The 94,192-nt window shown below is 42.2% G+C and carries 89 protein-coding genes and 3 pseudogenes; 79 read left to right on the forward strand and 13 right to left on the reverse strand.

What is annotated here, in order from left to right; all coding sequences use genetic code 11:
* Positions 1-883: 883 nt before the first annotated feature.
* Entirely contained in the window at positions 884-1,747 is an 864-nt protein-coding gene (locus tag ACPUYX_RS19230) for a sugar diacid recognition domain-containing protein (protein WP_426381227.1), read from the forward strand.
* 64 nt (positions 1,748-1,811) lie between these two features.
* Entirely contained in the window at positions 1,812-3,074 is a 1,263-nt protein-coding gene (gene larA / locus ACPUYX_RS19235; protein ID WP_426381228.1) for a nickel-dependent lactate racemase, read from the forward strand.
* 196 nt (positions 3,075-3,270) lie between these two features.
* On the opposite strand, the gene ACPUYX_RS19240 is transcribed toward larA, so the two are convergent.
* Positions 3,271-3,495 (reverse strand): alpha/beta-type small acid-soluble spore protein, encoded by a 225-nt coding sequence (locus tag ACPUYX_RS19240; protein WP_088226266.1) that lies wholly within the window; start codon positions 3,493-3,495, stop codon positions 3,271-3,273.
* A gap of 248 nt (positions 3,496-3,743) precedes the next feature.
* On the opposite strand from ACPUYX_RS19240, the gene hypA reads away from it, so the two are divergent.
* Positions 3,744-4,085 carry a hydrogenase maturation nickel metallochaperone HypA gene (gene hypA, locus ACPUYX_RS19245; RefSeq protein WP_426381229.1) on the forward strand — a complete coding sequence of 114 codons (342 nt, stop codon included), beginning with the start codon at positions 3,744-3,746 and terminating at the stop codon, positions 4,083-4,085.
* Positions 4,085-4,756, forward strand: coding sequence for a hydrogenase nickel incorporation protein HypB (gene hypB / locus ACPUYX_RS19250; RefSeq protein ID WP_426381230.1), 672 nt, complete (start codon positions 4,085-4,087; stop codon positions 4,754-4,756). The genes hypA and hypB overlap by 1 nt, the downstream gene beginning before the upstream one ends.
* A 192-nt stretch (positions 4,757-4,948) precedes the next feature.
* Here the strand turns inward: hypB and ACPUYX_RS19255 are convergent, their stop codons facing one another.
* From ACPUYX_RS19255 to ACPUYX_RS19270, 4 genes are read right to left on the reverse strand one after another with little or no spacing between them, the layout of a single operon-like run.
* Positions 4,949-5,437, reverse strand: a complete 489-nt coding sequence (locus ACPUYX_RS19255) for a HyaD/HybD family hydrogenase maturation endopeptidase (protein ID WP_426381231.1) — start codon at positions 5,435-5,437, stop codon at positions 4,949-4,951.
* Between the two features lie 2 nt (positions 5,438-5,439).
* The gene (gene cybH / locus ACPUYX_RS19260; RefSeq protein ID WP_426381232.1) at positions 5,440-6,024 is read right to left on the reverse strand and encodes a Ni/Fe-hydrogenase, b-type cytochrome subunit; all 585 of its coding nucleotides are present in this window, start codon (positions 6,022-6,024) and stop codon (positions 5,440-5,442) included.
* Positions 6,025-6,040: 16 nt separating this feature from the next.
* Positions 6,041-7,603: a nickel-dependent hydrogenase large subunit gene (locus ACPUYX_RS19265; RefSeq protein ID WP_426381233.1), complete on the reverse strand. Its 1,563-nt coding sequence runs from the start codon at positions 7,601-7,603 to the stop codon at positions 6,041-6,043.
* Between the two features lies 1 nt (position 7,604).
* Entirely contained in the window at positions 7,605-8,687 is a 1,083-nt protein-coding gene (locus tag ACPUYX_RS19270; protein ID WP_426381234.1) for a hydrogenase small subunit, read from the reverse strand.
* A 360-nt stretch (positions 8,688-9,047) separates the two neighbouring features.
* Here ACPUYX_RS19270 and hypF point away from each other — a divergent pair, with 360 nt between their 5' ends.
* From hypF to trxA, 32 genes are all read left to right on the forward strand, one after another.
* Complete coding sequence (hypF, locus tag ACPUYX_RS19275; RefSeq protein WP_426381235.1) at positions 9,048-11,369, forward strand: carbamoyltransferase HypF; 2,322 nt, start codon at positions 9,048-9,050, stop codon at positions 11,367-11,369.
* On the forward strand, positions 11,370-11,600 hold the full coding sequence (locus ACPUYX_RS19280) for a HypC/HybG/HupF family hydrogenase formation chaperone (protein WP_088226257.1): 231 nt from the start codon (positions 11,370-11,372) through the stop codon (positions 11,598-11,600).
* Positions 11,578-12,675, forward strand: coding sequence for a hydrogenase formation protein HypD (gene hypD / locus ACPUYX_RS19285; protein WP_426381236.1), 1,098 nt, complete (start codon positions 11,578-11,580; stop codon positions 12,673-12,675). Before ACPUYX_RS19280 ends, hypD begins: the two co-directional genes overlap by 23 nt.
* Complete coding sequence (hypE, locus tag ACPUYX_RS19290; RefSeq protein WP_426381237.1) at positions 12,675-13,667, forward strand: hydrogenase expression/formation protein HypE; 993 nt, start codon at positions 12,675-12,677, stop codon at positions 13,665-13,667. Before hypD ends, hypE begins: the two co-directional genes overlap by 1 nt.
* Positions 13,668-13,686: 19 nt before the next feature.
* Positions 13,687-14,112 carry a DUF3842 family protein gene (locus ACPUYX_RS19295; protein ID WP_426381238.1) on the forward strand — a complete coding sequence of 142 codons (426 nt, stop codon included), beginning with the start codon at positions 13,687-13,689 and terminating at the stop codon, positions 14,110-14,112.
* Positions 14,113-14,195: 83 nt separating this feature from the next.
* Positions 14,196-15,119, forward strand: a complete 924-nt coding sequence (cysK, locus tag ACPUYX_RS19300; protein WP_426381239.1) for a cysteine synthase A — start codon at positions 14,196-14,198, stop codon at positions 15,117-15,119.
* A gap of 109 nt (positions 15,120-15,228) precedes the next feature.
* Positions 15,229-15,981, forward strand: coding sequence for a YebC/PmpR family DNA-binding transcriptional regulator (locus tag ACPUYX_RS19305; RefSeq protein ID WP_426381240.1), 753 nt, complete (start codon positions 15,229-15,231; stop codon positions 15,979-15,981).
* An 85-nt stretch (positions 15,982-16,066) separates the two neighbouring features.
* Positions 16,067-16,435, forward strand: a complete 369-nt coding sequence (locus tag ACPUYX_RS19310; protein ID WP_426381241.1) for a hypothetical protein — start codon at positions 16,067-16,069, stop codon at positions 16,433-16,435.
* Positions 16,436-16,515: 80 nt separating this feature from the next.
* Complete coding sequence (ruvC, locus tag ACPUYX_RS19315) at positions 16,516-17,013, forward strand: crossover junction endodeoxyribonuclease RuvC (protein ID WP_426381242.1); 498 nt, start codon at positions 16,516-16,518, stop codon at positions 17,011-17,013.
* Positions 17,010-17,609: a Holliday junction branch migration protein RuvA gene (gene ruvA / locus ACPUYX_RS19320; protein ID WP_426381243.1), complete on the forward strand. Its 600-nt coding sequence runs from the start codon at positions 17,010-17,012 to the stop codon at positions 17,607-17,609. Before ruvC ends, ruvA begins: the two co-directional genes overlap by 4 nt.
* A gap of 30 nt (positions 17,610-17,639) precedes the next feature.
* Entirely contained in the window at positions 17,640-18,668 is a 1,029-nt protein-coding gene (gene ruvB / locus ACPUYX_RS19325) for a Holliday junction branch migration DNA helicase RuvB (RefSeq protein WP_426381308.1), read from the forward strand.
* Positions 18,669-18,712: 44 nt separating this feature from the next.
* The gene (locus tag ACPUYX_RS19330; protein ID WP_426381244.1) at positions 18,713-20,047 is read left to right on the forward strand and encodes a SpoIID/LytB domain-containing protein; all 1,335 of its coding nucleotides are present in this window, start codon (positions 18,713-18,715) and stop codon (positions 20,045-20,047) included.
* 26 nt (positions 20,048-20,073) lie between these two features.
* The gene (gene queA, locus ACPUYX_RS19335) at positions 20,074-21,096 is read left to right on the forward strand and encodes a tRNA preQ1(34) S-adenosylmethionine ribosyltransferase-isomerase QueA (RefSeq protein WP_426381245.1); all 1,023 of its coding nucleotides are present in this window, start codon (positions 20,074-20,076) and stop codon (positions 21,094-21,096) included.
* 47 nt (positions 21,097-21,143) lie between these two features.
* On the forward strand, positions 21,144-22,268 hold the full coding sequence (gene tgt / locus ACPUYX_RS19340) for a tRNA guanosine(34) transglycosylase Tgt (protein WP_426381246.1): 1,125 nt from the start codon (positions 21,144-21,146) through the stop codon (positions 22,266-22,268).
* Between the two features lie 98 nt (positions 22,269-22,366).
* Positions 22,367-22,789, forward strand: coding sequence for a preprotein translocase subunit YajC (gene yajC, locus ACPUYX_RS19345; protein WP_426381247.1), 423 nt, complete (start codon positions 22,367-22,369; stop codon positions 22,787-22,789).
* Between the two features lie 177 nt (positions 22,790-22,966).
* Complete coding sequence (locus ACPUYX_RS19350) at positions 22,967-23,629, forward strand: HD domain-containing protein (protein WP_426381248.1); 663 nt, start codon at positions 22,967-22,969, stop codon at positions 23,627-23,629.
* A gap of 112 nt (positions 23,630-23,741) precedes the next feature.
* Positions 23,742-24,980 carry a protein translocase subunit SecD gene (secD, locus tag ACPUYX_RS19355; protein ID WP_426381249.1) on the forward strand — a complete coding sequence of 413 codons (1,239 nt, stop codon included), beginning with the start codon at positions 23,742-23,744 and terminating at the stop codon, positions 24,978-24,980.
* Positions 24,980-25,933: a protein translocase subunit SecF gene (gene secF / locus ACPUYX_RS19360; RefSeq protein WP_426381250.1), complete on the forward strand. Its 954-nt coding sequence runs from the start codon at positions 24,980-24,982 to the stop codon at positions 25,931-25,933. Before secD ends, secF begins: the two co-directional genes overlap by 1 nt.
* A 189-nt stretch (positions 25,934-26,122) precedes the next feature.
* Positions 26,123-26,977: a polysaccharide deacetylase family protein gene (locus ACPUYX_RS19365; RefSeq protein ID WP_426381251.1), complete on the forward strand. Its 855-nt coding sequence runs from the start codon at positions 26,123-26,125 to the stop codon at positions 26,975-26,977.
* Between the two features lie 236 nt (positions 26,978-27,213).
* Positions 27,214-27,339, forward strand: a complete 126-nt coding sequence (locus ACPUYX_RS19370) for a hypothetical protein (RefSeq protein ID WP_047809715.1) — start codon at positions 27,214-27,216, stop codon at positions 27,337-27,339.
* 35 nt (positions 27,340-27,374) lie between these two features.
* Complete coding sequence (locus ACPUYX_RS19375) at positions 27,375-27,512, forward strand: hypothetical protein (protein ID WP_426381252.1); 138 nt, start codon at positions 27,375-27,377, stop codon at positions 27,510-27,512.
* A gap of 466 nt (positions 27,513-27,978) precedes the next feature.
* Positions 27,979-28,425 (forward strand): hypothetical protein, encoded by a 447-nt coding sequence (locus ACPUYX_RS19380; protein WP_426381253.1) that lies wholly within the window; start codon positions 27,979-27,981, stop codon positions 28,423-28,425.
* A gap of 215 nt (positions 28,426-28,640) precedes the next feature.
* Positions 28,641-29,591 (forward strand): cation diffusion facilitator family transporter, encoded by a 951-nt coding sequence (locus ACPUYX_RS19385; protein WP_426381254.1) that lies wholly within the window; start codon positions 28,641-28,643, stop codon positions 29,589-29,591.
* Positions 29,592-29,612: 21 nt separating this feature from the next.
* The gene (recJ, locus tag ACPUYX_RS19390; protein ID WP_426381255.1) at positions 29,613-32,063 is read left to right on the forward strand and encodes a single-stranded-DNA-specific exonuclease RecJ; all 2,451 of its coding nucleotides are present in this window, start codon (positions 29,613-29,615) and stop codon (positions 32,061-32,063) included.
* 17 nt (positions 32,064-32,080) lie between these two features.
* Entirely contained in the window at positions 32,081-32,599 is a 519-nt protein-coding gene (locus ACPUYX_RS19395) for an adenine phosphoribosyltransferase (protein ID WP_426381256.1), read from the forward strand.
* 26 nt (positions 32,600-32,625) lie between these two features.
* Positions 32,626-34,845, forward strand: a complete 2,220-nt coding sequence (locus ACPUYX_RS19400) for a RelA/SpoT family protein (protein ID WP_426381257.1) — start codon at positions 32,626-32,628, stop codon at positions 34,843-34,845.
* A 1-nt stretch (position 34,846) separates the two neighbouring features.
* On the forward strand, positions 34,847-35,296 hold the full coding sequence (dtd, locus tag ACPUYX_RS19405; protein ID WP_426381258.1) for a D-aminoacyl-tRNA deacylase: 450 nt from the start codon (positions 34,847-34,849) through the stop codon (positions 35,294-35,296).
* Between the two features lie 13 nt (positions 35,297-35,309).
* On the forward strand, positions 35,310-35,930 hold the full coding sequence (locus ACPUYX_RS19410; protein ID WP_426381259.1) for an MBL fold metallo-hydrolase: 621 nt from the start codon (positions 35,310-35,312) through the stop codon (positions 35,928-35,930).
* Positions 35,931-36,311: 381 nt separating this feature from the next.
* On the forward strand, positions 36,312-37,583 hold the full coding sequence (gene hisS, locus ACPUYX_RS19415; RefSeq protein WP_426381260.1) for a histidine--tRNA ligase: 1,272 nt from the start codon (positions 36,312-36,314) through the stop codon (positions 37,581-37,583).
* Between the two features lie 3 nt (positions 37,584-37,586).
* Positions 37,587-39,356, forward strand: coding sequence for an aspartate--tRNA ligase (gene aspS, locus ACPUYX_RS19420; protein WP_426381261.1), 1,770 nt, complete (start codon positions 37,587-37,589; stop codon positions 39,354-39,356).
* A 144-nt stretch (positions 39,357-39,500) separates the two neighbouring features.
* On the forward strand, positions 39,501-39,782 hold the full coding sequence (locus ACPUYX_RS19425) for a metal-sensitive transcriptional regulator (protein ID WP_426381262.1): 282 nt from the start codon (positions 39,501-39,503) through the stop codon (positions 39,780-39,782).
* Positions 39,783-39,819: 37 nt separating this feature from the next.
* Complete coding sequence (gene trxA, locus ACPUYX_RS19430; RefSeq protein WP_088226232.1) at positions 39,820-40,149, forward strand: thioredoxin; 330 nt, start codon at positions 39,820-39,822, stop codon at positions 40,147-40,149.
* A 76-nt stretch (positions 40,150-40,225) separates the two neighbouring features.
* Here trxA and ACPUYX_RS19435 read toward each other — a convergent pair whose 3' ends face one another.
* A complete protein-coding gene (locus ACPUYX_RS19435) occupies positions 40,226-41,509 on the reverse strand; it encodes a replication-associated recombination protein A (protein ID WP_426381263.1) in 1,284 nt (427 codons plus the stop codon).
* A gap of 233 nt (positions 41,510-41,742) precedes the next feature.
* Between ACPUYX_RS19435 and ACPUYX_RS19440 the strand changes: the two genes are divergently transcribed.
* The 16 genes from ACPUYX_RS19440 (at position 41,743) to mltG (ending at position 55,332) form a co-directional block, all read left to right on the forward strand.
* On the forward strand, positions 41,743-42,195 hold the full coding sequence (locus tag ACPUYX_RS19440; protein ID WP_426381264.1) for an RrF2 family transcriptional regulator: 453 nt from the start codon (positions 41,743-41,745) through the stop codon (positions 42,193-42,195).
* Between the two features lie 36 nt (positions 42,196-42,231).
* Positions 42,232-43,419 (forward strand): cysteine desulfurase NifS, encoded by a 1,188-nt coding sequence (gene nifS, locus ACPUYX_RS19445; RefSeq protein WP_426381265.1) that lies wholly within the window; start codon positions 42,232-42,234, stop codon positions 43,417-43,419.
* A 294-nt stretch (positions 43,420-43,713) separates the two neighbouring features.
* Positions 43,714-44,091, forward strand: coding sequence for a Fe-S cluster assembly scaffold protein NifU (gene nifU / locus ACPUYX_RS19450; protein ID WP_047809700.1), 378 nt, complete (start codon positions 43,714-43,716; stop codon positions 44,089-44,091).
* A gap of 6 nt (positions 44,092-44,097) precedes the next feature.
* The gene (gene mnmA, locus ACPUYX_RS19455; protein ID WP_426381266.1) at positions 44,098-45,192 is read left to right on the forward strand and encodes a tRNA 2-thiouridine(34) synthase MnmA; all 1,095 of its coding nucleotides are present in this window, start codon (positions 44,098-44,100) and stop codon (positions 45,190-45,192) included.
* 73 nt (positions 45,193-45,265) lie between these two features.
* Entirely contained in the window at positions 45,266-45,760 is a 495-nt protein-coding gene (locus tag ACPUYX_RS19460) for a PRC-barrel domain-containing protein (RefSeq protein WP_426381267.1), read from the forward strand.
* The gene (locus ACPUYX_RS19465; RefSeq protein ID WP_088226226.1) at positions 45,757-45,951 is read left to right on the forward strand and encodes a hypothetical protein; all 195 of its coding nucleotides are present in this window, start codon (positions 45,757-45,759) and stop codon (positions 45,949-45,951) included. The genes ACPUYX_RS19460 and ACPUYX_RS19465 overlap by 4 nt, the downstream gene beginning before the upstream one ends.
* A 212-nt stretch (positions 45,952-46,163) precedes the next feature.
* Complete coding sequence (locus ACPUYX_RS19470; RefSeq protein WP_426381268.1) at positions 46,164-47,222, forward strand: AI-2E family transporter; 1,059 nt, start codon at positions 46,164-46,166, stop codon at positions 47,220-47,222.
* 185 nt (positions 47,223-47,407) lie between these two features.
* Entirely contained in the window at positions 47,408-50,038 is a 2,631-nt protein-coding gene (alaS, locus tag ACPUYX_RS19475; RefSeq protein ID WP_426381269.1) for an alanine--tRNA ligase, read from the forward strand.
* A gap of 72 nt (positions 50,039-50,110) precedes the next feature.
* Positions 50,111-50,362, forward strand: coding sequence for an IreB family regulatory phosphoprotein (locus ACPUYX_RS19480; protein WP_426381270.1), 252 nt, complete (start codon positions 50,111-50,113; stop codon positions 50,360-50,362).
* 43 nt (positions 50,363-50,405) lie between these two features.
* Positions 50,406-50,573, forward strand: a complete 168-nt coding sequence (locus tag ACPUYX_RS19485; protein ID WP_426381271.1) for a hypothetical protein — start codon at positions 50,406-50,408, stop codon at positions 50,571-50,573.
* Positions 50,560-51,501 carry an aldo/keto reductase gene (locus ACPUYX_RS19490; RefSeq protein WP_426381272.1) on the forward strand — a complete coding sequence of 314 codons (942 nt, stop codon included), beginning with the start codon at positions 50,560-50,562 and terminating at the stop codon, positions 51,499-51,501. Before ACPUYX_RS19485 ends, ACPUYX_RS19490 begins: the two co-directional genes overlap by 14 nt.
* 181 nt (positions 51,502-51,682) lie before the next feature.
* Positions 51,683-51,859 carry a hypothetical protein gene (locus tag ACPUYX_RS19495; RefSeq protein WP_426381273.1) on the forward strand — a complete coding sequence of 59 codons (177 nt, stop codon included), beginning with the start codon at positions 51,683-51,685 and terminating at the stop codon, positions 51,857-51,859.
* Between the two features lie 25 nt (positions 51,860-51,884).
* Complete coding sequence (ruvX, locus tag ACPUYX_RS19500; protein WP_426381274.1) at positions 51,885-52,307, forward strand: Holliday junction resolvase RuvX; 423 nt, start codon at positions 51,885-51,887, stop codon at positions 52,305-52,307.
* Positions 52,308-52,370: 63 nt separating this feature from the next.
* Positions 52,371-52,685 carry a DUF1292 domain-containing protein gene (locus tag ACPUYX_RS19505; RefSeq protein WP_426381275.1) on the forward strand — a complete coding sequence of 105 codons (315 nt, stop codon included), beginning with the start codon at positions 52,371-52,373 and terminating at the stop codon, positions 52,683-52,685.
* Positions 52,686-52,865: 180 nt separating this feature from the next.
* Positions 52,866-54,275 (forward strand): VanW family protein, encoded by a 1,410-nt coding sequence (locus ACPUYX_RS19510; protein WP_426381276.1) that lies wholly within the window; start codon positions 52,866-52,868, stop codon positions 54,273-54,275.
* Between the two features lie 37 nt (positions 54,276-54,312).
* Positions 54,313-55,332, forward strand: a complete 1,020-nt coding sequence (gene mltG, locus ACPUYX_RS19515) for an endolytic transglycosylase MltG (protein WP_426381277.1) — start codon at positions 54,313-54,315, stop codon at positions 55,330-55,332.
* 6 nt (positions 55,333-55,338) lie between these two features.
* On the opposite strand, the gene ACPUYX_RS19520 is transcribed toward mltG, so the two are convergent.
* Complete coding sequence (locus ACPUYX_RS19520) at positions 55,339-56,547, reverse strand: vWA domain-containing protein (protein ID WP_426381278.1); 1,209 nt, start codon at positions 56,545-56,547, stop codon at positions 55,339-55,341.
* Positions 56,548-56,550: 3 nt separating this feature from the next.
* Entirely contained in the window at positions 56,551-57,414 is an 864-nt protein-coding gene (locus ACPUYX_RS19525; RefSeq protein ID WP_426381279.1) for an AAA family ATPase, read from the reverse strand.
* Between the two features lie 389 nt (positions 57,415-57,803).
* Here ACPUYX_RS19525 and ACPUYX_RS19530 point away from each other — a divergent pair, with 389 nt between their 5' ends.
* The 4 genes from ACPUYX_RS19530 (at position 57,804) to ACPUYX_RS19545 (ending at position 60,281) form a co-directional block, all read left to right on the forward strand.
* Positions 57,804-59,063, forward strand: a complete 1,260-nt coding sequence (locus ACPUYX_RS19530; protein WP_426381280.1) for a peptidase U32 family protein — start codon at positions 57,804-57,806, stop codon at positions 59,061-59,063.
* Positions 59,064-59,149: 86 nt separating this feature from the next.
* The gene (locus ACPUYX_RS19535; RefSeq protein WP_426381281.1) at positions 59,150-59,419 is read left to right on the forward strand and encodes a DUF4911 domain-containing protein; all 270 of its coding nucleotides are present in this window, start codon (positions 59,150-59,152) and stop codon (positions 59,417-59,419) included.
* Positions 59,416-59,655, forward strand: a complete 240-nt coding sequence (locus tag ACPUYX_RS19540; RefSeq protein WP_426381282.1) for a DUF4911 domain-containing protein — start codon at positions 59,416-59,418, stop codon at positions 59,653-59,655. Before ACPUYX_RS19535 ends, ACPUYX_RS19540 begins: the two co-directional genes overlap by 4 nt.
* A gap of 143 nt (positions 59,656-59,798) precedes the next feature.
* On the forward strand, positions 59,799-60,281 hold the full coding sequence (locus tag ACPUYX_RS19545; RefSeq protein ID WP_426381283.1) for a type II secretion system protein: 483 nt from the start codon (positions 59,799-59,801) through the stop codon (positions 60,279-60,281).
* Positions 60,282-60,553: 272 nt separating this feature from the next.
* Here ACPUYX_RS19545 and ACPUYX_RS19550 read toward each other — a convergent pair whose 3' ends face one another.
* A complete protein-coding gene (locus ACPUYX_RS19550; RefSeq protein WP_426381284.1) occupies positions 60,554-62,419 on the reverse strand; it encodes a cell wall-binding repeat-containing protein in 1,866 nt (621 codons plus the stop codon).
* Between the two features lie 419 nt (positions 62,420-62,838).
* Here ACPUYX_RS19550 and ACPUYX_RS19555 point away from each other — a divergent pair, with 419 nt between their 5' ends.
* The 12 genes and pseudogenes from ACPUYX_RS19555 to ACPUYX_RS19610 form a co-directional block, all read left to right on the forward strand.
* The gene (locus tag ACPUYX_RS19555) at positions 62,839-63,291 is read left to right on the forward strand and encodes a prepilin-type N-terminal cleavage/methylation domain-containing protein (protein WP_426381285.1); all 453 of its coding nucleotides are present in this window, start codon (positions 62,839-62,841) and stop codon (positions 63,289-63,291) included.
* A gap of 528 nt (positions 63,292-63,819) precedes the next feature.
* The gene (locus ACPUYX_RS19560; RefSeq protein ID WP_426381309.1) at positions 63,820-64,263 is read left to right on the forward strand and encodes a competence type IV pilus major pilin ComGC; all 444 of its coding nucleotides are present in this window, start codon (positions 63,820-63,822) and stop codon (positions 64,261-64,263) included.
* Between the two features lie 105 nt (positions 64,264-64,368).
* Entirely contained in the window at positions 64,369-66,084 is a 1,716-nt protein-coding gene (locus tag ACPUYX_RS19565; RefSeq protein WP_426381286.1) for a GspE/PulE family protein, read from the forward strand.
* Positions 66,085-66,103: 19 nt separating this feature from the next.
* On the forward strand, positions 66,104-67,318 hold the full coding sequence (locus ACPUYX_RS19570; protein ID WP_426381287.1) for a type II secretion system F family protein: 1,215 nt from the start codon (positions 66,104-66,106) through the stop codon (positions 67,316-67,318).
* Complete coding sequence (locus ACPUYX_RS19575) at positions 67,315-67,839, forward strand: pilus assembly FimT family protein (protein ID WP_426381288.1); 525 nt, start codon at positions 67,315-67,317, stop codon at positions 67,837-67,839. Before ACPUYX_RS19570 ends, ACPUYX_RS19575 begins: the two co-directional genes overlap by 4 nt.
* Positions 67,840-67,876: 37 nt before the next feature.
* Positions 67,877-68,269 carry a type IV pilus modification PilV family protein gene (locus ACPUYX_RS19580; RefSeq protein WP_426381289.1) on the forward strand — a complete coding sequence of 131 codons (393 nt, stop codon included), beginning with the start codon at positions 67,877-67,879 and terminating at the stop codon, positions 68,267-68,269.
* Positions 68,266-68,844: a PulJ/GspJ family protein gene (locus ACPUYX_RS19585; protein ID WP_426381290.1), complete on the forward strand. Its 579-nt coding sequence runs from the start codon at positions 68,266-68,268 to the stop codon at positions 68,842-68,844. The genes ACPUYX_RS19580 and ACPUYX_RS19585 overlap by 4 nt, the downstream gene beginning before the upstream one ends.
* A 15-nt stretch (positions 68,845-68,859) precedes the next feature.
* A complete protein-coding gene (locus tag ACPUYX_RS19590) occupies positions 68,860-70,386 on the forward strand; it encodes a hypothetical protein (RefSeq protein WP_426381291.1) in 1,527 nt (508 codons plus the stop codon).
* A 49-nt stretch (positions 70,387-70,435) separates the two neighbouring features.
* Complete coding sequence (locus tag ACPUYX_RS19595; RefSeq protein ID WP_426381292.1) at positions 70,436-71,593, forward strand: pilus assembly protein PilM; 1,158 nt, start codon at positions 70,436-70,438, stop codon at positions 71,591-71,593.
* A gap of 1 nt (position 71,594) precedes the next feature.
* Positions 71,595-72,137 (forward strand): PilN domain-containing protein, encoded by a 543-nt coding sequence (locus tag ACPUYX_RS19600; protein WP_426381293.1) that lies wholly within the window; start codon positions 71,595-71,597, stop codon positions 72,135-72,137.
* Between the two features lie 41 nt (positions 72,138-72,178).
* A complete protein-coding gene (locus ACPUYX_RS19605; protein WP_426381294.1) occupies positions 72,179-72,790 on the forward strand; it encodes a type 4a pilus biogenesis protein PilO in 612 nt (203 codons plus the stop codon).
* Between the two features lie 101 nt (positions 72,791-72,891).
* Positions 72,892-73,359 (forward strand): annotated as a pseudogene (locus ACPUYX_RS19610) (sigma-70 family RNA polymerase sigma factor); the annotation flags it as partial.
* A gap of 49 nt (positions 73,360-73,408) precedes the next feature.
* Here the strand turns inward: ACPUYX_RS19610 and ACPUYX_RS19615 are convergent.
* Complete coding sequence (locus tag ACPUYX_RS19615; protein ID WP_426381295.1) at positions 73,409-73,576, reverse strand: hypothetical protein; 168 nt, start codon at positions 73,574-73,576, stop codon at positions 73,409-73,411.
* Entirely contained in the window at positions 73,566-75,530 is a 1,965-nt protein-coding gene (locus ACPUYX_RS19620; protein ID WP_426381296.1) for a CHC2 zinc finger domain-containing protein, read from the reverse strand. The genes ACPUYX_RS19615 and ACPUYX_RS19620 overlap by 11 nt, the downstream gene beginning before the upstream one ends.
* A 1,027-nt stretch (positions 75,531-76,557) precedes the next feature.
* Between ACPUYX_RS19620 and ACPUYX_RS19625 the strand changes: the two genes are divergently transcribed.
* From ACPUYX_RS19625 to ACPUYX_RS19655, 7 genes are all read left to right on the forward strand, one after another.
* Positions 76,558-76,959 carry a hypothetical protein gene (locus ACPUYX_RS19625; protein ID WP_426381297.1) on the forward strand — a complete coding sequence of 134 codons (402 nt, stop codon included), beginning with the start codon at positions 76,558-76,560 and terminating at the stop codon, positions 76,957-76,959.
* Positions 76,960-77,125: 166 nt separating this feature from the next.
* Complete coding sequence (locus ACPUYX_RS19630) at positions 77,126-77,419, forward strand: hypothetical protein (protein WP_426381298.1); 294 nt, start codon at positions 77,126-77,128, stop codon at positions 77,417-77,419.
* A 409-nt stretch (positions 77,420-77,828) separates the two neighbouring features.
* Entirely contained in the window at positions 77,829-79,394 is a 1,566-nt protein-coding gene (locus ACPUYX_RS19635) for a type I restriction-modification system subunit M (protein ID WP_426381299.1), read from the forward strand.
* Positions 79,387-80,640, forward strand: a complete 1,254-nt coding sequence (locus ACPUYX_RS19640; protein WP_426381300.1) for a restriction endonuclease subunit S — start codon at positions 79,387-79,389, stop codon at positions 80,638-80,640. Before ACPUYX_RS19635 ends, ACPUYX_RS19640 begins: the two co-directional genes overlap by 8 nt.
* A gap of 22 nt (positions 80,641-80,662) precedes the next feature.
* Positions 80,663-83,824 (forward strand): type I restriction endonuclease subunit R, encoded by a 3,162-nt coding sequence (locus ACPUYX_RS19645; protein WP_426381301.1) that lies wholly within the window; start codon positions 80,663-80,665, stop codon positions 83,822-83,824.
* 3 nt (positions 83,825-83,827) lie between these two features.
* Positions 83,828-84,175 carry a hypothetical protein gene (locus ACPUYX_RS19650; RefSeq protein ID WP_426381302.1) on the forward strand — a complete coding sequence of 116 codons (348 nt, stop codon included), beginning with the start codon at positions 83,828-83,830 and terminating at the stop codon, positions 84,173-84,175.
* Between the two features lie 556 nt (positions 84,176-84,731).
* Positions 84,732-86,486 (forward strand): transposase, encoded by a 1,755-nt coding sequence (locus ACPUYX_RS19655; RefSeq protein WP_426381303.1) that lies wholly within the window; start codon positions 84,732-84,734, stop codon positions 86,484-86,486.
* Positions 86,487-86,898: 412 nt separating this feature from the next.
* Here ACPUYX_RS19655 and ACPUYX_RS19660 read toward each other — a convergent pair whose 3' ends face one another.
* Positions 86,899-87,744, reverse strand: a complete 846-nt coding sequence (locus ACPUYX_RS19660; protein ID WP_426381304.1) for a tyrosine-type recombinase/integrase — start codon at positions 87,742-87,744, stop codon at positions 86,899-86,901.
* A gap of 196 nt (positions 87,745-87,940) precedes the next feature.
* On the opposite strand from ACPUYX_RS19660, the gene ACPUYX_RS19665 reads away from it, so the two are divergent.
* Together ACPUYX_RS19665 and ACPUYX_RS19670 are read left to right on the forward strand one after the other, a co-directional pair.
* The gene (locus tag ACPUYX_RS19665) at positions 87,941-88,471 is read left to right on the forward strand and encodes a hypothetical protein (protein ID WP_426381305.1); all 531 of its coding nucleotides are present in this window, start codon (positions 87,941-87,943) and stop codon (positions 88,469-88,471) included.
* Positions 88,455-89,402: a Kiwa anti-phage protein KwaB-like domain-containing protein gene (locus ACPUYX_RS19670; protein WP_426381306.1), complete on the forward strand. Its 948-nt coding sequence runs from the start codon at positions 88,455-88,457 to the stop codon at positions 89,400-89,402. The genes ACPUYX_RS19665 and ACPUYX_RS19670 overlap by 17 nt, the downstream gene beginning before the upstream one ends.
* A gap of 949 nt (positions 89,403-90,351) precedes the next feature.
* Here ACPUYX_RS19670 and ACPUYX_RS19675 read toward each other — a convergent pair.
* Positions 90,352-91,425, reverse strand: a pseudogene (locus ACPUYX_RS19675) (cell wall-binding repeat-containing protein); the annotation flags it as partial.
* Positions 91,426-91,816: 391 nt separating this feature from the next.
* Here ACPUYX_RS19675 and ACPUYX_RS19680 point away from each other — a divergent pair.
* Complete coding sequence (locus ACPUYX_RS19680) at positions 91,817-93,403, forward strand: recombinase family protein (RefSeq protein WP_426381307.1); 1,587 nt, start codon at positions 91,817-91,819, stop codon at positions 93,401-93,403.
* A gap of 13 nt (positions 93,404-93,416) precedes the next feature.
* Positions 93,417-93,701, forward strand: a pseudogene (locus ACPUYX_RS19685) (sigma-70 family RNA polymerase sigma factor); the annotation flags it as partial.
* Between the last annotated feature and the right edge of the window lie 491 nt (positions 93,702-94,192).

Consider the following 94,192-nt stretch of genomic DNA (forward strand, 5'->3'; position numbering starts at 1 on the left):
CAGGAGAATGCGTAAGGGGACGCAGTGTGGCGAAAGGCTCATCCGCCTTTCGTTCCAGGGCCGATAATACTTGGGGCATAGCCCCTGGGAAAGTAGGTCATCGCCAGGTAACAAGCGATAGACTGCCTTATTGGCAGTCTATTTGTGTTTCATGAAAGAAATGAAAGTAAACTACCGGGGTTACACCCGTTCGGATCCACATTGCAGGAGAATGTTTCACAAGTCGCAATGTGGCGAAAAGCTCGTACTTCGCCACAAAGTGATTCTATGGGGCAGTGGCTCGGCGAAACCCTTCACTGGAGGCTTTCGTGTTTTCGTATACCGAACACGGAAGTTAAGGATCCACACTGCAGGAGAATGCGTAAGGGGACGCAGTGTGGCGAAAGGCTCATCCGCCTTTCGTTCCAGGGCCGATAATGCTTCGGACGCAGACCCTTGGGGTAGTTTCTAGTTTATAAACGAAATCTATTTAGTTTCGTTCGTTGTATTGTATTATTCTATCAATTTGTAATATTTGAGTTTAGTATTTGATTTTTTGAAGAAGTATTTTATTGAATAATTAACTTTGAGAAGTGCTTTAAAATAGGAATTGATTAAAATGATTAATGGTATGGTCAACTAAAATTTTTAAGTAAGTGCCATTCTGATTCAAAGCCGAAAAATAAGTTATAAGTTACTTCTTAAAAAACTATTATCATAAATTAAGGTATTTTTTAAAAAAATGCGAGAATAATAGTTAAATGCATGATAAACTAGTTAAGAAGGTATTTTTTATCTAAACTTAACACGTAGATATTTAAGGATAACAATTTTTAGTTCTTTAGAGCGTGATTGTTAACTATGAATATCCGATTGATTTGGTTTCGAAAAGGAGAGGAAAACATTGGATTGGAAGCTGAGCACTAACATTGCACAAAAAATTGTAGACCTTATTTATCAAACAAGTGGTTATCATGCAATAGTCTGCGATACAACTGGCATAATTATTGCTGACTCAGCTCATGCACGAATAGGCGTTAAGCACAGAGGAAGCCAAGAAATATTAACGACTAATTGCACATATGTGGAGATAACAGCAGACGAAGAGAGTGCTACATCTGGCAAAATAAAAGAAGGATACAACGTCGCCATTGAAATTCAAGGCCAAATAATTGGTACCTTTGGAATTGCCGGACAACTGGACATTGTAAGGCCAGTAGGTAAGGTTGCGGTAGGAATGGTAGAAATGATGATCAGAGATGATGAATTAAAGGAAGTTATCCGCAATCAAGTTCAACTTTTAAGTAATTCAGTTGAACAGGCTGCCAGTGCGGTTCAAGAGACTGCTGCCTCTGCAGAAGAAGTGGCTTCAATTAGCCAAGTAATTGCTCAAGAAGCCAAAGATGGTGAAAATCAGCTCCAGTCTACAACTATGATTTTAGATCTAATACATAAAGTTGCAAAACAAACGAATCTTTTAGGATTGAATGCTGCAATTGAAGCTTCACGTGCGGGGGAGCAGGGTAGAGGTTTTTCTGTTGTTGCTGGTGAGGTGCGTAAGTTAGCTGAAGAAAGTAATCGTTCTGCTACTGAGATAAGAAATATTCTCCAGCTATTTCAAACAATTATTCAGAAGATTGTCGATAGCTCTTTACGTAATAGCGCCATTACTCAAGAACAAGCAAAAGCTAATCAAGAAATTGCCCAAATGATTGATGGAGTATTTCAGGTAAGTGAAAATTTAAAATCTCTATCTGAAAATATTTAACTATAACAAAACGCTACACAAACTCTTTTTGTGTAAAAACAAAATTCAAAAGGAGATTTACTCTATGGAAGTTGCTTTGGCATATGGGAAAAATGGATTAAGAATTAACGTACCAGATCATTCGAAAGTAGTTACCCCTAAGCAAATTGATCTGCCTGAAAACGATCATCAACTGGTTCTTAATGCGCTGCGGAATCCAATAGGAACAAAACCATTAAAGGAAATGGTAAATCCCAAGGATAAGATCGTTATTGTCATAAGCGATATTACAAGGCCTACTCCAAATCACAAATTAGTGCCTTGGTTATTGGAGGAGCTTTCGCATATCCCAATTGAAAATTTTACGATCATTAATGGCACGGGTACTCATCGTGACGAAACCAGAGAAGAACTTGTTGAGATGTTAGGGGAAAAAATCGTTGATTCTGTTCGCATTATTAATCATCACTGTCATGAGATCGCAGAGTTAAAAAAGGTAGGAAGCAGTAGTTTTGGCTGTGATGTTTATTTAAATAAGGAATATGTTGAAGCTGACTTTAGAATTGTAACAGGATTTATAGAACCACACTTTTTTGCAGGGTTTTCAGGGGGACCAAAGGGGATAATGCCCGGAATTGCGGGAATAGAGACCATTTTAACATTTCATAATGCTCAAATGATAGGTCATCCTCTTGCAACTTGGGGGGTTATTGAAAAAAACCCTCTTCAAGAAATGACTAGGGAAGTAAATTCTCTTTGCAAACCGGATTTTCTTTTGAATGTTGCCCTAAGCGGCAGTAATGAAATAACAAATGTTTTTGCCGGTGAGCTTATTGCCGCTCATGAGACAGGCTGTGCATTTGTCAAAGAGCATGCGATGATTAAATGTGAGGAACGTTTTGATGTTGTTATTACGACAAACGCCGGGTATCCATTGGATCAGAATCTCTATCAGGCTGTTAAAGGAATGAATGCTGCGCAAAAGATTGTAAAAAAAGGCGGAACGATAATTTGTGCTGCGGAATGCAGTGAAGGAATGCCTGAACATGGCAATTTTTCAAAGATACTGAAGATGCGTGATACGCCAAAGGATCTTTTGGAAATGATCAATGATCCATCCTTTCGCATGTTTGATCAGTGGGAAGCCCAAAGGTTAGCAATGATTCAGGAATGGTCTGACGTGGTTGTATATTCAACGTTGCCAGAGGAATGGGTTAAAATTGCTATGCTCACGCCGACAAAGAATATTGAATCAACAATTACTGAACTTCAAGCGAAATACGGCAAAGAAATGAGTATAGCTGTATTACCTCTGGGACCACTGACAATTCCTTATGTTGAAGAGTAGGAAAGGCGCGTTGAAGAGGGCATAAAAACCATAAAAGGGAACAGAAAAAAGGGATGAGCGTTTGATAACGATCGTCCCTTTCTTCCTGGAGAGTTATTGTTGAGAAGTTGAGCTTCTAAAACAATAATTCCCTGTAGGATATCCTATGGCTGTTGATATCGTGCTGGCCGAAACACGATTTCAACAATGCTTACATTTAGTCGTTCATAATTTCCGAACCTTGATCAGCCATTTCTTTTTCGGCATAGTTAATCATTTTTTTAACCATGTTTCCGCCAATCTGACCAACTTCACGAGTCGTCATATTGGCGAACCCCTTATCTTCGATATCATCATCCAATTGTAATTCTTCGGCAACTTCCCATTTTAACTTATCCAACTGGCTTTCGGATTCTGGAACTTCAGGTGTATTACGACTCATTTTACCATCCTCCTTATCAGTTGTTTGAAGTTTAATACATTCTTTATCATCTCCCTTTTAAAGTACAATATACATTGCAAAACTGTGAAATTTATTATAGGCGGCCGAAAAAATAACAGAATACTATATAATGAGGGAAAATTCCAATTTTTGCTTTTAAATAACTTGTTGCATAACTTCGGATAAGCTATACTTGGAACAGATTCTAATAGTTCACTAAAATAATAATACCCGATAGGGGTGATTTGGTGCATGAAATGTCCTTGATGGGAGGGGTATTTGAAGTGATTGATCATACCTTGTCCCAACATGATGTCAAAAGGGTTCTGAAAGTTAAGATAAAGGTTGGAGAGTTGACAAATGCTGAGCCAGATGCCTTGGCCATGGCTTTTGAGGCATATAGCAGGGATACTCTTTGTGAGGGAGCTGAATTGATTGTCGAACGGGTTCCTTTGCTCGGACGTTGCAAGGATTGTCATTATGAGTTTAACGTTAAGATGATGTATTTCCTCTGTCCTAACTGTAAATCTACGAATATAGAAGTAGTTCAAGGAGAAGAACTTTTACTTGAAAGTTTGGAGGTCGAATAATGGATAATGAACGTCGCGAAATTGAAGTAATGGCAAATTTGCGTGATTCAAATGATATGCAAGCTGAAGTAAATCGTGCACATTTTCGTAAAAATAATTGTTTAGCAATTAATATTCTGGGTTCACCAGGCGCAGGAAAAACTACGCTTTTAGAAAAGACATTGCCATTGTTCAATGAAAACATAAGTCTTGCAGTTATTGAAGGAGATATTTTCACATCTAAAGATGCAGATCGAATATCTGTGCATGATGTTCCGGTAATACAGATTAACACTGGGGGCAGCTGCCATTTAGACAGTAAAATGGTAGCTAAGGTATTACCTGAGTTTGATTGTCAGAGTTTAGATTTAATGATTATTGAAAACGTTGGTAATCTTGTTTGCCCTGCTGACTTTGATTTAGGTGAAGCTTTTAAGGTTATTGTTTTAAGTATAGTTGAGGGTGACGATAAGCCGGCAAAGTATCCTGTTATCTTTCGTAAAGCTAAAGCCGTTCTCTTAAATAAGATGGATTTGGAAGGTTTAACGGATGTAAACATGGAAAGAATGAAACAGGATATCAGGGTTATAAATCCGGACATAAGAATTTTTGAGATTTCTTGCCGAACGGGAAAGGGGCTGCAAGACTGGACTAAATGGCTTCTGGGTGAAGTTTTGGCCTTTCAATCATAAGTTTATGAACAATTATATCGTGACTATTATTACTCCTACTTTACATCACACTAACTGCAGGCTCTTTAGGGTTTCAGTTGTTATTTTCACACAAAAAAGGCCGATGCTCACGAACCTTTTTAGTTCGTTTTTGCTACGGCCTTTTCGAAGTTTGAGTTAGTGCTTTAGATAAGTCATGTAATGATATTAGGTTTAATTAATTGTAAATTTACCTTCACGCTGAATCGAATCAATTTCAAGGAGAACCAATTCAGTAAGATGGGGAAATAGAGATTGAATCTCAGGACTTATTTCCATTCCCCAATCGAGTTTTTTGGGTTGCACACCGAAAATTAAGGTTTGGGGAGCATGCCCTAAAATGTTTGCCATGGTCAAGACTTCAATTATTCCGATTTGGTGAAAGGATACCTCGTATTGCTCAGGAAAGACCTGTATATCACCTGGTTGAAATCGGAATAGAGCACCGGGTTCTGACTGAGCATTGATTGCGTCAATAATAATCAGGAAGTCTATTTCTTGAATTAGGTGTACGAGTTCGAGTCCAGCTGTGCCTCCTTCGAGGAGTTCAACATTTTGCGGGAGGGAGTTTCGAGCCAGTTCGTCTAAAAATCGAACACCCAAGCCTTCGTCGGATAGAAGAATGTTTCCGACTCCCATGACCATAATTTTTGGCGAGTGCATGATTAAATTCCCTTCTCATTCCTCATTTTGCCAAAGAACATAAACAGGAATTGTTCGTAGGCAGCTGTAAAGACCAAGTAAACGTGAATTGCGATAATTGCAATAAATAGCCACATGACAAGATAGTGGAGTCCGCGAACAGCAGTCAGCCCTCCTACCAGGTCAGCAAGTCCTGCTAATTGTACAGGTTTATAGAGAATAAAGCCTGTAAAGGCCTGAATAACGGCCAGAATAGGAAGTGCGATATATGCTAATTTTTGCAGCGGGTTGTATTTGCCCGTTTCTGGGTGTTTTCCCAGGAACAGGTAGTACTTAATCTGCGGCCAAATATTCTTCACATCCTGCATGTTGAGCAAAATAGAATCATAGTCTTTATTTTTCCCGAAAAAGGAAATATAAAAACGTACAACTCCATTAATGAGAAGAAAATACATAAATAAGAAATGTAAATTACGAATTAAATTCATTGGCATACCAGGATGGGGAGAATGAATAAACCAGCCCGTAAAGATCAGAACTATAAAATTAATAAGATTAATCCAGTGGCTTATCCGTTGGGCTAATGGATGGTCAAGCGGGTTAACCATGTCCTTTCCTCCTTTTCTACCAACCGATCCGGAATTTTTTTACATCATTTGTCACCGGATCGATGAGGTGAATCGCGCATGCAAGGCATGGGTCATAAGATCGAGCGACTCTAACGATGTTCACCGGATTATCGGGGTCGGGGATAGGTACCCCTATTAAAGCTTGTTCGAACGGTCCAAGAACTCCTTTATCATCTCGGGGAGAGAAATTCCAGGTGGTGGGTACAACCATCTGATAGTTCTCGATTTTGTGATTAGCAACTTTAACAAAATGGCCCAAGGCTCCTCTTGGTGCTTCGGTTAATCCTGATCCTTGACCTGTGGCAGGTGCCTCCCAGTGTTCCGTATCATGAATGCGGAAATTAGATCCCATTTCTTTTTCCAGTGCATCAAGCCAGGTCAGCATGTCTTTAGCGAGTAGGAGAGTTTCATAGGCACGAGCTGCATGACGTGCGACCGCACCTGGTTTGATATTGTATTTTGAAATTATATCCATTAAACCTTTGGGCTGCATTACAAGCATGCGGGCAAGAGGCCCTACTTCCATGGGCTTACCATCATAGCGAGGTGCTTTTACGAAAGAATAGGCATCTTTTTTATCAAGATCAGGAATTGTGTCCTCGGTGAAGGGGGTTTTGCCGTTGGCACTGGCTTTATACCAAGAGTATTGAACATCCTCAGTAATTTTAGTTTCGTCAACAGGTAATACCTTGCTTAAGTCGCCGTTCATGACTATACCGGATTTAAGGAATAAGTCTTTACCGGCGTCATCCCGAGCGAAGGCGCCATAAGACAGGAAATTGACCGCTCCTGCTCCGCCAACCCCTGCTTGGGCTAAGGGCAGCAATGGCCCGGTGCCGAAGGTCAAGACATCCTGGAGATAAACCTTTTCAACGAAATCCAGTTGTTCCAGCAGCATGGAACGGAATTGCTCAACAACTTCAATATTAGGAAGCATCGTAACCCCGCCGACAACAATCGAAGATTGATGGGGCTGTTTACCGGCGAATAAGGCCGACATTTTTTTAGCTTTGGCCTGCATTTCCAAGGCTTTTAGATAATGAGCTACTGCCATGGTCACTAACTCAGGATCCTTCACGCTGAATTCATCGGGCTTATAACGTGGAGTTAAGGGAGCGGTATCTCCTGCGGTGACAAGCTTGACAATTTTATCTTTGACAGCAAGGAGCCCCGGATCCTTTCCCTGATATTGGGCAACAGCCATTACGTCAAGGTAATCGAGAGCACTTAGATGATAAAAATGTAAGGGATGATCGTGCAGCCACATGGCGCCCAGAATTAAGTTGCGGATAATTCGCCCCCCAGCCGGAACGTTAGCGCCGTATGCTTGGTCTAAAGCCAGAGAGGATGCCCAACCGTGGGAGCCTGCACAAACTCCGCATACACGCTCAGTTACATAGGTGGCATCGCGAGGATCCTTACCGCGCAGCATCGCTTCAATTCCCCGATACATCGTTCCTATGACATGAGCGTCTGAAACTTTTCCATTCTCGACTTCTACTTCCACCCGCAGGTGTCCCTCTATTCTTGTTAAGGGATCGACAACAATCTTTGTCATCTTATAAATCCTCCTTGTGGCCGTGGCCTTGGTTAGTCAGCCTTCCGCTTGCAGCTGTAGCTATTAAATGAACTCCGAGACCGATGGCGGCAGCCCCTCCGATGACGGTACCAACCGTATCAGCATTAACCTGACCTATGCCGGGAAGTTTGAAAGTCTCTTGTTTGGTATATAAAGGGGTGAATTGCTTGTAGAAGCTCTTTTCTGAACATCCGGAACAGGGAGATCCGGCATTGATACAGAAGTTTGCGTTGTCATTCCACCATACTTGAGCACAATCTGTGAAAGTTTTAGGCCCTTTGCATCCCTTCAAAAGTAAGCAATAGTCTTTCTGGGCTGGATCATTCCAATCTGTAAGAAATTCTCCGTTTTCAAAGTGACCGCGGCGTGGGCAGTTATCATGTAATAATGTTCCATAGAAAGCTAATGGGCGATTTTGGGAGTCAAGGGGCGGAACCTTCTGATAAGTCAGATAATAAAGAATTGTACCGATAAGTGTAGTAGGCTTCACCGGGCAGCAGGGTAGATTGATAAGGGGAGTGCTGATTCCCTCAGCTTTAAGAATCTCAGAAACTCCAACGGCTCCTGTGGCACAGGCACCGGGAATTCCGCCGCCTTCCGAGGCGCAGCTTCCGATAGCAATGATGGCTTGGGCTTTTTTGGCAGCTTCGATAAGAGTTTTGCGGAAAGGCTTTCCTCCGACCATGCAGTAGCGATCTTCTTGAGCGGGGGTAGCTCCCTCTACAACGAGAATAAACTTATCTTTAAGGGTGTCTTGATATGCTTCTTCAGCTATATTTCCAGATCCGGCCATAATTGTTTCATGGTACCGAATTGAGATCATGTCAAGAACCAGTTCGGCTGCTGAAGGATTTAACGTGGCAATTGTTGATTCCGTACATCCAGTGCAGTCCATTCCTTCCAGCCAAATAACCGGGGGCTTCTTAATTGCTTGTTCCATTGCTGAAGCTGCTTGGGGTACGAATAATTCGGGTAATCCAAGCGCGGCTGTAGTTGCTCCTATCAACTTCATGAAGTCACGCCGAGAAACCCCTTTGACCTTGAGTAAATCAAAATTCCCCATAATTTGATGAACACCTCCTGAATATGTCTTGTCCCCTTTTGCGTACGGGTATAAAAATATAGAAATTCCTTATTATCAACATATATTCGAGATAACCTATTTATTTCCTGCTTGTTTTTAATAATTATTCAGAATTAAGCAAAATTTGGATCTAGTAAATATTTTCACAAAAAAGGTTCCTTTCTTAAGACTTGTGGAATAAGGAGTTTGGCGTGTACAATAAGAGAGTTATCAGAATTAATCTGAAAGATAATTGCTTCATCCAATTGTAAGACTTTCATTGTTACAAGTGGGAATAGTGCTGTTTAGCTTTAGCTGAACGAGTTTACCGATACGAAACATTTATTCAAAGATAGTTGGATGAAGAAATTAGAAAGCTGGAAGAAAGAAATGACCTCTAAAGCCAGAAAAATCTTTTTGAATGGAATTGTACAAGGGGTAGGTTTTCGACCCTTTGTATTTAAACTAGCCGAAGAACTGAACATCAGAGGATGGGTCAATAATTCAAGTAAGGGAGTGACAATCCATGCAGAAGGAGAGAACATGGATTGTTTCCTGCAGCGTTTGATTTCCGATTCGCCGCCCTTAGCAAAACTATTAATGGTCCGCTCTGAAGAGGCAAACTTTGAAAATTTTAGTTCTTTTCATATTACCCGGAGCGAAGCTCAGGAAGATGCCGATGTGTTAATCTCTCCCGACGTCGCCACATGCCAAGATTGTTTGCAAGAGATGTCAGATAAAAACAATCGCCGCTTTAAGTATCCTTTTACCAATTGCACAAATTGCGGACCAAGATATACGATTATTCGTGATGTTCCTTATGATCGTGCTCAAACAACGATGTCAACGTTTCCGATGTGTGAATCCTGTGCGGAAGAATATCAAGATCCCCGAGACCGGCGTTTTCATGCCCAGCCTGTTGCTTGTGAGGAGTGTGGACCAAAAGTGCAATTGCTTGACAGCGCTGGACGATCGATTCCAGGGATGGGCATCGAACAATTGGTTCAAGGCGGGATTCTGGCTGTTAAAGGTTTAGGCGGGTTTCATCTCGTTTGTGATGCAGGCAACAGAGAGGCCATAGAGCGTTTGCGTAAGCGCAAAGAACGAGGAGCTAAACCTTTCGCCCTCATGGTACGCTCAATAGAAAAGGCGCGCCAGGAAGTCCTGATCGATAAAAAAGAAGAGGAATTGTTACTCAGCCCGGCCGCGCCCATAGTGATACTGGAACGAAATCTAAACCAAGCCAATCTATTGCCAGATAACATTGCCCCCGGTATTCATACCTTAGGGATAATGTTGCCTTATACGCCAATTCATCATCTCCTATTTAATGGGCCTTATGATTTTTTGATTGTGACAAGTGCTAATCTGAGTGGACGTCCTTTGGTGTATACCAATGAAGAGGCTCTAACGTCGCTCAACGGTATTGCGGATTATTTTTTAGTCCATGACAGAGATATTTATCATCCTTGTGATGATTCTGTTATTCAATTTATTGGAGGAGAAGCGGTTTATTTACGAAGGGCCAGAGGTTATGTGCCTTTACCGATTTCCTTAACCTCATCTAAGTTAAAAAAGTCAATTTTAGGATTAGGCGGAGATTTAAAGAATGCTTTCTGTCTGGCCGCTGGTCAACGGGCTTTTGTCAGCCAGTATCTCGGAGATATGGAGAGCTTCGAGACAATGGAGCGTTTTCAGCAGGAATTAGAATCCTTCCAGCGGGTCGTCAACGTTACTCCTTCTGTTATTGCTTATGATCAGCATCCTAATTATCAGTTGACAAGATTTGCTCTTGAGAAGGAACAACCAAAAATTTCAATCCAGCACCATCATGCCCATTTAGCAAGTGTACTGGGAGAGTGGGAAATATCGGACCCAGCCTTAGGAATTATTTGCGACGGAACAGGCTTTGGGAAGGATCGTTGCATCTGGGGTTTTGAAGTTCTCTATGGGAATGCAGCAAGTTATGAACGTAAAGGGCATCTTGAATATTTGCCGCTGCCAGGAGGTGATGCAGGTGCCAAACATCCTGTGCGCATGGCTTATGCTTACCTGAAAACTCTCCTTACAGATGAAGAATGGACAAAAACACTGCCGCTTTGGCAGACCCTGTCCCCAAACGAACGTAAGATCTTAGATCGTCAATTAGAAAGGAATATCCAAATTTTTCAGACTTCCAGTGCAGGTCGGCTGTTTGATGCGGTGAGCGGATTATTGGGGATATGTACAGAAGTAACATACGAAGGACAAGCTGCCATTGAACTTGAGAGTATGGCAACATTATTTTTCAGACAAGTAAATTCAGGTGGTGAAAATGAAGAGACAGAGGACGTTTCTGAGTATCCTTATGAAATCAGACTTGAAGGTGATGAATATATTCTCGGTGTGGCGCCGCTTTTTAAAGCCATTGTTCATGACTGTCTTAATGGAGTATCCAGAGGAAAAATTGCCTATCGTTTTCATCGGACTATCGCCGGAGCTATTACAGCACTGTCTCTGAAATTTCAACATAACGGGCATCTTGCTCTAAGCGGTGGGGTGTTCCAGAATAAACTTCTCACCGAGGCCGTTCTTCAAAATTTAAAGGATACAAACATCAAGGTCATTCGTTCACGCGCACTGCCGCCAGGAGACGGCGGGCTGGCCTTTGGACAAGTATTAATTGCAAATGAGGTGTTATAAATGTGTTTAGCCATACCAGCTAAAATTGTCTCAGTCGACGGTGTTATTGCTAAAGTGGATATGATGGGGAATGAACGAATAATTAGTATTGACCTGGTACCGGAGGCAGGGATCGGCGACTATGTTTTAGTTCACGCAGGTTTTGCCATTGGGGTTATCGACAATCAGAGTGCTAAAGAGACGGAAGAATTACTATTGGAGGTTGCCGATGCCTATGCCGAAGGAGAGTAAAGATGTCTTAGTAAAGGCGGGAGAGTATCTAGAGGAAATTAGGTATTTAGCTTCGAACCCTTTTACAATTATGGAAGTTTGCGGGACCCATACTGTTGCTATTGCTAAAAATGCGCTTAGGGATTTACTGCCGCCGACTGTCCGCTTAATTTCCGGTCCCGGGTGTCCCGTTTGTGTGACTGACAGTAGTGATATTGATCGTTACTTGTATCTTGCTGCTCAACCGAATGTGATTACCACGACCTTTGGCGACATGATCAGAGTCCCCGGCAGTAAAAAGAATCTGCAGGCTTTGAAAGCCGAAGGGGCTGATGTACGTGTTGTTTATTCAACCCAGGACGCTTTGGAAATTGCTCATAAAAACCCAGGTAAGGATGTCGTTTTTCTAGGAGTAGGCTTCGAAACAACGGCACCAACCGTTGCCGTCAGCCTGGAAATTGCCAATCGTGAAGGGATTAATAATTTTAGCGTTTTGTCAATGCATAAAATTGTACCTCCCGTTTTAAGGTTATTAGCTGAAGATGAGCAACTGGATGTGGATGCCTTTCTAGATCCCGGTCATGTTTGTGCCATTATCGGAACTCAGCCAATCGAGTTTATGGCTAAAGAATTTGGTAAACCAGGAGTCGTGACGGGATTTGAAGCCCTTGACATTTTAGAGGCTATAGTGATGCTGCTTCGGCAGCGGGAAGAAGGACGTTCGGATATTGAGATTCAATATCGTCGAGTCGCCAAGGCCGAAGGAAATCCTCACGCCCAAACGGTTGTAAAGAGAGTTTTTGAACCGATGGACGCTTCATGGCGAGGGATGGGATTAATCCCCGGGAGTGGCTTAGGAATCAGAGAGGAGTTTGGTCCTTGGGATGCAATACGGAAATATTCTTTGCCAGTTTTCCATTCGCCGGAAACGCCTGGATGTCAATGCGGAGAAGTTTTGAAAGGTCGTATTTATCCTACACAATGTGCTTTGTTTGGTAAACGCTGTACTCCTCTTAAACCTGTAGGACCCTGCATGGTCTCTTCTGAAGGATCTTGCGCTGCCTACTACCGATATTCTCAAAGGAGCGACGATTAATGGAACGCATTTTGATGGCCCATGGAAGCGGTGGGCGGATGAGCCATGAATTAATCCGCAGTCTTTTTCAAAAGTATTTAGGAAATTCTTTCTTAGATCAAATGAACGATGCAACGATCGTACCGGGGCAAGAGCAACTGGCGGTAACGACTGATTCTTTTGTGGTTTCCCCCTTGTTTTTTCGCGGAGGAAATATCGGCAGACTCGCCGTATGCGGAACAGTTAACGACCTGGCAGTAAGCGGTGCATCGCCGAAGTTTTTATCATTAGCATTGATATTAGAAGAAGGTTTGCCCTTAGAGGAACTGGAACGCATTATTCAGAGTGTAGCAGATACTGCCAAGGAAGCAGGTATTAGTATTGTCTGTGGGGATACAAAAGTTGTGGAACGGGGAAGTGCCGATAAACTTTTTATAAACACAACGGGTATTGGATATAGTAATAGATATTTTGTCAACCCCCAACAAATCCAGCCCGGCGATGTCATCCTTATTACCGGAACAATTGGGGATCACGAGATCGCCATTCTGTCTGATCGAGAAGGCCTGGAGTTTGAAACGCCTGTAACGAGTGATTGCGCTCCGCTAAATGGGCTTATTGATTCCTTTTTTCAAGGCGGGGTTAAATGTATGCGTGATCCCACTCGCGGTGGAGTTGCGACGACCTTAAATGAGTTAGCGCAGCAAGCAGGTGTAAGTATGCTCCTGAAGGAAGAGTCGTTACCAATTCTTCCGGGGGTAAAAGGAGCCTGCGATATGCTGGGGCTCGACCCTCTTTACCTTGCTAATGAAGGAAAGGCCTTAGTCATTGTTAAGTCTGAGGCAGCCGAAACCGTTCTGCAGGCGATGCATGCTCATCCTTTGGGACATCGAGCAGCTCAAATCGGGGTTGTTCAAGAAGGAAAACCTGGGTTTGTGCTTTTGGAAACTCCTCTGGGAGGAAAGCGAATTGTCGGAATGCTTGAAGGCGAACACCTTCCGCGGATATGTTGAGCAGGCGGAGGAGGGTACTATGCGTATAGCTGTAATTGATGGGCAAGGCGGCGGAATAGGCAAGCATATTGTTGAACAATTACGAAAGAAAATTCCCGAATTGGAAATATTAGCTCTAGGTACAAATGCCTTAGCTACGGGTGCAATGTTACGTGCCGGGGCGACTGAGGGGGCCTCTGGTGAATCGGCAATTTGTTATAATGCCGGTCGAGTGGATCTGATTGTGGGCTCAGCAGCGATAATTATGGTTTATGGGTTATTGGGGGAAATAACACCAGGGATGGCAAGTGCTATTGCGAATAGTAAAGCTGACAAGTTACTTATTCCAATTCAACGGGGGAATATTCAATTTGTTGGAGTTCAGCGCATTCCTTTACCCCATTTAATAGAAACTTTGGTTATAGACGTTGAGCGGAGATTAGCCAACGATCAAAACAACAACTGAGATGTCACTAGTTCACTTGACAAAGGTCCTCGTTGTTGTTAACATTAAAACACAGTAAATTGATATGAATTGAGGTATTTGAAATGCGAGTTGTTAATTCGATTACAGATTTAATTGGCCAAACGCCTTTGGTAAAGCTGCAGCGTATTGTAAAACCGGGAATGGCCAATATTTACGTAAAGGTTGAAGCCTTTAATCCTGGAGGGAGCATTAAAGACCGGATAGCCTTGGGAATGGTTATTGATGCCGAAAAGCGAGGAGTACTTCATCCCGGCGGAACCATCGTAGAGCCTACCAGCGGGAATACCGGGATTGGATTAGCAATGATTGCCGCCGCACGCGGATATCGTTTGATCGTTGTGATGCCCGAAACGATGAGTGTAGAACGACGACTGCTTATGTCTGCTTATGGAGCTGAATTCGTGCTGACTCCGGGCTCAGCAGGCATGAACGGTGCTATAGAAGAGGCAGAACGCCTTACTCGAGAAAATCCGGATTATTTTATGCCCCAACAATTCGAAAATCTTGCCAATCCGGAAGCTCATCGTAAAAGTACCGCTTTGGAACTTATGGAACAACTTGGTAATATTGATGCTTTTGTTGCGGGAATTGGCACCGGGGGGACGATCACAGGGGTGGGTGAAATCTTGAAGGAACATCTTCCCAACGTGAAAATTATTGGTGTAGAACCGGCTTCATCTCCAGTAATATCAGGCGGGAAACCCGGGCCTCACAAAATCCAAGGAATTGGTGCCGGATTTGTACCCAAGGTTTTGAATGCGTCGATCCTGGATCAGATTGTTTCGGTAAGCAATGATGATGCTTTAGAAACCGCCCGCAAACTTGCCAGTCAAGAAGGGCTGTTAGTGGGCATTTCTTCAGGGGCAGCTGTTAGTGCGGCTCTTCAGGCTGCCAGTGATTTGGGTGAAGGTAAAAACGTAGTGGCTATAGCGCCGGACACTGGAGAGCGGTATTTGAGCACTGAACTTTTTGCAAATCGCGGGTAGATTCCAAATGCTCTTGAAAGATGGCCAATTATCAGAAGATTAAAGTCTTTACAAGGGAAATTGCCCTATGCTAAACTATTTAAGCGGACTAGCATAAGGAGGAACACACATGTCAGGACATTCAAAATGGGCAAACATTAAGCATAAAAAAGGCAAAGCAGATGCGCAAAAAGGAAAAATCTTTACGAAGCTTGGGCGGGAAATTGTCGTAGCTTCTCGAGCCTGCGGCGGAGATCTTGGAAATTTTCGCCTAAAGATAGCCATTGAAAATGCTAAAGCACAAAATGTACCTAATGAAAACATTCAAAGAGCTATTCAAAAAGGAGCAGGCGGCGCCGAGGGAGCAAACTATGAAGAATTGCGTTACGAAGGCTACGGCCCCGGAGGCGTTGCAGTCATGGTTGATATTCTCACCGATAATCGGAATCGTACAGCGGCTGAAGTCCGCCATATATTTTCTAAAAATGGCGGAAACATGGGCGAGACCGGCTGCGTTGGCTGGATGTTTGAAGATAAGGGCCAACTGAGAATTCCCAGGGAAGGCCTTAAGTTTTCTGAGGATGATCTAATGATGATCGCCTTGGAAGCCGGTGCGGAGGATTTGGAAGACGATACAGAGGAGTTTGTGATCTACACATCACCAGAAACCATGGAAGACGTACGCAAGGCACTTGAGGAGCAGCATATCGTCGTCAGTGAATCACTCCTAAGTCCAATGGCCCAAAATACCATTGAAATTACAGATGCAGACCAAGCACGAAAGATAGTTCATTTAATGGAAACTCTCGAAGATCATGACGATACTCAAGGGGTATATTCCAATTTTGATTTATCTGAGGAATTGGCAAGTGAAGATTTTTAGAAGTTAATAATCAGCTATAACGATTAAATTATGTGCCCTCCTGGCAAGACTAGAGAAAAAGACAATGTCGGGAGGGTTTTTACTTATGTCTCGTTGGAAAACTATAGGTTTGGTACTTGTCTTGGGATTAGGAATCGGAGGTCTTGTTCCCATGGCAGCTTCATGGCTGCCAGCTAAAATTTCAGCTGTCCAAAAAGGTTATCTGGAAGACAGCGTCGCTTTAGTATCCGCAAATGCTCCGGAGACAAGGACTTACCATTTTAGTCTTAATAATAATGTGCTCTCTGTTCAGGAAGGAAAGCCGGGAACTGAGGGTAAGGTTATCATAAATGGTCTGGACGTAAAGACTTGGCCAAAAGCTATGCAGGAAATGGCACCCAAGGTCGAGTTTAATTCTTTGGATGAAGTTCAGTCCTTTATCGATACTGCTAACGAAGATTTATGGAACGAGTAAAAGCAAAGGCCTTTATTTATTAAGAAGAAAAGGATTCGTACGTCTTCTGTCGAAAATTTATAGCTGAAAGGAAGACGCACATGATTATTTTAGGGATTGATCCAGGAACTGCAATTATGGGATATGGTCTTATTGAACAAAAAGGAAATCGCTTGAGGGCGCTGGATTATGCTTGTTGGCGCACCGCTGCTCATACTCCTCTAGCCGAACGTTTACTAATTCTTTATAATCAAATTTTCCCTTATCTTAAGGACCATCAACCCGATCAAATTGTGGTGGAGGAACTCTTTTTCAACCGTAATACGACGACAGCCATCTCTGTCGGACAGGCACGGGGAATCGTCTTATTAGCGGGGGCTCAGCAGAGTATCCCAGTTTATGAATATACTCCCTTGCAGGTCAAACAAGCAGTTGTTGGCTACGGAAGAGCAGACAAGAAACAGGTCCAGCAGATGGTCAAGGGGTTATTAGGCCTGGATGACGTCCCGAGACCTGATGATACCGCGGATGCTTTGGCCTTAGCAATTTGCCATGCGCATAGCTTTGCTTTAGAGCGAAGAATGGAGGATTTCCGATGATAGGAATGCTGCGCGGAACAGTCTGGGAAATTCAAGCAGAACGTTTAATACTGGAGGTCCAGGGTGTCGGGTATCTGCTTACAGTACCAAGCGGACTGTTAGGCAAAGCGGTTCCGGGACAGAAACTTGTCCTCTATACCCATGTTGTCATTCGCGAGGATGATATAGCGCTTTATGGATTTACGTCAATGGTAGAAAAACAGCTTTTTTTAGAGATGCTTAGCGTTTCAGGAATCGGTCCCAAGGCAGCCATATCCTTATTATCCACTTTTGGAGCTGCACAGATTGAAAATGCCATTGTTAGTGAAAATCTTAACCTGTTAACAAAGGTACCTGGTGTAGGCAAGAAAATCGCCCAACGGTTAATTTTAGAACTTAAAGAGAAGTTTAAAGGACTCGCTTTGGTTTCAGAAGAGACTGCCATTGCTGCTGATTTGAATCCCTCAAAACATTCTGATGCCCTGCAAACATTACTTGCTCTTGGTTTCGGTCTGGAGGAAGCCAGACGGGCCTTGGTCCATGCTGGAAAGGACGGAGGAGAATTATCGACCGAAGAGCAAGTTAAAAAAGCCTTGCGGGTGTTGGCGGGAGGTTAATCTGTAACGGCATGAGAGGAGGGGCACAAAATAGAAGAGCGTTTGGTAGCTCCGCAAGAGCAACTTTCGGATCAAGAAGGGGAAGCCCTGCGTCCCAATCGAATGAAGGAATATATCGGTCAAAAAAAAGTTAAAGATAATCTGAGCATCTTTATCCAGGCTGCAGCGACTCGGGGAGAAGCTTTAGATCACGTTTTATTATATGGACCCCCGGGCCTTGGTAAGACAACTTTAGCTAATATCATTGCTTCGGAAATGGGCGTAAGTATACGGACGACCTCCGGTCCGGCAATTGAACGGCCAGGTGACTTGGCGGCAATTCTAACAGCCTTAGAGCCGCGTGATGTCTTGTTTATTGATGAAATTCATCGTTTAAATAGTTCTACTGAAGAAATCTTATATTCTGCCATGGAGGATGGCTGTTTGGATATCGTGATTGGCAAAGGCCCGAGTGCTCGTTCCATTCGCCTGTCTTTGCCTCCTTTCACTTTGGTGGGAGCAACGACTCGCGCCGGTCAGTTAACGTCTCCTTTGCGAGATCGTTTTGGAGTAATAAGCAGGCTGGAATTCTATGAAGTAGAAGACTTGAAGAAAATAATTCTACGGGCCGCAGGTATCTTGAGGTTAGAAATTACAGATGAGGGCGCTGATGAAATAGCTCGTCGTTCACGAGGGACTCCCCGAGTCGGAAACCGCTTGCTAAAGCGAGTCAGGGATTTCGCCTTAGTATGGGAAGACGGGATTGTAACCCAAGCTATCGCCAAAGAGGCTCTCAATCGTTTAGAAGTCGATCCGGTGGGTTTGGACAACATAGACCAAAAGACATTGAGAACGATCATTGAAGCTTTTGCTGGGGGGCCGGTAGGTATAGACACTTTAGCTTCAACAATAGGGGAAGAGGCTGAGACCTTAGAAGATGTTGTCGAGCCCTTTCTTCTTCAGATGGGTTTTTTGCAGCGTACTCCTCGGGGGAGAATGGCAACCGTGAGGGCTTATCATCACTTTGGTTACCCCTTGCCGCAAAAGTTCAGCAACGAGGAGGGCAGTCAAGGCATATAAGCAAGAAAAATGGGGTAATCTGAACATAGAAGGTGTGTGATGACATGCTCTGGAGTGTTCGGCGTTGGTCCTTTTTGTTGCTGGCAATCTTTCTGCTGCTGATGACTCAGGTTAAGATCTGCCAAGCTCGAGAAATTTCGGTGGAGCTCGTTTGGAAATTTGGACAAGCGGGATGGGTTGAAATTCAAGCTGCACAAGGATCGTATCGAGTTGTCAGCGGAACGATGACGTTAAATTTCCCCAAGGGTTCTAGGCTTGAAGTAGGCTGGGGAGGCTGGAATCCAATTTTGAGAGTTAACCAGAGTGATTTCCAAATCTTTAGAGATGCAAAACTGGAGATTATGGAGAAAGATTCCGGCAGTCTCGTTGTAAGAACTCCGGAAGGAAAGTCTGCAGCTTATCGTGGAAGCCTGACTCTGGATTGGCATAAGGATCACTGGAGACTCGTCAATCAGCTGGACAGTGAAGACTACCTGAAAGGTGTCGTTCCTATTGAGATGAGTAATGCTTGGGCTAAGTATGGCTTGGAAGGCTTAAAAGCTCAGGCTGTGGCTGCCCGGACCTATCTTATAAAGCATACCCAGAATCGCAAAACTATTACCGATTCTCCGGATATTGACCAAGCTTATGCCGGTATGAACGTAGAAGGTGAGGCTTCTCAGGCAGTTGAAGCAACTCGAGGGAAGATCCTTGTAGATGCTGACACAGGTCAGCCTATTGAAGCCCTTTATTCAGCTCATAACGGGGGATATGCTGAAGATGCAAAAAATGTATGGGGAAATACAGACCATCATACTTTAGCTCATCCTGATCGATTCTCAGAAGGTATAGGCGGAGCGGCAGACCGTTGGCGTTTTATAATTTCTGCACCGCAGCTCGGCTCTGTTTTTGGCTTAGGGCCTGTTCAAACCATTAACGTAGAAAAATTCCCCTCAGGCCGAGCCCAAAACGTACTGTTAACGGATGAGTTCGGGAGCTCTTTGACGGTTTCGGGACGAAAGTTTGTGCAAGCCTTTTACCCTTTTGGTCAAGAAATTCAAGCGAACGCTTTTTTAGGTACGTTATTTGACGTTCATAAAGTTGCGTCGGAGGAAAAGGCTTCTAAATTGAAGGGAATATCATCTGTTCTTGGAATGTTGAATTATAGAAATAATTCTGGTCCGCTGCTGGCAAAAATCATCAGCTCTTCTCTTGGGGTTCGTGCAGATCCTCAGCCCTATGGCGTTTTTGTTTTTGAAGGGAGAGGCTGGGGGCATGGCGTTGGTATGTCTCAATGGGGGGCCTATCATATGGCGCAATTGGAATATACCTATGAGGAAATTATTCATTTTTATTATAATAATGTGTCGATAAAAACCAGTGAGGAAAAAAATCTTTGAGTCCACAGTTTTAAGGAGAAGATAGTGTGAATGTTTCGGAGTTCGATTTTGACTTGCCGGAGGAGTTAATTGCTCAGCATCCGGTAGAACCGCGGGATGCGTCTCGTTTAATGGTCGTGGATCGGAAGACTGGTTCCATAGAGCATCATACCTTCCGCGATCTCGTTTCACTTCTAGTCTCCGGTGATGTACTGGTACTGAATAATACCCGTGTAATACCTGCACGGTTAATTGGCGAAAAATTAGATTCGCAAGCTAAAATAGAAGTTCTTTTGTTGAAAAGGCTGGAACTTGATGTTTGGGAAGCTTTGGTTAAGCCGGGAAAGCGCTTAAAGGTAGGGCAAAAAGTAAGTTTCGGTCATGGTTTGCTTATAGGTGAACTTCAAGAAATTTTGGAAAACGGTAATCGGAAGATTCGATTTACATATGCGGGAGTTTTCGAAACTATTTTAGATCAGCTTGGGGAGATGCCTTTGCCTCCATACATTACGGCCCAATTGGAAGATCAAGAACGGTATCAAACGGTTTATGCCAAAGAGCGGGGCTCTGTCGCCGCCCCCACAGCGGGACTGCACTTTACCCCTAAGCTTCTTGCCGATCTGCGAGCTAAAGGTGTGGAGGTCGTAGAGATTCTTCTCCATGTGGGATTAGGAACCTTCCGGCCCGTTAAAGTCGAGGAAATTCAGGAACATGTTATGCATTCTGAGTATTATCGCGTGGAAACAGAGGCAGCAGAACGAATTAACAGAGCCAAACAAGACGGCCGACGAGTCATTGCGGTCGGGACAACCGTCGCGCGGACGTTGGAATCAGTAAGTCACCAGGGACAAGTAGTTTCGGGTGAGGGGTGGACGGATATTTTTATCTATCCGGGATATGAATTTAAGATCGTGGATGCTCTTTTGACGAATTTCCACTTCCCGAAGTCAACGTTAGTGATGTTGGTAAGCGCTTTGGCAGGACGAGACCTTATCTTACAAGCCTATAAGATAGCCGTAGATCAGCGATATCGATTCTACAGTTTTGGCGACGCGATGTTTATTCGCTAAGAGAGTTTTAAAGATAATGAGTTTTAGAGATAAAGGAAGTGAAGGTTTTGGCAGCGGTTAATTTGGAAATCCTTAAAGAAGATTCACGAACAAAAGCACGTTTGGGAAAGTTACATACCCCACATGGAGTAATTGATACGCCCGTTTTTATGCCCGTTGGAACGCAAGGGACAGTCAAAGCAATGACTCCGGAAGAGCTTAGGGAGATCGGAGCCGGAATTATTTTAAGTAATACCTATCATCTTTTTTTACGGCCGGGGCAAGAGTTGATCCGGGAAGCCGGCGGACTTCATCGCTTTATGAACTGGGACGGGGCGATTTTAACAGATAGCGGGGGTTTCCAAGTTTTTAGCTTGGGTGATTTGCGCACAATCCAGGAGAGCGGCGTTGAGTTCCGATCTCATATTGACGGATCACGACAGTTTTTAAGTCCTGAGATTGCGACTCAGGTACAGATGGCTATAGGATCTGATATCGTTATGGCCTTTGATGAATGTGCTCCCTATCCCAGTTCCCACGAATATGTCAAAAATTCCTTAGAAAGGACAACGCGTTGGCTTAAGCGCTGTAAAGAAACGTTAACTACAACAGATAGTCAATCGTTGTTTGGCATTGTTCAAGGAGGTATGTATGAGGACCTGCGTCGTCAAAGTGCAGCTGAGGTCACGGAACTGGATCTCCCGGGGTATGCCATAGGGGGACTAAGTGTGGGAGAACCAAAGGAAATCATGTATGAGGTTTTGGATTACACGGTCCCGTTGCTGCCGCTAGAAAAACCCCGTTACCTTATGGGAGTTGGGTCGCCGGATGCAATTATTGAAGGAGTCATGCGAGGAGTGGACATGTTTGATTGCGTACTCCCGACACGTATTGCCAGGAATGGGACTGCCATGACCCGCTATGGGAAAGTTATTGTACGCAACGCCGGTTCCGCCCATGATTTTGGCCCTATTGACCCAACCTGTGATTGCTACACTTGCCGAAACTATTCCCGGGCTTATGTAAGACATTTGCTTAAAGCTGAAGAAATTTTAGGACTGCGCTTGATGACCATCCACAATCTGAGGTATCTCCAAAACTTGATGAGCGAAATTAGAGAGGCCATTCGAGAAGAACGTTTACCTGAATATCGCCAAAAGTGTTTCGCGGATTACGGTTACGAGTTTGATTAAGCATCTCCGGAGAGAAAGTTTCTATTGCTATCAAGGAGAAGGATTTTTGCCATACCGTGGGGAATATGTTCAAAGAATAAATTAAGGGGGATTCAAATATGTCTCAGCAGAACATGTCTTTAGTTCTATACTTTGTTGTCTTTTTCGGGATAATGTATTTTCTTATGATTAGGCCGCAGCAAAAGCAAGCCAAACAACGACAGGCGCTGCTCAATGGGATGCGCGTGAAAGATCGTGTTTTAACTGCCGGAGGAATTTACGGCAAAATTACCAAAGTAAAAGACAATTCCGTAATACTGCAAATTGCGGACAAAGTAGAGATTGAAGTGGCTAAATCCGGGATAACTAGTGTTGAGAACCGGGATATCACCGCCGAGGATGCTAAAAAGAATGGGAAAAAGAATGACAAAAATGATAAGAACAGCAAGAGCGATAAGAGCGATAAGAATAATCAGAATGACACTGGGATTAATCTGGAAAAGGAAGATTCTCCATCGAATTCTAAGCAGGAAAATACCTGAGAATTTTCAGCGTTGTGGGGTAATTAATAATTGCGAATAGGTAATTAGAACAATTGTATAAAAGCAAGTGGTACTTCCTCCACTTGTTTTTTACTACTATGCTGTTGAGGTAATTATGACCTAAGGCTTAACATCGGCTTAGTATACTCGTTTTTTGGGCGGCAGGAGGGGTTTGTTTTGCAAAAAGTAACCTTGCAAGATATTAAAAGTGATCCTTATGTACAAAGTTTAATCGAGGCAGGGAACCGACATCTTGCAGCAATTGGCTATACGGAACATGGTCTCAGGCATGTAGGTCTGATCTCCCATATCGCTTCGAATATCTTGGAAAAAATGGAACATACTGAACGAGAGTGTGAACTAGCGGCCATTGCCGGTTATCTGCATGATATCGGAAATGCAGTCAACCGAGTTTCTCATGCGCAGACAGGGGCGATTATGGCTGCGGGCATTCTGGAGCGGCACGGTATGCATCCTGAAGAAATTGCTCTGATTATTGGGGCTATTGGCAATCACGATGAGACTGACGGTAATCCGGTCAATAGTATTTCGGCCGCCTTGATTTTAGCGGATAAATCGGACGTGCATCGTTCTCGCGTCCGCAATTTGGATCTGGCAACCTTTGACATTCATGACAGAGTAAACTATGCAGTGGAAAAATCATTTTTGCGTGTTTATCCTAAAGAACGGGTTGCTCTGGAACTGACTATTGATACTGAGATCTGCCCTGTTATGGAGTATTTTGAAATCTTTTTGGCCCGAATGTTATTATGTCGTAAAGCTGCCGGATTTCTCGGAACGAAGTTTGAATTAAAAATTAACGAAGTAAAATTGCTGTAATTTCACCAGAAGTCTGTGCTGCTTTAGCTCAGATTGACATTGGAATCCTGAACGTTTTATAATGAGGATTGGCATGGGCAAGTCCCATTCATATTAAAAGGGAGGAAAGCAGATGAAACGGGGAAACATCATCAAACTCGTAACGCTGGTGCTTATAGTAGCTGCGGCAGTAGCTCTATCCATAAAACCCCTTGTGGATCCCAGTAAGGGCATCCCATTGGGACTTGACCTGCGCGGTGGAGTTCACTTGGTTTTACAAGCCGAGCCCAATAAAAGCGGGGCACCAATTACAAATGATGATATGGATAAGGCAAAGGCGATTATCTCCAAGCGGGTTAACGATCTTGGGGTCTCAGAGCCTATTATCCAGACAGATTATAAAAACAAACGTTTAGTATTAGATTTAGCCGGGGTTTCTGATCCAGATCAGGCAGTTAACGTCTTGAAAACTACAGCACAGTTAACCTTTAAGGATCCTAAAGGCAACACAGTTTTGCAAGGTGCTGAACTTACGGATGCTAAAGCAGGTCAGGATCAAAGCGGAGCAGGGGGGTACGTTGTTAACCTAACCTTTTCTTCCGACGGAGCTAAAAAGTTTGGCGATTTAACGACAAAGTATATAGGCCAAAGGATTGGAATTTATCTTGACGATAAATTGCTGACTAATCCGACGGTTAATGTGCCGATTACGAATGGACAGGCGGAGATTACGGGATATTCGACGCTTCAAGCTGCCGCTAATGATGCTGTGCTGATGCGTTCAGGCTCATTGCCGGTAAGTATGTCGATTACTGAAAAACATCAGGTAGGAGCGTCTTTAGGGATTGACTCTTTGCACAAAAGTATTCAAGCAGGAATTTATGGTTTGGTCTTTATCTTTCTGTTTATGCTTGTGTTTTATCATTTGCCTGGAGTCGTCGCTGATTTTTCCCTGGTTGTCTACGGACTCATTGTACTATGGGTTTTCTGGATGTTTCGAGTTGTACTTACCCTGCCAGGAATAGCCGGGTTCATTCTTTCGATAGGGATGGCCGTCGATTTCAATATTATTATCTACGAAAGAGTTAAAGAAGAGGTCCGTGCCGGAAAATCACTGCGAGCTGGTGTTGAGTCAGGTTTCAGCCGTGCCTTCATCACAGTTATTGATGCTCACGTTACTACATTGATCGCCGCTTTGACTTTATTTTACTTTGGCACAGGGACCATTAAAGGATTTGCAATGACTCTGGGAATTGGTATTGTTGCCAGTCTGTTTACGGCACTTACCTTTACACGTTTAGTCTTACGTTTAATTGTCGGGATAAGCGCAAAATTAAATCCGGCATGGTTTGGCGTTAGGAGGGATGTATAATGGAAAAAGGACATCAAGGGCATCCGGCAACTTATGAAGAAGTTCAAAAAATACATCCGCTCTACTTTAATATCGTTAAAAAACGTTATTGGTGGTTTGCACTTTCGCTGTTAGTTATTGTCCCAGGAATCATTTCCCTCTTTATGCACGGTTTAAATTTGGGCATTGATTTCAAGGGCGGAACAATGATTGAAGCAAACTTTACTAAAGCCGTGACTCAGAGTGCTATAACCGATACTATGAAATCCGTCGGACTTAGTGGTGAAGTTCAATTATCCAATGGAAATAAATCAGTTCTGATTAGAACAGAAGCCCTTCAGCAAGAGAAGCAGACTCAATTAATGACGGCTTTGCAGAAGAAGGTTGCTGATTACGATAAAAAGACACTGCAAGTCGATGAAGTTGGACCGTCCATGGGACAAGAACTTACCCGCAATGCTTTTTGGTCCTTACTCATTGCCATGGGTTTGATGATAGCCTATATATCCTTCAGATTTCAGTTTGTTTTTGCCATATCCGGGATTATTGCCTTACTGCATGATGTCTTAGTCGTTGTCGGCCTGTTTTCGCTGTTTCAATGGCAAATCGATTCTACGTTTGTGGCAGCAATCCTGACGATTTTTGGATACTCTATTAATGATACGGTGGTTATCTTTGATCGGATTCGTGAGAACGAAACTCGGATGCGACGCGGAGACAGCTATGAAGATATGGTTGATAAATCCGTATGGCAAACCATGCGCCGTTCTGTGAATACGGTTGTAACTGTTTTAATTGCTCTGTTTTCAGTGTTTATTTTAGGAGGGGAATCAACAAAAGTTTTCTCTCTGGCCATGTTGATCGGGGTATTTAGCGGAGCTTATTCCTCAATTTTTAATGCGAGTCAGATACTTGTTGAAATTAAAACTCACATGAAAAAGCCGACTAAAGGCGGTAAAGCTGTTCGCGCCTAATTGCAATCAGCCAAGAATAAGAAAACGACCCTAAGAATTCGTCTTAGGGTCGTTTTTCTGTACTTTGGGGAAGCATAGTGGGAGTGGTTCCCATACCTTGCTTTAGGGTTCACTGGAGGAGTTTGAAGTAAGAGTAATTGTGGTAAACTATACAATAATTAACTATTATTTCTTTAATGGAGAGGCGCGATGATCAAGAAAACCATCGGACCGTTAATCTTAATAGTCCTGATACTAACTTCCAGCGGCTGTACTTTCAAAAAACCGACCTTGAACAGCGCTAAAGTTCAGGCTTCAAATTCTTCCGCGTTGCTTGTCGATATATTGCCATCCCCGAAATTGTCTCCTACTCCGCAGGATAACAGAATTAATACGCCACCCCGATCTATACCTGTTCTTTATTATCATTCTATTATGAGAGAAGCAAATAATGAAGTAAGAATGCCACCTGAACAATTTGAATCCCAAATTGTCTATTTACATGAACAGGGCTATCAGAGCATTACCTTAAATCAATTATACCAATCACTGTATCAAAGCGGTGCTCTTCCTGAGAAGCCTTTTGTGATTACCTTTGACGATGGATATGAAGATAATTATCAAACGGCGTATCCTCTTTTAAAGAAATATGGGTATACGGCTACGGTCTTTATGATTTCCGGTTATATAGATGAGAAGGGTTTTTTGACTTGGCCCCAGCTTAATGAGCTTGCCGATAATGGCTGGGATATAGCAGATCACACTAGGAGTCACTCCTACCTGACAAAATTGTCTCCCTTGAAGGTTTTAAGTGAGCTGGAAAGCTCCAAGAAAGCTTTAGAAAAGGGATTAGGCCATTCCGTCGATTATTTTGCCTATCCTTATGGGGATTTAGATAGTACGGTAGTTCAAGCAGTGAAAAAAGCGGGGTATCTCATGGCTTTTACAACTCTTCGCGGTTGGGCTGATTCTAATACAAATGCTTATCATGTTCATAGAGTATACTGTTATGCAAATATGGGAACGAAGGAGTTTATTCATCGGCTGCAAAATCCCAATTATTAATACATTCCTCAACTGGGCTGTAACCTTATAACTATAAAACCGTGCATGTAAGTGGATGAATTAAACCACTATTTACGCATGGTTTTATTCACTTTATGAGGGGCGTCTGTGCCTTTTGCAAAAGCCTCTCGTGTCAGGTAAAAAAAAGAATCTGAGTAAAATATTAACAATATTGGTCCTATGGCATATGTTAAAGTGAGCCCGGAAATAAACGTTTCAAATAGGAGGTAGTTAGTATGGCATTCGGAGCAGGTCCTGTTGACGGTGTTGATGGAGTTGTATGCACACCTAATTTCTTACCAGGAATTGCTGTTGTAGTTGTGATTATTCTTCTCTTAATCGCAATGGGTATTGTGTTTTAATACGTTTCTTCTGAATGGAATAAGGAGGGGTATTTATGTACGGATATGGTGCTGCCGGATACGGAGCTGGATGCTGTGCACCTGTTGCTCCTGTAGGAGTTGGCTGCGGGGTTGGTGTTGGCATTATTGCTATTGCAACTCTTATTCTTATCGCGCTGGGAGTTATATTCTAAACTAGAATTTTAGATATAAAGAGATTGAAGGAGGTTATAAAAATGGCTTTTGGAGCAGCTGGAGTTGGATGTGGAACTGGTGTCGGTGTTGGTGCAGGTATTGGAATCGTCGTTGTCATCATTCTTTTGCTTATCGCTTTAGGTATCGTATTCTAAGTAAAACAAGTTCGGGGGTGATTTAATGTACGGTTATGGTTTTGGTAGTTGTGTAGGAGCTGGAATTATTGCTATCGCGGTCTTAATCTTGATTGCTTTAGGAGTTATCTTTTAAGTTAAGATAGATTAGGTTAAAAATAAGGTTAGAAGAGAAGGGTGTAACATGATCGTTATACTCTTCTCCTGTTTGTCCACTAACTAAAAGATTAAGGTACCGACCTGCTAACTATTGCGCTAAATACAGAAATGGATTAGATTGGATAAAATCGGCCATACTAGCAGCAAAGAAAGGTCGGGGGCGAGCGGGTGAATGAGATTCATTCAGTTAGTTATATTTGAGGTCCTTTTTCTTTTTTCTGCAGGATTAATTTTTTTTGGAGGAATACGAGGAACTGTAGCCGCTGTAGCTGTCCTTTCAATAGTAAACTTAGCGGTGCATTCACTAGGACAATTCTGGCATTGGGAAATTCCCTTATTTTTTGGAGGACTTTTTGGCGTTTTATCACTGCTTATTCTTGGCAAAATAACCAGCAGAACCAAAATCGTCAGTGGTTTAGTTGGGGGATTAATTGGCTTGGTTGTCTTTGGTGCATTTTTGACGCCGGTGGCGGCCATTTTTATCTGGATTCTTGTCGTGGGAATGGGCTTAGTTCCCAAAAGCGACAGCCGACAATTCCTTTGGGGCTTTGCCCCGACAATCATGCGCATAATTCTTGGTATTGGAGGAATTATTTTTGGAAATTTTATGACTTTGTAGAAACGTTGGTAACAAAGTACTAATAAAAGGCTTGCTATAAGTTGCACTATTTGTTATTCTTGTCATATACTGAAATTGTCAGGCATTATAGCTGGGCTCGCTAAGGTTGGGGCAGCGGAGAAATCCGTGGGACTTCTTTTAATTAAGAAGTCCCATTTCTTTATAAGTTCTTAGGGCAAGTTTAGGGGATTTGCCGGAAAGCGAGGACAAACATAGTGAATGAAAAGACTCAGGTTGCAACCCTGTCGGTAGTATCAAATACCTTTCTTACTCTAGCAAAAGTTATAATTGGATTAATGGGTGGCTCCATAAGTATTTTATCCGATGGTATTCATTCCGGAATTGATCTGATTGCTTCATTTATTGCTCTTTTCGCAGTAAGACAATCCGAGAAACCGGCTGATTCACGTCATGCCTATGGACATGGAAAAATCGAAAATGTTTCAGGTACGATTGAAGCGCTTTTGATTTTCTTGGCGGCCATTATGATTATTTATGAATCGATCCAGAAAGCTTATTTAATTTGGGCTGGCGGCAGCTTAGCCCTTGATAATTTAGGGATAGGTCTCGTTATAATGGGGCTATCAGCACTTATTAATTTCTTTGTATCGGCTCAGTTAATGAGAGTTGCTAAACGAACGGATTCCGTCGCCTTAGAAGCAGATTCCCTGCATTTACGAACGGATGTTTATACATCGGCGGGTGTTTTCTGTGGGCTTTTACTAATGAAGATTACCGGCTGGTTAATCTTAGATCCTATAGTGGCCTTGGGGGTTGCGCTGCTGATTATTAAGGCTTCCTTCGACTTAACGAAAGAAGCATTTTCCCCTCTTGTTGATGTCAGTTTGCCGGAGACAGAGCGGGAGATAATAGCCGAGGTTTTGAGGCTTCATGACGGGGAATTCGTGGAATTTCATAAACTGAGAACTCGCAAGGCAGGCGCAGAAAGACATGTCGACTTACATTTAGTTGTCCCGAAATATACTACTGTGGTTGACGTTCATGACCTGTGCGATCAGATAGAAGAAGAAATTAATAATAAACTTCAGGGGACCCATGTTTTGATTCACGCTGAGCCTTGCAGCAACAGGGGAGAGCAATGCCCTCTTGAAGGCGGTGCAAGTCTTACCTGCCAACATTGCCAGAAACCAAAGGGTAAATTATAATGGTAATCTAGGGGGTATAATGTGAAACGAATATGGGCATTGAAATCAACACCAGAGCATATGGCAAAAACTATCAGTAAATCCCTTTGTCTTTCTACGATCGTTTCAGATATTCTCGCACAAAGGAAACTTCAAGATCCTGAGAAGGTTATTGAATTTTTGCATCCAACAGTTTTAAGTTTAGCTTCGCCTTTCTGTTTTCAACATATGAAGCGAGTTATAGAACGCATGACGTTGGCCTTAAAAAGCCAAGAAAAGGTACTGGTCTACGGAGACTATGATGTTGATGGCGTTACTAGTACCGCTTTATTATATAAAGTTCTGACGGACCTTGGCTTTCAGGCCGTAGCCTATATTCCTCATCGCCAAGATGAGGGGTACGGTTTGCATGAAGGGGCGATTAGACGAGCCGCTAAAGCAAATGTCAAGGTTATTATTACCGTTGATTGCGGAGTAACTGCAGTTTCCGAAGTCACTATTGCCCGGGAACTGAATATTGATGTTATTATTACAGATCATCATGAACCACCTGAGCTTTTGCCGGAAGCTTACGCGATATTAAATCCTAAGATTGCTGATTCGGGCTATCCCTTTCGTGATCTTGCCGGTGTGGGCGTCGCTTTCAAACTAGCTCAGGCTCTTATTCAGTCTTTAGGGAATGGCGGCACAGAATTCCAGACCGAAAGAAATCTTCTTGATCTGGTAGCTCTAGGAACAATTGCTGACTTAGTGCCTTTGATCGGTGAAAACCGGGTTTTCGTCTATCATGGCCTTCGCCAAATGGAAAAGTCCCGTCACCCGGGGTTAGATGCTCTTCTCGAAGAATGCGGCCTCAAGAACAAACCTCTTAAGGCCGGGCAAATAGGGTTCATGGTAGCGCCAAGGATTAATGCCGCGGGACGTATGGATAGTGCCCGCGAAGGACTTGAACTCCTCTTGACAGAGGATTCAGCAGGAGCAGCAGAGCTTGCACGTTTGTTAACGAAGGAAAATCAAGCAAGGCAAGATACCGAGAAAGAGATTTTGACTGAAGCGATTGCTATGCTTGAGAAGGACCCGCTGCCTAGAGTTATTGTACTTTCGTCTGATCATTGGCATCATGGAGTGATTGGGATTGTTGCCTCTCGTTTAGTGGAACGATATTATCGACCGGTATTTATGATCTCAGAAGAAGGAACGGAAGCTAAAGGGTCGGCCCGAGGAATTCCTGGCTATCCTGTATTGGAACAATTAAAAACTCAGGCTGATTTATTAATTAAATTTGGAGGACATAGCGCGGCTGCGGGGTTTTCTCTTTTAACAGATAATATCCCAGGCTTGAGGGAAGGACTTAATCAACAAGCTAAAGCCTTTGAAGAATCACTTTTTCAAGAGGTTTTACATATTGATCGCAAGGTCTCCCTTAATGAGATTTCCTCCGAACTGCTTCATGAACTTGACCAATTAGGCCCTTTTGGTTTTGGTAATTCCGGTCCGATTCTAGCAACGCAAGGACTGGAAGTTTATTCCTTGAATGCAGTAGGCAAAGAACGAAATCATTTAAAATTCCGTTTCGGAAATCATGGTGAACACGAGGGAATCGCCTTTCGCTTAGGCGACAGGATCTCTGAATTATCAAACTCACCTAGGTTGGATGTGGCCTTTAGCTTGGATTGGAACACATTTCAGGGTCTCGACAAAGTGCAGTTAATGATTAAGGACATCTTGCCGAAGGCGGATTTGGTTAAGGATGATTATGACGGTTTTCTTGAGAACGATGAAAACCAGGTTGGGGAACAAATTGCTGTTGCACAGGAAAGTGATGATATTCTCTGGATGAACTGGGAAGATTTCTTTCCTGATGCATGGTCAGTGGAGGAGAGAAGACAAATTTGGCTCTGGGATGCTTTACAGAGCGAATCTCAATGTCAACCTTGGGAGGACAACTTAATCCGCAAGTATTTCCCTTCAGCTTCAAAGCATAAACAATCGCCTTCCCACGCCGATCTGAACAATTTAAGAGTAAATGATGGCTTGGGGTTAATCCTTGGTCTTCCGCTCTCAGAAGAGGATTTTGAAGAAGCAATTAAAAAGCTGCACGAACTGGGGATCTATCAAATGGTCGTCGTTGGCTGTCAAGAAATTCAAGAAGAAAGGGTACGAAAACGATGCCGACATTTAACACGTGACGAACTGATTCAGTTTTATCGGGAACTTAGAAGTTTGGGACATGAACGAAACCCTTTTGAGGTTTACCTTGACTCAGAAATGAAGCAGGGTATGAGGATAGCTCTTGAAATTTTTGAGGAATTGGGGCTTATTCGCTGCCTTGGCGGAAGCGAAAAGATTACCTTAGAGTTAATACCGGTTAACGTCAAATTGGACCTTGATACTTCGGTTCGTTATCGATATAGTAAACAACGGTATGAACAAGCTATAAGCTTTCAAAGAGCATTTATAGAGAAGTTAAAACTTCGAGGTGAAAATCGATAAGGAAGGGCGGCAAAATTATGAATTTTAGTGAACACATCCGTGTCATAGCTGATTTTCCCAAGGAAGGTATTTCGTATAAAGATATTACGACACTCCTTAAAGAGGGCGGCGTTTATCGGGCAGCTGTTAACGAAATGGTTGAGAAAATTAAGCCTTGGAAGCCCGATTTGATTGTCGGTCCCGAGGCTCGGGGATTTTTGCTGGGCGCACCTGTTGCTTATGCCTTAGGGATAGGCTTCGTACCTGTAAGAAAGCCAGGAAAACTGCCGGCTCAAACCATTAGTGAAACCTATGCACTGGAGTATGGATCCGATACCTTGGAGGTCCATGCGGATGCGATTCATTCTGGTGAACGAATCGTTATTGTTGATGATTTGCTTGCTACCGGCGGGACTATGTCGGCAACGGCAAATTTAATAACAAAAATCGGTGCCGAAGTTGTGGGCATGGGTTTCCTGATTGAACTCACGTTTTTAATGGGACGTCAAAAATTAGTGGATTATCCTATTTTCTCTTTGGTTGAATATCAAGAGTAACTTGCTTCTTAGAGAGGAGTTCCCCTATGTCCTTCGCGGAATTATGGATAAAACTGCAAAAGACGACTCCACAAGCACGCCTGGCTATTGTGGACAAGGCCTATCGATTTGCTGAGAAAGCCCATCGCAATCAACTTCGCAATTCAGGAGAAGATTATATCCTGCATCCCCTGGAAGTCGCGCAGATTTTGGCAGATCTGGAAATGGACGAGGCTACAATTGCCGCCGCATTGCTTCATGATGTGGTGGAAGATACAGAGTACACCATCACAGATATCGAGAAAGAATTTGGCTCGGAAATTGCTTTGTTAGTCGACGGAGTCACAAAGCTGGGAAGAATTGCTTATAAAAGTAAAGTTGAACAGCAAGTTGAGAATTTGCGCAAAATGTTTCTGGCTATGGCCAAAGATATCCGTGTTATTCTCATCAAACTTGCCGATCGCCTGCATAATATGCGCACCTTGAAATATCATTCTGTGGAAAAACAGAAAGAAATTGCTCAGGAAACCTTGGAGATATTTGCCCCCTTGGCCAATCGGCTGGGGATATTCCGCATAAAATGGGAACTGGAGGATCTTTCCTTCCGCTATCTTAAGCCCCAAGAATATTATGATTTGGTGGAAAAGATTGCCTTAAAGCGACGTGAACGGGAAGCCTATATTAATGAAGTCATTGTTCAGATGCGAAAACGGTTAACTGAAGTTGACATTTATGCCGATATAGCGGGACGTCCGAAACATTTCTACAGTATTTACCGTAAAATGATTACCCAGCATAAAGAATTAAGTGAAATTTACGATTTAATGGCTATTCGGGTAATTGTGGAGACCGTCAATGATTGTTACGGTGCTTTAGGCATTATCCATACCCTTTGGAAACCCATTCCCGGCCGCTTTAAAGATTATATTGCCATGCCCAAGCCTAATATGTATCAATCTCTCCATACCACCTTAATAGGTGAGCATGGAGAACCTTTTGAAATTCAGATACGGACCTGCGAAATGCATCGAACCTCTGAGTATGGTATTGCTGCCCACTGGAAATATAAAGAAGCAAGCAACAAAGATTGTGCCAGCAGTGCTGGAAGCAGGTCGGCGGCTAGTGTCAATTTCGAGCAAAAGCTGTCCTGGCTGAGGCAGCTTCTGGAATGGCAGCATGAATCCAGGGATGCCGGGGAATTTATGGAGTCCTTAAAGATCGATCTCTTTGCTGATACCGTTTTTGTCTTTACGCCTAAAGGGGACGTTGTAGAACTGCCAGCTGATTCCTGTCCCGTAGATTTTGCTTATCGAGTACATACCGATGTGGGACATCGCTGTGTCGGAGCAAAGATTAACGGCCGTATCGTTCCTCTGGATACGAAGCTGACCAACGGAGATATCATAGAAATTCTTACCTCCAAGCAAGGAGGATGTCCAAGCAGGGATTGGCTTTCCTTTGTCAAAACATCGCAGGCGAAGAACAGAATCCGCCAGTGGTTTAAGAAGGAACAGCGTGAGGACAACATTATACGCGGCCGCGAAAGTTTGGAAAGAGAGGTCCGAAAACTTGGCCTGGATCCTTCGGAAGTCTTGAAGACGGAGAGCCTTTTAGCCATAGGCAAGAGTCAAAATCTGGTAGGCATTGATGACTTGTATGCTTCTATCGGAGATGGGGTATTGACTCCCAATAAGGTTTTGATGCGCCTGCGTGAAGATTTAACCAAAGAAGAACGAGAAAAGATGCAATTAGCTGCGCTGCAGCAAAACGAAGGCAAAACTCCTTCCCAGAGTCATTATGGGAAAGCTTCACACGGTGTCATGGTCAAAGGCGTCGACAATGTCTTAGTGCGTTTTTCCCGTTGTTGTAATCCTTTGCCGGGTGATGCAATCATTGGTTATATAACCCGCGGACGCGGAGTTTCCATTCATCGGCAAGACTGCAGCAACATATTGAATCACTCACAAGAGGAGAGGGATCGGGTCGTTGAGGTTGTCTGGGCCGAACAAGTAGATTCTACCTATCCGGTGGATATTAAGATCCATGGGCTGGATAAACCGCGGTTGGTAACTGAAATTATGAATACTGTCTTAGATACCAGGACTCATATCCTGGGAATTAATGCTCGAGTAGGCCGGGATAATATGGCTCATATTCAGCTGCGGGTAGAAATTCGCAATCTAGAACAGCTGAAAATGGTGATGCACAAAATTCGCAAGATCAAGGACATTACGGATGTCGAGCGGATTCACTCAGGAGGAAAGTAACATGCGCAGTGTTGTTCAGCGTGTTAAACGCGCCTCGGTAAAAGTAAAGGGAGAAACGGTCGGAGAAATTTCCTCAGGGCTTTTGGTTTTATTGGGTGTAGGGTTAAAGGATCAGGAGGCAGACGTTGCCTGGATGGTGGATAAAATAAGCGGGCTGCGGATATTTGAAGATTCGGCTGGAAAAATGAATCGTTCCCTTCTGGATACGGGGGGAGAAATTTTGTTAGTTTCGCAGTTTACGCTCTACGGGGATTGCCGGAGCGGAAAACGGCCAGGCTTTTCGGCCGCTTCCCCGCCTGAAAGGGCAAAGATTCTTTTTGAGCAAGCTGAAGAAGGGCTTCGCAACAAAGGATTACACGTCGAAACCGGCGTATTCCAGGCGGAAATGGACGTTGAACTAGTTAATGACGGACCGGTAACGATTCTCTTGGACAGCGAAAAAACGTTCTAAAGGAGGCTTAATAATGATTGATGGACGTGCGGTGGGTCCTATGGGGGCAAATTGTTATATCTATGCTTGTATGGAAAGCAAGAAAGCCGTATTGATCGATCCGGGAGCTGATGGAAAAAAGATTCATCGTTGGGTTATGGATAAAGGTATGCATATCGACTATATCTTATTAACCCATGGGCACGTAGATCACATTGGAGCCGTCGATGAATTAAGGGACCTGCTGGGAGATGTTCAAGTAGGGATACATTCAGGGGATGCTGAAATGCTGACTGATGGCCGAAAAAACCTCTCCAGTTATTTTGGCCCAGGGGTAGTTCTCAAGAGTGCCGATTTCTTCTTGGAAGATGGGCAGGAAATTTCAGTTGGCAAAGAACGATTGAAAGTGATCCATACTCCCGGTCATTCTCCTGGAGGGATATGCCTATGGAGTTCGGAAGGATTGTTCAGCGGAGATACTCTTTTTGCCGGATCCATCGGAAGAACTGATTTCCCGGGAGGTTCCATGGAATTGCTCATTCGTGGGGTCAAAGAGAAGCTCTTCACTCTTCCTGACAGTACCCGAGTATTGCCCGGACATGGCGAAGAGACAAGTATCGGGGAAGAGAAACACGATAATCCTTTTTTAACGTAACAACGTTCTCTAAGGGTGTTGCATAACAGAGGGACGGCCTGCACATTGACAAATAGCAATTATTTGTTACAATAGTGGATAAACTATTATGTATACATTATGTTGAAGTATTTCTATTCATCAAGACCGCTTGGAAGCTATGGCGTATAACTTTCTACAGGGAGGGCTAGCGTGACTGGAACTAGCCTGAGAGATACGTGATAGGACAGCTAAGCGGGAGTAGCTGATACTGCGGATGGTCTCGTTAACGACTGAAAAGTGGGCGGATAAATTCCGTCAATAAGGGTGGCACCACGAGAAGTTCTCGTCCCTTGCTCAAAGCAAGGAACGAGAACTTTTTTTACGATCAGAATGTATATTATTTCCTAAGGAGGAACGACCATGGCGATTCAACGACCAAAAGGAACTCAGGACTTGCTGCCGGGGACCGTCGAACAATGGCAATACCTCGAAGAAACGATTCGGAGGGTTTGTCGGGACTATGGGTATGAAGAAATACGAACGCCAATTTTCGAGGCAACGGAACTATTTCAGCGAGGAGTCGGTCAAACAACAGATATTGTAAAAAAAGAAATGTATACTTTTTTAGACAAGGGAGACCGGTCGATGACCTTACGACCGGAAGGCACAGCTTCGGTCTGCCGGGCCTATGTTGAGGACAAGCTTTATGGCCAATCGCAGCCGGTTAAGCTTTATTACACTGGACCAATGTTTCGCTATGAGCGTCCGCAAAGCGGACGATTTCGCCAGTTTCACCAGTTTGGAGTGGAAGTCTTAGGCGCCGATCAACCTATCGTTGATGCCGAAGTCATTTGTTTAGTTTGGGATTTGTATCAAAGGCTCGGATTAAGTGGCTTGGAAGTGCATCTTAATTCGGTAGGGTGTCCAACCTGCCGAGCTGCTCACCGGGAGCAATTGCAAAGGTTCTTGACGACTCGCAAGTCCGAATTGTGTCAGGACTGTCAGGAACGTTATGAGCGAAATCCTCTGCGGATACTGGACTGCAAAAATCCCAATTGTCAAGCGGTAACGGAAGGAGCGCCAACGACCTTAGATACCCTTTGTGATGATTGCCGAGGTCATTTTGAAAAAGTTTTAAGTCTATTATCTGGGGCTGGAGTGGCCTATAGGGTTGATCCCCGCTTGGTTCGAGGGCTGGATTATTATACTAAAACGGCTTTTGAAGTCATGGTGGAGGAAATCGGGGCCCAGAGCGCTATCTGCGGAGGCGGCCGTTATGACGGTCTTGTCGAAGAAATCGGCGGACCGGCTACTCCGGGCATCGGTTTTGCGATGGGATTAGAGCGGGTCTTAGCGGCCCTTCAAGTCCAGGGTAAATTCCCTGATACTAAGCCAAAACTTTTTGCTATGCTTATTGCCTTGGGAGACAAGGCTCAAAACGAAGGGTTTGCCATTATGAATGCTTTACGGGGAAAAGGGGTTCCGGTAAGCATGGATCTTCTGGGCCGCAGCTTAAAAGCGCAGCTGAAAGCTGCCGATCGTGAAGGCGCAGAGTTGGCCCTTATTTTGGGAGAAGAGGAGTTGGAACGACAGGTTCTTCTTCTCAGAGATTTAAACTCAGGAGAACAAACCGAAGTTTCTTTGTCTAAAGCCATTGAAGTCATCTATACGAAGCATCAGAGAGGAGTTTAAGTAATGACAGTATTTTCGGAACGTGTCCCCAATGGAGTGTTGAATTTAAACCGAGTGGGCGATGAGGTACGATTGTTAGGTTGGGTTCAGCGTCGTCGTGACCATGGCGGTTTGATATTTGTTGATCTTCGGGATCGCTCAGGTATTGTTCAAGTGGTTTTTGATCCTGAAAAAATGGAAGATAGTTTTAGTTTGGCGGAAAGCCTTCGCTCGGAGTATGTTGTCTCCATTTTAGGGCAAGTGATTGCCCGTCCAGAAGGAATGATAAATCCCAATTTAGCCACGGGAGAAATTGAAGTTATCGCTAAAAAACTGGAAGTTTTAAATGGAGCAAAAACACCGCCCTTTTACCTTATCGATCAGGTGGATGTGGATGAAACTGTGCGTTTGAAATATCGTTATCTTGATTTGCGCCGCCCGGAAATGCAGGCTGTATTTAAAACAAGGCACCAAGTAACTCAAATCATGCGCAACTTTTTTGACGGTCAGGGTTTTTATGAAATTGAGACTCCGATGCTTGTTAACTCATCACCTGAAGGTGCCAGAGATTATCTTGTTCCCAGCCGCGTACATCCGGGAGAATTTTACGCGCTGCCTCAGTCTCCGCAACAATTTAAACAACTGTTAATGGTTGGCGGGTTGGAGAAATACTTCCAGATCGTCCGCTGTTTTCGGGATGAAGACCTGAGAGCAGATCGACAGCCGGAATTTACGCAGCTTGATTTGGAGATGTCCTTCGTCGAAGTTGAAGATATTCTATCTATGATGGAACAGTTAATGGTTCGAATCTTCTCGGAAACGATCGGCAAGTCAATTGCGGTTCCTTTTCCGCGCTTAACCTATAAAGAAGCTATGGACCGGTTTGGTTCCGATAAACCAGATACGCGCTTCGGCATGGAACTCATTGATGTGGGAGAGATTGTCGGAAAGTCGGGATTTAAGGTTTTTGCTAATGTAGTGGCAAACGGCGGAAGTGTTAAATGTCTCTGTGCCAAAGGGTGTGCAGGCATGCCCCGCCGCGAAATTGACGATCTGGGAAAATTCGTTGCTGCTTACCGCGCCAAAGGTTTAGCCTGGATCGTCTTTTCTGAGGAAGGAATCAAATCTCCCATTACAAAATTCTTCACTGAAGAAGAAATGCAGGCCCTGATCGAAGTTACAAAGGCTGAAACCGGAGATATCGTATTCTTCGTTGCCGATAAATATCCCATTGTCTGTGATGCTTTGGGGCATTTGCGCTTGGAGTTAGCGAAACGGATGAACCTTATCCCTGAGGATATGTTCAATTTCCTTTGGGTTACTGAGTTTCCGCTGCTGGAATATGATGAGGAAGAAAAACGCTATGTCGCTATTCACCACCCATTTACAGCGCCAATGGATGAAGATTTGCCGATTTTAGAGACAGATCCTTTGCAAGTTCGGGCTAAAGCCTATGACATGGTTCTCAATGGTATCGAACTCGGCGGCGGGAGCATTCGCATTCATCGCCGGGGTGTTCAAGAGCAGCTATTTAGGTTACTGGGATTATCAGATGAGGAAGCAGTGGCTCAATTTGGGCATCTTCTCGAAGCCTTTGAATTTGGAACGCCTCCTCACGGCGGGATTGCCTTTGGACTTGACCGTATGATTATGCTTCTGACAGGTAAAGATAATATTCGAGATGTTATAGCCTTCCCTAAAACGCAAAGTGCCTCGGATCTTATGGCCCATGCCCCATCACCCGTTTCGGACAAACAATTAAAAGAGTTAAGCATAAAAACCGTTTTGAAATAGGTCCTGGAGGTATAAGGTATCTTTAGTTGTTGAATTTTCCTGCAAAATGCTCTTGTATTTTTAGGGGAACTATTTGACATAATCCCGGCACTTAGATATAATAGCATTGTAGCTACCCCCTTAGGGTATCGGAGGAAAAACGGTATGTTAAATTCAACGCCTTATTTAGAATCGAAAGAAGATCTCCTGCGCAGACTAAAAAAAATTGAGGGCCAAGTTAAAGGGATACAGCGCATGGTTGAGAGTGATAAGTACTGTGTTGATGTACTGATCCAAGTAGCGGCTGTGCGTGCTGCCCTTAACAAAGTTGGTACCATCGTTTTTGAACATCATTCCCGTGGATGTATGCGTAATGCAGTTGAAAGCAATGATCAGGAAGCCGCCATCGAAGAACTAATTGGGGTGCTAACCAAATTTATTAAGTAAGCAATGGTTACTATTAATTTTAATTGGGGGGATTATCATGGCAGGTGCAAATGTTAAAACCTTTACGACAGCAAATTTTGACGCAGAAGTTTTAAAATCTGAAAAACCGGTTTTGGTAGATTTCTGGGCTCCATGGTGCAGTCCGTGCCGAATGGTAGCTCCGGTCGTTGAAGAGTTAGCAGACTCTTATGTTGGCAAAATGGTAATTGGTAAGGTCGATGTTGATGAGAATGGACCTATTGCCGGGCAATACGGAGTTATGAGCATTCCGACGCTTGCAATTTTTAAAGGTGGTCAACTGGTTGACAAAATCGTAGGTTTCCGGGGAAAACCAGATCTCGTGAAAATGATCGAAGCTCAGCTTTAAACTACAACTTACAATTTCTTAACAAAGAAAGAGCCTTCCGCATAGTTGTTTGCTACGTGGAAGGCTCTTTAGATATTTAGTCTTGAGAACGTTCTTTTCCCATTCCTGAAGGGGTGTAAAACACTTGTCCTTGAACTTGGGGAGGAAGATAATCTTGTTTTACCCAATGATTTGGGTAGTTATGGGGGTAGAGATAACCTTGGCCATTGCCTAATTTCTCAGCGCCCGTGTAACTGCTGCTCCTCAGGTGGAGTGGAACTTCCCCGGTGGGGTTGTTTTTCACATAAGCTAAAGCCCTGTCTATACTGGCAACAGCGCTGTTGCTTTTGGGAGCGGCAGCGATGGCTAAAACGGCTTGGGCCATAGGGATCCTTGCCTCAGGCATTCCGATCCATTCGAGAGCAGTGGCAGCGGCTTGAGCTTGAAGCATGACCATGGGGTCGGCGAGACCGACGTCTTCTGAGGCATGGACGATAATTCGGCGCATAATAAAACGAGGGTCTTCGCCGGCTTCTAATAGTACGGCTAACCAGTAGAGTGCGGCATCCGGGTCTGAGCCGCGCATACTTTTTATAAATGCGGAAATGATGTCATAATGATTATCTCCGGATTTATCAAAACGCAGAGCACGTTGTTGAATGGATTCTTCTGCAATTTCAAGGGAGATACAGCGGATACCATCTATAGCAGGAGTCGTCATTACAGCGAGTTCCAGGGCATTAAGGGCTCTGCGCAAATCTCCATTGGCATAATTTAACCAATGCTCCCAAGCCTGGGGGGATACTTGAACATTGTACCGGCCTAAGCCGCGTTCTGAGTCTTGCAGAGCTTTTTCGAGACCGAGACGAATTTCAGAAGGAGTAAGAAGCCCCAAATGGAATAGAGTTGAACGACTTAGAAGGGCAGAATTTAATTCAAAAAAGGGATTTTCGGTAGTTGCGCCAATAAAGGTAATCGTTCCGTTTTCAACGGAGGGTAATAAAGCGTCTTGCTGACCCTTGTTAAAGCGATGAACTTCATCACAGAAGACTAACGTCTTCTTACCATAGAGGTGGAGATCTTCGGTTGCCTGGACAGTTATCTCACGCAATTCTTTGACACCTGAAGTAACGGCGTTAATTCGGACAAAGCGAGATGTAGTCTGCGAAGCAATGACCTGAGCTAAACTGGTCTTGCCTGTACCGGGCGGACCGTAGAGAATCAAGGACGAAACACGGTCCGCTTCAATTGCCCGGCGGAGCAGCTTTCCGGGACCAAGTATATGTTGCTGCCCAATATATTCATCAAGAGTCCGGGGGCGCATTCTCTCTGCAAGGGGGGCAACTTGATGCTGATCGAAAGTAGCTGAAAACAAATTCATTGAGTCGATGTCCTTTCTGGGAAGATTTAAAGTACTGTTTAAATCACACTTAAATTATAGCATATGGATGTACAACCCTTAAGGAATTTTGGTATATTAAATAGCTTATAAAGCCAATATTTAAAAAGAATAGTAAAAGAGTTGGATATAGACTTGACAAATCCCGACTATTTTAATAAGATATCCCTAGAAAGATCATACGAGGATTTTAATTCTTGGAAAGAGGTGAGGGTGTGAAACTCTCTACCAAAGGTCGATATGGAGTTAGGGCTATGTTTGACTTAGCTCAGCATATGGGTGAAGGTCCTGTATCCTTAAAAAGCATTTCTGAAAGGCAAGGAATTTCTGAACATTACCTGGAACAGCTTATTGCCGGATTACGCAAAGCAGGACTGGTAAAAAGCGTACGAGGAGCTCAAGGCGGTTACTTACTCGGAAGAGAACCCGACAAAATCAAAGTTGGCGATATTATTCGCGTTTTAGAAGGGCCTATAGCTCCTACCGAATGTGTCTCCGAGGAAGATCCGGAATGTTGCACTAAGGCGGAATATTGCATTACACGGACGATTTGGGAGAGGGTTCGAGACTCAATCGCCGAAGTTTTAGATTCCATTACCCTGGAAACAATGCTCTTGGACGCCCAAAAGCTTGAATCCGAACGCAGCTTATATATGTACTATATCTGACCACTGTTTCACAATTACAATAAAGGGAGTGAGCCTATGCGGCGCGTTTACTTAGATCACAGTGCTACGACTCCGGTTGATCCGGAAGTAGCAGCCTTAATGATGACTTACTATACTGAGAAATACGGCAATCCTTCGAGTGTTCATAGTTTTGGCAGAGAAGCCAAGCAAGCCCTGGAGGAGGCCCGACGCCAAGTCGCTGAATTAATCGGTGCAGAACCTTCAGAAGTTACCTTTACCAGCGGAGGAACAGAAGCTGATAATCTGGCCATTCTTGGGACAGCAGAAGCTCTGAGCAAGAAAGGCAAGCATATTATTACCTCTGCAGTAGAACATCATGCCGTGCTGGAAACCTGCGAATATCTGGAGAAGAACGGTTTTGACCTGACTATTGTTCCTGTGGATGAAGAAGGGATTGTCTCCGTGGAGTCTGTTAAAAAGGCCATCCGCCCGGATACAATTCTCATCACCATGATGCACGCTAATAATGAAGTGGGAGCGATCCAGCCTGTTGCTGAAATCGGTAAACTGGCTAAAGAGCATGGCGTCGTCTTTCATGTTGATGCTGTCCAATCTTTGGGCAAAATTCCTATTGACGTCAAAGCAATGGCAATAGACCTTTTAACCATCTCCAGTCATAAAATTTATGGTCCTAAAGGTGTCGGAGCGCTTTATATCCGCAAGGGTGTCCGGGTTGCTCCCCGAATCTATGGCGGCGGACAAGAAAAGAAACGTCGTTCAGGTACGGAAAACACACCGGGTATTATCGGCTTCGGCAAGGCTTGTGAGCTTGCCGGTCGGCGGATGGCTGAAGACGCTCAGCACCTTAGTAAGCTTCGAGATAAGCTCATGAATGGTATCGTCGAGAAAATTGATTATGTAAAAATAAACGGGCCTCTTGGAGACAAACGTTTGCCGAACAATGTCAACATCAGTATCCAATTTGTTGAAGGAGAATCGCTGCTGCTCTCTTTGGATATGCTGGGAATCGCGGCTTCGAGCGGCTCGGCCTGTACTTCAGGTTCCTTAGATCCTTCTCATGTTTTATTGGCCATGGGGCTGGTTCACGAAATCGCTCATGGATCTCTGCGCTTTACCTTAGGACGCCAGAATACGGAAGAAGACATTGATTATGTTCTTGAACAATTGCCCAAGATTGTTGAACGTCTGCGTATGATGTCGCCTCTTTACGATCAAGCGGTTCACGCTAAAAAAGCACAGTAATATCTAGAGGATATTAACTCATTTGCGGCGTGAAATTCCAGATTACTGGTTAAAGATAGAGTGAATTCGTTCAGCTAAAGCTGAACATCGGGGCTTCAGATACAATAATGTCCAGTGGACATTATTGTCGAGCCGCCTTTTCCAAAAGGAATACTTAGCGGCGAAGGAGGACTCTCCCCCACCTGAAGTTTACGAAGGACCCACCCCCGCTTCTGGAAGTGGAGGCCTTAAAAACTGGATAAAATCATAAAGCGATATAGTTATTGGAAATTGCTAAAAAAGGAGTGGGCAAGAATGTATACTGAAAAAGTCATGGATCATTTTACAAACCCTCGAAATGTTGGAGAAATCGAGAACGCCAATGGCGTTGGCGAAGTCGGGAATGCAAAATGTGGAGATATTATGCGTATTTATTTAGACGTAGAAGGGGACGTTATTAAGGACGTTAAGTTTAAGACCTTTGGCTGCGGAGCAGCCGTTGCTACCAGCAGCATGGTTACGGAGATGGTTAAAGGGAAAACTCTTGATGAAGCTCTGGAGATCTCCAACGCTGCGGTAGCTGAAGCTTTAGGCGGTCTGCCTCCGGCCAAGATGCATTGTTCCAACCTTGCAGCGGATGCGCTCCACGCAGCTATTAAAGACTATCATGAAAAACAGGAAAAAAAGGAATAGATGATTATGGCTCTGACTACAAAGCCTAAAGTCGTAGTAGGTATGAGCGGCGGTGTGGATAGTTCCATGGCCGCCGCTTTACTTAAAGAACAAGGCTATGAAGTGATTGGGGTAACCTTACAGATTTGGGAATCAGCCGGACCGGAAGTCGAAGGAGGATGTTGTTCGATTTCGGCTATTGACGATGCCAGGCGGGTTGCCTATCAACTTGGCATACCCCATTATGTTATGAATTTTCGTTCTTATTTTAAGGAAACTGTTGTTGATTATTTCACCCAGTCTTATTTGGAGGGAGAAACTCCGAATCCTTGTTTAGCTTGTAACAAATATGTTAAATTTGGGGAAATGCTGCGCAAAGCTCGCGGCTTGGGGGCTGATTACATAGCTACAGGACATTATGCTCAAGTTCTGCGTGACCCGGTTAGTAATCGCTTTCTTCTAAGTAAAAGTTCGGATGCCCGTAAGGATCAGACTTATGCTCTCTATATGCTAAATCAAGAACAACTTGCCCATACAATTTTTCCTTTGGGAGAGTATACAAAAGATCAGGTTCGCAAAATGGCGGGTGAACTGGGCTTAGGGGTTGCCAACAAACCGGACAGTCAAGAGATCTGCTTTGTCCCCGATGATGATTATGCTTCCTTTGTACGTGAACGAGCGAAAAATAGAATTAAATCGGGGAACTTTGTTGATCTTCAAGGGAATGTACTAGGAAGGCATCAAGGAATTATTCATTATACAATTGGCCAGCGAAAAGGGCTGGGAGTTGCTTTTGGCAAACCTAAATACGTTGTCGGCTTAAACCCCTCTCGCAATGAAGTTGTTCTTGGTGATGACCATGAGGTTTATTCAGACACCCTTTGGGCGACAGATTTGAATTGGATTTCTATTCCTGATTTAAAAGAACCAATCAAAGCAGAGGCTAAAATTCGCTATAACTCTTCCGGGGCGCCAGCAACCCTTTCACCTTTAAGCGGGGGTAAGGTTGTAGTACGTTTCGATAAACCCCAGCGCGCAGTAACTCCAGGGCAAGCTGTTGTTTTTTACCAAGGAAATGTGGTCGTAGGCGGCGGTAAAATCAGCGCCCAAACTGACCACTAATTTTACCGAATCATGAATGAATTCTTGAGTACCAGGGAAGAGTATACATAGGATTTCTTGGGAGGTGAAAAGGATGCGCCGCTCACGTGAGATTGTCGGCCTGCCTGTTTTGGATTTAAAAAAGGGGGCATCAATAGGTTGGGTACAGGACTTGGTTTTGGACTGTAACAAGGATGAAGTTGCCGGAATTCTCCTGGAAGGCGGACATCTCTTTCACACGACGAAAGGAATTCCCCGTAAGGCCATTGTAAGTGTGGGCAAGGATGCAGTTACAATCCAAGAGAAGACCTTGGAAGAACTCAGAGGAACACGATGGTCTGAAAAAATCGGGAATGAAGTTTATACCCAAGCTGGAGACTCAAGAGGAACGATTGAGGATATTTTTGTTGATGATTCCGTAGAAAAGTTGGTTGGCTTTGAGATCTCAGACGGACTCTTCGCAGACCTTCTTCATGGCCGGGGTAAGATCCTGAGGCCGCACGTCATGATCGATGGGAAGGATATCTTAATCGTTGATAATCAAGTATCTCCCTTGGATCAAGCAATTGAAGGGGGCTATCAATCATGAATTGTCCGGTTTGCTCGGGGCGCGCCATAGGTAAGGTTGGAGTCGAACAGTATTATTGCTGGGATTGTTGTGTGGAATTTACAACTCAAACTGACAAAGTTGTCGTTTACGATTTAGCAGAAGATGGTTCTTTAGTAGCCTGGAACGATCCGGCGCTGGCTCAAGAGACGCCAAGTGCCGCCGTTGAATAACTTGGATGGCGGCTTTAGGCCTTCAGGTGATTCCCGCACGAGAAAAAAGGGTCGGTTGCAGCGCAGCTTGAGATTTTAGTTGTTTAGAACTCATCAGGTAATCAAACTCTATGGTAGGTTTTGCTAAAGCGCGCGCTTTGCGCGCTTTTTCTATATCGTATTGCAGGAACTGTAAAACGAATGAACATTTTGAGCGAGGGGCGTGGTTATTAATGGATGCAAATATAAGCCGTCCCTATTGGAAGAACATTCCTTGGAAATGGTTATTTGTCGTTGTTTGTCTCGTTTTAGGAATGCTATTGCTCTTAAAAGTTAAAACAATTTTAGGCCCCTTTGTTATGGGTTTTTTGCTGGCTTATTTAATGAACCCTTTTGTTGATGGCCTAGAAAAGCAGGGAATTAGCCGTAATAAAGCAATTGCCGTGGTATTTATCGTAATTCTAATAATCATAGGTGTGGCTGTTTTCTTGATTCTGCCAATTGTTTATACAGAACTTGGAAGGTTAGTATCAATTTTGCCGGTGACGATCCAGACAATTACTGAAGAAATCGAAAAGTTTAGGAATCATTTTAAAGCCAGTGGATTGCCTGGCCGTGTGGCAATCGTTATCGATCAACATCTTGGACAAGGAGAAATTATACTCGCCGATCGGCTCAATAAGGTTATTGCCGGTTTGCCGGGTCTTTTGTCTACAGTAACCCTTTACATACTTTCGCCGGTAATAACGATTTATTTATTGGCGGATTGGAAGAAAATCAGTATCCGATTTTTTCGTCTGGTTCCTCAACGTCAGCGTATGGAATGGAGACGTCTGTGGCAGGACATTAGCCATACGGTGCGTCGATTTGTCCGGGGAGATTTGGCTGTTGCCGTCATTGTCGGATTACTCATAGGTATTGGGGTAAAGCTGCTAGGGATGGAGTATGCTCTGCTTATCGGTTTACTATGCGGGGTGTTTGATTTAATCCCTTATTTCGGTCCTGTGATCGGCGCTGTGCCTTCAGTCTTGTTAGCGTTAACCAAGTCCCCGGGAATGGCTTTAAAAGTTGCCCTGGTTATCTTGGTTGTCCAACAAATTGAAGGAAATATAATATCTCCGAAATTAATGGGAGATAGTGTGGGACTTCATCCTCTTTGGGTTATGTTTGCCCTCTTAGCCGGCGGCGAGATCGCAGGATTTTGGGGAATGCTGCTTGCAGTTCCATGTGCCGCCGTGATTCGGGTATTACTTCGGCATTTTTACAACAAGCTCGTCTCGCCCCAAGTTTGAGACGGTTGACAAAGAAGTCCTTACCTGTATATACTTTAGAAATAATGAGAATTTGTGTAAACGAATGAGAATACGTGTTTTTTAGCCCGAAATTAAGCAGGGTAGCAGCTCGAAACATCTCGTCCCTGACAGTTGTGGGGAAGGGATTATTTTTTAGTGCGATGAATCTAAAGGAGTGTTTTCGAATGTATACAGGTAATCAATTAAGGGATATGTTTCGCAAGTTTTTTGAGGAGAGAGGGCATAAGATATTACCTAGTGCTTCGCTCATTCCTAAAGATGATCCGACCTTGTTGCTAACGGTTGCGGGCATGGTTCCCTTTAAGCCGTACTTTCAGCGCCGCGTTGAGCCTCCATTTCCCAGAGCCACAACGGCTCAGAAATGTGTGCGTACGCCGGATCTGGAAGAGGTAGGGAAAACCGCACGTCATCATACATATTTTGAGATGTTGGGAAATTTTTCGTTTGGCGATTATTTTAAAAATGAAGTAATTCCCTGGGCCTGGGAATATGTAACTGAAGTCTTGAAAATACCTGCCGAGAAGCTTTGGATTACTGTTTATCCGGAAGATGAGGAAGCGAAAAAACTATGGATCGAAAAAGCCGGGGTTAAGCCGGAAAGAATCGTTGGCGATCCGGAAAACTTTTGGGCGGCCGGCCCGACAGGACCTTGCGGGCCTTGTTCAGAAATCTATGTTGATCTCGGTGAGTCCAGAGGGTGCGGTCAACCGGATTGTGCTGTAGGATGTGATTGCGACCGCTTTTTGGAGATTTGGAATTTGGTTTTCATGCAGTATAATCGAGATGAGGCTGGAGTTCTAACCCCTTTGCCTAAACAAAATATTGATACGGGGATGGGTTTGGAACGGATCGCTTCTGTTATGCAAGGAGTGGAGACTAACTTCGATACGGACTTATTCCGCCCGATTATTGATTTTGTTGCCGGTCTTGTGGGCATAAAGTATAAGGAGAATCCTAAAAATGATCTTGCTTTGAAAGTCGTTTCTGATCATGTAAGGGCGATTTCCTTTATGTTGGCAGACGGAATTCGGCCAAATAATGAAGGACGAGGGTATGTCTTACGCCGTATTTTACGACGTGCAGTTCGCTATGCCAAACTTCTTGGGATTGATAAACCATTTTTGGAGTCGGTATTTCGAATTATTCAAAGGGATTATGCTCAAGCCTATCCTGAACTGATTGAAAATGAGAATTTTATTATTAATCATTTGAATTTAGAAGAGAAAAACTTTCAGGCAACGTTGGAGCAAGGAACGCAAATGCTGCAAGATAAGGTCAAAGAGCTAATTGAGAAGGGAGAGACTGTTTTAGCCGGTCCCGATGCTTTTTACCTTTATGAGACTTATGGTTTTCCCGTGGAATTGACAGAAGAAATTTTGGCGGAACAAGGACTTTCTGTAGATATGCCATCCTTCCAAACTTCTGCTGAAGAACACCGTCAGCGAGCCAAGGAACAGTCTCAGCAGATGCGGGCTGTCGCTGAAAGTGCGGACTTGGTTCAAAAAGTTAAAGCATTGGGAGTAACGCCTTTTGTAGGTTATCAGCAAATCTCCAATACGACAAAGATCGTCGGCTTATTTGTGGATGGGGAAGAAAGGCAAGATGCCGGCGAAGGCGAAGAAGTTACTGTTTTCTTGGCTGAAACACCCTTTTATGCCGAAAGCGGCGGTCAGGTCTCAGATAAGGGCGTCTTGAAAACCTCACGGGCGGAGGCTCGAGTCTTGGAGGTAAAAAAGGGAGTTACGGGAACCCTGTATCATCGGGTTGAGATTCTGACCGGGGTTTTGCATGTCGGAGAAACCGTAGAAACAGCTGTTGATAATTCGGATCGTATGGCAACAGCACGGCATCACAGCGCTACACACCTATTACAAGCGGCACTGCGTTCCGTTCTTGGGGAACATGTGCAGCAAGCAGGGTCTTTGGTGACACCAGAGCGCTTGCGTTTTGACTTTACTCATTTTTCGCCCCTAACTCCAGATGATCTAAAAGCGGTTGAAGGCCTTATTAATGAGGCAGTCTTAAAAAATATGACCGTTGATGCTACGGAAATGTCTTTGGATGAGGCTAAACAAAGCGGAGCCACTGCTCTTTTTGGCGAAAAATATGGTGAAAGAGTTCGTGTTGTAACCATGGGAACCTTCAGTAAGGAATTGTGCGGCGGAACTCACGTTCACAGCACGGGAGAAATCGGACTGGTTAAAATTCTCAGTGAAGGCGGAATTGGTGCCGGTTTACGCAGAATCGAAGCCGTAGCAGGTTTAGAAGCCTTGAATTACCTTCGTTCCCTTGATGAGCAAGTAATGGAAGTTGCTCAAGTGCTCAAATCTCAACCGACAGATGTGGGCAAACGAGTTCAAGGTCTTGTTGCTCAAGTCAAGGATCTGGAGCGAGATATTTCGCAGCTTCAGGCAAAGCTCAGCAAAAATGAAGCGGAAGGTTTACTAAACCGCGTTGCTGAGATTGAAGGAATTTCTGTACTTGCTGCTCAAGTTCAGGCCTCTGATATGGAAGGACTTCGGCAGATGGCAGATCTTTTGCGCGGTAAATTGAAGGCAGGAGTCATAGTTTTGGGGGCTGTCCATGAAGGGAAGGTAAACTTTGTTACAACAGTCAGTCCAACAGGTTTAAGCGGGCTTCATGCCGGACAGATTATTAAGGAAGTCGCGAAAATCGCCGGCGGGAGCGGCGGCGGCCGTCCCGATATGGCTCAAGCCGGAGGGAAAGATCCCAGTAAGCTGGGTGAGGCCATAGATCGAGTGCCAACGATTCTCCGAGGATTATTGAAGAAATAGAGGAGAAGAACTAGGACAGCGAGAATATATAGGTAGTAGGTTAACAAAGGACAGCGAAAGGGGGACAGGAAAATGGATCGTATGGAAGAAACCATGATGTTTAAGGCTGTCGGGGAAGATGTATCCGCGCGTGAAGTTCTGCAGAAAGTCTATGCGGCCTTACAAGAAAAAGGATATGACCCTATTAACCAAATGGTGGGTTATCTCATGTCGGGTGACCCGGTCTATATAACCAGCCACAATCAGGCACGGGCAATGATTCGTAAACTTGAACGCTTTGAGCTGATCGAAGAACTCGTTAAGTCCTACTTGCAGGAGAAATAAAGCAAAGCTGGCCTTGGTGTCAGGGGCAGGGATTATTAACGTTTTGAAACTCCGCATTACTGATCGTGGTGCGGAGTTTGTTACTTTCGCCAGGGTTTTGGCCGGTGAAGGAGCAGAGATTGCGGCTGCTCCGAGCTGCCCGGGAATGGAAAAGTATGTAAAGCGCTTAAAGACCTTGACTGGGGAAGGAGACAGAGATGAATCAGGTTAAACTAGGTTCATGGGGGCCGATGGTGTCTGAGATTTGTTTTGGGAGTTTGGCGATTTCTCCCTTGCAGGGGCGAGTTACTGAAGCTCAGGGGGTTGACGTTTTAAAATATGCTCTTGAACGGGGGATCAACTGGATTGACACGGCAGAAATATATGATAACTACGGGCAAATAGCACAAGCTGTCAAGGATTATCCTCAAGTTCGGATTATCAGCAAATCTTACGCCGTTACGGAACAAGACTTGCGCAAAAGTCTGGAGAAAGCACGTTCAGAACTGAATAGGGATGTTCTGGATTTCTTTTTGCTTCATGAGCAAGAAAGTGCTCTGACGTTAAAGGGACATTCAAGAGCCTGGGAGGAACTGCTGCGGGCCAAAGAAAAGGGGTTAGTGCGCTGGATTGGCATCTCTACCCATGCTGTAGACGGTGTTCGTTCGGGCGCCCTTCAGCCAGGGCTGGATGTTATTCACCCGATTATAAATTACCAGGGACTAGGGATTATTGATGGTACTTTGGATGATATGCTGCAGGCCCTGTCCTTTGCCGCAGAGATCGGCGTTGGAATTTATGCTATGAAAGTGTTTGGAGGCGGCCACTTAAGCCGAGATCCTCAAAAGGCTATTGATTTTGTTAAAAAGGTACCGGGTATTCAGGCTATGGCTTTAGGAATGTCGAGTCCTGATGAAGTGGATTATAATCTTCTTTTGGTGTCCGGCCAAGAGGTACCTCAAGCTCTTCGAGAAAAGGTTAAGCATAAACCAAGGAAGCTTTATATTGCAGACTGGTGTGAAGGATGTGGACGCTGTCAGGAGGCTTGTCCACAGAACGCTTTGCATATTGAGAAGACTGCTGTCGTGGATCAGGAGGCCTGTGTGCTCTGCGGGTATTGCGGGAGGGTATGTCCGCATTTTTGCTTGAAAATTGTTTAGGTGGGAGTCGGGCGATTTTTCTTCCGGGTCTTTGGGGTCGGGGGAGTGGCATGGGCTCCGCTTCGCAAACTGGCGTAAATCGCTCAGCTCCGGCCATGCCGCTCCCCCTGCTCAAGGGTCTTGAGAGCGGAAGGTGGCTGGGGTTGAATCGCCCGTCTCCTGGGTATGGAGAGGACGCAGGGTGGGCGTTGTTTTGGCAAGTCTTATGGGTCTAGGGAGTGGCATGGGCATTGCTTCGCAAACTGGTGTAAATTGCTTAGCTTCGGCTATGATGCTCCCTCTGCTCAAGGGTCTTGTGAGCGGAAATGACTGGGGTCAAATCGGCCCGTCTCTCAGGTATGGAGTGGGACGGGGATGATGGGGTTTAGGGAAGGTGGATTTGGATGAGGATTATGGGTTTGGATTTTGGTTCTAAGACGATTGGTGTGGCGGTGAGTGATGCGTTATTTTTGACGGCTCAGGGGATTAAGACAATTAGACGCTCCCCAAGGGAGATTGAAGAATTAGGGGAGTTGCTTAAAGAGTATGAGGTGTCTGAGATCGTTATTGGTTATCCGAAGAATATGAATGGGACGTTGGGGCCTCGCTGTGCTTTGACGGATGAATTTGTGGATCGTTTGCGTGCAGAGTTTGGGCTTCCTGTAGAGCGTTGGGATGAGCGTCTCAGCACGGTGGCCGCCCAGAGGGCTTTGTTAGAAGCTGATGTTTCTCGCGGCAAAAGGAAACAAGTGATTGACAAGATGGCGGCGGTCTTTATTCTTCAAGGATACTTGGATCGCAGGCATGCAAAAAATATTCCTAATTGAATATTTGACAATCATTACCTACAATAGTACAATGTCCATATTCTTAGATAAGAGGTGAAATACATGTCTGAACATAAACACGACCATGAACATGAGCATGACGCTGAGGAATTTGACACAGTTGTACTTACTGATGATGAAGGAAAAGACCATGAGTTTCTTCATCTTGACACTTTGGAAGTCGATGGATCAACCTATTTTGTGCTGATGCCTATTTCGGAGGAGGACTCCGAAGATGAAGATGCCGATGAAGCCATTATTCTTAAGCTCGGTAAAGATGACGAGGGCGGAGAAATGCTGCTCGACATTGAAGATGATGAAGAGTGGGAAAAAGTAGCTGACGCCTGGGAAAACTTAGTCGAATCTGAAGAGGACTAAGACGAGGACTAATTAAAGATCTTAGATTAGTAGTTTACATAATGACAGAAGACCTCACAGAGTTTTTCTAGTGGGTTTCTTCTGCCATTTGTTTTTTTAATATAGGTATATTTTTGAAAGGACTAAATCTTGACGATAAAGCCGTAAAACAACGGAAATACTAAATCCACGAAAGTGGAGGTGTGGGCATTGAAAATTATTATTATTTTCCTGAGTATTGTTTTATGTTTGCTTATTGGAGGATGCAGTCCCTTTTCAAATCAATCCAAGCTTAATATCAATAACCCGAGACCTTCCACTCAAAGCGCTGTGAACCCGGATAAAGAGGCTAACGAGGCTAATGAGGTCAACGAAGAGAGTAAGGTAATTCCTCAGGGGACAAAAGTAGATAATGATCTGGATTTAAGTGGCGTTCCTGTAAGTGAAGCCTCTAGTAAAATTAACGATTGGGCGAAGGACAAGCTGGAAGAATCTCGTGTCCTGTTGTACAATGAAACGGAGATTCCCATCACCTTAAAGGAGCTGGGATATGAAGTTGATGTCGAAAAAACTCTGGAAAACACTCTGGAAAACACTCAGCAAAATCAAAGTCAAGGTCAGGGTCAGGGTCAGGGTCAGGGTCTTAATAACGTTATACCAAGTGTTTTAAAAGCTAATCCTGAATTGGCAACAAAAGTTCTGGAAGAAAAGTTAAAGAAATTTAATCAACCAGCGAAAGATGCAACCTTTAAAATACAAAACGATAAAGTTGTTATCACTCCTGCTCAGAAGGGCAAAAAAGTTGAGGCAGATCAATTAATTAATAACCTACAGAATAGTTCCCTTTCTGAAGTTCCAAAACAAATTAAGGCTCCGTTGGTTGAGGTTCCGGCGAAAGTTACGACTGAATCCATCCAGTCCTTGGCGGGTTCTGTTCTTGGAGAATTCAGTACGAAGTTTGCCGTCGGAGAAGTTAATCGTTCGGAAAACTTGACTGCGGCCGCTAAAGCTTTAGACGGCAAAGCAATCAAGCCTGGGGCTACGTTTTCTTTTAATAATGCAGTAGGACCAAGGGAGCCTGAAACCGGATATAAAGAAGCTTATGTTATTATTAATGGCGAGTATGTTAAGGGGACAGGAGGGGGCGTATGCCAAGTTTCCTCAACCCTCTACAATGCAGTTCTCCTCAGTAATTTAGAGGTCGTTGAACGAAAACACCATGATGTAGCAGTGACTTATATTCCGGCCGGTCAGGACGCCACCGTCAATTACCCCAACATCGATTTTAAATTTAAGAATAATACAGGCAGCTTGGCCTATATACGAACAGAGGTTAAACCAGGGGTACTGACGATTAAGCTTTATGGCAAAAAGACAGGAAAAACCGTTCGTCTTGAACGGCAAATCTTGAAAGTCAGGAACTATAGAACGATACGTCGTTATGATTCGAGTTTACGGAGAGGTAGAGTAAAAGTAGATCAAATTGGTACCAAAGGAATTGTTGTAAATGTGTGGAAAGTAATCCGGGACGAAAAAGGCAATGTAACAAAGCAGTTTTTGGGTCAGGATTCTTATGCCCCGGCTAATCGCATCTTGCGGATCGGAACATAAGTTTATCTGGGTCTTTTTGGAAAGAGAGTGTGAAAATGTGTCCGGAAAGAAAAAGAGTAGGGATTTACGTGCGCGGCTAATTTTACTTTTGCTCGCGGTGAGTATCGTATTGTTGTCGTGGTGGTCCTGGGCTACTAAACCTTACTCTTCAACAGGGAACAGCGTAACAATTACAATTACTTCAGGAACAACAACGGATCAATTAGCCACTGAATTAGAACAGCGTCACCTTATTCGCAGTGCCAATTTGTTTCGTTGGTTAGTGCGATCGCAGAAGACAAATTTCAAAATGTATGCCGGGGATTATGAGTTGTCACCTACTATGACACCGGCTGAAATTATTGAACGCTTAATCAAAGGCGAAGAGATCTCTAATTCCATTAGGATAACGATTCCCGAAGGTTATTCCACGGAACAAATTATTGATCTCCTCGTGCAAAAGGGACTCGGCAGTAAAGAAGACTATACAAAGGTTGTCACGGACGATTCTTTTCCCTATTCATTTCTTACTGGGGCTCCGGCAGGAATTCACCGTTTAGAAGGTTTTCTTTATCCGAACACCTATTTCATCGATCCCAAGATGAGCCCTCATGCTGTGATTGACATATTTCTGCAGCAATTTGCCAAGGAAATAACACCTGAGGTTCAAACTCGACTGAACAATTCGAAACTTACGGTACTTCAGTGGGTAACCCTGGCTTCTTTGGTAGAAAAAGAGGCAGCGAAAGCAACGGATCGCCCACTGATCGCTTCGGTAATAATGAATCGCTTGAAGCGCAACATGCCTCTTCAGGTTGATGCTACGATTCAATTTTTATTGAATACGCCCAAAGCAAAGCTCTATAACAGGGATCTTCAGATACCTTCACCGTATAATACCTATCTTCACCGCGGCTTACCACCGGGGCCGATTGCCAACCCCGGAGATGCTTCTTTGCAAGCGGCTTTGTATCCCGCCCAGACGGATTATTTATATTATGTGGCGAAAAAAGACGGATATCATGCCTTTGCCAAGACCTATGCAGAACATCTCAAAAATATTAAATTGTATCAGTAAGAGAGACTATTTGCGCACCAATAACTTTTTAATAGCCCGATCTAGACCTTCGAGAGTTAATTCATACATAGGGAAGATTTCGCGGACCATTTTGATAGTTTGATATCCGTGAATCCGTTCCCAATAGGCCATAGGTATTGGGTTAAGCCACACCTGATAAGGAAACTTTTGCGCTAATCGTTTCAGCCAGGTTATTCCCGGCTCTGTATTCCCGATATCCCAAAAAATGTTGCCGTCGCTCATCAGCAGTTCACTCGGCGCCATGGCCGCATCTCCGATGAGGAGAACTTTGTAATCAGAGTGGAGGGATTTCAGGGCATCTTCTGTTTTAATTGCTTTACGGGGATTGCAGGAAGGATCAAGATAGAGGAGATCATAGATGCAATTGTGGAAGTAATAGAACCTTAAATCTTTAAAATGCGATGATTTATGAACTGCTGAGAAAAGTTGACTGCAGATTCTAGCATAGGGAACCATTGAACCACCTGCATCCATGAGGACAATGACTTTGACGGAATTTTTACGAGGTCTTGTCCAGATAAGTTTCAATTGCCCGGCATTTTTACAGGTTTCGTCAATGGTGGCATCCAGGTCAAGTTGGTCCTTGGCTCCCTCCAAACGGGTACTAAACTGACGCAGACCGCGCAGGGCCAGTTCAAATTGACGGACACCCAAGGTTTCGTCCCGGCGGTATTCTTTGTAATTCCGTTCAGCAGCCACTTTTATGGCAGATTGGCCGTGAGATTTTCCGCCAATTCTTACGCCTCCAGGATGGAAGCCGGAGTGGCCGAAAGGTGATGTCCCGCCTGTCCCGATCCAGGTATTTCCCCCATGGTGAGGTCCGTCTTGTGTGCGCAGACGTTCTTCGAGAGCAACTCGTAAGCTTTCCCAATCCGGTAAGCCTAGTTTCTTGAGAAGTTCATTCCGTTCCTCATCAGAAAAGAGTTTTTCCGGAAGAGGATTGGCGAGCCATTGGGAAACTTGCTCCAACAATTGTTCCGGTGTTTCGATCCCCTGAAAATATCTCTGAAATGCCACATCATATTGGTCAAAGTGACTTTCGCTTTTAACTAAAATTGCCCGGGACAAGTAGTAAAATCCGGAGAGACTGGAATCAGCCAAGCCGACACTGAGAGCTTCCATTAAGGTCATCCACTCGGTAAGGGAAACGGGAACGCCTTCTCGTCGTAATTGGTAAAAAAAGTTCGTAAACATAGCTTACCAACCACGCTTTGAGGTGCGACCCGGATTTTCTATGCCGTGCGTATGTAATTGGCGCAAGGTCAGGTCAAAGTCCTGATTCTTTTTAAGCAAAGCTCCTAAGAAAGGCAGCTCTTGGGAGATTGTTTCCGGCGCAATCCCACCGATGGTCAAAGCCTGAACCCAATCTAAAAGCTCGCTGGTGCTGGGCTTTTTCTGTATTCCTGAAATACTGCGTACCCAGTAGAAGGCCTTTAAAGCCTCTGTCAGCAGTTGGCCTTCCAGTTCTGGAAAATGAACTTTTACAATTTTCGTCATCATTTCCGGATCAGGAAAATCAATATAATGAAAAATGCAGCGCCGTAAAAAAGCGTCGGGAAGCTCTTTCTCGGCATTGCTCGTGATAATAACAATCGGCCTCTGTACGGCGGTTATGGTTTCTCCGGTTTCCGGTATATAGAAATTCATAACATCCAATTCCCAAAGTAAGTCGTTTGGGAATTCTAAATCAGCCTTGTCAATCTCATCAATTAACAGTACAACCCGTTCCTTGGCTTCAAATGCCTCACCCAGCTTGCCTAATTTAATGTACTGTTTAATTTCTGAAACATTCTGTCCCCCAAATTGACTGTCATATAAACGCTGAACGGTGTCATAGACATAAAGACCATCTTGTGCTTTGGTGGTGGATTTAATATTCCAAATAAATAGGGGGAGACTCAGGGAACGGGCAATACTTTCAGCAAGCATGGTTTTTCCTGTACCAGGTTCTCCTTTGATTAAAAGCGGCCTTTTTAAAGCAACGGAGATGTTAACACTATTTTGCAAATTCTTCGAAACTATATAGTCTTCGGTTCCTTGAAAGATATACTGATCGGCCATTTCCGAACTATCCTCCTTCGCATGGTAGTTAATGATATAATAATACCACTTATTTCCTTAAGAGAGGATAGTTTGATGTAAAATTAGTGGAAATTTTAGACATTTATTTGAATCAGTTTCCACGTCGACTGAGAATCTCGTGAAGCTTCACCGTTAAGCCCTTAAGATTGAATGACAGTACAGTATAATATATAGATAATATAATGATTTTTAAAACTATATAGGGTTGCTTTATCAAAAATTCAGTTTTGAATTCATTTATTTAGAATGATCTTGAATTTACTTAAAAGCATTAAAGACGACAAAAATGTTAATTTAGGGTATAGTAATTAGGGATACTATAGATTATTCTTGTAGCGTGATTCTTGGAAAAAGTTAGGTGAAACGACATGAAAAAACCTGAATTATTAGCTCCTGCGGGAGATTGGGAAAAACTCAAGTATGCCCTGGCTTATGGTGCGGATGCAGTTTATATGGGAGGACCATCGTTTGGTTTGAGAGCATATGCGGGAAATTTTGATCTTAAGGAATTAGAACAGGCAGTTATTTGGACCCATAAGCTCCAAAAAAAGATCTACATAACCGTCAATATTTTCGCCCATGAAGCAGATTTTGAAGAGCTGCCCGCCTATCTGAAACGTTTAGAAGCCTTAGGCGTAGACGGAGCCATTATTTCCGATCCGGGAATTATTGCTTTAGCTCAAGAAGTAGCTCCTTCTTTGCCGCTGCATTTAAGTACTCAGGCAAACAACACAAATTCTTATTCAATACGGTTCTGGCTGAACCTGGGCATCGAAAGGGTTGTTCTGGCCCGGGAATTGTCGCTGGAAGAACTGAGGGAAATTCGTTCTAAGGTAGAAGGCGGCTTAGAGGTATTTATCCACGGCGCCATGTGTATGTCTTATTCCGGTCGTTGTTTGCTGAGCAACTATTTGACCGGACGGGACGCCAATCGAGGAGAGTGTACCCAACCATGCCGTTGGGGATATGCCTTAGTTGAAGAGAAACGGCCGGGAGAAGTGTTTCCGATTGAAGAGGATGAACGGGGAACCTATGTCTTTAACTCTCATGATCTATGCTTGTTGCCTTATTTGGCCCTATTAAAACCTCTCAATTTGGACAGTTATAAAATTGAAGGCCGGATGAAAAGTGTCCATTATGTTGCCAGTACCGTCAGAGTCTATCGAGAAGCTATCGACACCCTCTGGGAGGATGGGGAATCATCATTTCAAGGGAAACTGGCCCAGTGGTTGGAAGAAATGGACAAAGTCAGTCATCGAGATTATTCACCGGGCTTTTTATTTGGGAAGCCGGGGGCGAAATCCCATAATTTGGAAACATCACATTATGTACGGGATTATGATTTTGTAGGGGTAGGGTTAAGTGAGGAAGAGGCTGAGACTTTGCCCATGATTGCAGATCAAGACACATCCTGGGTTGAGCAGCGGAACAACTTTAAATGCGGAGAGGTCTTAGAAGTCTTGACTCCTCAAGGTGAGCCCTGGTCGTTTCGAATTCGGGAGATGTGGGATATGGATGGGGAACCTCTAGAGGTGGCACGTCATGCTCAACAGAAGATAAGAATCAGGGCACCGCAGAAAATCTTGCCCTACAGTATTTTGCGGCGGGCTAAGAGCGACAAGAAGTAGGATGTGTTAATTCCTTGAGCACTAGACACTTACCTGCTTATTTAAGGCATAACCAGAGAGAGTCAAATGATTAAGGAGCGAGATGAATGAATTCTCACGATTCGGAGTCTTCGAGCCGCTTGCCTGCGGATGTAGATGTGGTCGTTAGAGCACGCATGAAGAGGAAAGAAATGCAAATGCTCGATAAACTTGTTGAAGGGTTAGGGCATTTAGGCGTTGTTACCACTACTAACAAAGCTTTGGGAGAAGTCATGATTCAATCAACGAAACATTGTTGGCCGGATTTGAAAAGGGCCATCGAAGAGATGCCCTTTGAGATAGAGTTTTTAGAACCAAGATCGGAGATGAGTAAATGAAGTTATCGGATCAGGCAGAAAACAAACATTTAGATAATGGTTTTATCGTAAAAGCGCGCATGGATAGATCTCAAATTCAAATGCTATGTAAGCTCGTTGAAGGTTTAGGGCACTTAGGGATTGTGACAACGACAAATAAAGAATTGGGAGAAGTCATGTTTCAAACGACGAAGGATTGTTGGCCTGAATTAAAAAAAGTGGTAGAAAAGATGCCGGTAGAGGTTCAGTTCCTCTGAAAACATTGATTTAACATTGAGCTAAGCAGTTTTCGCTTACTTTCTTACCCTTACTGCAGTGTTATTTATTGGCTAAGGCCGCCGACAAATAGGATTATCGCTCCTGCTAAATGGCAACATTTATAGTAGGAGGTTGCAGGCATATGATTAGGGCAAGAAAGGAAGAAGGTTATACTTTACTTGAGATGTTAATTGTCCTTGCAATTTTACTGATGGGTACTATGGCCTTTCCGGAAATAAAGCAAATCAAGACTGCCGCTAAGCTGACCGGAGTAGAGGAAAATTATAGATCAGTTATAACGACAATTTATAGCCTTAAGCATACAGATGAAATAATCCCTAAACTAATAGATCTTTTTGGGGATTCTGCAAGCCCAAAGATTGAGGATATGACAAATCCTTTTACTAATAAAACGGGGGTTGCGACGATACTTTCCCCTGCAGATGAATTGGTGCCTGCAGTTTATGTGTTTAAGGACACTTCGTCAACAATTCCATCTAAAACTGGACAGTCCGATTATAAAGGAGCCATTGTTGTAGTTATCAAGAATGATCGTTGTGTGGTTTATGGCTGTGACGAAATGGGTAAATTGATTAAAGGATTCCAGAGAACGATAAATTTATAATAACTTTGCAGATCATTATACCCCGGAGTTACATTTGATAGATGCTTTGAATAACCCTATATGACTAGTTAAAGAGATAATGAACAAAGATGATAAAGATAGCAAATAAACATAGGGCCGTGTTGAAACTTTGTTTTCTCACGGCCCTTATTAAATGTTTTTGATTCAATTTTAAATCTAAATTTGCAATTCTTCTAACCACTTAGGAGGTCTAGCATTAATGTCTTATTATTAAGTTTTTAATCCATTGTCATTGCAATTTAATGTTCTAATCATAAGTTAAAATCTTTTCCTGTAAGATTGTTGTAATATGATCGGACAGGACTGTAATCTGTTGTGAAATTTCCGCTAATAAACAGCGAAGTTAGTTTTGTTAATTGGCTTAAAGGTGTGAACTCATCGATATCGTTATCCGCCACATCTAGAAAGATAAGAGAGGTTAAACTTTTGAGGGGAGATATATCGTCAATTCCGCAGTTCCTTAGACTTAAGTGAGTAAGATTTGTTAGTTTTGCCAAGCGGTTAAGTCTGCTGAGTTTATTCCTGTCAAGATAGAGAGATTTTAAGTTGGTGAAATACTCCAACCCGCTTAAATCTGTAATTCCCAAATTTGCAGCATATAAATCCGTAACCTTAAGAACATCACTTTTATAAATTACGGAGCCTGGAGATTTTCCGACCCTTTGACAAATAAGCTTTTTAAGGGCATCATCAGGGAAGTCAATTTCATCATCTGAGGTGACTTTTAAAGTTAGAATAACTTTTTGAGTTAGCCCCGGGACGGTACCTTCAAATCTAAAGCTGCCTACCCTACTTAAATCTACAGTACTAATATTCCAGGTCACAGGAAGCGTTTTTACCGTATGATCATTCAAACTAGCATCAACAGTTGTTGGAAACTCGTAGTGCCCATTTTGAACGACTTCAGCTGTTATCCTGTTCCAAATCGGAGTAACGGTTAAACTGAGGTGAACTTTTTCGTTGTAACTTTTGATACTGCCTTCTAAGTCATAGGTACCAGAAGCTTCGGTGTTAAGAGACGTCATTGTCCAGGTTACCGGAACTTTTGCTTTTGACCCGTTGGTTGTAGTTACAGTAACAGTTTTTGGAGGTTCGTACTGTTGTTGCTCTTGAACAGTATCGGTAAGATTTTCAACTGAGGCTATTTGAGGGGGAAGGGAAGCGATAGTTGCTTCTGTAGATGCAGTGATAACGCTCTCACCGCCCATAATGCAAAGCTGTGAAACAATGTTTGAACTTATAAAAGAGCTTGTTGGATTGGAAACGGTATTCCCTTCAAGTAAGAGCAGAGGATTGTTGCATTGGGGGGCTAAAGCGGAGGCGGCCAATGCGTCCGGAAAATTCTCACCGGTAGCGATATAGAGGGTATCAAAATTAAGGCTGTCTTCAAATCTTGTTATTAAATTAATATTTCGTTCGTAGGGGTCGTCACCATTAATTTCTTCATAATTCGGAAATTGTTGAACTACCTTATTACTAAGTTCTGGATTGTTGATAATAATGCTTGAAGGAATCCTATTCCGGTCGAGAAACACTTTTTGACTCTCTGTAAGCTCATACGGAGGTACTAAAAGGAGAGGCATGTCATTTGCAGCGGCAATGGGGCCTGCCGATAAGGCATCGGGAAAATCCGTACCGACGGCAACAAACACTCCCTTGCTTAAGCCAACTTTTTGGGCAACTTTGAGGGCAGTATCGTAGCGGTCATTCCCTGCCAAACGGATTGCAACAATATGGAGTGAAGAAAGCTTATTATCTATATTTTTTGATACGACTGCATAACCGCCGACGATATAAACCTTATGTGCCTTCAGGCGCAGAAGCTCTTCGGCAGTGTCGTTATTCAATTCAGAGGAATCGGTCAATAAGATGGGAGCGTTATATTTATGGGCTAAAGGACCGGAGCTTAAGGCATCGGGATAATCTTCTCCGTAGGCGAGGATGGCGACATCTGAACCGTCCGGCCAGCCCTTTTGGCTGGCGGCTACTGCGGTCTGATATCGGTCATAGCCGGCAATTCTTTCAGTAGAGGTAGCAGCTATAGCCGTAGGTGCAGAGACTATAATCGCAACGTTGATTAAGAACAAACAGAGAAACAAGTATTTTCTGGTAAACAATTACGTTCATCCTCCTTTTCCAATTATTTCTCTATATATGATAAAAATCCTTTTTATTAAATATAATGAAATTACAGGGCATCCCTTCCAACAGACTAACAGGATATTTGCAAAGATTTCTTGTAAATAAAGTCGATATTTAGGGCATTAGAAACATAATTGGAACAAATTGAAATCAATGTATAATATTATTATTTTCTGTATTGACGATTGTTCAGGCTAAAGATAGAATTAATTGAGAATTTGAATAGGCTAAAAGTCCTGTTTCCATAGGATGTTGTTAAATTATTTATGAATCTCTCCGGAATAGCCAATATGGGCTGGAGGGAATTTCCTCTGCTATGAGCAACATTTAATAGTCCTCTGAAATTGAGAAGGGAGGGATTGAAACGGTAATTAAGCCGCGATATGGAACGGTGTTGAGGCAGAAAAGAAATGACGGTTTTACTCTGATTGAACTTATGATGGTAATTGCGATCATTGGAATTTTGGCAATTGCTTTAATTCCCCAGTTTGGAGATGCAAAAACTGCAGCAAAGGTGACAGGTATTGAAACGAATATTAGGTCAGTAGTGATAGCAATTTCGGGTATGCCGGCAAAGGATGATATTGGGGATAATTTAAGTTCAACTATGGAAGATATGGCAAACCCCATAACTAATGAAAAAGGTGTCGATACCCTTAATTCCCTTAATCAAACGAATACAAAGGCAATTTATGTTTTTGAAACTGAGGATAAAACCTGGGAGGATGATCCCAATTATAATGGTGCAATTGTAGTATATTCACATGAGGACCACAGTGCAGATGTGTTTGCTATTGACAAGAACGGGGAATCTATTGAGGATCTTCATGCAACAGTTGAACGTTAATCAACAAATACTCAAGCGGTTAGGCTATGTATTTTTCGGAGTTGGTTTCAATTGTTTTGGAGTCTTTAATTACTCCTAACCTAAAAGGAGTTCATTGCCTGGTCCTGCCCCGTAATAGGGATAGGGATCGTTCTTTTTGTCCCCTTTTTCAGGGGACTCTATTTTTTGATGAAGTTTTAGTCTTATGGCTATTGGCATTATTCAAAGTGTTGTTGTTATACCATGAGAAAGTTCTTTGATTAAGATTATGGTATTTGAGGGAGGGCATGGATGGGTTAAGAAAATTACTTGGAATTGAACTGTCAGCTCAGATTCTAGACGTAACATTCTATTAGATTTCGTACGTTTCTCAACTTATTTGTCGGAATTCATCAAAACAATGCTAAAATAATACAAATTATCCTATTGACGGTAAATGAGGAAAACGTTTAATATGAATTGTATAGTACATAGTCAATAGGGCTAAGGACCCATATTTGATAGCCTAAGGGAGAATCTACAAAGAGAGGAATGAATAAGTTGAAGGAAATGATTAAGCGCAGAAAAGATGAAGGTTTCACGCTCATTGAACTTATGATTGTTATTGCGGTAATTGGGATCTTGGCGATTGTATTGGTACCGAGGGTTGGGGCAGTTAAGACTCAGGCAAGAACCTCAGGACTCGATACCAATATTAGAATGGTTCAGGGATATGTACAATCTAGAATAAGCAATTGGAATGAATCCAATAAATCTGGTACAGATATAGTCTCTGAAGTTTATGGGGCAGTCGCTCAAGTTAGTGATCCAATGAAAAACCCTTTCGATAGTGATAATAGTGCGTTTAAATCAACTAGCGGTGCCCCTGCTGAAGAAGATGCTGTACCAGGTGAAGTTTATATTACTGTAACTGGTACCCCGGTTACTAGTATCGAAATTACAGCATTAGACAGTCAGAAGAAGATATATAGAACTGTTACCGTGACGCCATGATTTTAGTATGTCACGGTTATCAAATATAGGAAAGGGTGTTTAAGAAAACACCCTTTCCTATTCCTATATTTTAAGTAAGTCAGTCAATGAGAGGAGGCTCCCCCATTGGCCCTACGCCAAGAACGCAAACGCCTCGGAGAAATTCTCATCGCCGGAGGGGTAATTTCTCCGACTCAATTGGAAGAGGCTTTAGCCTTACAAAAATCTTTAGGACTTCGTCTCGGGGAAGTCTTAATTAAGCAGGGGCATGTTGTGGAAGAGGAAATTCTGCGCACGATGCAAAGTCAGTTGGGCCTGCCGACTATTAATTTAAATCGATTAGTTGTGCCGGAACAGGTGCTTAGGTCTCTTCCGGAGAATGTTGTCCGTAAATATACGGTTTTGCCCGTGGAATTGGATAAGGGGCAGCTCTTGGTAGCGATGTGTGATCCCACCGATTATTTCGCTCTCGATGATTTGCGTCTGGCGGCAGGTATGGTTGTCAAGCCCTGTTTAGCCAAAAAAGGGGACATTCTTCTGGCTATTGACCGTTTATATGGGCGGAGCGGAGCGGAGAAGGCTGCCCGGGAATATGCCAAGAAAATGGGTATAACGTCTGTGGCCATGACCTCGACTATGGTCTCTTTAAATTCAGCTGAGGGTGAAGTCATTGATGAGGAATCTACCCCTATTGTTAAATTTCTTAATACAATCATTGAGAACGCAGTCAATAATCAGGCTAGTGACATTCATATTGAGCCTATTGAAGGGGAATTGCGGGTGCGTTTTCGAATTGATGGCGTGATGCGCGAGATTATGCTCACTCCGATCAGTATGGCTAATCCAGTGGTCAGCCGGGTAAAAATTATGGCTGATCTGAATATCACAGAACGGCGTCTGCCTCAAGACGGCCGGATTTCCTATCTCGTCGGGGAAAAAATGATTGATCTTCGGGTGTCGACAATTCCCACTATGTATGGGGAAAAAGTTGTCTTGCGTATCTTGGACAAATCCAACATTATCCTGGATAAGGAAGCCTTGGGCCTAAGGGGCAACGATTTGAGCCTGTTTGAAGGATTGATCTCCAAACCCTCCGGCATTGTCCTGGTTACGGGACCAACTGGAAGCGGAAAGACGACGACACTTTATACGGTTCTGAAAGAGTTAAATGTTCCGGAGAAAAACCTGGTAACTCTGGAAGATCCGGTAGAGTTTAGCTTTAAAGGCGTCAATCAGATTCAGATCAACCCTAAAGCCGGACTTACCTTTGCAACAGGACTGAGGTCAATTTTGCGGCAAGATCCGGATATAATCATGGTCGGTGAGATGCGGGATAATGAGACAGCACAAATCGCTGTTCGCTCAGCCTTAACGGGGCATTTGGTTTTATCGACGATTCACACCAGTGATGCCGCCAGCTCGATTGTTCGCCTGATGGATATGGAAATTGAGCCCTTTTTAATCTCAGCTTCAGTCTTGGGAATTATTTCCCAGCGTTTGGTGCGGCGTATTTGTCAGCAGTGTGCTGCAGAGTATGAAGGGGGTCCTTTAGAACATACGTTACTCGATGTTCCTCTTAACACAAAATTATTATTAAAAAAAGGGCAAGGATGTCCTTATTGCAACAAAAGTGGCTATAAAGGAAGGATTGCTGTTTTTGAAATTATGCCGATAACAGCGGGACATCGTCAACTTATTGACCGGAGGGCAACAGCTGATGAATTAAGAGCTTATGCCCTCGAGCAGGGAATGAAGTCTCTAAAGCAGGCCGAGGTACGATTAGTTCTGGAAGGGATTACCACAGTCGAGGAACTCCTGCGGGTTGCTTATGTGAACGAATAAGTTGAGGTGAACAGCAGGAATGCAATTTAGGTATCGAGTCATCAATGAAGAGATGCACGTTATAAATGGCGTTTTAGAGGCTGTTGATCTCGAGGCTGCGAGGCGGCAAATGTTCGAGAATCAATGGCAAGTAATTTCTCTGGAAAGAGTATCCGGAGTAAGCCGTTTGCTCACAATGAGCTTCAAAAATAAAGTGAAGTCCGAATCCTTGGCGTCATTTTGTTCACAATTGGCCATGATGATCCGTTCGGGGGCTAATTTAGTGCGAGGTTTGGAGATTCTCCAGAGTCAAATGGAGGACAAGCGTCTGCAAGAGGTTGTGGGGATAATTCACCGCGGGGTCAGCCGAGGAGATTCTTTGTCTATGGCTATGAGAGATTGTCAAGGAGCCTTACCGGAGCTTCTCATTAATTTAGTGAGCGTCGGTGAGGAAAGCGGAACTTTAGATTCTGTGCTCGTCAACATGGCCGAATATTACGAACGTGAGAGTTTTATTCGTAAAAAGGTAACCAGCGCTTCTCTTTACCCGATTGTTCTCACTTGTGTATTAATTGGACTTGTTGCTCTGTTTATAAACTTTATCCTGCCGGAAATCACGGATTTAATGAAAGGAAACGGTCAGGGTTTGCCTCTTCCTACTCAGATCATCCTAAATGCGGCTGATTATCTTAAAAACAACGGGCTTTATCTTTTTCTTCTTTTACTTATTGTTCTTGGTTTGTTAGTACGGTTGTTTAAAATCCCCAAATATCTCTACGTCCTGCATTCGTCCTTACTTCGAGTCCCTCTTTTGGGAAAAAATATAAAGGATGTTGTTATTGCTCGCTTTTCAAGAACTCTTGCCTTGTTTTTGCATTCTTCCCTGCCTATCGTATCGATTTTAAATTCCTTAGAAAGCATTGTGGGCAACGAAGTATCCCGTTTAGCCGTGGAACGAGCTAAAGAACGAATCATTCGAGGGGAAACCATGACCTTGGCTTTTGGGGCAGAACACTTCTTTGACCCTCTTGTTATCCAAATGATGTCGATTGGTGAAGAAACTGGACGTATGGAAGAATTAATGCTCGAAGTAGCCAATCACTATGACAAACGGGTGGAAATAGGACTCACAAGACTCGTTTCCCTTGTAGAACCGATTTTTACGATCATTGTTGGGATTTTCGCCGGAGGATTAATCATCTCCATTGCCTTACCGATCTTTAATATGGCGAGCGGCGTTAGTGGGGTAAGATGATGATGAAAACTGTTCCTAGTCGCGATGGTTCTTCAGATAAACAAGGTTTTACTCTTATCGAGATTATGCTGGTGCTGGCAGTCATTGGAATCATTTCTATCGTCACTGTTCCTAAATATCAGGCCCTCATGGATCATTATCACTTAGAGTCATCTGTTCAAACTGTCGTCGGTCAATTAAGATATGCTAAACAGTTAGCGATGGATCAACGAAAAGAAATCTATCTAGCTTTGGACAGTAGGACAGTTATCGTTCTCGATGCCAGTGATAAAGAGTATGGCGGGGTGCAAGATTTTGATAGTACTGTGATCTTTGATAGTTCCAGCGCGGAGAGTAATGATTTAAAGATCGATGCTTATAAAGCAAAGGGACTGCCTTATGTGGTCTATGATGCCCGCGGTTTTGTGGAGAATTCACCCAGCAGCGATGGAAAGGTTGCCATTGTATTAACTACAGTTAGAACGGCCATTTCGGCCGTTATTGTTATTGAGGTGCAAACAGGAAATATCACGGTTCAATGATAGTTTACTCAGGACATAAGGTGAAGGAGATATTAGAATGAGGCCCAGACGTGATGAAGGTATGACACTGCTTGAAGTGGTTTTTGCAATAAGTATTTTGCTAATTGGTATCACGTTTGTTGTTAAGAGCGATTCGGCAATGTACCATTATCGTTCTCAAGCTGAGATTCGGCAGCGAATGCTTCTCTATGCTGCTGGTCAATTGGAGCGTATCCTTGAGAATCAGTCAATTGTTCAGGGAAGTGAGTCAGGGAATCCCGAATACTCCTGTTTTCATGTTGAGTTTTCCGCTTCGGATTATAGCGGGCTTGATCTAGCTCCCATTCAAGGGCAAATGAAAGTTATCACAGTTACGGTTTCAGTTACTCCTCAGACAGTGAATTCACCAGATCCTGTTACTATGTCAACTTGCAGGGTGGATCAATCATGAAAAATCAATCTAGGATCAAGAATAGTACACAAGCTTTCACCCTCCTGGAAGTTATGATAGCGTTGTCGATCTTTAGTTTGTTTTTATTATTTACTTCTCAATTAATGCATGCCGAAATATCCGGTTATGACTCCGCCTCCAAACAAAACGAAATAGAACAGAAAGAACGGGTTGCCATGATGCAAATGCTGGATGAGCTTCGTTTAAATTGCTATACGTATTATAAAACGACATCAACAGCTCAGGGAATCTATCAGTATGCAAACGCTGCCGCAGCGGCTTCGAAATCACAGGGCGAAAATGATCCCTGTCTAGTCTACATTCAATTACCCAACTCAACAGATTCTCCACCGTCGTCGGCGAAACTATATTTTGAGTATGATATGAGTAAAGGTGAAGGGAAACTTTGGTATATGAAGGATGAAGCTAATAAATACCTCGTTGCCGACGGTATAATTAAAATCAATCTTACCCCGGACGACCATGATGCAAGCCTGGTGAAAATTGATATTACTAGCGGTGGCCATCACAATTCTCAATCCTATGAGCTTATGACCTGGGCGCGCTTGAATTAACGGGAGGAGAAGGATTTGCGAGAAAGAGGTTCGGCCTTGTTAACTTCCGTAATTATTATCATGGTTTTGTTGTCCATATCGGGGATTTTTCTCACAATGGTAATCTATCAAGCAAAAAATGAGTCTTCAGAAGAAAAAGGATTAAAGGCATATTATATGGCCGAAGCAGGCATTCAATACGGCATAGCTGCAGGTCTCAAAGCCGTATCAGACGGAACATTGGCAGAAGGGGGGACACTTACGCTGCCTCGCATAACGCTTTCCGGGCAAAGCGGTAGCTTTGAGGTAACGGTTATTAACGGAACGACTTCCTTTAAGGTAACAAGTATGGGTGATTACTTTGATGATCGAAGAGTTAAACAAGCTGAGTATGGCTATGGAGGCGGTGGGGGAATAGATTGCCAGGAAGGGGATCTTGATTTAAATTATCCTCTTTGGGATCCTAAGGCAGTTTATCATGATGCTAACACTCATGTTACCTATATCGATGCTGAAGGCAATAAACGATATTTTTATAATCTTTGGTATGCCGATCATGATGATATTCCCGGAAGAGATGATGTATGGCAAGAGATCACCATAAAATGGCGGCCATTTAATCGCTATAAGACCGATGCTGTTAACATCGTGTGTAATAAAGGGATAAAATTCATAGTAACTCAGAGTCAATGGTCAGAAAATCAGCAGCCGGGGGTATTGGGTAATCCCTGGAATGAGATTTCTTATGAGTGGCGGAACTTTAATGTCTACCATGATGCAGGACAATATGTTATCCATAATTCACAGTTGTTTCGATCCCGATGGTACTCATATAATCAGGAACCTGGGTTAGCGAGCAGTCCATGGCAGGCGCTGACAAATGAGTGGATGAATTTTAATGACTATAATTCAGGAGATATTGTTGTTTACAATGGGGATCTGTATCGAGCTCATGATAACGGCAACCCAGATTTTAAACAGCCAGGTATTGATAACAGTTGGCAGGAATTAACTAGAGAATGGAAATCCTTCAATATCTATAATCCCAGTGATGGAAATACGTATAATGAAGTTGTTTATAACGGTCAGCGGTACAGAGCGAATTATTATAACAAAGATACCATTCCTGGGACTTCAAATGCCTGGCAGCTAATATCCAACTTGGATGTTACCCAGCCAGCTCTCATGGGAGTTATGATCACCCCAGCTGTAGGTTCTGTCACTGTATGCCAGAGCCAGAGCTATAAGGCAAAGGCGATTTATTCTGACGGTTCGACAAAGGATGTAACTACTTTAGCGACATGGAACAGTACAGATCCAAACTATGTAACGGAGAAGGGCAATGTTGCAACAGGAAAAGGAACCGATGTTGTTACAGGTATAATCCGTGAATCTACGCCCATCTCAATCCCCATAGCGAAAACAGTTCCTATCACAGCCAGTTATGGGGGGAAGGTTGGAACGGGTTATCTAACGGTTAATCCGACGGCCTCGGATTCCGGCAGCAATGACAAAAATGGCAAAGGACTTCTGTGGGAAAAGGAAATAATCTCTAACGGTTAAGAAACATATATGACCTTAGATATCATTAAGAGCAAGAAGGAGATCAACGGTGTATAAACAAAAACAATGGCTGGCAGTTATTCGGGAAAATAACTGTGTTGTTGCCAAAGTGGCCTTTCACAAACTAAAGCTTGATATTCTTGAGTTGTTCGAATATCATAGCGAAATTGAATCTGGATCCTCGAAGGAACAGAATGAAGGTGTTGTAAGAGAAGTTCCCGGTGAAGAGAGAAGCACAGTAGGGAAGCCTCTTGAAGAGAAGTTTTGGCAAGAGGAACGTTTGCAGAATAGAAGAACAGGCCTCTTAAAAAACTGGCTTGACAATAACCATGTACCTATCAGTAAACTTCGTCTCGCGGTTTCTTGCCCAGGAGTAATTACACGAATGGTTACTCTTCCTCTTTTGTCGAGTCACGATATGAACAGGCTTTTGACTGAGCAAGTGGAACAGTATTTCACCTTAAATATAGCGGACTATGTTGTTGATTATCGCTTGCTGGAGCGATTTTCCGAAGAGGGTGAACTGCGGCAACGGGTTCTTCTGGCTGCAATTCCCAGGTACCAGTGGGAAAAGTTATGGACGGAATGGGAAGAAATCGGCTTACGACCGAAAGTTGTGGATTTAGCTGCAGATGGTTTGGCAAGGCTCTACTCAAAGTTAACTAGTAAGGAGGTCCATAAAGCTAAGGTTGAAGAGGAGACCTCCTTAGATTTGGCAATTGTTGATTTAAATCCAGAGCGGGCGGAATTTGTTTTGTTAGAGCACGGCATGTTTTTTTTGTATTCCGATATAGAGGTCGCTTCAGACAACTTGAAGAACCTTAGAACAGCATTGAGTAGGGCTTCTGAAGGACTTGGGACCGGAGAATCCGAAGCGACAAACTTTGATTTGCAGACAGTAAAGCAGCATGCTTGCACAAAAGGAGAAATTGAGTTAACCCTTGGCAATGTTTTGCAATCTTTGGCTGAATTTTTTAGTTTTTTTGCGGCAAGGCATTTTGGTAAATCCATCGACCGAATTTATATTACCGGCGAATATTCAGACATTCCTTTCTTAGAAGAAATTTTTCAATCCAATTTAGAAATTCCTACTCAGGCAGGATTTCCTAATGGTTGGCAACCTCGTTTTAGTCGGAAGGCCAAAACATTCCAGAAGAGCAGTATGAAATATGGCTCTCTTTATGGTTTGGCCATGCGGGAGGGCTAACATGAGGGAAAAGAAGGAATTCAACTTCGCTCAATGTTGGGTTGACAGCCTGACTCGAGAATCTGCCAGTCCTTTTAAGCTAAAAGTTCAAATCATCACTTGGGGAGTTGGCTTTCTCCTGATTTTAGGGGTTATCGGAAGTACTCCCTGGTTTTGGAACTATAAATTAAATCGAGACATTGCCGGTGTTGAAGAAAAGATTTCTTCTCTTAGTGAAATCTCCAATCAGGTTAACCGTATGAAAACATTAAAGAGCGAAGTTAAAGTTGAGGAACAGACCCTAAATCTAATACAAAAAAATTCTCGCGATCCTGAGCCTATTTTCGAAACCTTGAGAAGCACACTACCGGTTGGAACGGTTGTGAACTCATTTTCCTTCCAAGAAAATAGCGTGGCTATAAGCGTAAGCGTTCCTACTCCAGTTGACGCAGCACGTTTATGGGTTAGTCTGCGCAATTCAGGGATGTTCCAGAATGTTGATCTTCAGACGGTTTCCTTACAAGACCAAGTTCAAAGTTTAAATCTAAATTTGGTATTGAAGTAAAAGTTTATTTGCAATATTTAAAGACTCAAGGAGCCGAACAAATGAAAAAAGAGAAATTGCAGCGTATAATTCTTGCGGCGATAATTATGTTCGGGATTTGCTATGCTTATAGTAAATTTCTTCTTCTGCCCCATTGGGAGGTCATTCAAAATAACAATCAGCGTTTGAAATCCTTGCAAAATCAGTATCAGGAATTATTAAACTATCAAAAGGATAGAACAAGTCTTCAGAAGGATATTATAATGCTGGAAAATAGAGTCCTCCAATTAAAAAAACAGCTCCCCAGTCGCCTGGATAAACCGGAACTAATGGTTGAACTTTATACGTTGGCTAAACAACATGGAGTTAATCCCCAATCAATCTCTTTTGATCAATCTCAGAATAAAGGTTTATATCAAGAGATGGGAATTAGTTTAAGTTGTTTAGGGAAAACGACAGACTTGCTGTCTTTTATTCATGACTTACAATTCGGAAGGGGACAACGTATGGGAATCAAAAGTATAAATCTTGCTGGTTCACAAGGGAACATGCGGGTGGATTTGAAATTGACGGCTACCATTCTCAATGGGTTTTCAAACAATTCTTCCGAGAAACAATCCTTTATGAATTCTTCAATCGGGGTGGATTCTCCTGAGAAAATGTTTCACCCTTAAAGATCTTCTTTAATTAGTCAAGTAACTTAATTATTTAGTGGAAAAGCACAATTCTCCTTTTTCGAGCATAGTTATGAACATGGTTCGAAAGGGGTGAGAGGGTGTTTACTGAATTTTTGCTGACTGCAATTGCTCTATCCGTTCTTAAGGGCGTAGCCTTACTAGTTTCTTATATTAATAATAATGCTTTTCCTCAACCGTTGAGTGAGCATGAAGAAGCTCGATGTTTATCAATTTTAAGCAAAAGTAAATCAACGCAGCCCTTTGCAATGACTCGTGAGGTGGAGGAGGCTCGTAATACGCTCGTTGAACACAATTTGCGCTTAGTGGCCCATCTTGTTAAGAAGTTTGACGGAACGGGAGAGGATGGAGATGATCTAATCTCAATCGGAACTATTGGTTTAATTAAAGGCATCAACACCTTTGATCCCGGCAAGGGGACAAAGCTGGCAACGTATGCTGCTCGTTGCATTGAAAACGAGATTCTGATGCACTTGAGATCTTTGAAGAAATCCCGTGGGGAAGTGTCCATTTACGATCCTATTGGCATGGATAAAGAAGGGAATGAATATACATATGCATTATATCTACAACTTTACATAAAAAAAAGCTGGGGTGTTAAGCCCCAGCCAATTTTTCGTTAAGTTCAGCCATAACCTTGTATAAGGAATCGTAATCTATTTTGTGATTATGTGATACCCATATTTTGGTTTTGCCATTATCTAATGTTTTATATAGTGTGCAATTATCAAAAGGTGGTTTTATTTGCTTGTCTTCAATCTTCAAGATATTCCCCCCCCTTTGGTTGAACTATATTCTTTGAGGAGATTGTCTTATTTCTGGTGTCCATGCTATATCTGGATTGGTATTTTGTGACAACGTCATTCTGGAGAATAATAAAAGGATAGCCTATGAAAGCTATCCCGAAATGACTTTTAAGTTCCTTATTTAACCGTATTCGTTTCAAACCGTATTTGTCTAGAATTTCGTTTAGGCACCGTTTAAGTTGAACGTCTTTATATTTTTTAGCTCCACGGAATCTGAGATTAAGTTGTTCTAGAACCTCAGATTGAGTAGTCCAACCTTTTTCCTTGAAGACTATTCGGCAAATAATCTCTTCAATTTCTCGGGCCACTTTTTCATTAAAGGGGGTTATTTGCTTATGGCTCATTTGAGGGTAAACCCTGTCTGCTTCTTCTTTACCTTCATTTCGGAGAATAAGCTCCCTACTGAATCCTTCCATTGTGTAATTGGATTTCATCCACCTCGTAGCCTTACTCTCGGAGAACGTCAGGTTTTTCTCACAGTAAGAAGGAATAGAGTAGAAGGCCCGTCTGAATTGGTGATTGTTTGCCTTTGCATACACTGCAGCTTCGTCCAACAAAAATCCAGGAATTTGATCGTCTCTGAGCTTGTTTACTAAGCCTAAGTAGGCAAAGTGACTAATTCTCTCTCTAAGCCTTCTCGTGTCTTTGTAGCCTATTGACCGTGCCATCTGCTTCATAATTACGTAGAACAAGGCATTGCCATTATCGTCAGTAAAGTTTTGGGTTACAACATGGTTTGATGCAAAGTCATTTAGAATGATGAGTTCGGGGATATAGTTCTTCACCCTTTTATAAGTCTCTGGTGCCAATTGGCTCAATCGTTCATGGTCATATAGGAGCCTTTTATTCTCTTCCAATATCTCTTTTTGTTCTCTTTGCCATTCTGTTTCCTCAAAGCTAATATTGTACACCTGTCTAAGAAATCTCAAAGCCTGGGGGGTAGAGCATTTTAACCATTTTTCTGTGATTGAGATAATATCTCGTACAATCCCACAAGAGAAACATTTGTACCAATAATAACCAGTATTAGGATCGGTATAAATGTTAGCCGATGGATTGTTTTCATCATGGAATAAGCAATTGAAGTTTTTGGTGGGTATACCAAGAAATTTGCTTAAGTCTTGCTGTCTCAAATGTCTATAAATATCCCCATAGTTATTAAATGTTATTGCAGAAGGGTTAAGGAGTGATTGAAGTGCCGAAATGTCTTGAGCCTCGATTAATTCTTTGTGACTAGGGGTTTTTCCGTCCTTACAAGACACTTTAGTATTAATATAGTCTCTTGTTAGGACGGATAACTCACTTCCTTGCTTCGTAACGACCACCTCTGGTAATGCATCAATCACATCTTCAATCTGGTATCTAACGTCATTCAATCTAACGATCTCACAGAAGAATTTGTTCTCAACATCTTTACACCAGTAGAAGCCAGGTGCTCTTAACAGGTTGCAAGGTCGTACCACATTTGGATCGGATTGAAAATAAGATATCAAACGAGCTGTACACTCCTTAAACTGTTCAACGGTGGCAGTGCTTTGCACAAACCAGTACACGTGGAATCCGTTTCTAGTTTCAATAATGGCTGTTGGTTTTAGTTCGAAATCATCAATTACCTGTAGTTTTGCAGCCTTGAATTGCTGCACAACATTTGTTGGATGGTAATCACCGTTTTGGTCTTTACCACAATCAAAGTCGATAAAGACTGAATTGATTTGGGTAATATCGACACTAGAGTAGCCCCCAGAATTTACGACGAAGTAAATGTTAAAGTTTTTCTTATTCCATTGATTTAGCTTTTCGACCATTTGGTCATCAAAGTTGCCAGATTCTTGTTTTGTATTTTTCCCTTTAATTATTCTAAAGTTGATTGAATCACTACCGAATAATTGTTTAAAGAATTTTGTCGGTGTCATTTCTTGTAGCTCCTTTTAATTTTATTGAGATTTTTGGGCAAAAAAGAATTACCTGTTCAAGGAACGGTCTTTACAGGGCTAAACGTCATTTGGATTTTTGAAGATTGATCTCAAAAGGGCAACAAAAAACCCGTCTGGATAGATTCCACACGGTCTGAATATTCGTCAGGTTAACTGACATATTAAGTTTTAGACAATTTGACGTTTCAATCCTATACTGATGTACCTTCTACGACTGTGTTAGAGCTAGTTCTGCTCTCGATATCTTGACTTCCTTTCTCATAATTTGTTTATCCTTACACAGGGTAATTACCAGATTCGGAACGATAGTCACTGATCTGTGTTTGGTAATTAGTGGGTAGAATATAATTACTAATATCCGAACCGTTACGGAAGGGGCTTCTAAGCTCTTTAGCCCAATCTCTTTAGACTTTATTCATTGAGTAAGTTGTCATTGAACACTGGGCATCCTGTGGCCTCTAGTGACGTTTTAACTGAATATGAATCTAGCCTACGTGGGTATAGCTAAACTGCTTATTTGTTGATGGTTCAATCATTTTTGCATGTTCACTTTTGTTTGTCGTTTTCTCCTTTGCTTTTAGATTTAATATGTCCTTACACTAGGTAATTACCGTATTTCATTCGAATGTCACTCACATTAAAAAATAATTTTAAAAACGGACAAAAAAATAGACCGAAGGTAGTTTCACCTACCAACTGTCATTTTCTATTTTTCATATAGAGTGTTCCTGGTATGAGATATCTGATATTTCTTGGTAAAAGCAAAAAAACTAAATGATATATTAGATAATATTTAGAACTAACAATAAAAGTTAATAAAATAATTATTTTACGAAAGTAAACGACATGTTAGAGCAACATGTGTCTGCAAATTGATATTTAAAAATTAAGTAAGATAAATGAGTGAAGGAATTTTAAATTTCGTGTTGAATATACCTAATTAATGAAAAAATATTAGATGTAACTTAAAGTATTTTAGTAAAAATAAGGAATGAGGGCTAGAAGAATGGAAATCGAGAAGTTTCAAGAGTTTTTGGCAGATCAGTTTAGTAAAATGTTTAAAGAGATACGAGAGCTGAGGGCTGAGTTAAAGAACGATGTAAATGTAGTTGAAAGGTTGGATCGAATCGAGGCTAAGGTAGAAGTGCTACAGCTGGAAACTTCCCACATTCGGAGGCAGAATATTAAAGAAGTACATTCCATTGAACAAATGCAGCTTGATATTAATTATCTGGTACGGAAAACCACTTACCACGATGATGAGATACTTCAACTGAAGAAAGAGAAGGAAGCCCAAAATAAGATACATGCCACACAAATTGAGGAGTTACAATATGAAGCTAGAATTGCTGCCAGGAAACTAAATATACACGATGATGAGATACTTCAACTTAAGAAAGCAAAGTAATTGCATAAAAGAAAGGCCGAGGATGACTCTAATATCCACGGTTTTTAATTGATCCTACTGATCTGAGATTATAGAGGCTATAGAGGTATGTCATTCTAGTGGGAGAAGTGTTCAGGGGTGGACGGCATCAGTTGGTTCGGTTTCTAAAAACGGGAGGAAAAATATCGTGTCAACAAAAAGTAATACTAGAGGGACATCTAAGAAGGCAGATAATAAACAAGATGGTAATCGGGGGCTAGTCGGGGAACAAGTGAATGAGCCAGTTGGGAAGATAAAAGAAGATTCTCCACTTGCTGCCCTCATTGCTAGTAAGAAGAAGGGTAGTAAGGTGTTAGTAGGGCTTCACTTGCCAGAGGACGTTGATGAAATGTTAACCAAGTTCAAGAAGGACACTGATATTGATAAATCAGAAACTGTTGCTACTGCTGTAAGGCTCTTTCTCAAGGAGTATTTTGAATAGTAACTAATGGAAAAAGAGAGCTTCGTACTAGCCTTGTTGAAGGTAAAAATTTCTCGGATATCATGCTTTCAGCCGACAGTCCAGCAGTAAAGGGATTATTTATAATTGCCAAAGTTTTTGTCGTGATTCAAGTGATCTGATAAGTGAGGTAATAGGGGTTTTTACGTCCTAACAAGTAACAATAGTATTAATATAGTGTCTTGTTAGGACGGAAAAACCCTTGTAGCATTTATTGACGTTAAACATTATTCTAAGTCGTGTTGTTAGCAGATGTCCGATTAACGGGCATCTTTTTTATGGGCATCTTTTACATTGTAAATTTTTAGGTTTTTGCAGGTTAACGTAGGAAAATGTAGAATATATTAGTTTACTGAATTTGCAATAGCTCATGGGAAAGAAGGGTAATCACTTGTCCATCAACATAAACGACATTCAAAAAGAATTATGGGCTTCAGCTGATGAACTACGGGCAAACTCAAAGCTTAAGTCTAATGAGTATTCTGTTCCAGTTCTAGGACTGATCTTTCTACGATTTGCCGACTTCAAGTTTTCTTTAGCTGAAAAGGAATTGGCACTTAAAGACACTGGCCGAAGACGTAAAATAGGTAAGGATGATTATCAAGCCTTAGGAGTTATGTATGTGCCAGAAGAAGCACGATTTTCTAAACTGCTTTATCTCCCAGAGGGTGAAAATATAGGTAAAGCCATCAACGATGCAATGAAAGCTATAGAGTCCGAAAACGAGGAACTTAAAGACGTACTGCCTAAGACGTATAATCGTCTTGAAAACGAAACCCTTATTGCTTTGCTGAAGACCTTTTCTAAAATTGAGATGGATATCGAGGGAGACGTTTTTGGAAAGATTTACGAGTACTTTCTTGGGAAATTTGCTAGTGCAGAAGGTCAAAAGGGTGGAGAGTTCTTTACACCAACCTCGTTAGTACAGCTGATTGTTGAGGTAATTGAGCCATATAATGGTCGTATTTTAGATCCTGCCTGTGGATCAGGGGGTATGTTTGTTCAAAGTGCACGTTTCGTTAAGAACCATCATCAAAATCCGAGTGCACAAATAATGGTTTACGGACAAGAAAAAGTAGCAGAAACCGTCCGACTGTGCAAGATGAACATGGCTGTTCATGGATTGGCTGGTGATATTCGTCAAGGAAACACATATTATGAGAACTTGCACAATTGTAAGGGCAGGTTTGATTTCGTAATGGCTAATCCCCCTTTTAACGTGGACAAGGTTAGCAAAGACAAGATCAAAGATGACCCACGGTATCCATTTGGCATGCCCTCAAATGACAATGCAAATTATCTCTGGATTCAAGAATTTTACAGTGCCTTAAATAAAAATGGACGTGCTGGGTTTGTTATGGCCAACTCTGCAAGTGATGCTCGTGGTTCCGAAATGGAAATAAGGAAAAAGCTTATTCTTAACCCAGTAGTTGATGTAATGATCTCAATTGGTAATAATTTCTTCCACAATGTTACATTGCCCTGCACACTCTGGTTCTTTGATAAAGGCAAGAAAACTACTGACCGAAAAGATACTGTATTATTTATTGATGCCAGAAACATTTTCACCCAAGTGGATCGTGCCCACCGTGAATTTGCACCTCAGCAAATTGAGTTTATTGCTAACATTGTACGGTTATATCGTAGGGAAGTCATAGAAACGGTTAATGGTAGTGAGGAATTGCTTAAAGAGCATTTTCCTAATGGACAGTATATAAATGTTTTGGGTTTATGCAAGGCAGCAACATTAGACGAAATAGAGGCTCAGGGATGGAGTTTGAATCCTGGACGATATGTGGGAGTGACTAATAGGATAGTTGATAGCTTTAACTTCCAAGAACGGTTAGAAGAATTAAAGGAAGAATTTGATTCATTGAACCGAACAGCTTGGGAATTGGAGAAAACCATATCCCATAATATAGCAATGATACTCGGAGGGGCACCGATAAATGGCTAATATTAAAAGTTATATTATCGGAGATTTTGTCAAGCAAGGTAAAGCAGAAATCAAAACTGGGCCATTTGGAACCCAACTTCATGCAAGTGATTACGTCGAGACAGGTACACCAGTAATTAATGTTCGTAATATTGGTTACGGAACAATTAAGGAGGATAAGTTAGAATTTATTTCGGATGAAACAGTACAACGTCTCTCATCACACCTACTAAAACCAGGAGACATCGTTTTTGGTCGTAAGGGTGCAGTGGATCGTCATGTTTTCATAACCGAGGAATTTGGGGACTGGTTTCAAGGTTCCGACTGTATTCGTTTAAGGTTTAATAGCAATGAAGTTGACTCAAGGTTTGTTTCCTATTCACTCTTGTCAAATCAACACAAGCAATGGATGTTCAATCAATGCTCACATGGAGCCACTATGGCTTCATTAAATCAAGATATAGTTTCTAGGGTACCTATCAATTTGCCGAGTATTAATGCTCAAAAGAAAATTGTCTCGATTCTTGCAACTTATGATGATTTAATTGAAACCAACACCCGTCGTATCAAAATTCTTGAGGAAATGGCACAGTCGATATATCGTCAGTGGTTCATCAATTTCCGTTTCCCAGGACATGAAAAGTTTAGAATGGTAGAGTCTGAATTAGGGATGATACCTGAAGGTTGGAATATCGAAAAAATTGGAAATACATGCCGTATAATAATGGGGCAATCTCCAAAATCGGAGTTTTATAATGAGGATGGAAAAGGATTACCTTTTCATCAGGGTGTAGCTAATTTTGGGGTTCATTTTCCAAATGATAAAATCTACTGTACTGCTGTTACAAGAGAAGCAGAAAGTGATGATATTCTCTTTAGTGTTCGAGCACCAGTGGGCAGAATTAACATAGCTGATAAACATATCGGTATAGGACGTGGCCTTTCTTCTATCCGTTCCAAGAATGATCAACAACTTTTTGTGCTATTCCAACTTAAAGATAAGTTTCAGCTAGAAGATTCCATTGGCAATGGGGCTATATTTAACTCCGTCACTAAAGACGATGTATTCAATTTGAAAATGATACAGCCATCTGCAGAAATAGCTCTGAGATTTTGTAAAATAGTTGAACCTATGTGGAAGGAAATAAAATTATTTACAGCTTCAAATAAGTGTCTTTCTCAATCACGTGATCTTTTACTCCCTAGGCTCATTTTGGGGGAATTGAACATAGAAGAATTGAATATTAAAGTCCCTTTTGAGGACTAATTCAATACAAGGGGATGTTGCTGTGACTACCGACCATCAGCAATACACCGAAGATGCTTTAGTCGAACAACCAACCATAGCATTATTCAAAGCACTAGGATACACTACTGCAAACTGTTACACAGAAAGCTTCGGGGTAAATAGTACATTAGGACGGGAAACTACTACGGAAGTAGTTCTTGTCCCACGTCTAAAGGCTGCACTCATCAAACTTAACGGGCAACTCACTGTTGAGGCTATTAATCTTGCCATCGAAGAAATAATTCGAGATCGTAGCTCAATGAGTATGGTTAATGCCAATCGTGAAATTTATAAACTACTTAAAGATGGGGTCAATGTCACTCTTCGGGATGAAAATGGTGAGGAAGTTTCGGAGACCGTTCAAGTCATTGACTGGAATGAGCCTAAGAATAACGACTTCTTCCTGGCTTCACAGTTTTGGATTTCTGGGGAGATGTATAAACGTAGGGCTGACTTAATTGGCTTTGTTAATGGGCTACCTCTTATTTTCATCGAATTAAAAGCTGCTCATAGAAGGCTTGAAAATGCCTATAATGACAATCTCCGTGATTACAAGAATACCGTTCCTCAACTATTCTGGTACAATGCCGTGGTGATCCTCTCGAATGGTAGCCAGAGCAAGGCTGGAACTATTACAGCCACTTGGGAGTATTTCTCTGAATGGAAGAAGATTAATAGTGAAGGTGAAACAGGTGTTGTCTCTTTAGAGACTATGATAAGGAGTATTTGTGAAAAGACTAGGCTACTGGACATAGTGGAAAACTTCACGTTGTTCAGTGATGCTGAGGGCAAACTTATCAAAATCATAGCAAAGAATCACCAGTACCTTGGGGTTAATAACTCCATCGAAGCAGTGAAACAAATGGGTAAAAACAGGGGTAAACTTGGGGTGTTCTGGCACACTCAAGGTAGTGGCAAGAGCTATTCGATGATTTTCTTCTCACAGAAAATACTTCGAAAACTGCCTGGCAACTGGACCTTCTTAATAATTACTGACCGTGAGGCACTTGATGAACAAATCTATAAGAACTTCGAAAGTGCTGGTGCCGTAACTGAAAAACACGTCCAGGCAACAAGTGGGAAGCATCTTCAAAAGCTACTGAAAGAAGATCACCGAAATATATTTACTCTCATTCAGAAGTTTGGGACAAAAAAAGGTGAAGCTTATCCAAAACTATCAGACCGTAGTGACATTATTGTTATTACTGATGAGGCCCATAGGAGCCAATATGATAATCTAGCAGGGAACATGAGAAATGCTTTGCCTAATGCTTCCTTCATTGCCTTCACTGGAACTCCCCTCATGGCTGGTGAGGAAAAAACCAAGGATGTTTTCGGTGATTACGTTAGTATTTACAACTTCAGTCAATCGGTCGAGGATAAGGCAACAGTTCCACTTTATTATGAAAACCGTATCCCAGAGTTACAATTAGCTGACGATGACCTTGAAGAGGGCTTGGATGAGCTACTGGACTATACTGACGAAGAACAAGATAAACGGCTGCAAAAGGAGTTTGTCCGTGAATACCATTTAATTACTCGTGAGGATAGGCTTGAGAAGATTGCAGAAGACATTGTCTCCCACTACATGGGTCGTGGTTTTATGGGCAAGGCAATGGTTATATCCATTGACAGATTTACGACTGTCAAGATGTATGACAAGGTCAAGAAGCATTGGGGGCTTTACATAGATAAACTGAAGGATCAACTACAAACTTGTCCACATCAAGATCGGGAAAATATCCAGAAAAAGATTACCTACATGGAATTGACTGATATGGCAGTCATTATCTCTCAAAGTCAAAACGAGGTAGAAACCTTTCAAAAGAAGAAACTGGACATCATTCCACACCGTAAACGGATAATAGACAAAAATGATGATTTAGGGACGAAGTTCAAGAACTCAGATGATCCTCTACGAATAGTTTTCGTCTGTTCTATGTGGCTGACTGGTTTTGACGTCCAAAGCCTTTCGACGTTGTATTTAGACAAACCAATGAAGAATCATAACCTCATGCAGACAATTGCTCGTGCTAACCGTGTGTTCAAAGGCAAGCACAACGGCCTGATTGTGGATTATATTGGTGTGTTTAGGAATATGCAGAAGGCTCTAGCAATTTACGGTAACCCCACGGGAGGAGGAAATCCCGTTGAGGGCAAAGGTAAATTGGTCGAGGAGCTTAGGGTGAAACTTGAAGAAACAAATTGCTTATGTAAAATGCTAGGCATTAACTTAGAGAAGATAATAGATGCCCAGGGTTATGATAAAATTAAGCTGGTTGACGATGCTGTCGAGTTTATACTGGGCAAAGACGTATTAAAAAGAAAATTCCTATCTCTAGTCAGTAAAGTGGCTAAACTCTTCAAGGCCATCCTCCCTGATCGGGATGCTCATGAATTTATAACAAGAGTTAGGCTATATGTCTTTATTGCCGAGAAGATTGGCATACAGATAGGACCAGGACCAGTAACTGATCAAGACGATGAAGAAATGGACCAACTAAAGGAAGTTGTCCAAGACCTTCTTGATGAATCGATCACTGCTGATACCTATGTAATTAACAAAAGTGAGACATTAGACCTTAGTAATATTGACTTTGAGAAGCTTAAGGAGCACTTCAAAAAGGCTAGAAAGAACACAGAAGTTGAGAGGCTGAAAAGTGCCATTAATGCCAAGTTGAGGGAAATAGTTCCTTATAACAAGACCAGGGTCAATTATGTGGATAAGTTTAAGAAAATGATTGATGAGTATAATGCTGGTAGCAAGAACCTTGAGAAGCTCTTTGCTGATCTAATTAAGTTTGCCCAAGACCTAAATCAGGAAGACAAACGTGCAATGACGGAGCAATTAACGGAAGAGGAACTTGCTGTCTTCGACATTCTCATAAGACCAGAATTGAAACTTAGTGAAAAGGAAAAGAAACAGATTAAAAAGGTAGCTCGTGATTTGCTAGAAAAATTGAAGAAGGAAAAGCTAGTCCTTGATTGGAAAAAACGTCAACAGTCACGGGCACAGGTACGAGTTACCATCGAGGAAATACTTGACCAAGGGTTACCTAAGGTATTCACTTCTGAGATCTACGAGGACGTATGTGGAGCTGTTTACGGGCATGTTTATGATTCATATTACGGTCAGGGGCAGAGTATTTACGTGCATCAGTGATTATTGTACGTTCAGTTAAAGGTTATTACCTCCGAGACGTTGCTTTTTTGCACTAGGCACCTTACCTTTTTCTTTAATCGTTATCGTGTAACGAAAAAGGGTTATGAGGAAGGAGACGTTCATATGCCGATTACCGTTTACAAGTCCGATATTGCTGCAGCCAAGATCCAGTACAATGAGTATCTTGCTGGGAAGGCTGGAGGTTTTACAGCAGGACTGTTCGATTTGATGCCTCATGCTGATATCGGGCAGAGACGTAAGTTAGCACTGGCATTTCCAGCACATGTCTATGTGTACATGCAATACTTTGAGGAGTTGCATCGGATCGATTTTGTCGTGAAGGAAGCATGATTGTATAGAACTGTTTTTAAGTCCTAACAAGTAACAATAGTAATAAGAGAGTCTCATGTTAGGACAGCTCAATACAACCTATGACGTGTTATAAAATGCCAAAAGTCACCCTCAAACTAACAATGCTGAGAGGTGACTTATTTTTTTATTTGAGAGCAGCCCCACACGATGAAGTATGGGGTTGATGGTTAGAGTAGCTGTGATCGGAAGGGAGGCCGAGTTTTTTTACAAAAAGAATTTTAAAAAGGTACCCACTCTTTAGGAATAGAGATTACGTTGATAGGGTGGCCCTATCATCCGACAGTGAAGCGTGTACTTCCGACAAGATCGAGAAGGGTCGTGTCTAAACTATTAGTGAACGTATCTCCCCTGCACTAGGGACAGGTAAAAGGCAATGGGGTCGTTTCTTAACTGACCGTGGCTGGGTGGGAGGTAGTTTTTCGTTATATTTGTTGCCTCACAAATACTGTCACCTGAAGGAGGATTTCCTTGTCTTTTGACGAAATGGAAAGAGATCCCATTAAAATAGCAATATGTATTGGAGATTTTGATACGTATGCCAAAATATGACAAATTTGAGAAACAGGATATCATAGATAGATATTACCAAAGTGAGCAATCAGTGAAAGATTTTTGTAAAACTAATTCGGTAGCTCCTTCTACACTTTATAGATGGCTAAAAGAATGTAAAGGAGAGACACAGATTTCTAATCCGATGCATTCTACCAAAGTTTTAAAAGATAAACATGATCTTTATAGAAATTCTACATATGATTTTATTAATTCAAACTACTATCAGAATGCTACAAAAGTTTTAAATTCAATTAGACCTACTTTACCATATGATTATCTCGAAAATAGAAACCGTTTTTTAATAAATTCAATTTACCCCAGTTGCATAAGTCCCATTCAAACAGCCATGAGCAGCAGACATCTTCAAACGATAAGTCCAATTCAGACAGCTATGAGCAGTAGATATCTTGAAACGATAAAGCCTATTCAACCATTTATGAGCAGTAGATGTTTAGAAACGATAAGTCCCACTCCTAAAATTCAAAGTAGTACATTACAAGACGATATGAAGCTAATTCAAGAAGGTATTAGGATATTCGGATTAAATTACCAAGAGAAAATAAGACCGATCCAAGAGGCTATGGGAATAATTAGTCTATCTCTCCAAGAGAGCATAAGACCGATTCAAGAGGCAATAGGAACGTTTGCTCAATATTACCAAGTAAATATAAGGCCGATGACAGAGGCCCTTGGATCAATTAGCTTATATTTCCAGGAAAATATACGACCAATCCAAGAGGCTATGAGATTATTTGGAACAAGTTATCAAGCTAGTTTATACAAAACTATGAAATCATTCGAAGGGCCAAAATACAATTTGCAAAAGGCTCTGGAGGAATTTAGGCATATAAGTGAGGAGTTTCCTGATAATCAATTAGTAAAGGGTACTTCAAATCTCTATCAGCTTGCAAAGGAAAAAACAGCATGTAATGAGATTAAGGACTTTGAAAGAGCCAAGGAAGAACCTCTAATTCATTCTTTAGTAAAAATATTATTAACTGAAGATCTTACAGAGTTCAAAGTGTTAAATAAAGTAGAAGAAATCTATTCTGAGCTTTCCCAAACTACTGTAGAGGGTAGCATAGTTGACTCTGTTGAAATGCTTAAAGCTACTGTTAATCAGAGTAGTAACACTAAGGGAATTTATGTAGAGACACCAACCCGAAAATTTATCGGGAAGGTATATTCAGAGGAAAAAACAGAGTCGGGCTTGATTGTCTATAAATCTATAAAGTTTCTAGATATTTTACACTCTTATTCTAAAATGGTGACCTCCCAGAGTATTTTTAGAAGTTTTTGGAAAAGTATAGCAAGCAAGAAGTTCAAAGAAAACCCAGAGGAGATTGGAAAACTTAATCTTAAAACATATTTAATCACAGCATTAGAACAAGAGGCAGACATACTTGAAGAAGTCCCTAGAGGTAGGGGAGAAATTGATATCTATGTCATACGTCCAAACTTCATTCCCTCTTATTATGCTATTGAGATAAAGGTTATCGAAAAAACTACCTATCCTGTTAAAGCAGTCATATACGGGGATCAGCACAAAAAAGGTGCTGTTAGTCAGCTAACCGATTACATAAAAAATAGTCCCGTATCAGAGGGATACCTTGTTATCTTTGATGGGTATGACGAAGATCAAAAACCTGAAATTCCAGATACAATCAATACGGATCATGGGCTTATCCATGTTGTCAGGGTAGATATATTACCAGGTAAATCTCAAAGTTATATTTAAAGATTAAGATTCAGACGTGTTAATTTTGTGAGAAACCAGGGGGGCCGATCTTTTCTACTTAAAAAAATATAAAAATCGGTTCATCACATTCCTTTAATTGCCTTCACGTCAATAGGGTGGCATGCATCTCATAGGTTTGATTACCGTAGGATGGCAGTGGTGTATATTAGAATCAGCATCAATCTTCTTTTGGCACTAGGCAAACAAAAAATGGCATAGGGGTATTTCTTAACTGACGGTGGCATCCCCTCTCCATGAAATGGCATTGCAATTAGGTTACTCGTATGTCACATGCAGTTACCTTAGACAAAATAGTTTTTCCAAAGGGCCATAATAGCCGTCAAAAAGTCACTTGCAGTAATTCACTTTTTCATTGACATAAATGGCTGCTAAAAAAGGAGACATTCCCCGATCAGGAGAATGCCTTATCAATTGCCTCTTCTAAGTCTTTTTCTGTGGGCTTGGAATATCGTCTTGTGACGTTTATGTCGGCATGCCCTGCAAGGTCTGCTACAGTTGATATGTCGATACCTTTGCTGACAAGTTCTTTACAAAACGTATGTCTCAAGGCATGAGGGTGAATACCGTAGTTACTTAGCATGTGTTGGACTGCTCTAACACTGATCCTCTGACGGTAATTCGAGAGGAACAATTCTATGTCAATGTCATCTCTAGTCTCTAAATATTTAGTTAAGTATAAACGTGCCTCATTCGACAGTGGTACACGTCTTGATACGTTCCCTTTGCCATTACGGACAGTGATAGAACCAGACCGATCTCCAATAACAACGTCAGAACGATTAAGTGCTACTAGCTCAGACACTCGGATGCCAGTTCGGATAAGTAGGTTCACGATGGCAATGTCACGGGGGTTATTGTTTCTCTCAACTTCACGAAGCAGAGTGTTCCGTTCAGTACGTTCTAACGATTCAGGAGCAATATTTCTAGCTTGACGGACTTGTGGTACTTTGATATTCTCGATTATATTAGGGCTTCCAATGAAACGAGCAAATTGAGATATTGCAGCAAATCGGTTATTGATCGTGCTGGCACTGTTGCCTTTGGCCTCTAGGTATTGAATGAACAGTTGAACATCAACCCTAGTCAGTTTAGCCAGATCACCATCGTTGTCAATGAGCCAGTGGTTAAACATCTCTAGTGAGTGCTTATAGTTCTTGGCCGTCAATTGACTCTTGCCTTTATCCAAAATGTGAACCAGAAATTCATCGATGACTTTTACGACACTTTTTTCCTCCATTAGAGCACCTCATTTGCTATGTTTAGGGCTTAATTATAACATAAAGTGTCGTATAAGACTAGTTATATGCCAATTATATTGACGTCAATGTTCTTTTAAATTGTTGGGATTCTATTACAAATTTTAGAGGAATTAACGGGACTATGGAGAATATTGTTAAAATGCAAATTGCCATCCTCACAAAGGAGGAGTTGTTTTGAGACAGTATGTAAGACTAATTTTGTTCTTAAGTTCATATGCACCATTATTAGTCATTTTTGCTATGCAGAATAGATTTAATAATTATTGGGTATCGGTTAGCCTCATCGGGATAGGCTTTATTTCTGTTTGCTTCTTGGCTTATTTAATTAGGTTTTCTAAAAAAAATATAGAACCAATTCACATTTCTGTCCAAGAGGTTAACTATAAAGATGGTGAAGCTGTTAGCTATATAGTAACCTATATCATTCCCTTCATTGGCATAGACCTGACTTCCTTAAATAACTGGGCATCCCTATTGATAATGTTTGTAATCCTTGCAGTTTTATATATTAATTCCAACTTGCTTTACATCAACCCCTTGCTTAACATTGCAGGATTCCACATATACGAGGTAAAAAATGTTGAAGGGGCTACGTTAGCTTTAATATCAAAAGACAGTGAAGTACGTGTTAATGAGATCCTTCGTGCTGTCAATTTACATAGAAATGTTTATTTGGAGGTAAAACAGAATGAAGGAGAAAATTAAAAGATGCCTAGAGGTCCTAGAAGGTGATGTCCTAGTAAGCTTAGTTTTAGTTGCTCATAAAAAGGGGGACCGTGAATACAGAAATGTAAGACTAGGCACATCACTTGCCGATGTGTTTAGAAGTTTTACTAGGGAATACTTCAAAAGTATTTCCCAGGCAATCACTGACAATGTGAAGGAATTAAAGGAATATAATGCTGGGTACAAAGCCGATGCTCATGAAATTGAGTATCTAACGGTCACTGAGGAAATAAATACGTCACTCAATGATGTCATTAAATCCATACCCTCTGACATAAAACCATTCGATTTAGATGAGACGAAATTTCTAAATAAACTATCCTACTATTTCGTTATGCTTAGTAATTCCATCGGAGATAGGGTTATTCTTTTTCGAAAATACAACAGTAAAAAAGAACTAACACGTAGTGGATTATTTGCTGCCATATTAAACAATGGAATCTTTGATAGGTTGGAATACAAGACATTACTGTTTGATGATAAGATTGACTGTTTCTATTTCAATGGAAGTATTTTTGTTGAGAATACATATTACTTTCAACTAATTTTTGATTACTACGAGGGTCTTAAGGCAAATGCAGAAACTATATTGGAAACAATAGCCTCCAAGATACCAGTATCTGGATGGACGGAGTTTCATAATCATTGTATTGGAAATCAAAATATGTTAGCCAAATTAAATAACGTAGCTAGTAAACCCTATTTTCGAGATCTAACAATGGCCGACTTACGAAGGACAATTGACCACTATGGATTAGACATTCAAGTTATAGAAGAAGACGGAGTAGAAAAGCTCTTGTATCTTGATACGGATAGGTGGGGGCTGTTAAAATTGCTTGACGACGATTATTTAGATTCAGTAATGACTAATGGTCGTTATCTAGTTAACTCAAAGAAGGCCATTTCATAGTCAAAGAGTTGCTCAAACTTTGTGTCACTCAAATGCCAGATTTCTAGGTTATGAACAAATATCCCTAAATTAGAATCACTTTGCAATGGCATCCATATCAGGAAAAGCAGCCGACCTGGGGTGATTACGTCCAGTTATCGACTGCTTTCCCACTTTACTGTACTAAAGCATGCATCCCGTTTTGCTGATCAAACTAACCATAGAAATCAGTCACGACTCGAATGTCACAACTTATGTAGGAAGCATAGAAGCTCTAAACACATATGGTGGGTATTTTTAAAAAATGTTATCCACATGTGATTACATTATGCCCGATCCTTCCTCAACGGCTCATTGTGGTGGGCTGGCATGAAGATGCCCTGGTTCGATCAAGCCCCTGCTCGATCTAAGCTAATGGCATATAGGTCAAAGAAAAGTCGGTGGCTGCTGTAACGGCAGTCCCGACTTTTTTCGTGTCAATAATCATTTAGTTGACGTTTATTATATAATCAATTGTTTTAGTTTTAGGGAAATTAGTATATTGAACTTTATAGGTCCCTGTTTGAGTAGCTTGAAAAGTCGATACTAGGTATCCTCCTGATCCGATGGCAGCAGGAGATCCAGCTGGAACACCAACTTGTTGAATTAATGTTATTGGGTCATTATTCGGAGCATAATCGAACCAATAGTCTGGGCTACCTGAATGACCAGAAATTATATTAAAATTTTGACCAACTTTAACATTAATTGGTGCTGTACTCGTGACGAAAGTGCTGGCAACTAGAGTATTGGCAACTATGGGATCTCCACCTCTGTAGGATACACTATATTCTACAGGTTGATCAGTTTTTGGAACTGTTAAGCTTGCTGATGCATAAGCCACGGAGATTGCTGTAGGAGTTACTGTTTTGCCTGAAGCTGTTACTGTGAAGTCAGACATGATCGGTCTAGCAATAGAAACTCCACTTAAACGTATGGTCTCAGGAACAACAGCAGGTCCACCTAGAGCAGTAGTGACACTTGAGGATGAGGTTGAAGAAGACAAAGATACACTAATATTATCATCAAGAGCATCACTAAGAACACTGGCAGATGTAATTTTGTCAGCATAAACATAAACAGTGGGAACACGAGATCCATCTGTAAGAAAAATCGGGGAGCTAGTTTGAGCTGCCAGTGGTGCTCCTGCTAGAGCATCAATACCAGTTTCACCGTTAGCAATAAATACGTGATCATATTTGAGTACTGAGTTAAAGTCTTGAATGACTTGCTTATTTGTATCATATTTGGTGTTGCCCCAGTGACGAGCTGGGATAGGAAACTTATTTTTGACAGCATCACTAATTACACCAGTCCCCCCGATGATATCAGAAGAAGTGATTGCAGATCCTGTGGTAGATGCTAAATATCCAGCAACACTCGTTGGCACAACATCTTTTTCCGTCAGGAGGATCGGCTCATTGTTAGCAGAAGCTATTGGGGCTATGGAGAGTGCATCTGGGATGCTGTTAGCTACAGCAACTACAGTTACACCAGTCATTTGTTTGGCTATGTTGACGGATGTTTCGTATTTATCGAATCCACCGAGAGGAACGACTGTGATGCCCATCCCTTTTAGCTCATCGATAACACTTTGTTTGATTACAGCCGTCCCACTGGTTACATAAACCTTTGTAACATTCAGTTTGGTGAGTTCAGCTTTAGTGTCAGGATCTAATTTGTCTTGAGGCCCCTGCAGAAGGATCGGAGCTTTCAAGGATGTTGCCAGGGGGCCAGCTGTTAAAGCATCAACCATACCATAAGACATTGAGGATGCAAGTACTGCTGTACCACTAAGGAGATAAGGTGTTGATGCATTAGGGTCACCCCACCATCTTAATTCTTGATCGGCAATTTGAACTGCTGTTTGTACAGCCGTTGTGCCAGCTATTCGAGTTGGGGTAATGTTTAATCCAGTACCAACTGCAAATGCATTGAAGGGAACCATTGTGAGTGTCAAACTTGAAATAACTAAAGATGCCATAACTTTGCTGATCTTTTTCATATATATCTCCTCTCAATTTGAAACCCATCTATGTCTCGTGAATGAATGCTCTCTATCACTTATTAAGGACGTATCTTGACTTAATCCCTAAAATGTGTAGCAATACTGGGTTTTACATTGGGACTACCTAAATTATAGCATGAGAATTTGTTGCTAAACGTAATAATCGAGTTTCCAATATTTATGCCCATAATAAAATATTGGTACAATTACCGTAACATGGCTAAAAGCACAATACATTAACTTATGAAGGGAGTTCGGAAGTTCTAGGTGTGCTTATATATATTGCCAAATTACGGAATAGTTGTCTCTATATATTAGAAGCAAACTTATGCTACAATGTAGATATAATGGTGAAGAAATAACATCACCTCGTTAAGGGGGCATAAGGATGGCCGTGTCAATTGAAGGTATGGACAGAATTGCAGTGTATCTACGAAAATCAAGAGCTGACCAAGAAGCTGAAGCTCGGGGTGAAGGAGAAACACTATCAAAGCATCGAAAGGCACTCTTCGAATATGCTACAAAGCATAAGATATTAATCCAAGATGAGAACGTATATCAAGAAGTAGTATCTGGAGAGAAAATTGCTTATCGGCCTGAAATGCAAAGACTTTTAGAAAATGTAGAACTCGGAAAATACAAGGCCGTATTGTGTATGGATGTAGACCGTCTTGGCCGTGGTAATATGATAGATCAAGGAACAATTCAAGAAGCCTTTAAACTTTCGAATACTTTAATTATTACACCACGGAAAGTGTATGATCTGAATGATGAACTTGATGAAGAATGGTCTGAGTTTGAGTCCTTTATGGCTAGACGGGAACTGAAAATAATCACACGTCGTATGCAACGGGGGAGGGTTCAATCAGTTTTAGAAGGCAAATATATTGGAGCAAAACCTCCGTTCGGCTATAACAAAAACTCTGATAGTATTCTGGTCCCTAATGACGATGCTAAAATAGTCAAGATGATCTTCGACTGGTATGTTGATGGAGATGAGGAAGGCAACCCAATGGGTTCAACCAAGATTGCAGATAGACTAAATGAGTTGGGAATTAAGTCACCACTTCGAAAGCAAGACTGGATACCGTCGACGGTCTTAAGTGTCTTAAAAAACGAAGTGTACATCGGTAAAATTCAGTGGAAGAAGACCTTTAGGGATAAAAAAGAGGGAATTGGTTATCGTCTTGATCGGTCGGAATGGATTGAGGCTGAGAAAAGACATGAGTTTATTATAGATGAAGCTAAATTTAAGAAAGCACAGAATATCTTAGAAAATAACTTGACCCCACAGACCAAAACCAAAACACCGAGAAATCCCTTAGCAGGACTTATCGAATGTGGGGGGTGTAAGCATAAAATGGTTATGCAAACATCAACAGGAAAAAGATATGCACATATACCAATGGAACAAAGGTTAAGGATGGTTAAGTGCATTACTCCTGGTTGTACTGTACGTTCTTCCAGCTTTAAATATATAGAAGAGAGGCTATTAGCAGCTCTAGAAGATTATTTGGAGGATCTAATATTAGAAGAAGAAAAAATCAAACTTCATTATAAAAAAATAAAAGAGGATAATTTATACCCTAAGTTAATCCTCGATGCCGAGAAACAGTTGGACGGACTCCAGAAACAGGTTGACAAGATAGATACCTTTCTAGAGCAAGGAGTTTATAGCATCGAGAAGTATACCGAAAGAAGCCAAAAGCTTAACCAGGAAATACTAAGGGTAAATAAAGTATTAAAGGAATTAAAGGAAGAAAACTCTAGGTACCTTAACAGAACTGAAGGTATACCTAAAAGGATCGATACAGTCACTAGGGTGATTAGAGGATATGTCAAAGCAAAGGTTGAAAATGATGTCACTCTTCAAAACAAACTATTGAAACAAGTTCTAGTAAGAGTCATTTATCACAGAGAACAAGAGATTGAAAAAGGTGACTTTGACCTAAACTTAGAGGTAAAAGAATTGTAGATATAATGATTATGGCAATGAGATTTCGCTCATTGATGTTCTGGGTTCCAATGAAGAGGATATTTCTATTAGAGTTGAAAATGCTTCGGAGCAGAAAGCGTTATTAGAACTCGTTAAGAAGCTTACCAAGAGAGAAAAAATGGTGCTTCAGTTGCGCTACGGTCTTATGAACAGTCCCAAGCGAACCCAGCGAGAGATTGCTAAAGTCCTTGAGATTTCGCGGTCTTACGTATCTAGGATTGAAAAAAAGGCAATTCAAAAGTTGATGGAAGAAATGAAAAAGATCGATCCTAAATAATAACGAGAGGATTTACTGGAATAAATCATTGAACACTCGAAAGAGCAGGTCGTCTGTTATGTTTCCGTGTACGTAACACGTTGAGTGTGTTACAAGTTTAAGAAAACAGACACTCTGAAAGCTGCTATTCATGGCCCATGCAGAACGCCCAACAATACCAGATGAGCGGTCGAAAACCTACTTGAGTGCCAAACGGCGAACCAATTTTTATAACTCTTAAATAGCTGTTGACAAGGTAGGCCGAACATGCTAAGATAAACTTCCAGTCGAATTTGGGCAAGCGACTGATTAAGGATAACAATCAGAATTGGTTATTGACAACAAAAGTTTAAAATGCTAAAATACTTTTCTGGCCCAAAAAGCTGTGGTCTTTGAAAACTAAACAACAAGGACAGCCAATGAGAGAAACTCGCAAGAGTTTCAAAAAGAATCATGAAATCATGAGCAAGATATCATCTTCTTTAAAGAAGTTGAGATAACTTTTTTGGAGA

Source organism: Desulfosporosinus sp. SYSU MS00001 (genome assembly GCF_049943955.1).
Classification (GTDB): domain Bacteria; phylum Bacillota; class Desulfitobacteriia; order Desulfitobacteriales; family Desulfitobacteriaceae; genus Desulfosporosinus.

What these genes read in the sequence shown, in the direction of transcription:
- larA (WP_426381228.1), top strand. Translation starts at nt 1,812, where the DNA reads ATGGAAGTTGCTTTGGCATATGGGAAAAATGGATTAAGAATTAACGTA.
- ACPUYX_RS19240 (WP_088226266.1), bottom strand. Translation starts at nt 3,495, where the DNA reads ATGAGTCGTAATACACCTGAAGTTCCAGAATCCGAAAGCCAGTTGGAT.
- hypB (WP_426381230.1), top strand. Translation starts at nt 4,085, where the DNA reads ATGGATAATGAACGTCGCGAAATTGAAGTAATGGCAAATTTGCGTGAT.
- ACPUYX_RS19255 (WP_426381231.1), bottom strand. Translation starts at nt 5,437, where the DNA reads ATGCACTCGCCAAAAATTATGGTCATGGGAGTCGGAAACATTCTTCTA.
- cybH (WP_426381232.1), bottom strand. Translation starts at nt 6,024, where the DNA reads ATGGTTAACCCGCTTGACCATCCATTAGCCCAACGGATAAGCCACTGG.
- ACPUYX_RS19265 (WP_426381233.1), bottom strand. Translation starts at nt 7,603, where the DNA reads ATGACAAAGATTGTTGTCGATCCCTTAACAAGAATAGAGGGACACCTG.
- ACPUYX_RS19270 (WP_426381234.1), bottom strand. Translation starts at nt 8,687, where the DNA reads ATGGGGAATTTTGATTTACTCAAGGTCAAAGGGGTTTCTCGGCGTGAC.
- hypF (WP_426381235.1), top strand. Translation starts at nt 9,048, where the DNA reads ATGAAGAAATTAGAAAGCTGGAAGAAAGAAATGACCTCTAAAGCCAGA.
- ACPUYX_RS19280 (WP_088226257.1), top strand. Translation starts at nt 11,370, where the DNA reads ATGTGTTTAGCCATACCAGCTAAAATTGTCTCAGTCGACGGTGTTATT.
- hypD (WP_426381236.1), top strand. Translation starts at nt 11,578, where the DNA reads ATGCCTATGCCGAAGGAGAGTAAAGATGTCTTAGTAAAGGCGGGAGAG.
- hypE (WP_426381237.1), top strand. Translation starts at nt 12,675, where the DNA reads ATGGAACGCATTTTGATGGCCCATGGAAGCGGTGGGCGGATGAGCCAT.
- ACPUYX_RS19295 (WP_426381238.1), top strand. Translation starts at nt 13,687, where the DNA reads ATGCGTATAGCTGTAATTGATGGGCAAGGCGGCGGAATAGGCAAGCAT.
- cysK (WP_426381239.1), top strand. Translation starts at nt 14,196, where the DNA reads ATGCGAGTTGTTAATTCGATTACAGATTTAATTGGCCAAACGCCTTTG.
- ACPUYX_RS19305 (WP_426381240.1), top strand. Translation starts at nt 15,229, where the DNA reads ATGTCAGGACATTCAAAATGGGCAAACATTAAGCATAAAAAAGGCAAA.
- ACPUYX_RS19310 (WP_426381241.1), top strand. Translation starts at nt 16,067, where the DNA reads ATGTCTCGTTGGAAAACTATAGGTTTGGTACTTGTCTTGGGATTAGGA.
- ruvC (WP_426381242.1), top strand. Translation starts at nt 16,516, where the DNA reads ATGATTATTTTAGGGATTGATCCAGGAACTGCAATTATGGGATATGGT.
- ruvA (WP_426381243.1), top strand. Translation starts at nt 17,010, where the DNA reads ATGATAGGAATGCTGCGCGGAACAGTCTGGGAAATTCAAGCAGAACGT.
- ACPUYX_RS19330 (WP_426381244.1), top strand. Translation starts at nt 18,713, where the DNA reads ATGCTCTGGAGTGTTCGGCGTTGGTCCTTTTTGTTGCTGGCAATCTTT.
- yajC (WP_426381247.1), top strand. Translation starts at nt 22,367, where the DNA reads ATGTCTCAGCAGAACATGTCTTTAGTTCTATACTTTGTTGTCTTTTTC.
- secD (WP_426381249.1), top strand. Translation starts at nt 23,742, where the DNA reads ATGAAACGGGGAAACATCATCAAACTCGTAACGCTGGTGCTTATAGTA.
- secF (WP_426381250.1), top strand. Translation starts at nt 24,980, where the DNA reads ATGGAAAAAGGACATCAAGGGCATCCGGCAACTTATGAAGAAGTTCAA.
- ACPUYX_RS19365 (WP_426381251.1), top strand. Translation starts at nt 26,123, where the DNA reads ATGATCAAGAAAACCATCGGACCGTTAATCTTAATAGTCCTGATACTA.
- ACPUYX_RS19370 (WP_047809715.1), top strand. Translation starts at nt 27,214, where the DNA reads ATGGCATTCGGAGCAGGTCCTGTTGACGGTGTTGATGGAGTTGTATGC.
- ACPUYX_RS19375 (WP_426381252.1), top strand. Translation starts at nt 27,375, where the DNA reads ATGTACGGATATGGTGCTGCCGGATACGGAGCTGGATGCTGTGCACCT.
- ACPUYX_RS19380 (WP_426381253.1), top strand. Translation starts at nt 27,979, where the DNA reads ATGAGATTCATTCAGTTAGTTATATTTGAGGTCCTTTTTCTTTTTTCT.
- ACPUYX_RS19395 (WP_426381256.1), top strand. Translation starts at nt 32,081, where the DNA reads ATGAATTTTAGTGAACACATCCGTGTCATAGCTGATTTTCCCAAGGAA.
- ACPUYX_RS19400 (WP_426381257.1), top strand. Translation starts at nt 32,626, where the DNA reads ATGTCCTTCGCGGAATTATGGATAAAACTGCAAAAGACGACTCCACAA.
- dtd (WP_426381258.1), top strand. Translation starts at nt 34,847, where the DNA reads ATGCGCAGTGTTGTTCAGCGTGTTAAACGCGCCTCGGTAAAAGTAAAG.
- ACPUYX_RS19410 (WP_426381259.1), top strand. Translation starts at nt 35,310, where the DNA reads ATGATTGATGGACGTGCGGTGGGTCCTATGGGGGCAAATTGTTATATC.
- hisS (WP_426381260.1), top strand. Translation starts at nt 36,312, where the DNA reads ATGGCGATTCAACGACCAAAAGGAACTCAGGACTTGCTGCCGGGGACC.
- aspS (WP_426381261.1), top strand. Translation starts at nt 37,587, where the DNA reads ATGACAGTATTTTCGGAACGTGTCCCCAATGGAGTGTTGAATTTAAAC.
- ACPUYX_RS19425 (WP_426381262.1), top strand. Translation starts at nt 39,501, where the DNA reads ATGTTAAATTCAACGCCTTATTTAGAATCGAAAGAAGATCTCCTGCGC.
- trxA (WP_088226232.1), top strand. Translation starts at nt 39,820, where the DNA reads ATGGCAGGTGCAAATGTTAAAACCTTTACGACAGCAAATTTTGACGCA.
- ACPUYX_RS19435 (WP_426381263.1), bottom strand. Translation starts at nt 41,509, where the DNA reads ATGAATTTGTTTTCAGCTACTTTCGATCAGCATCAAGTTGCCCCCCTT.
- nifS (WP_426381265.1), top strand. Translation starts at nt 42,232, where the DNA reads ATGCGGCGCGTTTACTTAGATCACAGTGCTACGACTCCGGTTGATCCG.
- nifU (WP_047809700.1), top strand. Translation starts at nt 43,714, where the DNA reads ATGTATACTGAAAAAGTCATGGATCATTTTACAAACCCTCGAAATGTT.
- mnmA (WP_426381266.1), top strand. Translation starts at nt 44,098, where the DNA reads ATGGCTCTGACTACAAAGCCTAAAGTCGTAGTAGGTATGAGCGGCGGT.
- ACPUYX_RS19460 (WP_426381267.1), top strand. Translation starts at nt 45,266, where the DNA reads ATGCGCCGCTCACGTGAGATTGTCGGCCTGCCTGTTTTGGATTTAAAA.
- ACPUYX_RS19465 (WP_088226226.1), top strand. Translation starts at nt 45,757, where the DNA reads ATGAATTGTCCGGTTTGCTCGGGGCGCGCCATAGGTAAGGTTGGAGTC.
- ACPUYX_RS19470 (WP_426381268.1), top strand. Translation starts at nt 46,164, where the DNA reads ATGGATGCAAATATAAGCCGTCCCTATTGGAAGAACATTCCTTGGAAA.
- alaS (WP_426381269.1), top strand. Translation starts at nt 47,408, where the DNA reads ATGTATACAGGTAATCAATTAAGGGATATGTTTCGCAAGTTTTTTGAG.
- ACPUYX_RS19480 (WP_426381270.1), top strand. Translation starts at nt 50,111, where the DNA reads ATGGATCGTATGGAAGAAACCATGATGTTTAAGGCTGTCGGGGAAGAT.
- ACPUYX_RS19490 (WP_426381272.1), top strand. Translation starts at nt 50,560, where the DNA reads ATGAATCAGGTTAAACTAGGTTCATGGGGGCCGATGGTGTCTGAGATT.
- ruvX (WP_426381274.1), top strand. Translation starts at nt 51,885, where the DNA reads ATGAGGATTATGGGTTTGGATTTTGGTTCTAAGACGATTGGTGTGGCG.
- ACPUYX_RS19505 (WP_426381275.1), top strand. Translation starts at nt 52,371, where the DNA reads ATGTCTGAACATAAACACGACCATGAACATGAGCATGACGCTGAGGAA.
- ACPUYX_RS19520 (WP_426381278.1), bottom strand. Translation starts at nt 56,547, where the DNA reads ATGTTTACGAACTTTTTTTACCAATTACGACGAGAAGGCGTTCCCGTT.
- ACPUYX_RS19525 (WP_426381279.1), bottom strand. Translation starts at nt 57,414, where the DNA reads ATGGCCGATCAGTATATCTTTCAAGGAACCGAAGACTATATAGTTTCG.
- ACPUYX_RS19530 (WP_426381280.1), top strand. Translation starts at nt 57,804, where the DNA reads ATGAAAAAACCTGAATTATTAGCTCCTGCGGGAGATTGGGAAAAACTC.
- ACPUYX_RS19535 (WP_426381281.1), top strand. Translation starts at nt 59,150, where the DNA reads ATGAATTCTCACGATTCGGAGTCTTCGAGCCGCTTGCCTGCGGATGTA.
- ACPUYX_RS19540 (WP_426381282.1), top strand. Translation starts at nt 59,416, where the DNA reads ATGAAGTTATCGGATCAGGCAGAAAACAAACATTTAGATAATGGTTTT.
- ACPUYX_RS19545 (WP_426381283.1), top strand. Translation starts at nt 59,799, where the DNA reads ATGATTAGGGCAAGAAAGGAAGAAGGTTATACTTTACTTGAGATGTTA.
- ACPUYX_RS19560 (WP_426381309.1), top strand. Translation starts at nt 63,820, where the DNA reads ATGATTAAGCGCAGAAAAGATGAAGGTTTCACGCTCATTGAACTTATG.
- ACPUYX_RS19570 (WP_426381287.1), top strand. Translation starts at nt 66,104, where the DNA reads ATGCAATTTAGGTATCGAGTCATCAATGAAGAGATGCACGTTATAAAT.
- ACPUYX_RS19575 (WP_426381288.1), top strand. Translation starts at nt 67,315, where the DNA reads ATGATGATGAAAACTGTTCCTAGTCGCGATGGTTCTTCAGATAAACAA.
- ACPUYX_RS19580 (WP_426381289.1), top strand. Translation starts at nt 67,877, where the DNA reads ATGAGGCCCAGACGTGATGAAGGTATGACACTGCTTGAAGTGGTTTTT.
- ACPUYX_RS19585 (WP_426381290.1), top strand. Translation starts at nt 68,266, where the DNA reads ATGAAAAATCAATCTAGGATCAAGAATAGTACACAAGCTTTCACCCTC.
- ACPUYX_RS19600 (WP_426381293.1), top strand. Translation starts at nt 71,595, where the DNA reads ATGAGGGAAAAGAAGGAATTCAACTTCGCTCAATGTTGGGTTGACAGC.
- ACPUYX_RS19605 (WP_426381294.1), top strand. Translation starts at nt 72,179, where the DNA reads ATGAAAAAAGAGAAATTGCAGCGTATAATTCTTGCGGCGATAATTATG.
- ACPUYX_RS19620 (WP_426381296.1), bottom strand. Translation starts at nt 75,530, where the DNA reads ATGACACCGACAAAATTCTTTAAACAATTATTCGGTAGTGATTCAATC.
- ACPUYX_RS19625 (WP_426381297.1), top strand. Translation starts at nt 76,558, where the DNA reads ATGGAAATCGAGAAGTTTCAAGAGTTTTTGGCAGATCAGTTTAGTAAA.
- ACPUYX_RS19640 (WP_426381300.1), top strand. Translation starts at nt 79,387, where the DNA reads ATGGCTAATATTAAAAGTTATATTATCGGAGATTTTGTCAAGCAAGGT.
- ACPUYX_RS19655 (WP_426381303.1), top strand. Translation starts at nt 84,732, where the DNA reads ATGCCAAAATATGACAAATTTGAGAAACAGGATATCATAGATAGATAT.
- ACPUYX_RS19660 (WP_426381304.1), bottom strand. Translation starts at nt 87,744, where the DNA reads ATGGAGGAAAAAAGTGTCGTAAAAGTCATCGATGAATTTCTGGTTCAC.
- ACPUYX_RS19670 (WP_426381306.1), top strand. Translation starts at nt 88,455, where the DNA reads ATGAAGGAGAAAATTAAAAGATGCCTAGAGGTCCTAGAAGGTGATGTC.
- ACPUYX_RS19680 (WP_426381307.1), top strand. Translation starts at nt 91,817, where the DNA reads ATGGCCGTGTCAATTGAAGGTATGGACAGAATTGCAGTGTATCTACGA.